The 114,648-nt window shown below is 56.5% G+C and carries 102 protein-coding genes, 1 tRNA gene and 2 pseudogenes (2 of these 105 cut by a window edge); 46 read left to right on the top strand and 59 right to left on the bottom strand.

The window, feature by feature from the left end:
• Positions 1-385, top strand: the 3' portion of a protein-coding gene (locus tag F1C16_RS07160; protein ID WP_185283648.1) for a hypothetical protein. The gene continues 227 nt to the left of window position 1, outside the view; only the last 385 of its 612 coding nucleotides appear in the window; its start codon lies beyond the left edge, outside the window; it ends in the stop codon at positions 383-385.
• 164 nt (positions 386-549) lie between these two features.
• Here F1C16_RS07160 and trmB read toward each other — a convergent pair whose 3' ends face one another.
• The 9 genes from trmB to F1C16_RS07115 all read right to left on the bottom strand — a co-directional run bounded on the left by trmB (position 550) and on the right by F1C16_RS07115 (position 12,519).
• On the bottom strand, positions 550-1,212 hold the full coding sequence (gene trmB, locus F1C16_RS07155) for a tRNA (guanosine(46)-N7)-methyltransferase TrmB (protein ID WP_185283647.1): 663 nt from the start codon (positions 1,210-1,212) through the stop codon (positions 550-552).
• Between the two features lie 150 nt (positions 1,213-1,362).
• Entirely contained in the window at positions 1,363-2,667 is a 1,305-nt protein-coding gene (locus tag F1C16_RS07150; RefSeq protein WP_185283646.1) for a folylpolyglutamate synthase/dihydrofolate synthase family protein, read from the bottom strand.
• A gap of 76 nt (positions 2,668-2,743) precedes the next feature.
• Positions 2,744-3,658 (bottom strand): hypothetical protein, encoded by a 915-nt coding sequence (locus F1C16_RS07145; RefSeq protein ID WP_185283645.1) that lies wholly within the window; start codon positions 3,656-3,658, stop codon positions 2,744-2,746.
• A gap of 145 nt (positions 3,659-3,803) precedes the next feature.
• Complete coding sequence (locus F1C16_RS07140) at positions 3,804-4,202, bottom strand: biopolymer transporter ExbD (RefSeq protein WP_185283644.1); 399 nt, start codon at positions 4,200-4,202, stop codon at positions 3,804-3,806.
• Positions 4,203-4,296: 94 nt separating this feature from the next.
• Complete coding sequence (locus F1C16_RS07135; protein ID WP_185283643.1) at positions 4,297-5,001, bottom strand: MotA/TolQ/ExbB proton channel family protein; 705 nt, start codon at positions 4,999-5,001, stop codon at positions 4,297-4,299.
• A gap of 6 nt (positions 5,002-5,007) precedes the next feature.
• Positions 5,008-6,207, bottom strand: a complete 1,200-nt coding sequence (locus F1C16_RS07130; RefSeq protein WP_185283642.1) for an SPOR domain-containing protein — start codon at positions 6,205-6,207, stop codon at positions 5,008-5,010.
• Between the two features lie 172 nt (positions 6,208-6,379).
• Positions 6,380-8,080 (bottom strand): TonB-dependent receptor, encoded by a 1,701-nt coding sequence (locus F1C16_RS07125; RefSeq protein ID WP_185283641.1) that lies wholly within the window; start codon positions 8,078-8,080, stop codon positions 6,380-6,382.
• Positions 8,081-8,323: 243 nt separating this feature from the next.
• Positions 8,324-11,488, bottom strand: coding sequence for a tetratricopeptide repeat protein (locus F1C16_RS07120; RefSeq protein WP_185283640.1), 3,165 nt, complete (start codon positions 11,486-11,488; stop codon positions 8,324-8,326).
• A gap of 353 nt (positions 11,489-11,841) precedes the next feature.
• Positions 11,842-12,519 carry an IS1595 family transposase gene (locus F1C16_RS07115; RefSeq protein ID WP_185281262.1) on the bottom strand — a complete coding sequence of 226 codons (678 nt, stop codon included), beginning with the start codon at positions 12,517-12,519 and terminating at the stop codon, positions 11,842-11,844.
• 388 nt (positions 12,520-12,907) lie between these two features.
• Between F1C16_RS07115 and F1C16_RS07110 the strand changes: the two genes are divergently transcribed.
• The 4 genes from F1C16_RS07110 (at position 12,908) to F1C16_RS07095 (ending at position 17,392) form a co-directional block, all read left to right on the top strand.
• Positions 12,908-14,425, top strand: a complete 1,518-nt coding sequence (locus tag F1C16_RS07110) for a PAS domain-containing protein (protein ID WP_185283639.1) — start codon at positions 12,908-12,910, stop codon at positions 14,423-14,425.
• Positions 14,412-14,819 (top strand): response regulator, encoded by a 408-nt coding sequence (locus tag F1C16_RS07105; RefSeq protein WP_185283638.1) that lies wholly within the window; start codon positions 14,412-14,414, stop codon positions 14,817-14,819. Before F1C16_RS07110 ends, F1C16_RS07105 begins: the two co-directional genes overlap by 14 nt.
• A gap of 70 nt (positions 14,820-14,889) precedes the next feature.
• A complete protein-coding gene (locus F1C16_RS07100; protein WP_185283637.1) occupies positions 14,890-16,368 on the top strand; it encodes a carotenoid oxygenase family protein in 1,479 nt (492 codons plus the stop codon).
• 163 nt (positions 16,369-16,531) lie between these two features.
• The gene (locus tag F1C16_RS07095) at positions 16,532-17,392 is read left to right on the top strand and encodes a BLUF domain-containing protein (protein WP_185283636.1); all 861 of its coding nucleotides are present in this window, start codon (positions 16,532-16,534) and stop codon (positions 17,390-17,392) included.
• A 37-nt stretch (positions 17,393-17,429) separates the two neighbouring features.
• On the opposite strand, the gene F1C16_RS07090 is transcribed toward F1C16_RS07095, so the two are convergent.
• The 3 genes from F1C16_RS07090 to F1C16_RS07080 are packed head-to-tail and all read right to left on the bottom strand — an operon-like array spanning position 17,430 to position 19,078.
• A complete protein-coding gene (locus F1C16_RS07090) occupies positions 17,430-18,107 on the bottom strand; it encodes an IS1595 family transposase (RefSeq protein ID WP_185281262.1) in 678 nt (225 codons plus the stop codon).
• Positions 18,108-18,163: 56 nt separating this feature from the next.
• Complete coding sequence (locus tag F1C16_RS07085) at positions 18,164-18,625, bottom strand: RES family NAD+ phosphorylase (RefSeq protein WP_185283635.1); 462 nt, start codon at positions 18,623-18,625, stop codon at positions 18,164-18,166.
• A gap of 3 nt (positions 18,626-18,628) precedes the next feature.
• Entirely contained in the window at positions 18,629-19,078 is a 450-nt protein-coding gene (locus F1C16_RS07080; protein ID WP_185283634.1) for an antitoxin Xre/MbcA/ParS toxin-binding domain-containing protein, read from the bottom strand.
• A gap of 318 nt (positions 19,079-19,396) precedes the next feature.
• On the opposite strand from F1C16_RS07080, the gene F1C16_RS07075 reads away from it, so the two are divergent.
• Positions 19,397-20,002 carry a 2,3-diphosphoglycerate-dependent phosphoglycerate mutase gene (locus F1C16_RS07075; RefSeq protein ID WP_185283633.1) on the top strand — a complete coding sequence of 202 codons (606 nt, stop codon included), beginning with the start codon at positions 19,397-19,399 and terminating at the stop codon, positions 20,000-20,002.
• Between the two features lie 79 nt (positions 20,003-20,081).
• Here F1C16_RS07075 and holA read toward each other — a convergent pair whose 3' ends face one another.
• Positions 20,082-21,140 carry a DNA polymerase III subunit delta gene (gene holA / locus F1C16_RS07070; RefSeq protein ID WP_246601858.1) on the bottom strand — a complete coding sequence of 353 codons (1,059 nt, stop codon included), beginning with the start codon at positions 21,138-21,140 and terminating at the stop codon, positions 20,082-20,084.
• Between the two features lie 167 nt (positions 21,141-21,307).
• Here holA and tyrS point away from each other — a divergent pair, with 167 nt between their 5' ends.
• Complete coding sequence (tyrS, locus tag F1C16_RS07065; protein ID WP_185283631.1) at positions 21,308-22,612, top strand: tyrosine--tRNA ligase; 1,305 nt, start codon at positions 21,308-21,310, stop codon at positions 22,610-22,612.
• 254 nt (positions 22,613-22,866) lie between these two features.
• Here tyrS and F1C16_RS07060 read toward each other — a convergent pair.
• Both F1C16_RS07060 and F1C16_RS07055 read right to left on the bottom strand, forming a co-directional pair.
• Positions 22,867-23,040: pseudogene (locus F1C16_RS07060) on the bottom strand (histone H1); the annotation flags it as partial.
• A gap of 249 nt (positions 23,041-23,289) precedes the next feature.
• Positions 23,290-24,531 (bottom strand): pyridoxal phosphate-dependent aminotransferase family protein, encoded by a 1,242-nt coding sequence (locus tag F1C16_RS07055; protein WP_185283629.1) that lies wholly within the window; start codon positions 24,529-24,531, stop codon positions 23,290-23,292.
• 305 nt (positions 24,532-24,836) lie between these two features.
• Here F1C16_RS07055 and accC point away from each other — a divergent pair, with 305 nt between their 5' ends.
• Together accC and F1C16_RS07045 are read left to right on the top strand one after the other, a co-directional pair.
• Positions 24,837-26,345, top strand: coding sequence for an acetyl-CoA carboxylase biotin carboxylase subunit (gene accC / locus F1C16_RS07050; protein WP_185283628.1), 1,509 nt, complete (start codon positions 24,837-24,839; stop codon positions 26,343-26,345).
• 107 nt (positions 26,346-26,452) lie between these two features.
• Positions 26,453-26,803 carry a Dabb family protein gene (locus F1C16_RS07045; protein WP_185283627.1) on the top strand — a complete coding sequence of 117 codons (351 nt, stop codon included), beginning with the start codon at positions 26,453-26,455 and terminating at the stop codon, positions 26,801-26,803.
• A gap of 101 nt (positions 26,804-26,904) precedes the next feature.
• Here the strand turns inward: F1C16_RS07045 and F1C16_RS07040 are convergent, their stop codons facing one another.
• Complete coding sequence (locus F1C16_RS07040) at positions 26,905-27,438, bottom strand: BLUF domain-containing protein (RefSeq protein ID WP_185283626.1); 534 nt, start codon at positions 27,436-27,438, stop codon at positions 26,905-26,907.
• Between the two features lie 207 nt (positions 27,439-27,645).
• Complete coding sequence (locus F1C16_RS07035; RefSeq protein WP_185283625.1) at positions 27,646-28,524, bottom strand: universal stress protein; 879 nt, start codon at positions 28,522-28,524, stop codon at positions 27,646-27,648.
• A gap of 598 nt (positions 28,525-29,122) precedes the next feature.
• Between F1C16_RS07035 and F1C16_RS07030 the strand changes: the two genes are divergently transcribed.
• The gene (locus F1C16_RS07030) at positions 29,123-29,524 is read left to right on the top strand and encodes a hypothetical protein (protein WP_185283624.1); all 402 of its coding nucleotides are present in this window, start codon (positions 29,123-29,125) and stop codon (positions 29,522-29,524) included.
• Between the two features lie 52 nt (positions 29,525-29,576).
• On the opposite strand, the gene bshB1 is transcribed toward F1C16_RS07030, so the two are convergent.
• From bshB1 to F1C16_RS06990, 8 genes are all read right to left on the bottom strand, one after another.
• The gene (gene bshB1 / locus F1C16_RS07025; protein ID WP_185283623.1) at positions 29,577-30,296 is read right to left on the bottom strand and encodes a bacillithiol biosynthesis deacetylase BshB1; all 720 of its coding nucleotides are present in this window, start codon (positions 30,294-30,296) and stop codon (positions 29,577-29,579) included.
• A 106-nt stretch (positions 30,297-30,402) separates the two neighbouring features.
• Positions 30,403-31,509, bottom strand: coding sequence for a M23 family metallopeptidase (locus tag F1C16_RS23200; RefSeq protein WP_281421349.1), 1,107 nt, complete (start codon positions 31,507-31,509; stop codon positions 30,403-30,405).
• A gap of 130 nt (positions 31,510-31,639) precedes the next feature.
• On the bottom strand, positions 31,640-32,584 hold the full coding sequence (trxB, locus tag F1C16_RS07015; RefSeq protein ID WP_185283622.1) for a thioredoxin-disulfide reductase: 945 nt from the start codon (positions 32,582-32,584) through the stop codon (positions 31,640-31,642).
• A gap of 192 nt (positions 32,585-32,776) precedes the next feature.
• Entirely contained in the window at positions 32,777-33,640 is an 864-nt protein-coding gene (locus tag F1C16_RS07010; protein WP_022823752.1) for an RNA polymerase sigma factor RpoD/SigA, read from the bottom strand.
• Positions 33,641-33,757: 117 nt separating this feature from the next.
• A complete protein-coding gene (gene pnp, locus F1C16_RS07005; RefSeq protein ID WP_185283621.1) occupies positions 33,758-35,908 on the bottom strand; it encodes a polyribonucleotide nucleotidyltransferase in 2,151 nt (716 codons plus the stop codon).
• Between the two features lie 175 nt (positions 35,909-36,083).
• A complete protein-coding gene (gene rpsO, locus F1C16_RS07000; protein WP_185283620.1) occupies positions 36,084-36,359 on the bottom strand; it encodes a 30S ribosomal protein S15 in 276 nt (91 codons plus the stop codon).
• A gap of 153 nt (positions 36,360-36,512) precedes the next feature.
• Entirely contained in the window at positions 36,513-37,976 is a 1,464-nt protein-coding gene (locus F1C16_RS06995; protein WP_185283619.1) for an LptF/LptG family permease, read from the bottom strand.
• Positions 37,977-38,067: 91 nt separating this feature from the next.
• On the bottom strand, positions 38,068-38,481 hold the full coding sequence (locus tag F1C16_RS06990) for an START-like domain-containing protein (protein ID WP_185283618.1): 414 nt from the start codon (positions 38,479-38,481) through the stop codon (positions 38,068-38,070).
• 130 nt (positions 38,482-38,611) lie between these two features.
• On the opposite strand from F1C16_RS06990, the gene F1C16_RS06985 reads away from it, so the two are divergent.
• Positions 38,612-38,685 (top strand) — tRNA-Met (locus tag F1C16_RS06985).
• A gap of 161 nt (positions 38,686-38,846) precedes the next feature.
• Here F1C16_RS06985 and rplT read toward each other — a convergent pair.
• The 8 genes and pseudogenes from rplT to F1C16_RS06945 all read right to left on the bottom strand — a co-directional run bounded on the left by rplT (position 38,847) and on the right by F1C16_RS06945 (position 49,640).
• On the bottom strand, positions 38,847-39,191 hold the full coding sequence (rplT, locus tag F1C16_RS06980; RefSeq protein WP_185283617.1) for a 50S ribosomal protein L20: 345 nt from the start codon (positions 39,189-39,191) through the stop codon (positions 38,847-38,849).
• A 163-nt stretch (positions 39,192-39,354) separates the two neighbouring features.
• Positions 39,355-39,549, bottom strand: a complete 195-nt coding sequence (gene rpmI, locus F1C16_RS06975; protein ID WP_185283616.1) for a 50S ribosomal protein L35 — start codon at positions 39,547-39,549, stop codon at positions 39,355-39,357.
• A 153-nt stretch (positions 39,550-39,702) separates the two neighbouring features.
• Positions 39,703-40,260 (bottom strand): annotated as a pseudogene (infC, locus tag F1C16_RS06970) (translation initiation factor IF-3); the annotation flags it as partial.
• A 159-nt stretch (positions 40,261-40,419) separates the two neighbouring features.
• Entirely contained in the window at positions 40,420-42,357 is a 1,938-nt protein-coding gene (gene thrS / locus F1C16_RS06965; protein WP_185283615.1) for a threonine--tRNA ligase, read from the bottom strand.
• 128 nt (positions 42,358-42,485) lie between these two features.
• Positions 42,486-43,634, bottom strand: coding sequence for a tetratricopeptide repeat protein (locus tag F1C16_RS06960; protein ID WP_185283614.1), 1,149 nt, complete (start codon positions 43,632-43,634; stop codon positions 42,486-42,488).
• Between the two features lie 43 nt (positions 43,635-43,677).
• Positions 43,678-44,499, bottom strand: a complete 822-nt coding sequence (locus F1C16_RS06955; RefSeq protein ID WP_185283613.1) for a hypothetical protein — start codon at positions 44,497-44,499, stop codon at positions 43,678-43,680.
• Positions 44,500-44,602: 103 nt separating this feature from the next.
• Positions 44,603-47,350, bottom strand: a complete 2,748-nt coding sequence (locus F1C16_RS06950) for a DNA gyrase/topoisomerase IV subunit A (RefSeq protein WP_374940599.1) — start codon at positions 47,348-47,350, stop codon at positions 44,603-44,605.
• Between the two features lie 352 nt (positions 47,351-47,702).
• Positions 47,703-49,640, bottom strand: a complete 1,938-nt coding sequence (locus tag F1C16_RS06945; RefSeq protein ID WP_185283612.1) for a DNA topoisomerase IV subunit B — start codon at positions 49,638-49,640, stop codon at positions 47,703-47,705.
• Between the two features lie 225 nt (positions 49,641-49,865).
• On the opposite strand from F1C16_RS06945, the gene F1C16_RS06940 reads away from it, so the two are divergent.
• From F1C16_RS06940 to F1C16_RS06930, 3 genes are all read left to right on the top strand, one after another.
• Entirely contained in the window at positions 49,866-51,044 is a 1,179-nt protein-coding gene (locus F1C16_RS06940; RefSeq protein ID WP_258049052.1) for an AI-2E family transporter, read from the top strand.
• Between the two features lie 81 nt (positions 51,045-51,125).
• Positions 51,126-51,680 (top strand): PA2169 family four-helix-bundle protein, encoded by a 555-nt coding sequence (locus F1C16_RS06935; RefSeq protein ID WP_185283611.1) that lies wholly within the window; start codon positions 51,126-51,128, stop codon positions 51,678-51,680.
• 76 nt (positions 51,681-51,756) lie between these two features.
• Positions 51,757-53,226: an exonuclease domain-containing protein gene (locus tag F1C16_RS06930; protein WP_185283610.1), complete on the top strand. Its 1,470-nt coding sequence runs from the start codon at positions 51,757-51,759 to the stop codon at positions 53,224-53,226.
• Between the two features lie 38 nt (positions 53,227-53,264).
• On the opposite strand, the gene F1C16_RS06925 is transcribed toward F1C16_RS06930, so the two are convergent.
• Entirely contained in the window at positions 53,265-54,875 is a 1,611-nt protein-coding gene (locus tag F1C16_RS06925; protein WP_185283609.1) for a hypothetical protein, read from the bottom strand.
• A 332-nt stretch (positions 54,876-55,207) separates the two neighbouring features.
• On the opposite strand from F1C16_RS06925, the gene F1C16_RS06920 reads away from it, so the two are divergent.
• Complete coding sequence (locus F1C16_RS06920; RefSeq protein ID WP_185283608.1) at positions 55,208-56,629, top strand: hypothetical protein; 1,422 nt, start codon at positions 55,208-55,210, stop codon at positions 56,627-56,629.
• Between the two features lie 177 nt (positions 56,630-56,806).
• Here F1C16_RS06920 and F1C16_RS06915 read toward each other — a convergent pair whose 3' ends face one another.
• Together F1C16_RS06915 and F1C16_RS06910 are read right to left on the bottom strand one after the other, a co-directional pair.
• The gene (locus tag F1C16_RS06915; RefSeq protein WP_185283607.1) at positions 56,807-57,919 is read right to left on the bottom strand and encodes a DNA topoisomerase IB; all 1,113 of its coding nucleotides are present in this window, start codon (positions 57,917-57,919) and stop codon (positions 56,807-56,809) included.
• 99 nt (positions 57,920-58,018) lie between these two features.
• Entirely contained in the window at positions 58,019-60,679 is a 2,661-nt protein-coding gene (locus F1C16_RS06910; protein WP_246601618.1) for a TonB-dependent receptor domain-containing protein, read from the bottom strand.
• A gap of 385 nt (positions 60,680-61,064) precedes the next feature.
• Here F1C16_RS06910 and F1C16_RS06905 point away from each other — a divergent pair, with 385 nt between their 5' ends.
• From F1C16_RS06905 to F1C16_RS06895, 3 genes are all read left to right on the top strand, one after another.
• Complete coding sequence (locus F1C16_RS06905) at positions 61,065-62,132, top strand: sensor histidine kinase (RefSeq protein ID WP_185284246.1); 1,068 nt, start codon at positions 61,065-61,067, stop codon at positions 62,130-62,132.
• A 43-nt stretch (positions 62,133-62,175) separates the two neighbouring features.
• A complete protein-coding gene (locus F1C16_RS06900; protein WP_185283606.1) occupies positions 62,176-62,919 on the top strand; it encodes a LytTR family DNA-binding domain-containing protein in 744 nt (247 codons plus the stop codon).
• 69 nt (positions 62,920-62,988) lie between these two features.
• A complete protein-coding gene (locus F1C16_RS06895) occupies positions 62,989-64,128 on the top strand; it encodes an App1 family protein (RefSeq protein ID WP_185283605.1) in 1,140 nt (379 codons plus the stop codon).
• 180 nt (positions 64,129-64,308) lie between these two features.
• On the opposite strand, the gene F1C16_RS06890 is transcribed toward F1C16_RS06895, so the two are convergent.
• Positions 64,309-64,722, bottom strand: a complete 414-nt coding sequence (locus F1C16_RS06890) for a DUF4440 domain-containing protein (RefSeq protein WP_243900098.1) — start codon at positions 64,720-64,722, stop codon at positions 64,309-64,311.
• A gap of 150 nt (positions 64,723-64,872) precedes the next feature.
• On the opposite strand from F1C16_RS06890, the gene F1C16_RS06885 reads away from it, so the two are divergent.
• Positions 64,873-66,339 (top strand): Gfo/Idh/MocA family protein, encoded by a 1,467-nt coding sequence (locus F1C16_RS06885; protein ID WP_185283603.1) that lies wholly within the window; start codon positions 64,873-64,875, stop codon positions 66,337-66,339.
• A gap of 168 nt (positions 66,340-66,507) precedes the next feature.
• Here F1C16_RS06885 and mtgA read toward each other — a convergent pair whose 3' ends face one another.
• Positions 66,508-67,254, bottom strand: a complete 747-nt coding sequence (gene mtgA / locus F1C16_RS06880; protein WP_185283602.1) for a monofunctional biosynthetic peptidoglycan transglycosylase — start codon at positions 67,252-67,254, stop codon at positions 66,508-66,510.
• 131 nt (positions 67,255-67,385) lie between these two features.
• Here mtgA and F1C16_RS06875 point away from each other — a divergent pair, with 131 nt between their 5' ends.
• Positions 67,386-68,021 (top strand): LON peptidase substrate-binding domain-containing protein, encoded by a 636-nt coding sequence (locus tag F1C16_RS06875; RefSeq protein ID WP_185283601.1) that lies wholly within the window; start codon positions 67,386-67,388, stop codon positions 68,019-68,021.
• A 284-nt stretch (positions 68,022-68,305) separates the two neighbouring features.
• Entirely contained in the window at positions 68,306-69,577 is a 1,272-nt protein-coding gene (locus tag F1C16_RS06870; protein ID WP_185283600.1) for a metallophosphoesterase, read from the top strand.
• Here F1C16_RS06870 and F1C16_RS06865 read toward each other — a convergent pair.
• Entirely contained in the window at positions 69,534-70,433 is a 900-nt protein-coding gene (locus F1C16_RS06865; RefSeq protein WP_185283599.1) for a diacylglycerol kinase family protein, read from the bottom strand. The genes F1C16_RS06870 and F1C16_RS06865 overlap by 44 nt on opposite strands.
• An 8-nt stretch (positions 70,434-70,441) precedes the next feature.
• Positions 70,442-71,251: a M48 family metallopeptidase gene (locus F1C16_RS06860; protein WP_185283598.1), complete on the bottom strand. Its 810-nt coding sequence runs from the start codon at positions 71,249-71,251 to the stop codon at positions 70,442-70,444.
• Between the two features lie 177 nt (positions 71,252-71,428).
• On the opposite strand from F1C16_RS06860, the gene F1C16_RS06855 reads away from it, so the two are divergent.
• Positions 71,429-71,623: a hypothetical protein gene (locus F1C16_RS06855; protein WP_185283597.1), complete on the top strand. Its 195-nt coding sequence runs from the start codon at positions 71,429-71,431 to the stop codon at positions 71,621-71,623.
• 80 nt (positions 71,624-71,703) lie between these two features.
• Here F1C16_RS06855 and F1C16_RS06850 read toward each other — a convergent pair whose 3' ends face one another.
• On the bottom strand, positions 71,704-72,507 hold the full coding sequence (locus tag F1C16_RS06850; protein ID WP_185283596.1) for a murein L,D-transpeptidase catalytic domain family protein: 804 nt from the start codon (positions 72,505-72,507) through the stop codon (positions 71,704-71,706).
• A gap of 195 nt (positions 72,508-72,702) precedes the next feature.
• Between F1C16_RS06850 and F1C16_RS06845 the strand changes: the two genes are divergently transcribed.
• Complete coding sequence (locus F1C16_RS06845; RefSeq protein WP_185283595.1) at positions 72,703-73,089, top strand: hypothetical protein; 387 nt, start codon at positions 72,703-72,705, stop codon at positions 73,087-73,089.
• Between the two features lie 90 nt (positions 73,090-73,179).
• On the opposite strand, the gene F1C16_RS06840 is transcribed toward F1C16_RS06845, so the two are convergent.
• Both F1C16_RS06840 and F1C16_RS06835 read right to left on the bottom strand, forming a co-directional pair.
• Complete coding sequence (locus F1C16_RS06840) at positions 73,180-73,584, bottom strand: hypothetical protein (RefSeq protein WP_185283594.1); 405 nt, start codon at positions 73,582-73,584, stop codon at positions 73,180-73,182.
• A gap of 243 nt (positions 73,585-73,827) precedes the next feature.
• Positions 73,828-74,298, bottom strand: coding sequence for a DUF4199 domain-containing protein (locus F1C16_RS06835; RefSeq protein ID WP_185283593.1), 471 nt, complete (start codon positions 74,296-74,298; stop codon positions 73,828-73,830).
• Between the two features lie 297 nt (positions 74,299-74,595).
• Here F1C16_RS06835 and F1C16_RS06830 point away from each other — a divergent pair, with 297 nt between their 5' ends.
• Together F1C16_RS06830 and F1C16_RS06825 are read left to right on the top strand one after the other, a co-directional pair.
• Positions 74,596-76,218, top strand: a complete 1,623-nt coding sequence (locus tag F1C16_RS06830) for an ABC-F family ATP-binding cassette domain-containing protein (RefSeq protein ID WP_185283592.1) — start codon at positions 74,596-74,598, stop codon at positions 76,216-76,218.
• A gap of 17 nt (positions 76,219-76,235) precedes the next feature.
• A complete protein-coding gene (locus F1C16_RS06825; protein ID WP_185283591.1) occupies positions 76,236-77,102 on the top strand; it encodes a hypothetical protein in 867 nt (288 codons plus the stop codon).
• A 92-nt stretch (positions 77,103-77,194) separates the two neighbouring features.
• Here F1C16_RS06825 and F1C16_RS06820 read toward each other — a convergent pair whose 3' ends face one another.
• Positions 77,195-77,350: a lmo0937 family membrane protein gene (locus F1C16_RS06820; protein ID WP_185283590.1), complete on the bottom strand. Its 156-nt coding sequence runs from the start codon at positions 77,348-77,350 to the stop codon at positions 77,195-77,197.
• Between the two features lie 356 nt (positions 77,351-77,706).
• On the opposite strand from F1C16_RS06820, the gene F1C16_RS06815 reads away from it, so the two are divergent.
• Together F1C16_RS06815 and msrA are read left to right on the top strand one after the other, a co-directional pair.
• Positions 77,707-78,597 carry a 3-hydroxyacyl-CoA dehydrogenase family protein gene (locus F1C16_RS06815; protein WP_185283589.1) on the top strand — a complete coding sequence of 297 codons (891 nt, stop codon included), beginning with the start codon at positions 77,707-77,709 and terminating at the stop codon, positions 78,595-78,597.
• A gap of 318 nt (positions 78,598-78,915) precedes the next feature.
• Entirely contained in the window at positions 78,916-79,464 is a 549-nt protein-coding gene (gene msrA, locus F1C16_RS06810) for a peptide-methionine (S)-S-oxide reductase MsrA (RefSeq protein WP_185284245.1), read from the top strand.
• Positions 79,465-79,619: 155 nt separating this feature from the next.
• On the opposite strand, the gene F1C16_RS06805 is transcribed toward msrA, so the two are convergent.
• Both F1C16_RS06805 and F1C16_RS06800 read right to left on the bottom strand, forming a co-directional pair.
• The gene (locus F1C16_RS06805; RefSeq protein ID WP_185283588.1) at positions 79,620-80,450 is read right to left on the bottom strand and encodes a 2,3,4,5-tetrahydropyridine-2,6-dicarboxylate N-succinyltransferase; all 831 of its coding nucleotides are present in this window, start codon (positions 80,448-80,450) and stop codon (positions 79,620-79,622) included.
• Positions 80,451-80,555: 105 nt separating this feature from the next.
• Positions 80,556-82,064 carry a M28 family peptidase gene (locus tag F1C16_RS06800; protein ID WP_258049051.1) on the bottom strand — a complete coding sequence of 503 codons (1,509 nt, stop codon included), beginning with the start codon at positions 82,062-82,064 and terminating at the stop codon, positions 80,556-80,558.
• A gap of 172 nt (positions 82,065-82,236) precedes the next feature.
• Here F1C16_RS06800 and F1C16_RS06795 point away from each other — a divergent pair, with 172 nt between their 5' ends.
• The 4 genes from F1C16_RS06795 (at position 82,237) to mnmE (ending at position 86,875) form a co-directional block, all read left to right on the top strand.
• Complete coding sequence (locus F1C16_RS06795) at positions 82,237-83,379, top strand: glycosyltransferase (protein WP_185283587.1); 1,143 nt, start codon at positions 82,237-82,239, stop codon at positions 83,377-83,379.
• Between the two features lie 102 nt (positions 83,380-83,481).
• A complete protein-coding gene (locus tag F1C16_RS06790) occupies positions 83,482-84,492 on the top strand; it encodes a 3-oxoacyl-ACP synthase III family protein (protein WP_219733445.1) in 1,011 nt (336 codons plus the stop codon).
• 228 nt (positions 84,493-84,720) lie between these two features.
• Positions 84,721-85,380 (top strand): metal-dependent transcriptional regulator, encoded by a 660-nt coding sequence (locus F1C16_RS06785; RefSeq protein WP_185283586.1) that lies wholly within the window; start codon positions 84,721-84,723, stop codon positions 85,378-85,380.
• Positions 85,381-85,483: 103 nt separating this feature from the next.
• Positions 85,484-86,875 carry a tRNA uridine-5-carboxymethylaminomethyl(34) synthesis GTPase MnmE gene (gene mnmE / locus F1C16_RS06780; RefSeq protein WP_185283585.1) on the top strand — a complete coding sequence of 464 codons (1,392 nt, stop codon included), beginning with the start codon at positions 85,484-85,486 and terminating at the stop codon, positions 86,873-86,875.
• Between the two features lie 4 nt (positions 86,876-86,879).
• Here mnmE and F1C16_RS06775 read toward each other — a convergent pair whose 3' ends face one another.
• Positions 86,880-87,761, bottom strand: coding sequence for a hypothetical protein (locus F1C16_RS06775; RefSeq protein WP_185283584.1), 882 nt, complete (start codon positions 87,759-87,761; stop codon positions 86,880-86,882).
• Between the two features lie 88 nt (positions 87,762-87,849).
• Here F1C16_RS06775 and F1C16_RS06770 point away from each other — a divergent pair, with 88 nt between their 5' ends.
• The 4 genes from F1C16_RS06770 to F1C16_RS06755 all read left to right on the top strand — a co-directional run bounded on the left by F1C16_RS06770 (position 87,850) and on the right by F1C16_RS06755 (position 91,459).
• Positions 87,850-88,485: a hypothetical protein gene (locus F1C16_RS06770; RefSeq protein ID WP_185283583.1), complete on the top strand. Its 636-nt coding sequence runs from the start codon at positions 87,850-87,852 to the stop codon at positions 88,483-88,485.
• 136 nt (positions 88,486-88,621) lie between these two features.
• Positions 88,622-89,500 (top strand): helix-turn-helix transcriptional regulator, encoded by an 879-nt coding sequence (locus F1C16_RS06765; protein ID WP_185283582.1) that lies wholly within the window; start codon positions 88,622-88,624, stop codon positions 89,498-89,500.
• Between the two features lie 134 nt (positions 89,501-89,634).
• Positions 89,635-90,519: an NmrA family NAD(P)-binding protein gene (locus F1C16_RS06760; protein WP_185283581.1), complete on the top strand. Its 885-nt coding sequence runs from the start codon at positions 89,635-89,637 to the stop codon at positions 90,517-90,519.
• Positions 90,520-90,523: 4 nt separating this feature from the next.
• Positions 90,524-91,459 carry an alpha/beta fold hydrolase gene (locus F1C16_RS06755; protein ID WP_185283580.1) on the top strand — a complete coding sequence of 312 codons (936 nt, stop codon included), beginning with the start codon at positions 90,524-90,526 and terminating at the stop codon, positions 91,457-91,459.
• 256 nt (positions 91,460-91,715) lie between these two features.
• On the opposite strand, the gene F1C16_RS06750 is transcribed toward F1C16_RS06755, so the two are convergent.
• The 3 genes from F1C16_RS06750 to F1C16_RS06740 all read right to left on the bottom strand — a co-directional run bounded on the left by F1C16_RS06750 (position 91,716) and on the right by F1C16_RS06740 (position 95,802).
• A complete protein-coding gene (locus F1C16_RS06750; protein WP_185283579.1) occupies positions 91,716-92,444 on the bottom strand; it encodes an MIP/aquaporin family protein in 729 nt (242 codons plus the stop codon).
• Positions 92,441-93,979, bottom strand: a complete 1,539-nt coding sequence (glpK, locus tag F1C16_RS06745; protein ID WP_185283578.1) for a glycerol kinase GlpK — start codon at positions 93,977-93,979, stop codon at positions 92,441-92,443. The genes F1C16_RS06750 and glpK overlap by 4 nt, the downstream gene beginning before the upstream one ends.
• A gap of 203 nt (positions 93,980-94,182) precedes the next feature.
• Positions 94,183-95,802 (bottom strand): glycerol-3-phosphate dehydrogenase/oxidase, encoded by a 1,620-nt coding sequence (locus F1C16_RS06740; RefSeq protein WP_185283577.1) that lies wholly within the window; start codon positions 95,800-95,802, stop codon positions 94,183-94,185.
• 284 nt (positions 95,803-96,086) lie between these two features.
• On the opposite strand from F1C16_RS06740, the gene F1C16_RS06735 reads away from it, so the two are divergent.
• Positions 96,087-96,839 carry a DeoR/GlpR family DNA-binding transcription regulator gene (locus tag F1C16_RS06735; protein ID WP_185283576.1) on the top strand — a complete coding sequence of 251 codons (753 nt, stop codon included), beginning with the start codon at positions 96,087-96,089 and terminating at the stop codon, positions 96,837-96,839.
• 66 nt (positions 96,840-96,905) lie between these two features.
• Here F1C16_RS06735 and F1C16_RS06730 read toward each other — a convergent pair whose 3' ends face one another.
• Positions 96,906-97,802 (bottom strand): aldo/keto reductase, encoded by an 897-nt coding sequence (locus tag F1C16_RS06730; protein ID WP_185283575.1) that lies wholly within the window; start codon positions 97,800-97,802, stop codon positions 96,906-96,908.
• Positions 97,803-98,047: 245 nt separating this feature from the next.
• Here F1C16_RS06730 and F1C16_RS06725 point away from each other — a divergent pair, with 245 nt between their 5' ends.
• On the top strand, positions 98,048-99,337 hold the full coding sequence (locus F1C16_RS06725; RefSeq protein ID WP_185283574.1) for a citrate synthase: 1,290 nt from the start codon (positions 98,048-98,050) through the stop codon (positions 99,335-99,337).
• A 95-nt stretch (positions 99,338-99,432) separates the two neighbouring features.
• Here the strand turns inward: F1C16_RS06725 and F1C16_RS06720 are convergent, their stop codons facing one another.
• The 7 genes from F1C16_RS06720 to lepA all read right to left on the bottom strand — a co-directional run bounded on the left by F1C16_RS06720 (position 99,433) and on the right by lepA (position 106,553).
• Positions 99,433-99,795, bottom strand: a complete 363-nt coding sequence (locus F1C16_RS06720; RefSeq protein ID WP_185283573.1) for a hypothetical protein — start codon at positions 99,793-99,795, stop codon at positions 99,433-99,435.
• Positions 99,796-100,119: 324 nt separating this feature from the next.
• Positions 100,120-100,491, bottom strand: coding sequence for a hypothetical protein (locus tag F1C16_RS06715; protein ID WP_185283572.1), 372 nt, complete (start codon positions 100,489-100,491; stop codon positions 100,120-100,122).
• 296 nt (positions 100,492-100,787) lie between these two features.
• Complete coding sequence (locus F1C16_RS06710) at positions 100,788-102,734, bottom strand: OmpA family protein (protein ID WP_185283571.1); 1,947 nt, start codon at positions 102,732-102,734, stop codon at positions 100,788-100,790.
• Between the two features lie 35 nt (positions 102,735-102,769).
• Positions 102,770-103,387, bottom strand: a complete 618-nt coding sequence (locus F1C16_RS06705) for a 7-carboxy-7-deazaguanine synthase QueE (protein ID WP_185284242.1) — start codon at positions 103,385-103,387, stop codon at positions 102,770-102,772.
• A 169-nt stretch (positions 103,388-103,556) separates the two neighbouring features.
• Positions 103,557-104,468 (bottom strand): bifunctional 5,10-methylenetetrahydrofolate dehydrogenase/5,10-methenyltetrahydrofolate cyclohydrolase, encoded by a 912-nt coding sequence (locus F1C16_RS06700; RefSeq protein WP_185283570.1) that lies wholly within the window; start codon positions 104,466-104,468, stop codon positions 103,557-103,559.
• Between the two features lie 12 nt (positions 104,469-104,480).
• On the bottom strand, positions 104,481-104,660 hold the full coding sequence (locus F1C16_RS06695; protein ID WP_185283569.1) for a hypothetical protein: 180 nt from the start codon (positions 104,658-104,660) through the stop codon (positions 104,481-104,483).
• Between the two features lie 105 nt (positions 104,661-104,765).
• A complete protein-coding gene (gene lepA, locus F1C16_RS06690; protein ID WP_185283568.1) occupies positions 104,766-106,553 on the bottom strand; it encodes a translation elongation factor 4 in 1,788 nt (595 codons plus the stop codon).
• Between the two features lie 197 nt (positions 106,554-106,750).
• Here lepA and F1C16_RS06685 point away from each other — a divergent pair, with 197 nt between their 5' ends.
• The 3 genes from F1C16_RS06685 to F1C16_RS06675 all read left to right on the top strand — a co-directional run bounded on the left by F1C16_RS06685 (position 106,751) and on the right by F1C16_RS06675 (position 110,202).
• Positions 106,751-107,104 (top strand): hypothetical protein, encoded by a 354-nt coding sequence (locus F1C16_RS06685; protein ID WP_185283567.1) that lies wholly within the window; start codon positions 106,751-106,753, stop codon positions 107,102-107,104.
• A gap of 184 nt (positions 107,105-107,288) precedes the next feature.
• Positions 107,289-109,142: a glycoside hydrolase family 15 protein gene (locus F1C16_RS06680; RefSeq protein ID WP_185283566.1), complete on the top strand. Its 1,854-nt coding sequence runs from the start codon at positions 107,289-107,291 to the stop codon at positions 109,140-109,142.
• 253 nt (positions 109,143-109,395) lie between these two features.
• Positions 109,396-110,202, top strand: a complete 807-nt coding sequence (locus F1C16_RS06675; protein WP_185283565.1) for a carboxypeptidase-like regulatory domain-containing protein — start codon at positions 109,396-109,398, stop codon at positions 110,200-110,202.
• A gap of 240 nt (positions 110,203-110,442) precedes the next feature.
• Here F1C16_RS06675 and F1C16_RS06670 read toward each other — a convergent pair whose 3' ends face one another.
• Positions 110,443-111,366: an AraC family transcriptional regulator gene (locus F1C16_RS06670; protein WP_185283564.1), complete on the bottom strand. Its 924-nt coding sequence runs from the start codon at positions 111,364-111,366 to the stop codon at positions 110,443-110,445.
• 249 nt (positions 111,367-111,615) lie between these two features.
• Here F1C16_RS06670 and hxlB point away from each other — a divergent pair, with 249 nt between their 5' ends.
• From hxlB to F1C16_RS06645, 6 genes are all read left to right on the top strand, one after another.
• Entirely contained in the window at positions 111,616-112,200 is a 585-nt protein-coding gene (gene hxlB / locus F1C16_RS06665; protein WP_185283563.1) for a 6-phospho-3-hexuloisomerase, read from the top strand.
• A gap of 59 nt (positions 112,201-112,259) precedes the next feature.
• Positions 112,260-112,463, top strand: a complete 204-nt coding sequence (locus F1C16_RS22950; RefSeq protein ID WP_258049049.1) for an orotidine 5'-phosphate decarboxylase / HUMPS family protein — start codon at positions 112,260-112,262, stop codon at positions 112,461-112,463.
• Entirely contained in the window at positions 112,432-112,893 is a 462-nt protein-coding gene (locus tag F1C16_RS06660) for an orotidine 5'-phosphate decarboxylase / HUMPS family protein (RefSeq protein ID WP_258049048.1), read from the top strand. Before F1C16_RS22950 ends, F1C16_RS06660 begins: the two co-directional genes overlap by 32 nt.
• 187 nt (positions 112,894-113,080) lie before the next feature.
• Positions 113,081-113,683, top strand: a complete 603-nt coding sequence (locus tag F1C16_RS06655; protein WP_219733441.1) for a Uma2 family endonuclease — start codon at positions 113,081-113,083, stop codon at positions 113,681-113,683.
• Positions 113,684-113,737: 54 nt separating this feature from the next.
• Positions 113,738-114,010, top strand: coding sequence for a hypothetical protein (locus F1C16_RS06650; protein ID WP_185283562.1), 273 nt, complete (start codon positions 113,738-113,740; stop codon positions 114,008-114,010).
• Positions 114,011-114,132: 122 nt separating this feature from the next.
• On the top strand, positions 114,133-114,648 hold the 5' portion of the coding sequence (locus F1C16_RS06645) for a carboxypeptidase-like regulatory domain-containing protein (protein WP_185283561.1). 357 nt of this gene lie beyond the right edge of the window; only the first 516 of its 873 coding nucleotides appear in the window; it begins with the start codon at positions 114,133-114,135; its stop codon lies off the right edge, out of view.

Below are 114,648 nucleotides of genomic sequence, written 5' to 3'. Positions count from 1 at the left end.
TGGCCTTCAGGAAGTGTTGCTACGACAGCTACCTACCACGCCACTTTCGGTAGCCTCTTTGCTGACTGTGAACCTCGCCGATACCATCAGCAACGCCCAGCGCGAGGAAATGGCGCAGCAATACACCTCCGTTTTCCCGGCTGGTTTTGGGGTAGTCGTCACGCTCGATTCGACTCACCTAGACATTACCACTCAGCAGGCGCTGGCAGAAGCCGCCGCCCGTTTCCCGCTATGGCTCAACGGTGCTATTACCCCCAACAACGTGCTTTCCCTACTCGATACCGTGCAGCCGGCCGGCTTCATCCTCTCCGGCGGCGACGAAATCAAGCCCGGCCTGCGCGATTTTACGGAGTTGGAAGCAGTGTTTGAGGCGTTAGAAGAGTAGAGAGAGGAAAGAGTAAAAAGTCGTTTGTCATCCTGCGCTTGCGAAGGACCTTCTCACGTCAGCATGAGTCGTTGTTACGCCTGTCGTTCTGCCATGATAAGGTCCTTCGCTGCGCTCAGGATGACAGACTGTTTCTATTCACAACCTCAATAATCCCTATTCTCTCAACTCAGCGTAAACTGTACGTACTTAATCGGCACGCCCAACGTGCGGTATTTGCGTTCGAAGGTTGTCTGGATGTCCTCGGCGTGGGGTAGCAGCTCGGGCGTGGCGTAGAGGTCTTTGGTGTGCGCCAGAATGGTAGCGCCGGGGCGTTCTTGCAGTACCTCCAGCGTATAATCGAACAGTCCTTCGTTGTCGGTTTTGAGGTGGATGAGGCCGCCGGGCTGTAAGGTTTGCTGGTACAAATCAAGGAAGCGCGGTGAGGTGAGACGACGCTTGATATCCCGGTCGCGGGGGCGCGGGTCGGGGAAGGTAATCCAGATTTCGGCCAACTCGCCGGGCGCGAAGTGCGTGAGCAGATCGTGGGCGCGGGTGCGCACGAAGCCCACATTCGTGAGACCCAACGCCTCGGCACGAGTACTCCCCCGCCAAATTCGGTCACCCTTGATGTCGAGGCCCAGGAAATTGCGTTCGGGGTAGCGCTCGGCCAGCCCTACCGTGTACTCGCCCTTGCCGCAGCCTACCTCTAAGGTAATGGGATGGTTATTCTGAAAAAAAGCCTCGTGCCAACGCCCGCCCAATTGCTGATACGTGTCCTTACCCGGTTCTACAATATCCGGACGGTTAGCATTTTCCGCAAAGCGGATTAATTTGATTCGACTCACGGAGTGGTGAAATGGTGCGATTGAGAATGGTAACCCGTCTGTCATCCTGCGCTTGCGAAGAACCTCTCACGGTAGAACGACAGGCGTAACAACGACTCGTTCTAACCTGATAAGGTCCTTCGCAAGCGCAGGATGACAGCGAAAAAAGTATTAAAGCTCGTCTACCTCGGCCACTACAAAAGTACTACCGCCGATATAGACGACGTCTTCGGCCGTGGCGGCGGCGCGGGCCGCTTGCACCGCTTCGGCCACTGTGGGGTAGGCGGCGCCGTGCAGCCCTACTTCGGCCGCCTGAGCAGCCAGCGCTTCGGCTGGCAAAGCCCGAGGGATGCTGGCCTGGCAGAAATAGTAGGTGGCCTCTGGGGGTAGCAGGCGCAGTACCGGGGACACGTCTTTATCATTAACAACACCTAGTACAAGATGCAGTTGTTGGTGCGGCAGTTGGGCCAATTGGTGCATGGTCAGGCGCAGGCCGGCTTCATTATGGGCCGTGTCGCAGATGGTGAGAGGCTGACGACTGATGATGGTCCAGCGACCAGCAAAGCCGGTGAGGCGGCTGACTTCACGCAAGCCCGTGCGCAAGGCATCTTCTGAAATCGTGAAACCCTGTTGCCGCAATTCGTCCACCGTGGCCAGCACGCCGGGCAGGTTCAGGCGCTGGTAGTCGCCCAGCAACCCTAGCTCCAACTGCGCCAGGTAGGGTGCGCCGTGGCGTTGCACGTCTACGAGCTGGGTAGCCGCATCAGACGCAACAGTTTCCACGGGTTGCAAGACTTGATATTCCTGATCAGCAAAAAGCAATGGAGCGTTTTCCGCCTGAGCTTTCTGCTCGAAAACCTCCACTACCTCCGGCTGGGTCTGGCTGATGATGGCCGGTACGCCGGGCTTAATGATGCCCGCTTTCTCGGCGGCAATCAGTGGCAGCGTGTCGCCGAGCATAGCTTGGTGGTCGTAGCTGATGTTGGTGATGAGCGAGACGAGCGGCGTAATGATGTTGGTGGAATCCAGCCGGCCACCCAGCCCTACCTCTACTACGGCAATATCTACCTGCTCCTCGGCAAAATACGAGTAGGCCAGCGCCACGCACATCTCAAAAAACGACGGCTGGATTTCCTCGAACAACGGCTGCCATCTCGCTACCCATTGCACCAGATAATCGGGCGTTAGCTCTTGTCCGTTGAGGCGGATGCGCTCCGTGAACTCGCGCAGGTGCGGCGACGTGTAGAGCCCTACCCGGTAGCCGGCCGCTTGCAACACGGCGGCCAGCATGTTGGAGCTGCTCCCCTTGCCGTTGGTGCCCGCCACGTGCACAGCCCAAAACTTTCGCTCGGGGTTGCCCATTGCCGCCGCCAGTGCTTCCGTGTTGCCGAGGCCTTTCTTGAAGCCCGCCGCCCCTACCCGCTGGTACATGGGCAGTTGCTGATAAAGATAAGCCAGGGTTTCGGTGTAGTTCATCAGAAGCGGACTAGAAGGACAACGCCGCCGACCAGAAATCCAGTCGGCGGCGTTGCAAAAGTAACAGAAAGCGGTTTTATCGCACTGTAAAGCGGAAGGTGTAATAGCCCGAGCCACCGCCCGTGGCCGAGGTAGTCCGCCGGAACTCGGCGTTTTGCAGGGCGTCGCGGCAAGCCTTTTCCTGAGCCGCCGACACGTTACCGGACACCTTCGTAATAGCATCTACCTCACCATCGGCATTCACCTTGATGCGGAAGCGCACGAAACCGGAGTTATTGTCCAGCGCCGGCGCAGTGGGGCGGTTCACAAAGGCCCAACCGCTCATTTCGAGCCCGCCCGCGCCGCCGCTGCCGGGGCTGCTGCCGCTACCACCGCTGCCGGGCTGTCCATATAGTGCCTTGGCATCGAGGGTGCCGCGTGGGTCGCCTTGGTCACCCACGCTGCCGGGCCGGTCGCCGTTGTTGTTGCCTGTGGGCGTGTTGCTGGTGCCGTTCACGCCGTTGCCGCCACCCGAGGCACTACCGCGGGGCGTGTAGAGCGTGCGGGGCTTGGGAGCTGGTTTGGGCGGCGCTTCTTCCCGTACCTCCTCGCGGGGTGGCTCGGGGGTAGGCCGGGGCGCAGCCCGCGTCACGGGCGGTACCGATACAGGACTCTCCTCGGCCTCGCTGGTTATTATCTTCTCCTGCACGGCCGGCTGGGGCGGGCTCGGCGGTGGCGTTACGGGAGCGGCCCGCGGCTGAGGCGACGGATTATTGGCGGGCGGACGGCTGTCCTCGCGGTTGCGCGAGTCGTTGGCCGTGGCTAGGCTCTGAATGTCGCCCGAACCGGCCTCATCAATACCATAGTTCAGCTCTACCCCATCGCCACCAAAGGTCAGGGGCGGATCGGGCTCCCGAAATACAGTAAATACAAACACCGCGGCCAGCAGTCCGTGAATAATCACGGCTCCCAGGAGGGCCTCGCGGCGGTGCTCTTCGCGGTGGGTTGCCATAGAGTGACTGAGTGATTGAGTGGCTAAGTGAATTTTGCTGTTCGACGCACAGTCAAACAAAAAACCCTCTTCGTAAATGCAGCACCTAAGCAGCTAGATGGCCGAGCAACAAAGCGAGAACTCACTCAGTCACTCAGCCGCTCTGTCACTTTTGGGCCTGCGTGGCCATGACCATTTTGATTTTCAGGCGGTTGCCGATTTCCAATACGTCTACCAGCTTCTGCACGTTCAGGCCGGAATCGACGCGCAACACGACGGTGGTGTTTTCCTGGCCCTGCACGCGGCTACCTAATTCCTGCTCCAGGGTAGCAGCCGTTACGGGCTGGCGGTCAATGAAGTACTCCCCGTTGGCATTCACCGATACATTGATGGTCTGCTTCATGACGGCCTTACCCGAGCGGGCATTGGGCAGCATGAGCTTAATCACGTTTGGGTTCACCATCGTACTCACAATCAGGAAAAACAACATCAAAAAGAACATGATGTCGTTCATCGAGCTGGTCTCGACGTGCGAAGAAAGCTTTCGGCGACGGGTGAGATTCATCTTCTTGAGCTGTTAGCTTTTGGCTGATAGCTGTTAGCTTTTCTCGAACGTCAAGCTAATAGCCAACAGCCATCAACTAACAGCTAACAAACTTTTAGTTGTCCTGTAGAATATCCATGAACTCCACGGCGGAGTTCTCCATGCGTAGCACCAGGTTTTCGACCATGATGCTGAGCCAGTGGTAGCCAATGTGGGCAATGATACCCACGATGAGGCCGGCGGCCGAAGTCACCATCTTGGTGTACAAACCACCCGAAATCTGCGCGATGCCGAAGTCACCGGTGGTGGAGATGGAGTAGAAAATCTTGATTACGCCGATAATCGTACCCACGAAACCGAGCATGGGCGCAATACCAGCAATGATGCCCAGCACGCCAATACCTTTTTCGAGGCGGGCTACTTCAATTTTGCCTACGTTTTCTACGCTGGCCTCAATCTCCTGTAAGGGTAGGCCAATGCGGCGAATACCCTTCTCAATCATACGGGCTAGCGGTGAGGGCGTTTGCGCGCACAGCATTTTAGCTCCCTGCAAGTCGCCGCGCACCATCAGGCTCTTGATGCTACCCATGAAGCCGCCGGGAATAGTCGCTGCCCGCCGAATCGTGATATACCGCTCGATCATGATATAAATCGAAACGAACGAAAGCAGAAAGATTGGCACCATAATCCAGCCGCCCTTTAGAATCAGGTCGAGCAGGGAGAGGTCGGTGGTATCGGCAACGGGAACGTTGGTAGCTGCGGCGGCAGAGTCAGCGGCTACGGTGGCGGCAGTGGTAATCTGCAGCAGGAATGCACTCATGCTAGACTAGTAAGGGAGAACCCAGGGGGAGGAACTGGAATACTTTTTCAGCTGCGCTAAGTGCGCGGTGGCTGTTGGCTTGTCGGTGAAGTTTCCTACTGACACGCGGTAGTAGCGGCTGGTTGCGGAAGGCAGAATAATTTGCGCGTCTTGTCCTTGCTTGCTTAGCTGCGTCAGGCGCTGCTGAGCTTTCGGCAGGGAGTTGAAAACGTCGGCAATAACGTAGAAACGGCCCGTGCGGCTTTTAATTGTAGTCTCAACTTTGGCAGCTGGTGCCACGGTAGGAGCCACAGCTTTGGTGGTTGCTACCACTGCGGGTTTGGCAACGGCTACCGGAGTTGATTTTTTAGCCGGAGCAGCGGGTACAGGCGCAGCTTTTTTAGCGGCGGGCGCCGCTACCGTGGGCGCCGGGGCAGGCGTGGCTACTTCGGTTCCCCACGTAGCGGCAGTAGCTGGGTCTTCCGCAGCTACGGGGGTAGCAGCCTCAACGGGCGCTTCTGCTACCGTCGACCACTCCGTATTATCGGGGCGTGGCGACAAGGTAGCCTGCTGGCGCATGGGCCGCACCGAAGCCGGCGCCGATACTTCCGATTGCGCCGGTGCACCACTATTGAATCGTAGCGCGTCGGGCAGAAAATCAAGATTGAGGATATACAGGTACTGCGCTGACAGCGCCAGCCCTACCACCACTGCCACGGCTGCTGACTGCCACAGGCGCCGAGCCCGGCGTCCGGCGGCCAACTGCGGCACGGCGGGCTGCCGTTCGCGGGCCAGTAGCGCATCCGTAGCGCGCACCGGCCGCGACACTAGCTCTGGCAGGCCGTAGCTGGCGGGCAGCAGGTTTTGGGAGCCCGTGTATTCAAAATCCAGCCCACGACCCGCCGCTTGCCGGAACACGCCGATACCGGGCAGCTCGGCGCGTTGCTGATTCTCCAGATCGGTGCGCAGGCGCGCTACGGCATCCTGCACCAGCTGGCGGGCATGCCCGGCGCTTACACCCAGGGCGCGACTCAGCGCATCGACCAGCAACCCATCGTTGCGAGTCAACGACTGATTGAAGGCCACACGCTTGGTAGGCGGCGCCAAGGTATGGCGCACCGGATGAATCTGCGCTGGGGCGTAGTCGGCAATCAACCCACCAAAATCAGGAATAATAACGCAATCGTGGTGTTGAAGCAGGGTGCGAATATGGTCGGAAAGCTGCACGGGCAGGAAGGTCAGAGGGTAACAGAAAACGACAAGATATTGGTCAGGCGCTAAAAATCGAAAACCTTTCCGGTCTTGCTACCCCACTGTAGCACAATGGGGTAGCAAGACCGGAAAGGTCCTACATGGAATAGCAATGCAACGCAAAATCAGGCATTAACACAGTGAGCGGTTAAAAATCATACGTAACACCTGCCAAAACGTTAATTCCTTTCACTGGGTAGTTCAGGAAGTACTGGTATTGGCGGTTGAGCAAATTATTGCCCATGGCAAAGATTGACAGATTTTCCGAGAATCGGTAATCAGCCTTCAGGTTCAGGTCTATTACGGAGCTGGTAGGCAGTACTACCCGCTCGCGCACAGTGCCGGCCGGCGTGAGCACTGGGCGGTAGCCCGTGCCGTAGCTAGAGCTATACGTATACAGCTCGGCACCCACGCGCAGCTTCTCGCTGGCGTTGTAGCTGCCGAAGATGCTGGTCTGAAACTTGGGCCGATGGAAGGCTTCGGCCAGGGTTTTGGTGTTGTAGCCGTTGTAGTCGGCCTTCAGGCCCAGCCGGAACTTCTCGCCGGCGTTGTACAGCGCCTCGGCGTGCACCTGCAACAGCTGAGTTGATTTCTCGTCATATACCAAGTCAAACTTGGTGGTGTCGCGAGCGTTGTTGTTGTAGAAATACAGGTTCTGGTCGTTGGAAACCGTCACTTTGGCGTTCAGCTCCAGGTTGCGGGCGGGCGTAGAATTGAAGCCCACGTAGAGGGTAGGACCGCGACGGGTGTCGGCCACGCGCTGGTTCTTCGCCAGCCAGGGGTTTTCGGTGGTCAGGTCGTAGAGCGTGACGCGCTGCAAGGCGCCGCCCAAGCCTGCATACACCAGAAACTTATCTTCCGTAACAGTGTAGCCCACGCGCACAGCGGGGTAAATTTTGAACTGGTTTCGGTCGTTGATGGTGTCGCCGGTGTACCCCAGGTTAGCGCCCACGGATATGGCCAGACGGTTCAATAGTAACTCGTAGCTGGGCGCAATCTGCACAAACGGCCGGCTCACAGTGCCAATAGAATCCTGCTGCGAGATGAACGACAGGTCGCCATTCACCACCACGCGTCCCTTTTCGGCTAAGGAATACGCTGATTTGAAGCCGATATTAAAGTTGCTTTCGCGGGCCTCAAACTGGTCTTTCCAATAGTTGAACCCTACCCCCAGATCATACTGAAAAGGAGCATCGGCGGAGCGGTTGCGCACGTACACCTTAGCCGCGGCGCGGTAGAACACCTGCTTCAGCGCGTCGGGGTCGTCGGGCAGGTCGGGCACGTTGCGGTTGTAGCCGTAGAAGTTGTACCGTTCGCGGCCCACATCCAGCTTGGCGCCCAGCGCCACCGGGCCGTTATAAATCTCCCCGTTCAGGCCCAGTCGGGTCTGGCTCTGGCGGGAATTCTGCTTGTCAATCGGGCCGCGCGACGAAGATAGGTGACTGAAATCCAGGCCATAGCTGGCGCGGTCGTCGCGGGTGTTGTGCAGGTAAGCTTTGCCGTAGACGGTGCCGTAGTTGCCCAGGCCGGCTTTCACATAGTTGCCCGTGAGCGGCAGCAAGTCTTCCTGCCGGATGGTGAGCACCCGCACCGCGGGGTTCAGCCGGTCGGTGGGTAGACGAAAATCGGGGTAGTTATAGGTAGTGGAAGCCGCTTGCTTGGCGGGCGGCTCGATAGCTACTTTTTCATAGTTGCGGGCCGCTTCGGGCAACTGGTTCACGCGCTCCTTCACAATCTCCACTTCGGCCTCTTCAATCTTGCCGCCGGGCTTTTTCTGGGCCTGGGCAGCAAGCGGCGCAGTAGTCAGCGCAGCCAAGGCCAGGTAGGTATAGTAGGTAGTTCGTTTCATGGAATGATTGTGCTGGCGTGGGACCTCACCCCCCGGCCCCCTCTCCTCGGGGAGAGGGGGAGCCAGACGACGGGGTAGGCGATTTTTGTTTGTTAAAGAATACTTGATAGCGAAAATCAGTTGTCATCCTGAGCCTATGAAGGACCTTCCCACACAGGAACGAGTCGTTGTTGCGCTTCGACCTTGCGTAAAAAGGTCCTTCATAAGCTCAAGATGACAGCTGATTTTCGCTACTATCCGAACCTACTGCGGCGTGGCCGTGGAGTCGGGTGGCGCGGTGGTAGGCGTGAGGTTACTGCGGACAGGTGCCGACTGACGAGTAGCAGGTTTCTTAGTGGTAGGCGCGGGTGCGGCGGCAGGTGCGGCTGGCGTCGTGCTGCTACCCTCGGCCGGCAGTGCGGCCAGGCGCTGCTTGGCACCTTCAATAATCTCGGCTAGCGGGAAGTTGTTGTCGATGATGGAGTTGAGCGTGGCGCGCGCCTGGAATGTGTCGCCTTGCGCGGCGTAGATATCGGCAATCAGCAGAAAGCCTCTACCCTGCCACGTCTCGAAAGCCGAGCCGTTGGTTTTGTAGGCGGCGTCCAGGGCGTCATCATATTTCTTCTGCTCAAATAGAATCTGCGCCACAGCATACTGCGCTTCGGCCGCGTTTTCGTCGGTGCCAGCGGCAGCTTTGTTCAGCTCCGTAATGGCCTGCTCGAGGTTGCCGGCTTTGTAGCTGGCCTTGCCCAGGTAGAGCGGGGCCGCGCCGGCCGCACTCAACGACGCGCCACTCTGCGCAATCAGCTCCTGGGCCACACGGCGGGTATTGTCATAGTCGCCGCTTTCGTAGTAGCTCTTCATCAGCCCTACCCCGGCGTTGGCCACTTCACGCTTGTTAGTGCTGGACTCGCGCAGGCGCTGGAAGTACTTGATGGCTTCGGGATAGTTCTTGTTGGCGTACTCCAGATCGGCCACGCGGCTCACGGCGCGGTTCACGTACTCGCTCTTGTTTTCCTCTACCACCGCTTTCAGGCGGGGCAGTGCCTCGCCTGGCTTGTTGGTTTGCAGGTAGGAATCGGCCAGGTAGTAGCGGCCGTTAGCGGCCAGGGCGTTATCGGGATACTGCTTGAGGTAGCTTTCCAGGCGCGGAATGGCCTGGGCGTATTTCTCGGCCAGGTACAGCGACTTGGCCGCTTCAAACTCCACGCTCACGGCGGCGTTGCTCTGTGGGTTCTGCTGCTTGAACTGCGCCAGAGACTTATCGAACTCCTCCGTGCGACCCAGCGTCGTGAGGCTTTCCTGCAAGCTATACAGGGCACTATTAGCGGCCTGCGTGCCGGGGTATTGGTTCAGTACCTGCTGGAAATCAGCCACGGCCTTGTCGTGCTGCTCTAGGTTGGCGTAGGCCACACCGCGCTTTTGTAACGCCTGCGGGGCCAACGCGCTATTGGGGCGGGCGCGCAGCAAACGCGAAAAGCCATCCACAGCAGCTTGGAAATTGGCACCTTGAAAATCCAGCTCCGCCTGCTGGTACACGGCTTGCTCAGCGTAGCGCGAGTTGGGGTTGGTTTTCAGCAATGTGCTGAGCGTGCCGGCAGCCTCGTCGCGGCGGCCCAACAGGCCCAGCACCACGCTCTTTTGGTAGTAGGCGTAGTCCTTGTCGGCAGCATTGGCTTGAATCACCTTATCGTAGTAGCTCAGTGCCTGCGGGTAGGTTTTGTCCACGTAGGCAATGTCGCCCAAACGTAAGGTTACGTCGTAGTAGTTGGGGTTGGCCGGGCGGGCGGTTTTATCGCCCAGCCACGCCGTAAACTGTGGCTTGGCGCGGGCGTAGTCCTTGGTATTATAGTAGGCATAGCCGAGGCCATAGCGGGCCTGCTGCTCAATGTCACTATCGGCACCACCGCCCGAGCGGGTGGTGCGGGCCGCCGCGGCGTAGGCCGTAATGGCCTCGGGGTACCGCTGACCCACGCTGTAAATCTCGCCCTGCAACACCTGGGCCTGGGCGCGCAGGGCGTCGTCCTGCGGGTACTTCAGCGACTTATCCAGCAACGCCAGCGCCTCCGTAAACTGGCTGTTGTTGTAGAGCGTAGCGGCTTGCAAGTACGTCACGCGCTGGTAGGTAGCCTTCAGCTTGGGGCTCAGCGAGTTCAGCTTTTCGATGTAGGCAATGGCCTTGGCATAGTCCGACGAGTTCAAGAAGCTGGTACTCAGCAAATCATCCACCACGTCGGCGTTCTTGGAGCGCGGGTACTGCTTGTCGAAGTCCTGCAACACCGTAGTCACCTCCTGCGAGTTACCCAGCTCGTAGTTGATTTGGGCGTACTTCACAGTAGCATTTTCTGCAATCTGCTTGTCGAAGGTAGCCTTGCGGGCTGCATCGAAGGCGTTAAGGGCAGGCGGCTTCTGGTTGAGCTTCAAATAGCTCAGGCCCAGGTGGTAGGCCGCGTTCTGCCCCAGCGAATCCTTGCGGGCGGCTACGGTTTTAAAGCTGTTCGCGGCATTCTTGTAATCGCCCAGCTGGTAGTTGGCGTACCCAATTTTATACTGCAAGGCCGGCTCGATGCGCTTGCGGCCGGCGGCGTATTTATCAAAGTAGGGCGCCGCCTGCTTGAAGTCCTGTTTCTGGTAGTAGGCGTCGCCCACCAGCAGCTGGATTTCGTCGGCCGACTGCGGGGGCGGCGTCTGGTTCAGGGCGGCCGCGCCGTAGCGGATCAGGCCGTCGTAGTCGCCTTCCTTGTAGTAAATCTGGCTCATCACGGCCGGCACCACGGGGCGGTAGGCGTCGTTCTGCTCGGCTACACCCAGGTCCTGACGAGCGGCGGCGTAGTCGCCAGCTTGGTAGGCCAGGTAGCCCGCGTAGTAGCTGCTGGCATAGCGGTACTGGTGGTTGCCCTGCTTGCTGCGGTCGAACAGCAATTTGGCCTTGTCGAACTCTTTTTGGGCGAAGTAGGAATAGGCCAGCTTGAACTCGGCTTCGCCCCGCTGCTCCAGCGCTAGGTTATCGGCCTCTACCCGTTGTAGGTAATCAACGGCCTTGGGGTAGTCTTTCTTAGCAAAGTAAAACTTGCCCAGCTCCAGAAACGCCGAGGCAGCCTTGGGGTGAGCCGGATTGTGAGCCGCAAAGGCCAGCATCTGGCCCTCGGCGTCGGGGTGGAGCAGGTAGAGGCCCGATACGGCGTCGTAGTACTCGGCGTCGGCGCCGCGGTCCTGCGTGAGTTGGGTGCCGGCGCGGCGCTCCGTAGCGGCCAGATAGCGGCGAAATGCCTGCTGGGCCGCGCCATATTTGGCTCTATCGAACAGCTCCAGGCCTTCCTGGTAATAGCGTTCGGTATTGGTGAAAACCTGCGTTTGCTGGGCCAGGGTAGCGGCCGGAACGGCGGCGCTGAGCGAGGCAGCCAGCGCCAGACGGGGTATAAACTTCATTACGAGGCGTTACGGAAAGGGGCGCCATCCGCCCGGAATCGGCCAAAAGTAGCGAAAATTGCCGGGCTAGGGTAGGAATTGTGCTACTTTCTAGCGGAAACGTCCCTACCCTGTGCTTTGGTATATACCTTAAGGTCCACAGGGTAGCGCTTCTTGTATTCGCTGTGTGTACCTGTCTCAACCTCAGTTATGCTCCACGGAGGAACGATACCAAGGCTACCCTCCTAGTCGTTTCTTATCCGTTAATCAAACCAAAGCCCTCTATACCATTCGCGTTATATGCGCTAGAGTGTTTTAACTTCAGATTCATAGACATTCCATATAATACAAAGGGGCTTAGGAAGCAAAACTAATTAGAGGGGCTGTTGACGAAGCAATTTAAGTAAGAGTTTGTACAGGTCTTCGTGGCGATGATTGAAGCGAAACTCGGCCTCTTTCAAGTGTAGTAAAAACGTATGGTTGGGCACGCCCTTGAAGCGTTGCAGATGGGCTTTGGCAAAGCTCCAAAATGATTCAATCCCGTTGATATGCGAGGCTCCCTGGACAAACTCGTTCTGCCCATGATGCACCCGAAAATGACGGTCGTAGCCCACGTCCACCAAGCCATCATAGCCGCGCCAGCCATCGGTGTTGACCATCGCCGTGACATCAATCTTACCCCGAATAATAGCTTGCAGGGTCTTTTTCGAGCAATCCGGGACGATTTCCGTGTATACCTGAGCCCCGCGTTTGAACAGGCCAAAGACAATGGTTTTACCCCCCGCTCCCCGGCCCCGTTTGCCGCGTACGCGCCGCGGGCCGAAGTAGCTCTCGTCCAGTTCGACGGCCCCGTCCAGGTCAGCCGGCACCGGGCTGCAAGCTAGCAGCCGGTGGCGCAGGCGCAGGTATATGTCGTTGACCGCGCGTACGCTCAGACCCGTCAGCCGGGCCGCGTCCGAAGCCGTCAAATCCAGCGCGAAAAGACGCAACAAGTAGCGAAATTTGACCTCGGAAATTTTGCTGCACTTATAATAGCGGTTAGTTTGCTGCATAACAGGAAGTTATGCCCCATTCCTCGCTTTTTGCTTCCTAAGCCCCATACATAATAAGCCTCTCGCCCCTACCTCTGTTGACTAGTTTCTCACGTTTGGCCGAGTTACAATCCACTTTCCCCGATTGAAAATCCACATTAGCCGAAAAATGACAACATCTTTAGTCCTTTATTTTTTTACATCGTTATAGTTATAATAAACAATGCATATAAGGCTTATTACAGCTTCGTTATATTGTAAAATTATATTTTTTTATCAGTATGGCTAGACTATTGCAGGCGCTTTTACCTGTCCCAATATGGTTGTGTGCTACACGCTTCCAGCTACTTTTTGGGAAGTTTTCTGTCCAGCGCTACGAGGTTATTGCAGCGCTTTATACTCATACAAGATGAATCAGGGTAGCGCCGAAGCTGAATTATATCAGCACCTCACGACGAAGACCGTCATTTTTGACTTTTTGCAGACCCAAGTACTCGATGGGCTGTGGTACCAGGATGTGCAGACCCCTACGCATGAACACGATTGGGTGAGCCCTACCTTCTGGCGCACGCTGGGTTATGAGCCCGAGCAGGTACCTGCTGGCCCTACCCCGTGGCGGGCGACCATGCACCCCGCTGATTTGGCACTGGCCCAACTGCATCTGGAAGCCTGCCTGCAAGACCCCGATCATTCGTACGATCATCTGTTGCGGTGCACCCATCGGGATGGCTCTGTGGTGTGGTTGCGTGGCCAGGGCCTGTTGCTGCGCAATGAGCAAGGCACGCCCACACGCCTGCTGGTGGCCCTGCGCAACATCACCAAGGAAAAGCACGCGGAGGCTTATGCCGAGGAAATAGCCAACCACTACGGCCTGATTCTCAGCAATCAGTCGGTCTATATTGTGAAGACCGATACGAAGGGCGACTACACCTACGCCAACGACATCTTTTACGAGCGTTTCGGGTATGGGCAGGATATTATAGGCACTTCCTCGTTGCTCAGCATTATTGAAGAAGACCGCCAGAAATGTCTGGCTATGGTGATGCGGTGCTTCGAGGAGCCCGAGGTAGGCCACCAGGTTATTCTGCGCAAGCTCTCCTCTGATAACACCGTCAAATCGAACCACTGGGAGCTGAAAGGAACGCTCAATGAGCAGGGCCAAGTAGAGGAAATTCTGTGCGTAGGCTATGACGTGACGCTGCTGGTAGAGAACCTGCAAAAGTCTCAGCACCTGCTGGATGTAACCAGCCAACAGAATATCCGGCTGCAAAATTTCGCCTACATTATCTCCCACAACATCCGCTCGCACTCCGCCAACCTCACCTCGCTGGTGCAGCTGCTCACGGAAGCGGAAGACGAGGAGCAGCACGCCATGTTTTTGCAGATGCTCCAAACCAGCACTCAAAAGCTAGCCGAAACCATCGTCAATCTGAGCGATATCGTTGCTGTGAACAGCAACGTCAACAAGCCCAAAGAACGGCGCTTCCTGCGGGCCGAAATCGACAGAACGCTGGAAGCGTTGAGCGTGTTGATTCGTCAGCACAAGATAACGATGGACGTGCACGTGCCCGCCGACCTCGCCATTACCGTCGTTCCGGCCTACCTCGATAGTATCCTGCTCAACCTGATCAGCAACGCCGTGAAGTACCGCTCGCCACACCGGCCCGCCGTTATCCGGTTGCACACGTACCAGGAACCGGGTTTCATCGTATTGAAGGTGCAGGACAACGGCCTGGGTATTGATATGGTGAAAAACCGCGCGAAGCTATTTGGCATGTATAAAACCTTCCACGATAATGAAGATGCGCGCGGGGTAGGCTTGTTCATTACCAAAAACCAAATCGAAGCCATGCAGGGCAGCATTGCTGTGGAAAGCGAGGTGGGAGTTGGGTCTACCTTTAAAGTCTATTTCAATGAAAACGCCTAAGCTGGCTTACGTGGTAGAAGATGACCCGATTACTTCCTCCATCACCAAGCTAATTCTGCGGAAGTCACTGGCCTGTGAGAAGGTGCAAACGTATGCCAACGGTCAGCGGGCCTTTGACCATCTATCTGCGGCGCTTCACAACGGCGCTGATCTGCCCGATCTGATTGTGCTGGACCTGAATATGCCCCTGATGGATGGCTGGGAGTTTTTAGACGCCTTCTCTGGTCTGCCCCTACCCACGAGCGTGTGCGTGTTCATCCTGACCTCCTCCATCCATCCTGATGACATCACGAAAGCGGCGCACTACAAGGAAGTGCACGGCTATTTCTCGAAGCCGCTGGACGACCACAATGTGGAGCGCATGCAGCGGCTATTTCAGACATGCGGCGAGTAACTGCGGCTGATGTTTCGATTCCTCGTCTCTTCCGCTCTCTTTTTCCTACCCTTCCTCTTCCTCACTCGCTATGTCGGTTCGTCACTACCCTGTTTTAGGTGATTACCTGGCGGCCAACCGCCATGCCGCCGCCGAATACGATGACGTAGAGCTGGAGTTGGTAGAAGGTGCCCTCCCCCCGGAGCTGGTAGGCACCCTACTGCGCAATGGCAACGGCCGCTTCGAGCACCACGGCGTGCCCTACGAGCATTTGTTTGACGGCGATGGCATGGTGGCGCGCTTTCATTTTGACGGGCAGCGCGTGCACTACCGCAACCGCCACGTGCAAACCGCCGAGCTGGTGGCCGAAGAAAAAGCTGGGCGCATGCTCTACCGTAGCTTCGGCACCAACCTGCCCGGTGGTTTGCGGGCCAACTTCGGCAAAACGCAATTCAAGAACACCGCCAATACCAGCTTGGTAGCGCACGGCGGCCAGCTACTGGCGCTTTGGGAGGGCGGCCTCCCCCACCGCCTCGACCCCGACACTTTGGATACGTTGGGCCGCTTCGACTACGAGGGCGTGCTGCGCAATCCCTTTTCCTGGCTTGATCGACGGATTACGCCCGAGCTGCCCTTTTCGGCCCACCCCAAGGTGCACCCTACCACCGGCGTGCTGCACAATTTTGGCACGGTAGCCGGCCGGCAGCATCGGTTGGTGCTGTACGAGGTAAGCCCGGCCGGCCAGGCCCGCATAGCGCACGTGCTGCCTATGCCCGCCGCTACCTTTGCCCACGATTTTGTGCTGACGCAGAGCGGCCACCAGATTTTCTTCCTGACGCCGGTGGCCTTTGATGTGCTGCGGGCGCTTACGGGCCTGGCCTCGCCGGCAGCCTCCATCCGCGTGGGCCGCGACCAACCCACGCAGGTAGTGGTAGTAGCCCCCGATGGCCAAGTGCACCACTTAGCTACGGACTTCGGCTTTGTGTTTCACTTTGTGAATGGCTACCAGGATGCGGATGGTACGCTGGTGGCCGACGCATTGCTCCTCGAGGACTACCCCGATACGTTGAGCATCAAGGCCTACTTGACTGGCTACCTACCCGATGACCAGTTGCAGGCCCAATTCGTCCGTTTCCGCCTCGACCTCACGCGCGGCACCGTGACGCGTCAGCCGCTATCGGACCACGAAGGCGAGCTACCCGAAATCAACCCCGACCGACTGGGCCAGCCTTACCGCTACACCTGGACCATTGGCCGCCCCCCGCATCACTCGACTCCCCTACTCGACCACCTGATCAAGCTTGATGTGCAAACCGGCGAAGTCTGCTACGCCTACCAGCCGGGCGCGCTGTGCAGCGAGCCGGTGGTAGTGCCCCGGTCGGCAATGCCCGGCCACGCATCGCCGCTCGAAGACGAGGGCCACGTACTCTACCTACGTTTTGATGCTACTAGCAACCGTACGGAGTTGCTGGTGGCCGATGCTGCTACCCTGGCTACTGTAGCCCGCTTGCGGCTGCCACATCATATTCCTTTGGGGTTTCACGGCATATGGCTACCAGCGGCAGAATAGGTCTATACACATTTGCTTCTTGTATCTTTTTATTATCGATGAAATTGTATTTTTCTATCGCATTTCATATTATCCCTACACTTCAGCTTGATTATAGGAATAATATAGTTGAATTTTAGCTTGTGATTCCAGCCGTATAATTTTGCAGCATAAGTAGTATTTTATGAATAATTCTACCCCCAACGCCGGCTTAATCTACGTAATCGAGGACGATAGCACCACCGCCACTATCACCCGAATACTTCTAGAGAAGGCCCTGGTCGGAAGCCGGGTGCAGCTTTATGCCAACGGCCAGCAGGCGCTAGAGCGTTTGACCCTTGCGCGCCAAGCGGGTGCGTCTCACCTTCCCAGCCTTATCCTGCTGGATTTGAATATGCCGCTGATGGATGGTTGGGAGTTTCTGGATGCGTGCAATCACCTGACCATGGGCGAGCCAGTCTGCATTATGGTACTGACCTCCTCCATCAATCCGGAAGATCGGGCCAAAGCAGCTTGCTACCAAAACGTAGCCGGCTTCTTCAGCAAGCCACTAGATACAAGCACGATAGAGCGTATCCTGCGCCTGCGGCGGGCTGCTAGCGGGCCTACCCAGCGCACCGCCGCCACCAGCACCGAGGCCCCTCTGCACCACCTCATGTATCAGAGTCGGGCTACGGCCCCTATGGGCGATGCCGAGCTTACGCAGCTGCTTACGCAGTCGCGGGCATTCAACGCAGCCCACGACATAACCGGAATTCTCCTCTACAGCCAGGGCAACATCATCCAGTTGCTGGAAGGCCCTGAACCCAACATACGTACAGTCTTTGCCCGTATTCTGCGTGATGCTCGTCATACCAGCATCATAAAGCTGGCGGACGGCCCCATCAGAAAGCGGTTGTTTGCGCAGTGGACCATGGGATTCCGCACTGCCGCTCCCACTGACTTTGCCAACCTGCTGGGCTATATCAACCCGCAGCACACCGACCGCCTGGCCCCCGCCGACCCCGATCTACAGGAATTGCTGGTCGCTTTCGCGGCTGAGTAAGGTACTATTTCCAAAGGGGCTTAGGAAGCAAAACTAATTAGAGGGGCTGTTGACGAAGCAATTTAAGTAAGAGTTTGTACAGGTCTTCGTGGCGATGATTGAAGCGAAACTCGGCCTCTTTCAAGTGTAGTAAAAACGTATGGTTGGGCACGCCCTTGAAGCGTTGCAGATGGGCTTTGGCAAAGCTCCAAAATGATTCAATCCCGTTGATATGCGAGGCTCCCTGGACAAACTCGTTCTGCCCATGATGCACCCGAAAATGACGGTCGTAGCCCACGTCCACCAAGCCATCATAGCCGCGCCAGCCATCGGTGTTGACCATCGCCGTGACATCAATCTTACCCCGAATAATAGCTTGCAGGGTCTTTTTCGAGCAATCCGGGACGATTTCCGTGTATACCTGAGCCCCGCGTTTGAACAGGCCAAAGACAATGGTTTTACCCCCCGCTCCCCGGCCCCGTTTGCCGCGTACGCGCCGCGGGCCGAAGTAGCTCTCGTCCAGTTCGACGGCCCCGTCCAGGTCAGCCGGCACCGGGCTGCAAGCTAGCAGCCGGTGGCGCAGGCGCAGGTATATGTCGTTGACCGCGCGTACGCTCAGACCCGTCAGCCGGGCCGCGTCCGAAGCCGTCAAATCCAGCGCGAAAAGACGCAACAAGTAGCGAAATTTGACCTCGGAAATTTTGCTGCACTTATAATAGCGGTTAGTTTGCTGCATAACAGGAAGTTATGCCCCATTCCTCGCTTTTTGCTTCCTAAGCCCCTTCCAAAAAATCAACTGTTCTCGGCGGCCTTTATTCGCGCATCAAACCGAAACCCCTCACGCCCTACTATCTGTACCCGACGGAACTCCGGGTGACGGGCATTGAGGATATAGTTGAACTCCTGCGGTACAATGGACGAAGGCACGCGTAGCACGGCCGCACGGCGAGCCGCGTACCACGCCTCGCCCAATGGCTGGCACACGGCGTAGCGACTGGCCTGCTCCCAGTCGGGGGGCAGTTGGGTCAGGATGATTTCCTCGATCAGCAAATCATCGGGAATATCAATTACAAGCACGCTGAACTGGTCGTTGAGGCCTTCGCCGCCGCGATGCACTACGTTTTCGAGGCAAGCTAGGGCCCGACTGGCAGCGGTGTAGATAACAAAACGGTCTTGGTAGTTCCAACGCGCCCGACGGCCGGAGGCAAACAGGTCGTCGGCATACTTGGTGAGGCAGATGCGGTAGACGCGCACAGCTTAGCTCAGGTCGCCGTAAGCAATGCGTGTCAGCTCCTCCTCCACCAGATCGATACCGCCGCTGGTTTCGAGCAGGCGCAAGGGTACCTCCTGGTCGAGGCCGTGGGCAGGCTTATCGAGCCAGCGCAGAAAAGCCGCCGCTTCGCCGAACACCTCTACCCCAAGCTGGTAGAGCGCAATGATTTTCAGGGTTTTCTCGCTGGCCGTGGCGCTCAGCGGTTTGTTTTCTTGGGAGTAATTGCGCAGCGTTTTGGTCGACAAATCATACACCGCTTCGAGCTGACTAGCGGGCCAATGGTAGGCCTCGGCCACCTCAAAAACCGTAGCAGCCGGAATTCCCTTCCGGGCCGTCATCACCAGGGCAAAGGAATCCTGGCTGGTAAGTTTCCAGGCGGCCCACTTTGTAGTGCGGGGCTTCTGATTGGATGAACGGGCGGCGGTAGCAGTCATGGCGCAGAGAGAAATAATTCCCGAATATGGGAAATATTTCTTAGTAACGTGGAAATATTTCCCATAGTTTCCTACCCTTGTTTTGTTGGGCCTACCCGACCGTCATTCCGAGCTTGTAGAGGACTCTCACGTGCTGATGGGAGATAAGAATTACTAACACGCAAAATTCCTCGGCAAGCTCGGAATGACGGTCAGGTAGGTATTACGCAGATTCGCAAAGTCTCCCCGCCAAACACTTCACGCGCTGTTCACGGAGACGATAGCACCTTAGCTGCTGTAGTTCGGCGGTTCCGGCCCTCATCACCCAACTTCCTCCTGATGTCCTTACTCGTGCTTGTACGCCACGGCCAGTCCGTTTCCAACCTGCAAAACGTCTTCACGGGCAGCCTCGATGTAGCCCTGACGCCCAAAGGCGAACAGGAAGCCCAGGAAACCGCTACCAAGCTGCGTGGCTTCCACTTCGATACGGCGTTCTGCTCCGATATGCTTCGCGCCCGGCGTACCCTCGATATTATACTGCGCCAACTGGGCCAAGCCGATATCCCTACCCACTACAACGCGGCCCTGAACGAGCGCTACTATGGTAATCTACAAGGCCTTAACAAAGCCGACACCGTGCAGAAATATGGCGAGGAACAGGTAGATCAGTGGCGCCGCAGCTACGACGTGGCCCCGCCTGGCGGCGAGAGCCTGCACCAGACCCAGGACCGGGTAGTAGCCTACTATGAGCAGGCCATTGCGCCGTCGCTGCAACAAGGCCAGCACGTGCTGGTGGTAGCGCACGGCAACTCGTTGCGGGCGCTCCGCATGTACCTGGAGCACTTTTCGGCTGAGCACGTGAAGGGTCTGGAAATCCCGACCGGCGGCGCTCGCGTCTACGAGCTAGACAACGCGTTGCACATCAAAGAAATGAGCGATTTATAGATTCTAGTTGATCGTGTTAGCCTAAGCCAGCTACTGAACCCAGATTCCTCGATGCGCTCGGAATAACAGGTTACGGCTCCTACCCTACCACCGCCTGCAAGGGCACGGGGTGTAGAATCAGCCACACCAGTTCGCGCAGGATTTCGCCGTCGCTCATCGAGCCCGAGTCGATGCCTTTGCTCTGGCCGTCGGCGCGGCGGATGAGGTGGATGATGGCGCGGGTACGCTCGGGCGTGAACACCTTAAGGCCGGTTTGGTAGTCTTTGCGGGCAAAGGTGCTTTTCAGGCCCAGGCGCGTCCAGTCGGCATCGGTGGGGTTGGGCAACTGGTGCAAGGCCAGCAGGCGCGAGAAGTAGTTGAACAGCAGCGTGAGGTTGGGAATCAGCGGACTGGCTTTGGGGTTGGCCTCGAAATAGAGTAGGATGCGGTTGGCCTTCAGCACGTCGCGCCGGATAAGGGCGCTTTGCAGCTCGAAGATGTTGTATTCCTTGCTGATACCCACCATCTTCTGCACTAGGTCCTCGTCGATAGGCTGGCCGGCGGGTAGGTTCAGCATCATCTTGTCTACCTCGTTGATCAGCCGGCTCAGGTCGGTGCCGATGTACTCGGCTAGCATAGCCGTGGCCTGGGGCGCAATTTGCTGCCCCTTGCTGCGCACGTAGGCCGTGAGCCAAGCGGGCACCTGGTTGTCGTAGAGGCGGTTGCTGGTGAGCACGGCCGCCTTGGTATCCTTGGCCGCCAGCAGCTTGCCCAGCTTCTTGCGCGAGTCGAGCGTTTTGTGCTTGTAGCAGAGCACCAACACCGTGCTGGCCAACGGATTTTTGAGGTAGGCTTCCAGAAACGGCCACGCCTTTTCACTTTCCAGATCGGCTACGGCCTGCGCTTCTTTTACGATGACAACCGAGCGCTCAGCCATCATGGGGAAACGCCGTGCTTGGTTCAGAATGCCCGCCACATCGGTATCCTTCCCATACAGTATCACTTGGTTGAACCCTCGCTCGTGCTCAGCCAAGGCGGTCTGCTCGATGATATCGGCTACGTGGTCGATGTAGTACGGCTCCTCGCCCTGCAACACGTACACGGGCTGAAACTGCCGCTGGCGCAGCTGCGCAAGAAGTTCGTCGGCGGAGAAAGTCAAGGGTGAAATTGTGAAAGGTGAAGTGGTGCAGCGGTGGCGCACGAAAACGCGCCAACACAGCAACAGCAGACGATGCACTAGCAAAGGTACCATTGTGCTTTCTACCTTTGCGCTATTCGTTGCGGAGCGTTTGCGCTTCACAACTTCACAACTTCATAGCTTCACTCTTGAATTTAATAGAAGAACTACGCTGGCGCGGCATGTTTCATGATATGATGCCCGGCACCGAGGAGCACCTGAGCACCGGCCAGCCCGTGACGGGCTACATTGGATTCGATCCTACGGCGCCCTCGTTGCACATTGGCAACCTGGCTACTATTATGCTGCTGGTGCACTTGCAGCGTACCGGTCACCGCCCCGTGGCGCTGGTAGGCGGCGCCACCGGCATGATTGGCGACCCTTCGGGCAAATCAGCTGAGCGTAATCTGTTAGACGAGACCACCCTACGCGCCAACCAAGCCGGCATCCGGGCACAGTTAGAGAAGTTCCTCGACTTTTCGGAAGGCCCTACCGGTGCCCGCGTGGTGAATAACTACGACTGGTTCAAGGAAATTGGCTTCCTACAATTCCTGCGCGACGTGGGCAAGCACCTCACGGTGAACTACATGATGGCCAAGGATTCGGTGAAGCGCCGTATCAGCGGCAATGAGGAAAGTGGTGCCGAAGGCTTGAGCTACACCGAGTTCAGCTACCAACTGCTGCAAGGCTACGACTTTTTCCACCTCTACGAAACCCTGGGCACTACCCTGCAGATGGGCGCTTCGGACCAATGGGGCAACATCACGACGGGCACCGAGCTGATCCGGCGCCTTACCAATGGTGAAGGCAAGGCCTTTGCTCTCACCGGCCAGCTCATCACCAAGGCCGATGGCACCAAGTACGGCAAGAGCGAAACCGGCACGGTGTGGCTCGACCCCACCATGACCTCGCCCTACCAGTTCTACCAGTTCTTCCTAAACTCCGCCGATGCCGACGCGCCGCGTCTCATCCGCGTGTTTACGCTGCTGAGCCAGGAAGAAATTGAAGCCTTGGAAGCCGAGCACGCCCAGGCCCTGCACCTGCGGACCTTGCAAAAAGCTCTGGCCAAAGCCGTGACCATCCGGGTGCATTCCGAAGCGGCCTACGAAGCAGCCCTGGCTGCCTCGCAAGTCCTATTTGGCGGTGGCGATCTGCACTCCCTCGACGAGCCTACCCTGCTCGACGTTTTTGCTGGTGTACCCCACTTGGAGGTAGAGCGCGCCCAGCTCCCTACCCTCACAGCCACCGATTTGCTGAGCGTGGCTACCAACGGGCAGGTATTTTCTTCCAAGGGCGAGGCCCGCAAGATGATTCAGCAGGGCGGCGTGAGCCTGAACCGCCAGAAGGTAGGCGCCCCCGAGCAGCCCGCCACCGAGGCGCCATTGCTACTGGATAAATACCTGGTAGCCCAGAAAGGCAAGAAGAACTACTACCTTCTCAAAATCACGGATTAGGACGTTTTTTTCGGATTCGTCGGATTTTGTGGACGATTGTACGAGCGGTGTAGCTGACATGCTACAGGGTAGTACAGCTCATTTTTAGTCCATATTCATCTCAATGCAAAAGAGCCCGGCTTTTCAGCCGGGCTCTTTTGTTAATCGTCCACAAAATCTGACGAATCCAAAAAATTCGTCCTAATCCGTGATTACTTTTTCTTGGCTGGAGCGGCTTTCTTAGCGGCGGGAGCAGGAGCAGCTTTGGTTTCCGTAGCCGAGTTTTTGGCGTTCTGCACTTCTGTGCGGATTTCCTGGGCCAGGTTCTTTAGCTCCTGCATGCCTTTGCGCACGCGAGTACCAGCGGCCGAGTTTTGCTTGTCGTAGAACTTTTCGAAGTCGCCTTCCAGAGACATCACCAGGTCCTTCAATTTGCTGAAATTGCTCATTTGAGAGAGGTTTTAGGGGTGTGGAATATATTGATTGAACGGCCCTAATATACAGGGATTTCAAATACAAGCAACACCTCACTTTTTTTTCAAAAGGCCCTTTGGCGCCTCGCAAGGGCTTTTTCTTCTAATTTCCCTTCTTATTTACAGCATTCGCCGCCATCACACACATTAGATTAATGCAAAAAATTAGACCCTCAAATCAGCTGATTCGAGGGCCTAACTGCCTTAGCACAACCGTAGCAGAGGCTATTCGGCCGGAACTTGCGATTTCGAATAAAGGCCTTTATCCAGCTTTTCAGCCATGGCTTCGAATGCACGAATGGTTTCGTCTACATCGGCCAACGTGTGCATGGCCGTCGGAATCAGGCGTAGCATGATCACACCTTTGGGCACCACCGGATACACCACAATAGAGCAGAAAATACCGTAATTCTCTCGTAGATCGAAGGTTATCTGCGTTGCATCGGATATTTCACCGTTCAGGAACACGGGCGTTACCGGCGACTGTGTAGTGCCCAGGTTGAAGCCTTTGTCGCGCAATCCGGTTTGTAGAGCGCGTACCACGGTCCAGAGGTTGTCTTTCAGCTCGGGCTTGGTACGCAGCAGCTCCAGGCGCTTCAGCGCGCCTACAACTAGCGGCATGGGGAGCGATTTGGCAAAAATCTGGCTCCGCATGTTGTAGCGCAAATATTCAATTACCGTTTCCTCGCCACCCACGAAGGCGCCGATGCTGGCCATAGACTTCGCAAACGTCGAAAAATATAGGTCGATGCCTTCCTGTACGCCCTGTTCTTCGCCTGTACCGGCGCCCGTAGCGCCCATGGTACCGAAGCCGTGGGCATCATCTACGAACAGACGGAACTCATATTTTTCCTTCAGGGCAATGATTTCTTGCAGCTTGCCCATGTTGCCCGACATGCCAAATACGCCTTCGGTGATTACCAGAATGCCGCCACCGGTTTCGTCGGTCAAGCGTTTGGCACGCTCCAGCTGTTTTTCCAGGTTTTCGATGTTGTTGTGTGGGTATACAAAACGCTTCCCCTGGTGCAGGCGCACCCCATCAATAATGCAGGCGTGCGACTCGGCATCGTATACAATGGCGTCATGCCGGTTCACGATGGCGTCGATAATCGACACCACGCCCTGGTAGCCGAAGTTGAGCAGCATCACATCGGGCTTCTTGATGAAGTCGGCCAGCTCGCTCTCCAGCTGCTCGTGCAGGTTGGAGTTGCCGCTCATGATGCGCGCCCCCATAGGCAGAGCCATGCCGTACTGGGCGGCCCCATCCACGTCGGCCTGACGGACTTCGGGGTGGTTGGCTAGGCCCAGGTAGTTGTTCAGGCTCCAGGTGAGCACCTCCTTACCGCGAAAAATCATGCGGGGCTTGATTTCGCCTTCCAGTTTGGGAAATGTGAAATAGCCGTGCGCATAGTGCGAGTGGCTGCCCAGCGGGCCGCGGTTGGCGGCTATCTTGTTGAAAAGATCCACGAAGGAACAGGTTTAATGTGGGAAATACAGACGGGTAGTGCTAGTGCAGAACACGCCTAAGAAGACAAAGTTAACTAAAAAGCAAAAGTAGGGGCCCGCCCGGTGGCGTCCAACTGATTTCCGTCAGGTGCGCCTGCTTTTTTGGGTAGGCAGAAAAGCTGTTTCTTTGGTGTAAACTGCGCTCCTCCTCTGCTATCCTGAGCTTGCGAAGGACCTTATGCCAGCCAACGACTTATCCTGACGTGAGAAGGTCCTTCGCAAGCTCAGGATGACAGATACTTCTACTTCACTGCCCTCTACCCCACATGAAAGAAATCAAGAAGCTTTTGGTAGCCAACCGCGGCGAAATTGCCCTGCGCGTGCTGCGCTCAGCCAAGGAAATGGGCCTGCAAACCGTGGCTATCTACTCCGAAGCCGACCGCCACGCCCTGCACGTACGCTACGCCGATGAGGCAGTGTGCGTGGGCCCGCCTACCTCCGCCGAAAGCTACCTGCGCGGCGACAAGATTCTGGCCGTGTGCCGCGAGTTGGGCGTCGATGCCATTCACCCCGGCTATGGTTTCCTCAGTGAAAATGCCGCCTTTGCCCGCATGGTGCGAGAGGCAGGGTTGATTTTCGTGGGGCCGTCGCCGGAAGCCATAGAGATGATGGGCGACAAGCTTTCGGCTAAGCAAGCAGCCAAGGCCTATAATATTCCGCTGGTGCCGGGCACTGAAGAAGCCATTACCGACATGGCCGCCGCCCGGCAGATTGCCACGGAGGTAGGCTTTCCTATTCTGATTAAGGCGTCGGCCGGCGGGGGCGGCAAGGGCATGCGCGTGGTGAACTCGGCCGATGAATTCGCCGAGCAGATGCAGCTGGCTGTATCGGAGGCTACTTCGGCCTTTGGTGATGGCGCGGTGTTTATTGAGAAATACATTGGCGCGCCCCGCCACATCGAGATTCAGGTGCTGGGCGATGAGCACGGCAATATTGTGCATTTGTTTGAGCGCGAATGCTCCATTCAACGCCGCCACCAGAAGGTAATTGAAGAAGCGCCATCGTCGGTGCTCACGCCCGAACTGCGCGCCGCCATGGGTAGGACCGCCGTGGAAGTGGCCCGCGCCTGCCAGTATACCGGCGCCGGCACGGTGGAGTTTTTGCTCGATGAGCAGCACAACTTCTACTTCCTGGAAATGAATACCCGCTTGCAGGTAGAGCATCCTGTCACGGAGCTAATCACGGGCCTCGACTTGGTGAAAGAGCAAATCAAGGTAGCGCGGGGCGAGAAGCTGAGTTTCGAGCAGGACGACCTGCATATCACCGGCCACGCCCTGGAGTTGCGCGTGTACGCCGAAGATCCGCAGAACAACTTCCTCCCCGACATCGGCACGCTCACTACCTACGTGCGCCCGCAAGGTCCCGGCGTGCGCGTCGACGACGGCTTTGAGCAAGGCATGGACATTCCAATCTACTACGACCCAATGATTGCCAAGCTCATCACCTACGGCCACAACCGCCAGGAGGCCATCGAGCGAATGCTGCGCGCCATTGCGGAATACCAGATTACCGGCATCGCAACCACGCTAAAATTTGGCACCTATGTGCTGCAGCATCCCGCTTTTGTCTCGGGGGATTTTGACACCAACTTCATCCGCGACCATTTCCCTTCTGACGCCCTCACGCCCCCTACCCCCAATGAGGACACAGCCAAGGTAGCAGCCGTGCTAGCCGCCATGCTATTGGAAACCCGAAAGCCGCAGGCAGCTCCAGCAACTGAAGCAAGCAGCGCGGGAGTTTCGGGCTGGCGGCAAAATCGATTAGGCGGACGGTAGCACACTGCGTACCTATTGCTGTATCATCCTCATCTCATGTCGCGCTACGGAGATGCATGCCGTATTTAGTAGACAAGTAAATCAATACGTTTCTCTACCCTACCCTTATGACTACCTCACTGCCACACAATCTGTTTGTGCACCACGTGCTGTTTTACATGCCCGAAACAGCCACCGACGCTGACAAAGCGAAACTACTGGAAGGTCTCCATCTACTCCAGCAGATTCCGTCCGTCAAACTGGCGCACATTGGTACCCCAGCGGCCACCAATCGTGCCGTTATTGAGCGCAGCTACACCTATTCCTGGCTATGCTTCTTTGAGAATGCCGAGGCCGAAGCGGACTACCAGCAGCACCCACTACACGATAAGTTCCGGGAACAATATGCCCGTTACTGGGAGAAGGTAGTGATTTATGATTCGGTGGGATCAGCGCAGGGAGAACTATCGGAGAGCTAATCAAGCTATTACTGCTCGCTATACTGCTCAGTTCTGAGCGGTATGTGGGATAGAGATGACTACGTCATCTCTATCCCACATACCTAAATATAGCCAAGCCATTAATTAGTCGGGTAGGCGCTTCGCCACTCTGCCAGTAGAACCAGCAGCGTTGGGTCAGTAACAGGAATCTTGGGCAGCAGCAAACGGTGCCGTTGCGCTTGCAAATAGTCTAACAGCCAATAAAATTCCTCTGGCTCTGGCTCGGCAAACGCCATAGCCCACCCGGCAAACACCCGTTGCGACTGCACGGCACGGTATAAGGTCGTGATCTGCTGGTGCCGTGCGTCTTTTTGGATTTGTGCGTAAAGAGGCTCTACAACATCTTCACTTCCTTCCAAAAACTGAACGAAGTAGCCGTCGTGGTAAAAAAGCAGCCCTGTAATGCCGTGCTGCTGATTGTAGCTCCGCGCTTGTTCTAACAAATCAACTAGCTCTGCTTCGGAGAAGGATTGTCGTGCCCGGCTCCGATACACTAGCTGTAAAATAGGCGCTGCAGGTAGCTTATGCTGCGTAGTGGCAGTTGATGTTGTCGCAACCAAATATTCAGGCAACTCAGGAAGCGGCAATGCAGCTGTAGCAGCAGCCAAACGCAAGAGCGCGTGGTGACGCTGCGAAATAGTTAACGGTGATTCCACTCGACCATGTACGTAACCAGCACTGCGAAAGTGGTTTTCCCTCGTTTTTTCTTCCGCACAGTTACATCATATTGTCTCATTTTTAGATAGATACAGATAGAAAAAAGCCCTTAAACTCCTACCAAACAGAGTATGAGCAAGGGTCGGCACGGCTATCAGTGCGTGCTATATACTGTACAATAAGCCATCTGTTTCTGTTGGCCGGGGTGGGCGCTTACGGGCCGGCGCATTCTGGACGGGTAGTACTAGCACCGGCACGGGACTGTGCAAAAGCAGCTGCGCTGTCACGCTACGATGAAACAGCTCGCCCCAAACGCTGCGCGGCCGGGCCAGCACCACCAGCAAGTCGGCGCGCTGCTCTGCCACGGCCTGTAGAAGGCCCTGCGCGGGGCTCGCGTGGCAGATGTGGCTGGTCGAAACTCGCGGCAAATCACGCGTCAGTCCTGCGCCAGCAACCGTTTCGTAGGCTTGCGCCGCCGTGTGATGGGTTGCCGACTCGGTCACGTGTACCAGGGTAACGGGCGCGTGGAGGGCCGCCAGCACGTGACGTAGAGCGTCGCCGTGCTCGTCCACCCCAAATTCCCCGCCGTCGGCAGCAAGCAGTACGTGCCGCGGAGCTGTCATTTTGGTTGTAGCCGGCGGCACTACCAGCAGGGGGAAGCTGCTGCTACGCAACAGTTGCAAGGCAGTGGTCGTGGCCAATTCATCGGGTATGTTTTCTGCATCCGGACGACTGAGCACCACCAGCAGCGGGTGGTAGCGCCGTATAGCATCGGCTACCACATCCGGCAGCAGACCCTGGCCTACCTCGGCTAAGGCTGGCACAGGTAGTTGACGCACCAAGCTATGCAATGCCCGCATGGTTACCTCATAGCTCTCTCCAGAAAGCTTCCCTGTGAACCGCTCCGGGTCGAGTAGTGAATCACGATGCACGTGTAGTACAACCAGTTGCGCCTCCAACAGATGGGCAAAATTCACGGCTACTTTCAGCGACCGGTTGGCCCCTGCAGAAAAATCAGTTAGTACAAGCAGGGTAGGACACATGGCGATATGGACTAAGCGAATACGCATTTTTTTTCAACTGATTTACAGCCTGTTATGACTGCATCAGTGAATCCAACAAAACATTTATTCCAGCTGAATCTGGCTGACGCTATAGTCCTTCCCTTGAGGTAGTTGTGGACAGGTCCTACAGAGTAAGCGGCCTAAAGATTCTAGGATATCGGTTCGTTTTCACTGACGTAGATCATCTATTGACCTGACAATTATTAGTGAGGTTCGCTCAGTGTTGGTGAGACGCACATGTACTGGAAAATGATGACCGCAGTACAGGTCATAGCCAGCAACTACTTCACGGAATTCAGGATATATCCCGCGTTCACAAGAACCTACCCCATGTCACGTAGAAGCAGGATGGTAGTCAGCAGTATTGTAATCTGAAATTGATTGGCTGTTTGCTTAACAGCTAGAAGTTGCAACCTATTGGATTGTCAGGCTACTCCTGTGTAAGTAGTTACAGCTACTTACACGCAGTTGAACTGCGAAAGCCGAATAAAAGCAGCAACATATCCTTCCTTACTTCTTCAGAATAGCAAAAACTGAAGCCGTTTTGTGTATCCGCTAGTTGCATCTACCCTATATAATGAAAGCTATAAACCGTTTGCTCCTTCTCCTACTACTAAGTTCTTTCGCGCAAGGCTATGCGCAAACTACTGCCGACCAGGTGGCTTGCCTCAAAGAAAACGCAGTTGTAATCAGTAATGTAGAACCAAGCAATGAAGACTACACAGACTTAGCCCATTTGAAACAAAGCTTACAGGACATAACAATTGTCGGGTTAGGAGAGCAGAGCCATCACGATGGCAGCACCTTCAAGGCTAAGACTAGGCTCGTTAAATTTCTGCACCAGCAAATGGGCTTTCGCATCATTGCCTTTGAGAGCGGCTTTTATGATTGCTACAAGTCCTGGCAAGAAATACAGGCGGGCAAAACGGCCATAGATGCCGCCAGGAAGTCTATCTACCTCGCAACAGCCAACAAATAGAAAATCTACTCCTTAACGAGCTTTTTGCGTCTAAAAGTGAATTACCTGTAGCTTAGATTAAATCGCCTAGCTCCCGCACTCCCAGTGTCTGTTGCTTCGTGAATCCTTCCCCAAACTCTACCCCTATCATGTGGCCGAACTCGCGGGCACGGGCTTCCATAAACTTGCTAAACTCCAATGACGAGAGGTAGGTGCTGGGCGCATCCAAGTCGGGGTTGAAGAATTGCGTTTTATAGGCTAGGATAGACGCCCACTTTTTTTCCCAGTGCGGGGTGATGTCCACCACAAAATCAGGTACAATGGGGCGGTCCTGAATGAAATGGTATACATGTACAGGCCGCCACGCGGCCTGGGGCTGGCCAGCCTCGTCCAATGTTTCGATCATCCGCAAGCCAGCCAGAAAGCAGGCATCCGTGATAAGTTGAGCAGCGCGGCCGTGGTCGGGGTGGCGGTCCGTGATGGCATTGCACAGCACCACATCGGGCCGGTGGCGGCGCAACGCGGCTATAATGGGTAGCTGATGCTCCCGATCGTTGCGGAAAAAGCCGTCGGGTAGGCCCAGGTTTTCGCGCACCGATAGGCCCAGAATCTGGCTGGCCTCGGCGGCTTCGGCAGCCCGGGTTTCAGGCGTACCGCGCGTACCTAGCTCTCCGCGCGTGAGGTCTACAACTCCAATTTTCTTTCCTACCGCCGTAGCCGCCAGCAATGTGCCGGCACAAGACATTTCTACGTCGTCCGGATGGGCCGCAATGGCCAGAATATCAAGCTTCATTTTTCAGAATCTAGGGACCTAGAGGATTTTAAGGATGTACTCGGGATACAGCTTCTGGGATTAGTCTACCCAAAATCTTAAATCCTTATTCCCAAAGCCCCCAAGCCTATTTTATCCGCAGCGTACGGCCCGGACGAAGGATACCTATATTACCATTTAAACGACGTATCTGTGCCTGCGATACGCCATATTTCTGCGCAATTCCCGAAACCGTGTCACCCGACCGGATGCGGTGCGTAACCGTACGTCGGGCCGATGAGGCACCTCGGCTCCCGCTCCTACTCGACGAAGACCGGCTACTCAGCGCACGGCTATAGTAGTTGAACAGGGCCGAGGTGATCTGGAAATTATCACTCCACAGCTTATAGTCCGGGAAATCATACATCCGGGATGGGTCGATGGGGTTGCCCTCGTAACGCACCTCAAAGTGCAAGTGCGAGCCGGTGCTACGCCCCGTGCTACCACCCAGGCCAATTACCTCTCCGGCCTTTACAAAGGTACCCACAGGTAGGAGCGACTTACTCAGGTGACCATAGAGCGTTTCTACCCCGTTGTAGTGCCGCACCAGCAAGTAGTTGCCGTAGCCCGAGCCGTCCCACTTCGAAATGCGAATCACGCCGTCGAAAGCAGCGCGTACGGAGTCGCCGGTTTCCAGGTCCAGGTCTACCCCATAGTGCCAGCGGCCATTCCGGAACTTGAAGGCCGAGGTGATGGGCGTCGTTTCCAGCGGCATGCGGGCAAAGCGTTGCCGAGGCACGTCGGTGAGTTGCAGGTTGAGTGTATCCTTAATCCGGCGTCCATCCACCCGGTAGGGGTTGATGTTGCGCGTATCCCAGATAGCGTAGTAGCCCGCTACTTTAATCCAGGTGCTGTCAATCAACACTTCCTCCGACGTTTCCACAATCTGCTGCTCTCCTTCGTTCAGGGAGGTAGTATCCTCGTTGACGATGGAGAGCTTCTTGGCGGGGTTGAAGAGAATGGATTTGGCAGCCTCCGAATTTTCGTCGGGCAGGTCTTCCGTTTCGACCGTTACTTTGGTCTTCGGCGTAACTTTTTTGATGGTAGGCGATTTGATTTGGAAAAAATCACGCCGCTTCGTAGTGCTGGTTTTGGGTTTGGTTGTCCGTCGACGTTGCGCCAACCCTTGTTCGGGCAACGCAAGCAGAAACACTGCCAGCACCGGCCACAACCAGGTTTTTATCAGATGAAGCAAGAGAAAACAATGAAATGGTGAAAATAGTGAGATAGTGAAATGGTGAGATAGAGAGTCTGACGTTCTATTTGCTCAAAACCTAGCAGTAGGCTGTCAAACTCACTATCTCACCATTTCACTATCTCACCGTTTAATGTAGCCCCAAAGCAGCTAGGTAACGTTCAGCGTCGAGGGCAGCCATACAACCCGTGCCAGCAGCCGTCACGGCCTGACGGTAGGTAAAATCCTGCACGTCGCCGCAGGCAAATACACCGTCCACGTTGGTTTTGCTAGTGCCAGGAATGGTTTTCAGGTATCCCTGTTCGTCGTGGTGCAGGTAGGGCTGAAAAATCTTAGAATTCGGTTCGTGTCCAATAGCAACGAAAAAACCCTGTACTGTAATATCCCGGCACTCGTGGGTGAGTAAGTTTTTTACGCGCACGCCTTCCACGGCGTGTTCGCCCAGCACCTCATCCGTTACAGTGTCAAACAACACCTCAATCTTGGGGTTGTCAAGCACGCGTTGCTGCATGATCTTGGAAGCACGCATTTCGCCTTTCCGTACAATCATGTACACCTTGCTAGCCAGATTGGCTAGGTAAGTAGCTTCTTCGGCCGCCGTGTCGCCAGCACCCACAATAGCCACCTCCATATTGCGGTAGAAGAAACCGTCGCACACAGCGCAGGCCGATACGCCCGAGCCATTCAAGCGAGCTTCCGACTCCAGCCCCAGCCACTTAGCCGAAGCACCAGTAGCAATAATCACCGCATCAGCTGTGAGTTCTTTGTTTTCGTCGATGGTGATTTTGTGCGGATGGCTTGAAAAGTCCACCGCCGTTGCCAAACCATAGCGGATATCCGTACCGAAACGCGCCGCCTGTTTCTTCAAATCCTCCATCATCGACGGCCCCATCACCCCATCAGGGTAGCCAGGGAAATTTTCCACATCGTTGGTAATCGTGAGCTGGCCACCGGGTTGCAAGCCCTGGTACATAACGGGTTGCATGTTGGCGCGGGCAGCATAAATAGCCGCTGTATAGCCGGCCGGCCCCGAGCCGATAATCAGACACTTTATGTGTTCAGCAGTAGTAGTCATTGTGCTGGTGAAAGCAGTGTGAAAGACAAAGGTAAGCGTAGCCAAAAACTTCGGCTGCGACTGGTCTACCAGACGGAAGAAAACCAACAAAACCGGTACTGAGGTTTAGTCAGTTCTTCGCCTTAGGGGTAGAACGGCAATAAAAAACCCCAACAACTGGGCTGGGGTTTTTCGGGTAGAAATAAAAAACGCTTACCCCAGGTAGGGCTTCAGCGCTTTAGAGCGGGACGTGTGACGCAAACGGCGGATAGCCTTCTCCTTAATCTGGCGTACTCGCTCGCGGGTGAGGTTGAATTTCTCGCCAATCTCTTCCAGCGTGAGCGAATGCTCACCGTTCAAACCAAAGTAAAGTGTAATAACGTCGGCTTCGCGCTTGGTGAGGGTAGAGAGAGCACGCTGCACTTCCTTGCGCAACGAGTCGTTCATTAGGCCCGTATCTGGCGATTCTTCGTCCTCGTTTTCGAGCACGTCGAGCAGACGGTTCTCTTCACCTTGCACAAACGGCGCATCTACAGACACGTGACGACCCGAGATTTTCAGGGTGTCCACTACCTCGGAAGTTGTCAGTTCCAGTACTTCGGCGATTTCCTCCGGCGAGGGCTCCCGTTCGAACTTCTGCTCCAGTTCCGAGAACGACTTGCTGATTTTATTCAGCGAGCCTACCCGGTTCAGGGGCAAACGCACAATACGCGACTGCTCGGCCAGGGCCTGTAGAATGGATTGGCGAATCCACCATACGGCGTAAGAAATAAATTTGAAGCCGCGCGTTTCATCGAAGCGCTTGGCGGCTTTAATCAAACCGAGGTTTCCCTCGTTGATCAAGTCACCTAGCGAAAGACCTTGGTTTTGGTATTGCTTGGCCACCGACACCACGAAGCGCAGGTTAGCTTTGGTCAGCTTTTCCAGCGCTTGCTGGTCGCCTTCCTTGATGCGTTGCGCCAGCGTCACCTCCTCGTCGGGAGTGAGCAGATCTACCTTACCAATCTCCTGGAGGTATTTATCCAGCGACTGGCTTTCGCGGTTAGTAATCTGCTTGCTGATTTTTAGCTGTCTCATTGCAGGCGCTAAAGAATTGTATTTCTAAAAGTTGAATAGCAGCTTCCTTTTGTGGGAGCCGGACATTGATTAGCAACAGTCCAACCCCCACGAAAGTTCGTACGTCGTCTGCTGTGCTTAGTTGGCCGAAGCAGCTTGCTCCGGTTTCGGCAGCAATACTTTGCGCGACAAGCGGTACTTACCGGTCTTTTTGTCGATGTCCAGCAGCTTCACGTCTATCTCCTGCCCTACTTCCAGTACGCCTTCCAGCGAAGCCAGTCGCTCGTGAGCTACCTCCGAAATATGCAGCAGACCGTCTTTGCCCGGCATAATCTCCACGAAAGCACCATAGGGCTGAATGCTGCGCACTTTGCCTTTGTAGGTTTCGCCTACCTCAGGCTGGGCCGCAATGGCCCGGATGCGCGAAATAGCAGCTTCCATATCCTCTTGGTTGGAAGCGAAAATGCTCACGTGGCCTTTTTCGTCCTTCTCCTCGATAATAACCGTAGCGTTGGTATCCTTCTGAATCTGCTGGATAACCTTGCCGCCAGGTCCGATAACTGCACCGATGAACTCTTTATCGATGAGCATTTTGTGCGAACGGGGCGTATGGGGTTTCAGCTCCTCAGCCGGTGCTGAGATGGTCTTTGCCATTTCCCGCAGGATGTGCAAACGGCCCTCGCGCGCCTGGTGCAGTGCCTTGGTCAGGATTTCGTTGCTTAGACCTTGAATTTTAATATCCATCTGGCAAGCCACGATACCCTTCTCGGTACCGGTCACTTTGAAGTCCATATCACCGAGGTGGTCCTCATCGCCCAAGATATCCGAAAGCACAGCGTATTCGCCGGTTTCTTTGTCCTGCACAAGACCCATGGCAATACCCGAAACAGCCGAGCGAATCTTGATACCGGCATCCATCAGTGCTAGCGAAGCCGCGCATACCGTCGCCATCGACGACGAGCCGTTCGACTCCAGTATGTCCGACACGATGCGGATGGTGTAGGGATTCTCTTCTTCCGGCGGCAGCACCTTCTTAATGGAGCGCATGGCCAGGTTGCCGTGCCCTACCTCCCGACGGCCGGGGCCGCGGTTAGGCTTCACCTCACCAGTCGAGAAGGCTGGGAAGTTGTAGTGCAGCATAAACTTACTGTAGCCGGACTGCATCGCCGAGTCAATAATCTGCTCGTCGAGCTTGGTGCCGAGGGCTACTGTAGTTAGCGACTGGGTTTCGCCACGCGTGAACAGCGACGAGCCGTGGGCGCCAGGCAGGTAGTTCACCTCCGACCAAATCGGACGGATTTCTGTCAGCTTGCGGCCGTCCAAGCGGGTGCCTTCCTTGATCATCATGTCACGGATGGCTTTCTTCTCCGCAGAGGAGTAGTAGCGACCAAACTGCTTCATATCCAGCTCGGGCTGTTCAGCCACCAGTTGCTGTAGAAACTGGTCCTTTACGCCACCAAAACCTTTTTTGCGACCAGCTTTGCTAGCATCGCCCAGCTTGGCCACATTATAAGCCAGATCGTAAATACCCTGAGTAATACGGGTTTTCAGATCTTCGTTCTCATCATATTTAGGATACTCTCGCTTGGTGTGCGACTTTTCTACCGCTACAGCCAGTTCCTGCTGCACGCGCACCTGCTCTTTGATGGCCTCGTGCGCATAAGCAATGGCTTCCACCATCTCTTCCTCGCTCACTTCATCCATTTCACCTTCTACCATTGCCACCGAGTCGGCCGTTGCGCCTACGATGAGGTCAATGTCAGCACGAGCAATGTCAGCTGTTAGTGGGTTGATCTGAAGCTTGCCATCAATACGAGCTACGCGTACTTCTGAAATCGGTCCAGCAAACGGGATATCTGAAATTGACAGAGCCGCCGAAGCCGCTAAAGCTGCCAGCGCATCCGGCTGCACGTCCTTATCAGCCGAAATCAGCGAAATCATCATCTGCACTTCGTAGTGATAATCCTTGGGGAACATCGGCCGCAAAATGCGGTCTACAAGGCGGCAAACCAATACTTCGTAATCTGAAAGGCGGCCTTCGCGGCGCTGAAACGAGCCGGGAATTTTACCAGCACCACCGAATTTTTCCTGATAATCAACCGACAACGGCAGGAAGTCTACCCCATCGCGCTGCGAGGGTTGCGACACCACCGTAGCCAGCAACATGGCATCCCCGAGGCGAACGACAACGGCCCCGTCGGCAAACTTGGCTAGTTTGCCAGTTTCAATCGAAATCTGCCGACCATCCGGCAGGGTAATATATTTTGTAACCGCGTTGTAATTGGGCATTTTGTGTGGTTGGAGATGAGATGGGAGAAGTGAGATAGGAGCCTTCTATTGGAGTACAACACCAAACCGCGGGGTTTTGTCCCGTTTTCTGGTGTGCCCGGCCACTATCTCCCGCCAGGCAAAAAAAAGAGTAGGGAACCCTTGTAACAGGGCTCCCTACTCTCGGCAGCGGGGCTTACTTACGGATACCCAGCTCCTTGATGATAGCACGGTAGCGGTTGATTTCGCGGTGCTGCAGGTAGTCCAACAGGCGGCGACGCTTACCTACCAGCTTCAGCAGACCCAAGCGGGTCGAGTAGTCCTTCTTGTTCACCTTCAGGTGCTCAGTCAGGTGCGTGATGCGGTGGGTGAAGAGTGCAATTTGCGATTCAGCCGAACCGGTATCGGTGGCAGTTTTCTGCAGGCTATTTTTCTCAAAAATGGCCTGTTTAGTTTCGGTTGTAAGTTTCATCGGCAGATAGGTTTCCCCGTCTTTGATTTAAAGGGTAAAAAAGAATTTTCAGTCACTCCGCATTTCGGAGTGGCCGCAAAGGTACGGCTTTATTCCGGATGCTGAAAATATAAATTGCCGAAATAGGGCAAAACATAGGCTGTTCTGCGTTTGCTAAGCTTGTGCGCGGCGGGCCAAAAAGGCCCGGTTGCGCACCAAGTTGCGAAACTGCTCGGTAGGTACCCAGCGTACAATACGCCGCCAGAAATCACCTTCCAGCAATCCAGAATCGTTACGAGCCTGATAAAGGAAAAACAGGCCTACTGGCAGAAGCGTCAAGTCGGCCAGCCACATACCCAGCGGTACCGTCAGAATCATTTCACGGGCATATTTCTCGCCCATAATGGATACAACGTAGTAGATGATAAAGAACAGAATGGCAATGAGCAGCGGAACACCCAAACCACCTTTTTTAATAATAGCACCTAGCGGCGCACCAATCAGGAACATTAGCAGTATAGCCGCCGACTGCGTGTATTTACGGTAAATCTCGATCCGAAACATGCTGGTGTCGCGGGCCAGAGTAGTCAAACGCTCGGCGTTGCTGCCTATAAAGGCCCGCACGTTACGCGCCCGGTTACTAGCCTGCTGCATCATGCCCACGCTCAAAGCAGGAAGGCGCTCATCGGACACCTTCCAGTCCGCTAAACGCCGGTTAGCAGCTTGGCCTGTAGTGTCAAAGCGGGCATAAGAGTAATAAGGATTCAGCTGCGTGACCATCAGACGCCGTTCTACGTTCAGGCGCTGGTGGAGGGAGTCGCTATGGGCAATTAGCTGTGGGATGTTCTTCATCATCTTATTCTCCGCGAAGTACTCCTCATTGGTGCGGTCTAGGCCGAAAGAGGCCAGAGAGAACAGCAGTTGATTGCGGTCAAAACTCTGCCGGGTGAAGCTGGCGCCAGCGCGGTTGTGCTGGTCAGGCTTCTCTATGTACGAAGTACCCCGAAATAGCTCCAGACTTAGGTATTGCCCATCAAAGCGCGTCGTCATGCGTCCCGAGTCGGCCAGAATCATGGCAGAACTGCCCGCACGGCCGCTGTGGTCGTAAATCATTACGCCCTTCAAAATATCTCCGTTCTCGCCCTGCTTTTCGTTTACCTTAATGGTGTATCCTGGAATGCCAGTGTAAAAGATATTTTCCCGAATATCCAGCGCCAGCTTCTGCTGACGCACATCCCACAGCAGGCTGTACGCTTTGAGGTTGGCTTTTGGAATGATGGTCTCATTGTACCAAAAAGCTCCAACGCTCAATAACAAGCTTAAGATGAAGATTGGCCGCAGAATGCGCGTGAGGGAAATTCCCGATGTCTTAATAGCCGTCAACTCATGGTGCTCCCCTAGAGTACCAAACGTCATCAACGAGGAAAGCAACACAGCCAGTGGTAGCGAAATCGGCACCATCAGCACGCTGAAGAAGAATAAGAGTTGGGCAATAACACCCGCACCTAAGTCTTTCCCGATGATATCATCGAGATACTTCAGCATGTATTGCGTCAGAAAAATAAACTCGACTACCGCAAAGGTGAGAAAGAATGGCCCGGCAAAGGCTTTCAGAATGAGCTTATCTAGTTTTTTCATACGCAACTGGTGCCGCCACCGTGAGGCAGCACCACAGTAAAGGAGGCAAAAAAGAACGCGAAGATACAGCGCGCTATTGTGGCAACGGTGCCTACCCCCCTACTTGTTCCCGCAGCGTCAGGATGAGATTATCCCACATTTCCTGCAATTCTATTTCATCCGTCTCTTCGGAGTAATCTACCACCCGCAGAAAAACTTCTTGCGTAAGCTCCGACGATTCAATAGAGAAATCTAGGTAGCTGGCATCTGGAACAGAACGCTTCTGATCGTTCAGAAATACAAAGCGCACCGACTTATTGGTGCGGTGCGAGCTGATTTCGGCATAATGACTCTGGTTGTCCCAGATGAAGTTGAGCCGGTGGTCGGGGTCGATTTTCACATCCTGGCAGAACCAGCGGGCCAGGCCAGAAGCAGAAGCCAGATAAGGGTATAAAATCTTTGGCGACGCGTTGATGGGGTACTCCACCGTGAACCGGTGTTTGGAACGGGTAGCGGAAAGCGGCATAAACGTAATGGAAACAAATAAGCCCCTGCTAACTACAACTGCTAGCAGAAACAGCCAATATACACATAATTTTTTACCCTAGATGTTGTGCTAATTCAAATTTCATTTCTACATTTGCACCACCAAACAGGGCGGGGTAGCTCAGTTGGTTAGAGCACAGGATTCATAACCCTGAGGTCACGAGTTCAACTCTCGTCCCCGCTACAGAAAAAAGGCCTTCCGATTGCAGGAAGGCCTTTTTCGTTGTATTCTACACTTCCCTGATTTCTACCAATTTATCGTTACCAGATAGGTGGGTTATAAATGCAAAGAGCGCCTGACCACTAATGATCAGGCGCTCTTCATGTTGTAATGTCAGTAGACGATTACTTTACTTTGTCCACAATGCCTTTGAAGGCAGCGGGGTGGTTCAGGGCCAAATCAGCCAGCACCTTACGGTTCAGCTCGATACCAGCTTTCTTCAAGCCACCCATCAGTTGCGAGTAGGACAAGCCATGCTCACGGGCACCAGCGTTAATACGCTGAATCCAGAGTGCGCGGAACTCACGCTTTTTGGTTTTCCGGTCACGGTACGCGTAGAGAAGGCCTTTCTCAACGGCGTTTTTCGCAACGGTCCATACATTTTTACGACGGCCATAGTAACCTTTGGCCAAACGCATTACTTTTTTCCGACGAAGGCGCGAGGCCACGTGGTTGACACTTCTGGGCATAACCTGCTCTGTTTTTGGCGGCCGGCGGCGGACAATTTGCCGCGGCTTGCGTTTCTACCGGACGCCTGGTTTGAATTAATTAACAATTAATAAGTAGGAAGTAGGAATTGGATGTAGACTATGTATTAGTACTAACGCTCAATTCTTACTCATTCATTATTAATTAGATATTCAGCATATCCTTCACGCGCGGCATGTCGGCCGAGCTAACCAGCGTTACGTGGGTAAGAGCACGTTTCTGCTTGGTGGTTTTTTTGGTGAGAATGTGCGATTTGAAGGCGTGCTTCCGCTTCACCTTGCCCGTTCCGGTGAGCGTAAAACGCTTCTTAGCACCGGATTTCGTCTTTACTTTCGGCATTGTGTATGTATTGAAAAAAGGGAAATGCAGAGTTGCGTGTGCCCCTACCCTACCCAGAATCTACTCCTGATCGGGAGCAACTTCTTTGGCAGGTTTCGGTGCGCCTTCCTTAGCAGGTTTAGCTGCTGCGGGAGCTGATTCTTTCACGGCAGGCTTCGGCTTGGGTGCTACTTTGGGTGCCAAGTACAGGAACATGCGCTTGCCTTCTAGCTTGGGTAGTTGCTCTACCTTAGCCAGCTCTTCGAGCGCCTGCGCAAACTTGAGTAGCAGAATTTCGCCACGCTCTTTGAATACAATCGAGCGGCCTACGAAGTGTACGTAGGCTTTGATTTTGGCGCCTTCCTTCAGGAATTCCTGTGCGTGCTTTAGCTTGAAAGCGAAGTCGTGATCATCCGTGTTGGGTCCGAAACGAATTTCCTTTTGCACGACTTTCGTCTGCTTGGCTTTCATTTCGCGGGTGCGCTTCTTCTGCTCGTACTTAAATTTCGAGTAGTCGATAACGCGACAAACGGGCGGTACAGCAGTAGGCGAAATCTCAACTAGGTCAAGGTTTTGCTCCTGCGCCATACGGCGGGCTTGCTCAACAGGATAAATGCCCTGCTCGACGTTGTCGCCGACCAGACGCACCTCACGGGCCGTGATTTTATTGTTAATCTTGAACGGCTCCTCCACTTGAGCGCGGGGGATGTAACGGCGATTTGGGGTAGCTATGGGTAGGTCCTCCTTCTAAAAGTGGTGGTCTAATCAGATAGTGAAAGGCCCCGGCGAAAAGTCGCTAGGGCCTATTCAGGGGGCAAATATCCGCTTTTTTTTTGAAATCTGAAAGTTTTGCTATATAAAATTGCGGGATTGGGGCTGCTTTCCCTACCTTTATTTCATAAGCGTGGCTACTTCAGATTGAAACTTCGCAATGAATTCATCGACAGGTAAAGATCCCAAGTCTCCCTCGCCGTGGCGGCGCACGGAAACCTGACCGTTTTCCTGTTCTTTTTCGCCCACAATCAGCATGTAGGGCACTTTAGAAATCTCTGCGTCGCGAATTTTACGGCCAATTTTTTCGTCCCGGTTATCAATAGAGCCTCGCAGTTCTTCTCCCTGAAGTCGGTCGTACACCTGCTGGGCATACTCCTGATACTTCTCCGAAATGGGTAGGATGGCGAACTGCTCGGGAGCCAGCCACAGCGGGAAATTGCCGGCGCAATGCTCAATCAGTACGGCTACAAAGCGCTCTAACGAGCCAAACGGCGCCCGGTGCAGCATCACAGGACGCTGGCGGGAGTTATCGGGAGCTACGTACTCCAGGTCGAAGCGCTCGGGCAGGTTGTAGTCAACCTGAATGGTTCCTAACTGCCACTTGCGGCCCAACGCGTCACGTACCATAAAGTCGAGTTTGGGGCCATAGAAGGCTGCCTCGCCGTACTCGGTTATTGTGGGTAGGCCTTTTTCAGCAGCTGCTTCCTGAATAGCACTTTCAGCCAGTGCCCAGTTCTCGTCGGAGCCAATATACTTGGTCTTGTTCTCAGGGTCGCGCAGGGAAATTTGCGCGGTATAATCCTCAAAACCCAAGGCACGGAACACGTAGAGTACAAGGTCGATAACCTTCTTGAACTCGTCCTTTACTTGATCGGGGCGGCAAAAGATGTGCGCGTCGTCCTGTGTGAAGCCGCGCACGCGCGTGAGGCCATGCAACTCGCCCGACTGCTCGTAGCGATATACCGTACCAAACTCGGCTAGACGTAAGGGCAAGTCGCGGTAAGAGCGCGGCTTGGTCTTATAAATCTCGCAGTGGTGCGGGCAGTTCATGGGCTTGAGGAAAAACTCCTCACCCGGGTTGGGCGTTTTGATCGGCTGAAAGGAGTCGGCCCCGTATTTTTCGTAGTGACCCGACGTGACATATAGTTCCTTGGAGCCAATGTGCGGCGTCACCACGGGCAGGTAGCCCGACTTGATTTGGGCCTTGCGCATGAACTGCTCCAGACGTTCGCGCAGGGCCGTACCCTTGGGCAGCCATAGGGGTAGGCCAGCGCCTACCTTCTCCGAAAAAGCGAATAGCTCCAACTCTTTCCCCAGCTTGCGGTGGTCGCGGCGCTTGGCCTCTTCCAGCTTTTCCAGGTACTCGGTCAGCTCCTTGGCTTTGGGGAAAGTGATGCCGTAGATGCGCGTGAGCTGCTTGTTTTTCTCATCGCCGCGCCAGTAAGCACCGGCTACGTTCAGCAGCTTTATCGCCTTGATGGGCGACGTATCGGGCAGGTGGGGGCCGCGGCAGAGGTCCACGAAATTACCTTGCTGGTAGAACGTAATGCTGCCGTCTTCCAGGCGGTCAATCAGGTCCAGCTTATACGGATCATCTTTCTCAGTGAAATACGCTACCGCCTCAGCCTTGGGCACAGGACGGCATTCGAAGCGGCTTTTCTGCTTGGCCAGCTCCAGCATCTTCTTTTCGATAACAGGAAAGTCGTCGGTTGAAATCGTCCGGCCTTCGCCCAGGTCGATATCGTAGTAGAAGCCGTTTTCAATGGCGGGCCCAATGCCCAGCTTCACGCCTGGGTAGAGGTCTTCCAGCGCTTCGGCCAGTAAGTGAGCCGAGGAGTGCCAGAAGGTCATTTTACCACCGGCGTCATTCCAGGTCAGGATTTCCAGCTTGCTGCTCTGGTCAATTGGGCGGTGCAGATCGCGCACTTCGCCATCAACGCGCACGGCCAATGCATTGCGGGCCAGCCCTTCGCTGATGCTGGCGGCTACATCGTAGCCCGTGGCGCCGGCCTCAAACTGGCGGACGGAACCATCGGGGAGCGTGATGTCAATCATCGGTAATTCGTTGTCAGGGTTAGTTGTTGGGTAGCTGGAACAGGATGCGCACCATTACCCACTGTGTAGAAAGCGCAAGTTAGCAGCTTGAGGTGGATTTAAACCGGTATTTCATTTCGTGCCTACCCCTAGTCCTCTTCATGATTCGCCGTAGTCGGGCGCGGGGCAAGTGGCGCCACAGCCGATATGCGGCTACGGGTGGTATCGCCTGAGAACCCACGGGCTCGCTCGCCAGTTTTCCAGGCTTTGTAAGTCCAGTGGCGATTGCCGGGGTTTTCGGCCACCAATTGTCGGTACTGGGCCTGCGCCTCGGTATAGCGACCAGTATTCTCCAGACTTTCGGCTAGCTGTTGCCGGGCTTCCGGCAGGCGGGGCGCCCGCCGTAGTGCCCGTTGCAGCGCAGGAATAGCCATGGCGTATCGCCGCTGCTCGTAGGCCAGTTGCCCCAGGTGATAATCGGCGCGGTAGAGGGTAGAGTCTTGCTGCAAAGCCTGGGTGTAGTAGTGCAATGCACTATCGGGTGCAGCCTGCAATTCAAACTGCCGAGCATAGTCGTACAGCAATGGGGCATAGTTGGGGTCTAGCTTGAGCCCGCGCGCAGCGTACCGCCCCCCTTGATCTGGCTGATGATAGGCGTTGAGCAGAAAGGCCAATTGATGCAGGGTTTCGGCCTGGCGCGGGTCGCGCGCTAAACTGGCCCGCAGATAATCAATGGCTTGTGTAGTATCGCCGGTGGCGGCAAAAGCTAAACCTTTGTAGAACAAAGCCGCCACATGATCGGGCTCTTGCTGTAGCACTCGGTCGAGTTGGTCGAGCGCCGCCTGGTAATGGCGCGTCGCCAAGTTAGCCTCGCCTACCAGTAAGTTCAGCTCGGGTGAGGCAAAGCCATGGCGAGCAGCCTCGTCGGCAGCAGCCAAGGCGGCCGTCAGATGGTACTTGGCGCGTAGGGCACGGGCCTTGGTGAAGTAGAATTCACCGGGGCCGTCGTCTAGGTCCAGAGCTTGGTTGATATCCTGCAACGCCGGCTCCACCTGGCCTGCATCAAGCCGGAAAGCAGCGCGCCGGGCATAAAGCGAGGCATTGCCGGGCTGGCGGGCAATAGCACCATCTAGCTCTTGGGCCTGAATATGAGGACCGCTTTGCACGGTAGCCAGCGGTACCATCCGGTCGGGCCGCTCGGTGGGGCCACTGCAACTCGTTGTCAGCAGTACAGCTGCTACCCAGACCAGCCAGTGGCGTTGTTTGCTTTTGTCCCGCAGCCTATCATGTGCTATCACTCTTCTTGCTTCTTTTGACAAAGATACAATCCTGGCACCACGCTTAGTGCTGGAAGCTGGCTGGACGGCGCTGCTGCCGACGACGAGCCTGCAACAACATTGCCCGACAGCGCCGGCTTACTTCCAACTCGTCGCTGGTAGAAGGGGACAGCTGCACGGCTTCTTCCAGTATCAGGCGGGCGTTGCGGCGCTGGCCTTGGTTGCGGTACACCCGCGCCAAGTCGTAGCAGAACTGAATGCGGGTAGAATCGAGCTCATGCGCGCGCCGTAACGCATCAATGGCTTTGCGTGAGCCGGCACCGCCAGGCATTCCACCCAAAAAGAGCTTCGTAAAAATGCGTTCCAGAATATTATAATGGTCTACGCGGTAGTGCCAGCGCCCTAGTAACTGCCAAGTATCGGCCCACTCGGGACAGCGGGCCACAGCCATAAAGACGTAAGGTTTCATCGTTTTATAGGCGTGCAGCCGGCTGCGGGCCGTAAGCAACGTAGCTCGGTTCACTAAAGACAAGGCTACCACATAGTTGCCCTCTCCCCCCATGGGCTGCACCACCAGTGCCCGGTCGGCAAACTGCCTAGCCGATATAAAGTAGGCCCCACGCCGGGTTTCGTCGGTGTAGCGGGCGCCAATACGGACGCTGAGCAAAGCAGCCTGCCACAAGGCCTCGTAACAGCGCGAGTCTTGGCGTAGGACTTCCTCGTATTTACCCAACGCCTCCGATTCCTGATAGGCGGCCTGTAGCATATGCGCTTGCTTCAACAATTTCTGCACCGTCACGGAATCGTTGGTGGCAGTTGTCGATGCCGCGACGTGACGCCCCAAAAGGCACCCCAGCAGCCATAAAACCAGAATATACCGTTTCATACGCACGCGCTTTTAACGGCTACGGCAGCACTTTGGTGCCTGATAGGGGCTTAATGCATTGCAGGGTAGGGCCAGCAACTACTGGCCCTACCCTACGCACATCTTAAAAAAGCTTTAACTGTGATTTAGGCCGACGTAACAGCGCCTGCGCGCGCTCCACTTCTTCGGCCGTCACGTCCACTGGCTCCTGCAAATCTGGCAGGTCGTTGGGGGATGGTGTGGCCGCTGGGCGCGGAATGGTGGCCGGACCGCGCTTTTTGCGAGCCTCGCGGCGTTCTGGCTCGGGGCCTTCGTCAGTGAGTAGTGTGAGGGCGTGAATTTTGTAGTAGGTCAGCTTATTGCCCTGAGCTTTCCAGCCCTTCACGTCGATGAACTCGTGCAGCAGGAGTTGCTCGGTTTCGCGGTCGGCTTTCTTTTCCCGTTGCATCTTCACCTCTACCGTTGGCTCGGGGTTAGCGGTAGCCGCCAGCAGTTTAGAGCCTTTGCTTTCCGAAATGAAAATAAAGCGCTTGTCCAAGGTGCTAGTTTCAATGCGGAAGCGCTTGACGTAGTGCGTTTTCGTTTCGCCTTCCATATACACAGCGCTCAGTACCGTTTCGGGCTCCAACTTGCGCAGCAGCACCATATTGGGCACGTCGAAGTGGTGGCCCGGATCGGGCGATTTCAGTTCGTAGCTTCCGTCTTTGTAAAGCACCAAGATGGTGTTGTCAGTATCAAAGGTACCTAGGTAGCGGCCGTGGCCAGCGGTATTCAAGCGCCCTACTACCGCATCGAAGAACATTTCGCGTCCGCCCAGGGTAGAGTCGCCCAGACTTTTCTGGGTGATTTTTTTGATGGGTTGCTTGGTCACAATGTTGCCCATCGAGCCCTTGCCCTTGATGGCCAACTCGGCAAAGTCAAAGTCGAACTGCTTCACGCGGGCCGGGGCTTTATCCGATAGCTGCACGCCTACCACCTCCGATTCGGAGTTGGGGTTAGCCGTGAGATACAGCGCTTTCGAGCCTTTCGAGCCCTTGGTCAGGTCGTAGGTTTTGTCGCGGGTGATACCCGTGACCAGGAAACGCTTGGCGTAGGTGATGCCTGAGGCGCCGTCGAGGTACATCATGTTGTACACCAGCCGGTCGTCGTTCTTATTATAAATACCCACGTGCAGAATATCCTTCCCCACAAAGGTCTTCTCGGCCACTTTGGTCACCACGAATGAGCCGTCGCGGCGGATGGCGATGATGTCGTCGAGGTCGGAGCAGTCTACTACGAACTCGGCTTTGTCGTCTTTTTTCAGACCATAGCCCACAAAACCGTCCTGGCGGTTCACATAGAGCTTTTGGTTGGCAATGGCTACCTTCTGCGCCGTCACCACGTCGAAGGTGCGCAACTGGGTTTTCCGCTCTCTACCCGCGCCGTACTTTTTCAGCAGGCCCTCGAAGTAGTTGATGGCGTAGCGCGTGAGGTGCACCAGGTGGTCGGCCACTTCGGCCATTTCCACCTCCAGGCGCTGAATGTACTCGTCGGCCTTGAACCCGTCGAATTTAGAAATGCGCTTGATGCGGATTTCGGTCAGGCGCGTGAGGTCGTCTTCGGTGATGGCGCGGCGCAGCACAATGCGCGTGTCGTTGGCGCGGGCTTTCTCGCCGTCCACGCGCACAAACTTTTTCAGGCCCGCGTCCATGATTTCCAGGATTTGCTCCCAGGTTTCGGCTTCTTCTATCTTGCGGTAGATGCGGTTTTCAATGAAGATCTTCTCCAACGACGCCGAGTGCCACTTTTCTCGCAGCTCATCCTGGCGGATTTCCAGTTCCCGCTCCAGCAGCCGCAGGGTTTTGGCGGTGCTCATGTGCAGCACGTCCTCCACCGCCATAAAGCGCGGCTTCTCGTCGATGATGACGCAGGTATTGGGCGAGATGCTGATTTCGCAATCCGTGAAAGCGTAGAGCGCATCAATGGTGAGGTCGGGCGACACGCCGGGGGGCAGCTGCACCTGAATCTCAACCTCCGCCGTGGTGCTATCCACGATTTTCTTAATCTTGATTTTGTTGGCTTCCGTGGCTTTCACGATACTCTCCATCAGCGCCGTGGTGGTGGTGCCGTAGGGAATATCGCGAATCACGAGCGTGGTTTTGTCTACCTTTTCGATGGTAGCGCGCAGGCGAATTTTGCCGCCGCGCTGCCCGTTCTGGTAGTTGCTCACGTCGCAGAGGCCACCCGTCGGGAAGTCGGGGAACAGCTCCACCGCCTTGCCCCGCAGCACGTCGATGCTGGCCTTGCACAGCTCGCGGAAGTTGTGGGGCATAATCTTCGTGCTCAGACCCACGGCAATGCCCTCCACCCCTTGTGCCAGCAGCAACGGAAACTTCACGGGTAGGGTCACGGGCTCGCGCTTGCGGCCGTCGTAGCTGAGCTGCCACTCGGTGGTATCGGGGTTGAAAACCACATCAAGCGCAAACTTGCTCAGACGGGCTTCAATATAACGAGGCGCAGCAGCCGAGTCGCCGGTGCGAATGTTACCCCAGTTACCTTGGTGGTCGATCAGCAGGTCCTTCTGCCCCAAGTTCACAATGGCGTCGCCAATGCTAGCGTCGCCGTGGGGGTGGTACTGCATGGTCTGGCCGATGATGTTGGCTACCTTGTTCAGGCGGCCATCATCCATCTCCTTCATCGCGTGCAGGATACGGCGCTGCACAGGTTTCAAGCCATCTTCGAGGGCTGGTACAGCGCGCTCCAGAATTACGTAGCTGGCATAGTCCAGAAACCAGTTCTGGTACATGCCGCGCACGGATGAGATGTCGTGGATGGTTTCGCCGGGGGCAAACTTCGCTTCCACTTCCTCCTCTTGCTCTGCTGGTTCGCTCAGCTCCTCGCTTTCCTCCGCGTCGATAGCGGCTTCCGGGTCAGCGGCGGTAGGCGCTTCCTCATGGGTAGCAGCCAGGTCTTCGGCTTCGCCCGTAGCAAACAAATGGGCCGCTGTAGTAGCGGCGCCAAAGTCGAGCGTATCGCCCGCACCGAACGATTCGGGCTGCGGGTCGGTCGGATTCAGGTCGTGGGGGTTGTTTTCTTCTGACACAGTTACGTGTGGCCGGAGCCACGTTTTTTGTTCTTGTACCTCTCTCCTACCCTGCTTCTCGCCGGCTTACCTAGCCTGTTACTTGTGCAAAGTAAGGTAGGTCGGCGAGAAGCTTCCTACTAGGAGGCTATCTATATACTTGTTATACTACCTCAATCTCGGCTGCTTCCAGCTGCTCGGCCGGCGCTTCTTCTACAGGCAGTACATCACTGGTAATCAAATCTTTTTCCAAACGCAGGTTATCGATGATGAACTCCTGACGGGCAGGCGTATTCTTGCCCATGTAGTACGTCAGGATTTGCTGCACCGAGCGCTCGGCCTGTAAGATGACGGGTTCCAAGCGAATATTGTCGCCGATGAACTTACCGAACTCGTCGGGCGAAATTTCGCCCAGGCCTTTGAAGCGGGTAATCTCGGGGTTGCGGCCTAATTGCCGAATGGCCTGCTGCTTTTCCCCCTCGTTGTAGCAGTAAATCGTCTGCTTTTTATTACGGACGCGGAACAGCGGCGTTTCCAGGATGTACACGTGGCCGTTGCGCACCAGATCGGGGAAAAATTGCAGGAAGAAGGTCAGCAGCAACAGTCGGATGTGCATACCGTCTACGTCGGCATCAGTAGCAATTACTACCCGATTATAGCGCAGGTTTTCGATGCCTTCCTCAATGTTGAGGGCATGCTGCAAGAGGTTGAACTCCTCATTTTCGTACACAACTTTTTTCTTCAACCCGAAGCAGTTCAACGGCTTACCGCGCAGGCTAAATACAGCCTCAGTTTCCACATTACGGCTCATGGTAATGGAGCCCGAGGCCGAGTCGCCCTCCGTGATGAACAGGGTAGTCAGCTGCTCGTTGTCGTGCTTGTTGTCGCCAAGGTGCAGGCGGCAGTCGCGGAGCTTGCGGTTGTGCAGGTTGGCTTTTTTGGCGCGCTGGTTGGCCAGCTTTTTCACGCCGGCCATGTCTTTGCGCTCCCGCTCGCTCTGCTCGATGCGTTTTTTGAGAGCTTCCTTGGTGTCGGGGTTCTTGTGGAGGTAATTGTCGAGGTGCTCCTTCACGAAGTCCAGAATGAACCCACGCACCGTGGGGCCATCGGGGCCCATGTTGAGGCTACCCAGTTTGGTCTTGGTCTGGCTCTCGAACACCGGCTCTTGCACCCGCACCGAAATGGCCCCAATCACAGACGCCCGAATGTCGGCCGCGTCGTAGTCTTTGCCGTAGTGCTCGCGCACGGTTTTCACTAAGGCTTCGCGGAAAGCGGCCAAGTGCGTGCCACCCTGGGTGGTGTACTGCCCGTTCACGAAGGCATAATGTTCCTCTCCGTAGTCGTTGCCGTGGGTGAGGGCAAGCTCAATATCTTCGCCTTTCAGGTGAATGATGGGGTACCGCAGGCTTTCCTCATCGGTTTTGTGGCGCAGCAGGTCCAGCAAGCCATTCTCGGACACGTATTTCTGCCCGTTGAAGTGGATAGCTAAGCCAGCGTTGAGGTAGCAATAATTCCGGATCTGGCTTTCCAGATACTCCGGAATAAAGCGGTAGTTCTTGAAAATGGTGTCGTCGGGCTCGAAGACCATCAGCGTGCCATTACGCTGGCTGGTCTTCACCGGCTTGGGGTTTTTCTGCAATTCTCCGCGGGCAAACTCAGCGCTTTTCTGCTCGCCGTCGCGGGTGCTTTGCACCAGGAAATAGTTACTGAGCGCGTTCACCGCTTTGGTGCCTACCCCATTCAACCCTACCGATTTTTGGAATACCTTGCTGTCATACTTACCGCCGGTGTTGATCTTGCTGACCACATCCACCACCTTTCCCAGCGGAATACCGCGGCCGTAGTCGCGCACTTGCACGCGGGTGTCGGTAATCTTCACTTCAATGGTGCGGCCGTAGCCCATCACGTGCTCATCAATGCAGTTGTCGATGACTTCCTTCACCAGCACGTAAATGCCGTCGTCGGCGGCCGAGCCGTCGCCGAGCTTGCCAATGTACATACCCGGCCGCAGGCGGATGTGCTCACGCCAGTCGAGGGAGCGGATGCTATCCTCGTTATAGGCGTGGGCGGGCGGTGCGAGGGGGAGTTGTTCGTCGGCCATAGAAACAGGTAAAAAGCAAATTTGAGGTAAAATAACACAGAAAATCGGCCTTTTTTCGCAAGGGTGCGTAAAGGCCGGCACGGGTAGATAACGTCGTGTTTATTTCGCAAAAAGCGAATGACGTTAGCAAAACCTCACTCATCCAGTCATAGTTCACACTGAACTCCCAAATGTAGCCATTTTAGGCCTCTTTTCCCACTCCAACCCTCCCAATTTTATTAGCTAATGCTACCCCATTCCAATAATTTTAATGCGCCACGCCATGCGGCACCAGCAGCTGAGGTTAAGCAGTCAGCGGTGGTGCACTACACGTTTGTGCTCATCGGTATGTCGCTGCTGGTGTACGTGCTGCACAAGCTAGATGGCATTATTCTGCCTCTTGCTTTCTCTGCTTTGCTGGCGGTCCTGTTGTTGCCTGTTTGCCGTCGGCTGGAGGTCTGGGGACTTTCGCGCATACTCGCTATCGTTGTATGTCTGCTGTTGGTAGTAGCCCTGCTTATCGGGCTATTTTATGTGTTTGGAACGCAACTCATGCAGTTTCGCAATGAGATACCGCTATTTCAGCAGAAGCTAGCGCTGTATTTCGATCAGATTCAGCAGATGCTCAGCTCACGCTTTGGTTTTCAACCGATTAGCAAAGACCAAGTAATTGATCAATCGTTGGAAACGCTGAAAAACCGTGCGGGCGGCTGGCTGGGTACTACCTTAGACACGACTACCAGCGTGCTGAGCGTAGTCACGCTGATTCCCATTTATATCTTCTGCTTGCTGTACTACCGCGACCACATGCGGCAGTTTCTGTTCCGCTTCGTGACGCCGGACAAGCGTACTTCGGTGCTCAATACGATGGATAACATCCAGACGGTGGTGCAGGCCTATATTTCTGGTCTGCTCACGGTTATCGTCATTGTAGCTATCCTGAACGCTATTGGCCTGCTAATTCTGGGGGTGAAGTTTGCCATCTTCTTCGCCATTTTCGCTTCGGTACTGGCCGTTATTCCTTTCATCGGCATCTTCATCGGCGCGGCGCTGCCTACCCTGATCACGCTGGTAGAAACCGGCTCGCCGCTGAAAGCCCTGGGCGTTATTGGCGTTTTTACCATTGTGCAGTTCCTGGAAGGCAACTTCATTACGCCTACCATTACAGGCTCTAAGGTAAGCATCAACCCCATGGCAGCCATTATTGCGCTGATACTGGGCGGCGAATTGTGGGGCACACCCGGTATGATTCTGAGCATTCCGCTGACGGCCGTGCTGAAGGTGATTTTCGACGCGTCGAAGTCGACGGAACCATGGGGCTTTTTGCTGGGCGACGTGGCGGACGGGGAGGACGACCCTGATAAGCCGAAGAATCAACCTGGTTTCTTTGGTCGCATGTGGCAACAACTTTCGGGCAAATCGTAACCCGGCCGAAACTGGTTTAGTATAAAGAGCACAACTGCATTAGCAGAACCCTAAACTCTTCCACTATAAACACCTACAGCCATGGCTGCTATTACCGAAAAAACCGCTCGCGCCTACAGTGACCTCGTAGAAATCAACGAAACTGGTGCTAAAGGCTACCAAGAAGCCGCTGAAGGCGTGTCGAACCCACAATTAAAATCAGAATTCAGCCAGTTGAGCCAGCAGCGCGCTCAGTTCGCCAGCGAGTTGAAACAGCACGCTAGCCAATATGGCATCCAGACGGATCAGGAAGGTACCATTGAAGGTGCAGTAGCTGACGCTGCCGCTGCCGTACACCGCGGCTGGATCAACCTGAAATCGGCTATTACCGGCCAAGACGACAACGCCATTCTAGGCGAAGCCGAAACCGGCGATGCTACGGCCCTGAAAGCCTACGAAACTGCTCTGAGCGCCGAAGGCCTGCCCCAGGAAGCAAAAAGCCTGATTCAACAGCAGCACAGCCAGATTCTGGCCGCCAAAAACAAAATCACGGCGATGAAAAAAATAAGTATTGCCTCAACAGCAATGCCTATAGTGAAAGCGACCCGCATCATGCGGGTCGCTTTTTTTTGTGCGCCTACCCATCAAGGTGAATAGTGTGTGTGCAACCTTACGGGGTAGTATCTTTGTTACCAATCTGATTAGCATTGTACCGACTTTATCAGTAGCGCTTTTGTACGCCATCATCGACCTTGAAACCACCGGCGGGCAGCCCACCCAGGACCGCATCACGGAAATAGCCATCTTCATCCACGACGGCGAAAAAATCGTGGACCAGTACAGCACGTTGCTGAATCCGGGTCGGCAGATTCCGTTTTTTATCACGCAGCTCACCGGCATCAACGACGAGATGGTGCGGGATGCGCCGCCTTTTCATGAGGTGGCTCGCAAAGTGGTGGAAATGACCGAGGGCTGCGTGTTTGTGGCACATAACGTGCGCTTTGACTACTCGTTTCTGAAAAAGGAATTTGCCGACCTAGGCTACAACTACTCGCGCAAAACGCTGTGCACGGTGCGCCTAAGCCGCTCCTTGATTCCGGGGCAACCCAGCTACAGCTTGGGCAAGCTCTGCCAGAACATTGGGATACCGTTGGAGGGTAGGCACCGCGCCGCCGGCGACGCCCACGCCACGGCTATTTTGTTCGACAGGCTCCTGAAAATTAGCCAGCAGGATGAGGCACTGCAAACGCCCGGCACGTCGGCGGCTGATACGCTGGCCGCTGTGGATGCCGTGGCGCCCGCCGGCAAGAAACCCAGCGCCCGCAAGGTGAAGGCCGTGCAGGAGGCCATCAAAACGGCCTTGCTGCCGCCGCTTATCACGCCCCAGCAGGTAGCAGCCCTACCCCAGGAGGCGGGCGTATATTACTTCCACAACGAGGCGGGCGAGGTGATTTATGTGGGCAAGAGCATCAACATCTACAAGCGCATTCAGCAGCACTTTGCGGTGGATTATAAATCGCGCAAAAGCCTGGAATTCAAAAACTCTATTGCTGATATCACCTGGGAGCTGACGGGCTCGGAACTGGTGGCGCTGCTCTACGAGTCGCACGAGATTAAGCGCCTGAAGCCGCTGTATAACCGCGCCCAGCGACGCTCGGTGTTTCCGGCGGGTATCTTCCTGCGGACCGATGAAAACGGCTACAAGCACCTCTACTACGGCCGCGCCGACGACCACAGCGAGTCACACCCGCTCATTGCGCTAGGTAATCAGTTCAAAGCCAAGGGGTTTCTGTTTCACAAGGTTTCCAAGTTCAACCTCTGCCAGAAGCTGTGCGACTTGTACAAGACCACGGGCTCGTGCTTCGACTACCAGGTGCACCGCTGCAAGGGTGCTTGTGTAGGTTTGGAGCCACCCGAGGAGTACAACCTGCGGGTAGAACAGGCCATTGAGTCCTTTACCTACGAGCACGGCTCTTTCGTGGTGATTGGGCCGGGCCGCACGCCCTTCGAGCAGACGATTGTGGTAGTAGAAAATGGCCGCTACCTGGGCTTCGGCTATGTCGACGACACTTTTTCGGCGCGGCGGCTGGACGATTTCAAGGAGGTTATCACCCGCTACAACGACAACAAGGACGTGCAGCAGATCATCCGCCAATATGTCCGCACCAAGCGGCGTGGCGAGAAAGTGAAGGTGTTTAAGTAGTGTAGTGGCAAGATTGTGACTACACTACTTCACCATTTCTAATACAACCGATGACGGAGGAGCCAGCCGGTGCCGTCGAACTCGTTGGCGGCGGGTTGGTAGTCTTTCACTTTGATGGCTTTTCCTACCTTCACGATATTGCCATCGTTGCTGTTGTAGAGGGTAATGCGGTTAGAGGTAGTGCTTTGGGGAAGCTGTTGGCGGATAGTATCCTGCCCAGCACCATCGTAGAGGTGAATGGCGATGCGGGCGTCGGGTAGTCCGTTGATTTCGAACACGTCGTTGCCGCCCAGCCCGAACAGCTTGATAGAGCGCGTATCGCGGGCGTTGAATACCCGCTGGTTAATTAGGGTAGGCGCTTGTTTTTGGATTAGCCGGTAGACGCTGACGCGCACCTGCCCTACCCCGGCTGGCTCCACCACAAACTGCTCCGGCTCGTCGGTGCCGGGAATTTCTATGTCGCGGGCGAGCAGGCTGTAAAACTTGGCCGCTACAGCCGGCAGCTGGTCGCGGCGGCTGCGTAGCTTCTCGGTGAATTCTTCACCCGACAGCGCATAGATTTCCGGCGTCCACACTTGCAGCGAGCGACGAATGACGTCGTCGGTGAGGCGCTGACGCAGAGAATCAGCTACTTCCTGAAAATCCTTTTCCGATAGGTATACCAGCAGCGACTTGTCCATGGGGCGCGCGGCGCGGTTGAGGCCTTCCACATCGGCGAGTCGGATGTTTTTGTGGAAGCTCTGGTAGTTGGTTTTCACCCAGCCGATGAGGTGTGTCAGTAGCCCGTCATCGAACTTGAAAAAGGCGTGGTCCCGGTCGCGCGGAATGGCTTGGTAGCGCGTGCTGCTGTCGGCAGATGGAAAGCTGGCCCAGCGCCACTGGTCTTCCCGACGGCTCCAATCGCCCAGCCACATGTCAAACAAGCGCGAGCGAAGGTATTGCCGCGCATCGACGCGGTAGCGCGCACTGCCTATCAAGTTGGTGAACACCTTGCGCGAGCTTTCTACCCTGGCCGACTGCCCAAAGCTGCGTACGGTGCTCTGGTCGCCATCGGGACGCTCCTCCAGCAGGTAGAGCGCGTTGGCGTAGTCTTTCCGAAACTTCCCCAGGGCCGGATCATCGCTCAAATACCCCAGAATGGGGTTGGTGTGGTATACGCCCGCTGCCTCGGCCAGCACCGGCACAATGAACGCGCCGTAGGGATGAATTACGCTGGTTTGATCTTTCATCAGCCGCCCAATGGGACCCTTTTGCAGCCGGGCGGGTAGGGCCTTGGTGGCATCCTTGTCCACGGAGCGTAGCACGTACTCCACACCATTGCGGTCTTTGAGGCGCAGGTTTTTGGTCTGAAAACTCCCGCCAGCCTGCATGGGCGTAAGGCCGCCGGGCACTACGGTACTTAGGTTGAAGACGCGCACGGGCACGGGTGTAGCCCACTCTTTGCGGTAATGGCGCCCCCAAAAAAACTTATACACGCGGCCACGCGCGTACTGTGGCCCCGCTGCTACCTCTACTACGGAATCGGGGCCAATACCAGGCAGCACAAAAGCAGCCTCAGGCGCGGGCGAGGCACACGAAGTATTTAAAAGAGCACACAGCACACCCGTTATCAGAACCTGAAGACGGTGCGAGGAGAAAAAAACGGACACAAATCAGAAGGAAATAGTCAAACGAAAAGCAGCCTGCATCGTTCTGCTCGTCCGTATACCCCAACCAGGCAGCAGCGGTTGTACAATTAGGGTTGACTTTTCTGTTCTGGTTGCGTTTAAGGGGCTACCTCTCTCTTCTTCCTGCTCTTTTATATGCTCTACCGCTACTTGTTGGGCGGCGCGTTGCTGACTGGTATGGCAGGCTGCGCCCACCATAACACCTTTTTTCAGCGTGATGCCCGCGTACTGCCTCCTCCCACTGCCGCCCTACCCCCGGCACCGACTCGGTGCTGGCTACTGCCGGACGCCACTACCAACGTAGTGGCTTCTACATGCTTTTCTTTGGGAAGCACTACCGGGAAGTGTGGGCCACACCCGTGCAAGTGCCCGTGCTGAACCCAACCACCGAAATGGGCGGACTGAAATTTGAAAAGCGCGGCGGCGGCTTTCAAACCACCAGTGCCACCGTGGAAAGCCAGGAAGGACGCGAATATGCCCTGCGCACGCTCGATAAAGACCCGTACCGAACCCTACCCAAAGTATTGCGCCATACGTTTGTGCTAACGTTGGTACGCGATGCCACCTCGGCTGCCAATCCCTACGCTGCCCTCACGGTACCACCGCTGGCGCAGGCCGCCGGCGTGCCGCACACTCACCCGCGAATTTTCTACGTACGTCCTGGCGAAACTGGCTTGGGTGCTGTGTCGGAAGATATGCAGGGCAAGCTGGTGATGCTAGAAGAAAAGTTTGATGGCGCCGAAAACCTCACACCTGCCTTCGGCAATGCCGTGGATCTGGCTGATACCGACGACGTACTGGCCGAGCGCTACGCCTCCCCTACCCACCAGATCGACCAGTTGGCCTTTGCCCGGGCCCGCCTGTTAGACATCCTGATCGGCGACTGGGACCGGCACGAGGGCCAGTGGCAGTGGGCCGTGTATGCGCAAAACGGCCGCACGCTCTACCGTCCCGTGCCCAAAGACCGTGACCAAGTGTATTTTCGGTTTGATGATGGCTTGATTCCCTGGCTGATGTCGCGGAAGTGGGCCGTGCGCAAGTTTCGCACGTTCCGGCCGCGTTACGAAGATATTCCCGGTACCGTGCGCAACGCGCACTTTCTGGATACCCGTGCCCTACCCGAAGTCACAGCCGCGCAGTTTCAACAGCTAGCCACTGACTTGCAGCGTCGCCTCACCGACTCGGTAATTGCCGTGGCCGTGCGCCAATTGCCCCCTCCTATCTATAAGTTGGAAGGCGAGTACATTGCCAAATCGTTGCGGGCGCGCCGGGATGCGCTGCCGAAAGCTGCGCAAGAGTTCTATCAGCTGCTGGCCGAGCATGTGGAAGTAGCCGGCACTGATGAGAACGAACGGTTCGTGACCGAACGCCTTTCCGACTCTACTACCCGCGTGAGTGTGTATCGCCTACCCGAAAAGAAGGGGCAGACAGTGGACCCACGTCCCTTTTACCAGCGCACGTTTCGCACGCAGGATACCAAGACCATCACGTTCTATGGTCTGCGCGGCGAGGACGAGTTTGTGGTGCAGGGAAACGTCAATAAAGGAATTCGCCTCAACATCCACGGCGGCCCCAACGAGGACATGGTAGTGGACTCGTCGCAGGTAGCGGGCGGCAAAAGAAGAACGTTCTACTACGACACCAAAACCGGTAACGAACTCACGGAAGGCCCCAGCACCGTTGACCGTCGCCGCCGCGGCGTTGCGGCTCATGCCTACGACCGAGAGGGGTACTAGGGAGCGACTGAGTGACTGGGTGCATGCAAAAGCGGCTGTCATCCTGAGCAGCGCGAAGGACCTTATGCCAGTTGAACGAGTCGTTAACACGATTATCGTTCTTGTGTGAGAAGGTCCTTCGTGCTGCTCAGGATGACAGCCGCTTTTGCATGCACCACTTCACAAATTCACCACTCACTATTTCACTTCCGCTAGCATATCCAGCACCATGTGCTCAGTAGGGGAAAGCAGGTCATTTTCGGTGGGGTCTACGTCGTGGCGGCGGAGGTAGTCGATGAGCTTATCGGACTTGAATAAGTCGACTACTTGGGGGTGAATGTAGTATTTGGAGCACACCGTGGGCGTGTTACCCAGGCCGGCGGCTACGTCCTTCACGGCACGCTTCAGTACTTTGTCTTTCGGCAGGTCGGGCTCTTCTTCCAGAATGGCTTCCAGACACGTCACCATTTTTACTGTGCCGCCCCAGGTGCGAAAGTCTTTGGCCGACAAGGCCATGCCCGTTACCTCGTGCAGGTAGTCGTTCACGTCGCCCGATTCCAGCTCGGCGCGGTGGCCGGTGGCATCATAATACTGAAACAAGTGCTGGCCGGGTATATCCTTGCACTTGCGCACCAGGCGGGCCAGCTTCCGGTCGTGTAAGGTCACGTCGTGGGGTACGCCTTTTTTGCCCACAAAGCTGAAGCGTACGTCGTCGCCTTCAATTTTCACGTGCTTGTCGCGCAGGGTAGTCAGGCCGTAGCTCTTGTTTTTCTTGGCATACTCCCGGTTCCCTACCCGAATGAAGGACTGATCCATCAGCAGCAACACCAGCGCAATCACCTTCTGCTTGTCCAGCTTGGGGCGGCCCAGGTCTTTGCGCAAGCGCTGGCGCAGGGCGGGCAGTTGCTCGCCAAAAGCACGTAACCGGCTGAATTTGGTGAGGCTGCGCGCCTGGTCCCAGGCCGGGTGGTAGCGGTACTGCTTGCGGCCCTTGGCATCGCGCCCAGTTACCTGCAAGTGGGCATTCGCCGAAGGCGAAATCCAGACGTCCGTCCAGGCCGGCGGTATCACATAGCCGTGGATGCGGTCCAGCACCTTCTGATCGGTTATTTTCTCGCCTTTGGCCGAAGTATAGGTGAAGTTTCCGGCGCGAGTGGCCTTGCGCGTAATGCCCGGTTTGTCGTCGGTGGCGTAGCGCAGGCCGGCCAACTCGGCTTGGCGAGCGGGGTCTTTGTAGAGCAAGTGCGCTTCTTCCAATGGGTCGAGGCGCTTCTTCTTGGTTTTGGGGCGGGGGGTGGTAGTAGTCGACATAAACAAAAGCTCCGCTCACCGAAGCTGGTGAGCGGAGCTTTCTTACGCAGAAAAGGGAGAGTAGGTACGCCAGATCTGCTGCTTTTCGTGTGCTGGCTATTAGCGCTGGCCACGGCCACCACCGCCCGCTGGCTGTGGCGCTGGCGTGGTGCTGGGGTCGGCACCTTCGCCACCCTCTTTCAGGTCGTCGTTGTTGACGGAGCGACGACGGCGGCGAGGCTGCGCATCGGCCACGCTCAGCTTGCCAATCCGGTAGCTGAAGTTTACTTTGAAATTCAGGCGGTTCGGGATGTTTTCGCTGTTTTGCACCAGCAGCGGCGAGGTGAATTCGGTACGAATCGGGATTTTGGGCGAGAAGAAGTTTTCGGCGCCCAGGCCAATGCTGCCGCGCTTCTCTGCAAACTCGCGGCGGATGCTGAGGCTGTATACCCCAAACCCGCTCTGGTAGCCTTGCAGCTGCACCTGGCGGCCGCGGGCAAAGCCGAAGGCCTGCAAGCTCCAATTGTCGTTGAGATTGTAGGTACCAAATAAGCGGCCGCTAATCACAAAGCCTTCATTACTGGCGTTATAGATGCGGTCATCCACGTTGTTGCGCAGCACGGCGTAGTAGAAATCGGGGCCACCGTTCAGCGTGAATTTGTTGCCAATCTTGGCATTCACAAACAGGCTACCGCCGTAAGCGTTTTCCTGCCCGATGTTGTCGTAGGTGGTGAAGATGGCACCCGGCGACAAATTGTACGACTCAATTTCCTGCTGCGTGGCCGGCCGGCGCACTGCCTGAATAGAGCCCGTGGTATTACGCGCAAACACCGACATATTCAGCAGAATATTTTTGATGAAAGTGCTGTAGCCCAACTCGTAGTTGTTGGTGTACTCTGGATCCAGTGTTGGATTACCCTGTGAAGGGCTACGCGTGTTGGAAGCCTGCACGTTGGGGTTCAGGTAGCGCAGCGAAGGGCGCTGAATCCGGCGGTTGTAGGCGGCCTTAATCACGTTGCCGTTGGCCAGCTTGCGCGAAAGGTTTACGCTGGGCACCAGCACCCCGTACGACGGAATGTTGGTGGTATCGGTAGCCTCGTTGGCAAACGTGGCATCAATGGTCGTGTACTCGTAGCGGGCACCGGCCTTCAAGGTGTACTGCTTCAGGAAGCTAAGCGTGTAGGCGGCGTAGGCGGCAGCCACGTTCTGCTTGTAGTCGAATACGTTATTAAGGCCCGCGTTTTCGAGCGGCACAAACGCACCTTCCGACAAGCCCTCGGCGCGCAGGTAGGTGTAGTCGCTGTTCACCTTGCGCATAATGTCCTTCACCCCAAACTCTACCAGCTGCTTGTCGCCGATGGGCGTCTGGTAGTCGGCCTGTACGGTCAGCTCCTCGTTGTAGTTCTCGTTCAGGTTTTTGAGGCGATACGGCGTAGTGCTAGCGCCGGAAGTGGTATTGATTATATCGGTAATAGTGTTGGTGAAGTCGTTGTTGCGGTTGTTGCGGCTGTATACACCCAGGAAGCTAAATTCCTGCTGGGGCTTGTCGGTGGTGTGGGTGTAACCCAGGCTCAGGTCCACGTTGTTCGACTTGTCGTTGGTGCGTACGTTGCGCGTGTCGCCCGTACGGCGCAGGATGGCACCCGATTCGCCGTAGAACTCGGAGCGCGTGAGCAGGTCGTCCTGGTAGTCGACCCCACTGCGCAGCCCGTAGCGCACAGAGGCTGCCAGGGAGTTGTACTTGTTAATGTCGAAATCCCAACCCAGCGTATAGCGCCCGAAGGTGTTGTTAGAACGTGTATCGGCCTGCTGGCGGGTAGTAGAAGCCAGCGCGCCGGACTCATTAAACGTCTGCTGATCGTTGGAGAACGAGCCGGGCGTGTTGTAGCTGGTGCGGCCCCAGCCACCCAGCGAGAAGCCCATGCGCCCTACCCGGTAGCCCCCGTTCAGGCCCAGGTTGGAGGAGCGGTTGCCCACGCTGGTATCAACGCTGAGGGTTTTGCCTTGCAGGTTGTTTTTCTTGGTAACGATGTTGATGATACCGCCCGAGCCTTCGGCGTCGTACTTGGCCGAGGGTGAGGTAATCACTTCCACCGACTTAATCTCGTCGGCCGGAATCTGCTTCAGCGCGTCGGAAATGCTGCTGGCCGTAATGGTAGAAGGCTTGTTGTTGATGAGCACGCGCACGTTTTGGTTGCCGCGCAGGCTCACGTTGCCGTCGAGGTCTACCGTGAGCAGGGGCACGCGCTTGAGTACGTCGGTGGCGTCGCCGCCGCGGGTGGTCTGGTCCTGCTCGGCGTTGTATACGGTACGGTCTACCTTCTCTTCAATCAGAGAGCGTTGGCCCTCCACGCGCACCTCGGCCAGCTGCTGGGTAGCCGAAACCAGCGATACGGTGCCCACGTTCAGATTGCCGTTGCCTACCGTAATGGGTTTCTCTACCGTCTTGTAGCCAATAAAGCTGAACTGAAGCTGGTAGCTGCCAGCGGCCACGCCGCTGATGGTAAACTTACCCGCGTCGTCGCAGGCCGCGCCATCAATAGGCTTACCGGTGGAGGTATCAATAAGAGCAACTGTGGCAAACGGTACCGGCTTTTTGGTACCAGCATCCACGACGGTACCCGTGATGCGGGCATCGGCGGCAGCGGCCTTTGTGGCTCCTGCCGGGGCTGCGCCCATCGGCCGGGAACCGCCCACGAGGGTAAGACCCGCGGGCGTTGTTTGTGCCAGCGCCACGTGGCCGCACAGCAACAAACTCACAAAGGATAAAGGCTTTTTCATGAAGTAGTTATAATAAAAGAGAAGTCAGGGGCGTGTACGTAAGTCGTGCAAAGCCAGCTACCGATACTGGTTTTACTTTTTGGACTCACGACAGAGTACCCAAAACAACAAGATGGGTTGCTTCCAACTAAAACAAATAGATTGCCTCGCCGCAAACGCCGATGAGTTGGGGCGTTTGTACCGATTGATGTTGCACTGGTGATTCAGGGACCTATTGGCAGATAAAATACCCTGCATCGGTCGGTGAAATCTGCGGAACCGGCGAGGCAAGCACTTGGGGTACCCAGGGCACGGTATGTTTGGTAGCCTGATTCTCCTTTCCTTATGACTTCTTCCACCTTTCGGCACTTCGCGCAACGCTTTTTCGCGCCCGCTTTTGTGGGTGATGTTTGGCTCGGCCCTACTGCTTGCCCAGCCGCTTACCTGGAGTGTGCAGCTGCCCCCGCAGTTTTGGGTGCGCCAGTCTTTGCTGCTCCTGCTGTGGGTAGCCCTGTTTTATTTTAATGCGCAGGTGGCGGTGCCGCGCTTGTTATTTCGGGGGCACACGGGCTGGTTTATTGCGGTGCTGGCTGCTTCGTTGGTGGCGGTGCTGGCGCTCAACTCACTTATCGAAAACCTGCTGCATCTGCCCGAGCTGATGCATAAAGCGTTTCACCCAGATGGCAGCCCGTCGCGGCGCCGGTCGTCGGCGGGGTGGTTCGATATGGGCACGCTGCTGATTTCGATGCTGGTGCTGGGCATCAGTACAAGCGTGGCAGTGGTGCGCAAGTGGCAAAACGACGCGCAAATCCGGCGCGAGTTGGAGCAGCAGCAAACCACCGCCGAGCTGTCGTTTCTGAAAGCGCAGATCAACCCGCACTTCTTTTTTAATACGCTTAACAACATCTACGCCCTCACGGTGGTGAACGGTGAGCTGGCCCGGCAGGCCATTCACACGCTTTCGCGCATGATGCGCTACGTGCTCTACGAAACCCAGTCTAGCACTACCCTGCTTAGCCAGGAGGTATCCTTCGTGCAGGACTATATTTCGCTGATGCAACTGCGCCTGACGGATAAAGTGACCGTCACCTTCGAGCGCCCTACCCCCCTGCTGCGCGACGTACCCATTGCCCCCATGCTGCTGCTGCCGTTTGTGGAGAATGCCTTTAAGCACGGCGTGAGTGCCACCCTACCCAGCCAGATCTACATTGGCCTGCACCAGCACAACGGCACGCTCACGCTGGAGGTGCGCAACACCGTGTTCCCCGACAAGCGCCCCGCCGTAGAGGAGGTAGGCAGCGGCATTGGCCTCACCAACACCCGCCGTCGCCTCGATTTGCTCTACCCCCAGCGCTACCAGCTCAGCGTAGAAGAAGCCACGGCCGGCCACGAGTTTCGGGTATTGCTTAGCTTGGAAGTGGTGCCTAGCGTACAAGCCGTCAAGCCCCATTTGGCATCCGCGGACGCTGAATGAGCACTGAAAGACCAATTTCTAATTCTTACTTCTTACTTTTTACTTGAAAACCCTCCGTTGCATTGCCGTTGATGATGAGCCGCTGGCCCTGGGGCTGGTGTGCGCGTTTGTGGAGCAAACGCCTTTCCTAGAGCTGGTAGGCCGCTACAGCAGCGCCGTGGAAGCCTTGCAGGGCCTGCACCAGCTACCCGACATCGACCTGATTTTCCTGGACATCCAAATGCCCGACCTCAGCGGCCTAGAGCTGGCACGGGTGCTCGACCGGGGCCGGCCGGGCACGGGGCCGCGCATCATTTTCACTACCGCCTACAACCAGTTTGCCCTGGATGGCTACCGCGTCGATGCGCTGGACTACCTCGTAAAGCCGTTCAACTACGAGGAGTTTTTGCGGGCGGCCACCAAGGCCCACGCCTATGCTACGCTTGCGCAGCCAACTGCCCTACCCGCCGCCCCACCCGAGCCCGAGGAAGAGTACCTCTTTCTGAAAATTGAATATCAATTGGTGCGCGTGGCCTTCCAGGACATACTCTATATAGAAGGACTGAAGGACTATGTGAAGGTGCATCTCACGGGTGACGCGCGGCCCCTGCTCTCGCTCACCAGCCTGAAGGTGCTGGAAGAAAAGCTGCCCGCCCGGCGCTTCATGCGCATTCACCGCTCTACCATTGTAGCCCTGGATAAAATCCGGGCCGTGACGCGCAACTCGGTGCAGATTGAGGACCAGACGCTGCCCGTGAGTGACCAGTACAAGGAGGCCTTCACGCAGTTTTTGAGTCGTTGGACGTAGGGGCGGGGCAACTTCCTACCCCGTACGGCCCGTAGGGTAGGAAGATTACTCGTTTTCTTTTCGCACCCTATGACTTCTCTCCGCGATAAAATCAGCGACCTAGCCGAGCGGGCCGACGACTTTTTGACACGCACTCGCCAGCGCCTGGGTATGCTGGCGCCGTTGCAGCTGCTTCCCTACCGCAGTTACGGCACCCCCAACCGCCTCTACGTGAAGGGCCGCCTACTCACCGACAAAGGCATCACCGAGCCCGACTCCAACGACTCGCGCCTCCACAACCTGCTGAACATGTACCGGCGCTTTGATAGCGACGAAATTCGCGGCGCGCAGGTTATCGTGCGGGCGGCCGATGGCGTTGAGCACCCGGTTCTGACGGACGATGAGGGCTACTTTACGGTGAACCTGGCCCCCGAGCGCCTGCCCGAGCCCATCGACTACCTCTGGTACCCGGTAGACACGCTGCTACAACAGGTGCCGGCGCCCTTCACGCTCCCCGATGGCCTTCGCGCCCAGGCCCATGTGCTCATCCCACCCGACGACGCCGAATACGGCATTATCTCCGATCTGGATGATACCGTCATTCAGACTTCTGCTACGCACTTGCTGCGTATGGCGCGCACAGTGTTGCTGCGCAATGCCCGCTCGCGCCTACCCTTCAAGGGGGTAGCCGAGTTCTATAGGCAGCTACAGCTAGGCCGCAATGGCAAGCGCAACAACCCCTTTTTCTACGTCAGCAGTTCGCCCTGGAATTTGTACGATTTACTGGAAGATTTCCTGCACCTCAACGATATTCCGCCCGGCCCGCTCCTGCTGCGTGATATGGGCCTAAAACGCGCCGATAAAAAAGCTGAGTCGGCGCACCATGGCCACAAGCTCAAGGAAATCGACAACCTGCTGCTCACCTACCCCAAGCTGCCTTTCGTGCTTATCGGCGACTCGGGCCAGGAAGATGCCAACATCTACCGGGAGGTGGTGCGCCGCCACCCCGGCCGCGTGCTGGCCATCTACATCCGCGACGTGCAGCTTCCCAACCGTGCCCAATTAGTAGAAAAAGTATCCGACGACCTGCGCGACGAAAACGTGGAAATGCTGCTAGTACAGGATACCGTGCAAGCCGCCGAGCACGCCGCCGCCCATAACCTCATCTTTACCGAAGCCATTCCCGCCGTCGAAAGCGAAAAGCAAAAAGACGAAACAGCGGAGGAGTAGGTGGTGAAGTAGTGAGATGGTGAAGTGGTGAAGTAAAAAGCGTCTGTCATCCTGAGCTTGCGAAGGACCTTATCACGGTAGAACGACAAGTGTAACAACGACTTGTTCAACTGGCATAAGGTCCTTCGCAAGCTCAGGATGACAGACGCTTTTTACTTCACCACTTCACCATCTCACTACCTATTCATTATTCGTGTGGTCGGCTACAATCACCCACTGGCCTTTCACTTGTCGAAAAACCAATAAGAAGTGCCCGCCTATGTCGCCGGCGGTGGGGCGGGTCAGGTGCCAGCGGCCTACCACGTGGGCAGCCTGAGGGCCATCAGGGGTGATGTGGAGGTCGGAAAAAGCGAGTTGGCCCATAGCAGCAGCATCGGGGTAGCCGCGACGGTAGTTGTCGAGGGTTTGCTGCCAGCCGTAGGTAGGACCCTTACGCCCCAAGAATACCAAAGAATCGGAGCGCCAGTAGCCCTCCATAAAGGCGGGTATGTCGCCGCGGTTCCAGGCGGCGGCTTGGGTGGTGAGCACCTGCCGGATGGGCCCCTGTACAGCGGCGGGGCGTGTGGTGGCACAGGCCGTTAGCAGGAGCATCATGCAGCCCCCGGATAAGTTCTTTGTCATTGGGTTTAGAAATGGACTACGGAAAATCCAGTCCGCCATGCTTTTGCGGTCGGAAAATAGTAGTACTATTATAGGCAAACTATTGAATCTACTTCATCTTTCCACTTCCAATCCCCTCATTCAATGGCAAAACCAAATCCCACCCCCCCTACCTCCCCCGAATCGAGGCGCAAATTTCTCCAACAAGGCGCCGTTGCGGCTGCTAGCTTCATGATTGTACCCCGCTTCGTACTGGGTGGCAAGGGCTACGTCGCCCCCAGCGACCGGCTGGTTGTAGCTGGTATCGGTGTAGGTGGCAAGGGCGAAAGCGACATCATGAACTTCTCGAAGAGCGGTAAGGCAGATATTGCCTACCTCTGCGACGTAGATGATCAGCGCGCTGCTAAAACGATTAAGTCGTTCCCAAAGGCCAAGTACTACAAGGATTGGCGCCAGATGCTCGACAAAGAGCACAAGCACATTGATGCTGTTTCGGTGTCTACCCCCGACCACAACCACGCCGCACCGGCTATGGCGGCCATGCAGCTGGGCAAGCACGTGTATGTGCAGAAGCCGCTTACCCACGACATCTACGAGGCCCGCGCCCTCACCGAGGCAGCGCGTAAGTACAAAGTAGTAACACAGATGGGCAACCAGGGCGCTTCCAACGACGGTGCCCGCCTACTGCGCGAGTGGTACGACGCTGGCCTGCTCGGCGACGTGCATACCGTATACTGCTGGACCGACCGCCCCGTGTGGCCCCAGGGCATTGCCTGGCCCGACAAAGCTGCTCCCGTGCCCTCTACCCTCGACTGGGACCTGTGGCTGGGCACGGCGCCCAAAGAAAACTACATCGAGAAGCTGGTTCCCTTCAACTGGCGCGGCTGGTGGGAATACGGCACCGGCGCCCTCGGCGACATGGGTTGCCACCTTGTAGAAGCTCCGTTCCGGGTACTGGACCTAGGTTATCCCAAGTCGGTAGCGGCTAGCGTGGGTAGCGTGTACGTGGATGAGTTTAAGCGCGGCTACTTCCCCAAGAGCTGCCCGCCTTCCAGCCACGTAATTCTCAAATTCCCGAAAACGGCCAAGACCAAGGGCGATATCACCCTGCACTGGATGGATGGTGGCATTCAGCCCGAGCGCCCCGCCGAGCTAGGCCCCAACGAGGTATTTGGCGACGGCGGCAACGGTATCCTATTTATCGGCGACAAAGGCAAGATGATGGCCAGCACCTATGCCGAGAATCCGCGTCTGCTGCCTACCTCCCTCACGGCTACCACCAAAGTACCCGAGAAATTTGCCCGCGTACCCGGCGGCGCCAATGGTCACTACGCCCAGTGGGTAGAGGCCGCCATTGCTGGCCACGGCAAAAAAGAGGTTAGCTCGCCTTTCGACATTGCTGGCCCGCTCACCGAAACGCTGCTGATTGCCAACCTGGCCGTGCGCGGCTACGACGTGCAAACGCCCAAAGCCGACGGCAAAGGCTTCAACTACCCCGGCCGCAACGTAGAGCTGATATGGGATCCTAAGCAGTTGAAAGTAACCAACCTGGACGCTGTGAATCAGTTTGTGAAGCGCGACTACCGCCAGGGCTGGAAGCTGGGCGCATAACCTGTCATTCCGAGTGTAGCGAGGAATCTGAGTAAACCTATTGCTTGTAATAAAAAGATGCCGTTTTTCTGCGGGCTGGAGCACAAGTAGCAAGTTTACTCAGATTCCTCGCTACACTCGGAATGACAAACAAAAAAGCCGGACCTATGGTCCGGCTTTTTTGTTTGTCTACTCCTCCATCAACTCCTTCACATAGACCGACCCGCGCAGCGCCCGCATCCGGCGCACCACGCGCTGCTGCTTGGCGCGGGCCTGGGGGCCGGGGTTGCTGGCCCGGAAGCGTAGCGGATTGGGTAGCACGCCGGCCAGCAGCGCGGCCTCGGCCTGCGTGAGCTTGCTGGCCGATTTGTGGAAATACTGCTGTGAGGCGGCTTCCACCCCAAACATACAGTCGCCCATCTCGGCCACGCTCATGTACATTTCCATGATGCGTCGCTTGTTCCATAGCACCTCAATCAGCACCGTAAAGTAGGCCTCGGCGGCTTTGCGCACGTAGCTGCGGCCATGCCACAGAAATACGTTTTTGGCCACTTGCTGCGAGATGGTGCTACCCCCTACCAGCTTACTGCCTCCCTCCCAGTTGTGCTTGGCAGCCTGCCACAGCGCGCCGCCATCGAAGCCGTGATGCACCAGGAAGCGCTGGTCCTCGGCGGCTACCAGGGCTAGCGGCACGTTGGGCGATACTTCGTCCAACGAACAGAACGTGTAGCGAATCTGCCGGTCGCCCTCGGGGCGGATGCCGTAGTAGCCGCGGCCGATAGGCGGGTGCGCGCGGCGCTCCAGCATAATCCAGGTGGCGGGCGGTGCCACCCAGCGGTACACCAGCACCCAGGCCACCGAAGCCAGAAACAAAGCCGCTGCTACTTGTAGCACGATGCGCCCTGTGCGGCGCGCTAGTTGTGTATAATCCGCCACTACCGACGAGAATTCCGTTTAATGCCTACCAGCGTCCACCGGACACCAGCGCAAAAGTAGGCGATTTGCGTTGCCGATGGCCGCTGTTTTCAATTTTCCGGTACCTTTCGGTTCTTATCTTCCTTGCTTGTATGGCACGTCTGTTGGCCTTGTTTCCGTTGAATTTGATAGTTTTTCCGGGGGAAAAGCTGAATCTACACATCTTTGAGCCCCGCTACCGGCAACTGGTGCGCGACTGCATCGAGGAGGGTATCACCTTCGGTATTCCGCCCTACTTAAATAACAGCGTGGGCCAACTAGGCACCGAAGTGAAATTGCTGGAAGTGGAGAAGGTGTATCCCTCCGGCGAGATGGACATTCGGACGCAAGGCGTGGGCGTATTCCGCATTCGGGAGTTCTATCGTCAGGCTCCCAACAAGTTATATGCCGCTGGCAAGATAGAGGATATTCAAGACGATGCCGTGGGCGACCCCGTGCTGCAAGAGCGCATCTCGGAGCAGGTACGCCGTCTCTACGACATCCTGGGCCTGCGCAAGCTCCTGCTCGACCTCCCTACCGACTACCGTATTTTCGATGTAGCCCATCATTTGGGCATGAGCCAGACACAGGAATACCAATTGCTGGCCGCCACCAGCGAACTGGAACGCCAAGAACTCGTGCGCGAACACCTCGACCAAACCCTACCCGTACTCATGGAAACCGAGCGCCTGAAAGACCGCGCCCGGCTGAACGGTCATTTCAAAAACCTTACGCCGCCCAACTTCTAATCACAGATGGTGCAGGTTAGCTGGATTTCGCGGCTTCTTCGCAACTTCGATTTCAAGTACCTGATTTCGAAATGTCCGCGCGGTTCGCTTCATCATTGAAAAGGAAGTGAAAGCCGCATCAGAAAAACAAGTCAGATAAGAACCTTCATGGCTCCTCCTCTCCCTTTATAAGAGATGGGGTGGAGGGGTGAGGTGAACCAGCCGCGTAGTACTACCGTGCCCTGGAACGCAAAATGTTACGCTTCCACTCCGTACTTGGTGGCGCTGTTTTGCGTACCCGTAGTATGTCTTTCACTTTCTTTCTGGTGTATGCGCTGGTTGGCTTGGCCGGCGCAACTGCCCTGTGGCTGCTGTATCGCTATGGGCAGGAACGCCGCTACCGGCGTCAGCCCTACGTATCTTCTACTGCCCGTGCGGGAGCGGCTGCCCCTACCCCATCTAAAACGCCGGCCTACAGTATCGCGCTGGTAGGCGACCTGGGCGCCGTAGCCACCAACGGCCGCGACCCGGTGATTAACCTACTGCAAGACTGGCAGCAACAAACGGGCGAAGCAGGAGCAGTAGTTATTCTGGGCGATAATATCTACCCTACCGGTCTGCCGGCCCCTACCCACCCCGGCCGCGCCGATGCCGAGCACCGCCTCAACGCCCAGTTGGACGCCCTGCGGCCGTTTGCGGGACGTGTAATATTCCTCAGCGGCAACCACGATTGGAACAAAGGTCGCCGCGACGGCTACGAATACCTGCTGCGCCAGGAGGCCTACGTGCGCGACCACTTACCCACAGCGCACTACCTACCCGCCCGCGGCTGCCCCGGCCCCGCTACCCTGCAACTTCCTGGCAATGTGTTGTTGGTGGTGCTGAACACGCAATGGTGGGTACAACATGGCACGCGCCCCTTAGGTGAGGCCTACGGGTGCACGGCCACTACCAGCCGGGAGCCGTTTGAGCAGCTGCGCCAAGTGCTGGCGGCCAACCAACACCAGCGCATTGTGGTAGCGGGGCATCACCCGCTGTATTCCAATGCCATGCATGGTGGCCAGTTTACCACCAAGCAGCATGTGTTTCCGCTGCTGGCGGTGCACAAGAAGGCTTATTTGCCTCTACCCGTGGTGGGGTCGTTGTTTCCGGCGTACCGGCGGGTGGTAGGCGCGGCCGAGGACATGGCCCACCCGCGCTACCGTGCCATGCGGCGGCGCTTGCTTCGGGTGCTGCGTGATTTTCCCAACATCATCTACGCCGCTGGCCACGACCACAACCTGCAATATTTCCAGCGGCGCGGCGGGCATTATCTGGTGAGTGGCTCGGGTAGCAAAACGGCTTTCGTGCAGAAGGGAGGCAAAGCTACCTTCACGCACGAGCACAAAGGCTTCTTCGTGATAGAGTTTTATGCCAACGGCGAAGCCTGGCTGCGCACCTTGGAGCCCGGCAACCAGACGGGCGCAGTGCGCGCCACCGAGCCCTTCCGAAGCCGCCTGTATACTGCCGCCGCTCCGAGCGAAGCCGTAGCGCCTACCCCTGCCGCGGCGTCAGCACGCGCAGGCTCTGCGGGCTGATTTCAATGGTGATAGGCAGTTCCAATTCCAGAGGCTCGCCGTCTACTTGCACCAGGGCCTTTTCATGCCCTGGCACACGAATAGTAGCCCGCCGACACGATAGGCGCCGGGTGTAATCCGAGGTGTCGAATGCCTGCGTGTATAGGCGGTAGAGTAAGCCCGGCGCAGCCTCGGCCGGAAAGGGCGCCACCAAACAGATTTCAAACTTTCCGTCATCTAACCGGCTATTGGGGTTGATAACGACGTTGCTACCGAAGGTGTTGGCGTTGGCAATGGTCAGCATAAACGCTTCCGTCTCTACCTCTTCCTCGTCGGTTTCGATGCGGTAGCGCAACGGTTCGTACTCCCCATACTCAGCCAGCGCGATGCGCACGTAGGCACCCGGCCCGCGCGTATCGCCCTCGCAGAACTTTTTCACTACTAAAGCATTGAAACCCAGGTCGGCTAGGTGGGCGGAGAATTGGCCATTGACACGCACTGTGTCAATGGCCTGCACTTCGTGGTCCCAGATCAGCTCCAGCGCTTCATCCGTGTCTTGCGGAATATGCAAGTCTTTGGAGAGGCCATTGCCTGATCCCATGGGTAGGATGCCCAATATGGAATCCGTAGTCAGCAAAGCTTCAGCCACCAGTTTCACAGTACCATCACCGCCCACAGCAAATACGGCGTCGTAGCGCTGCCTGGCCAGGTGCTGGGTCAGCTTTTGCAGGTCATCCTCGCCAGTCGTGTGCCAGAACGCGGCCGTGCGGCCGTGCTCGGTACAGGTTTGCTGCAAGGTAGTTTCCAATTTATCCTTGTCAATATCACCGGAAACGGGATTCAGCACAAACAGCAAGTGACGCAGTTGCTCAGCCATAACGGGCGCTATTGCTTCAGATTGGAGGGTACGCCCTGGGGAAACTCGGCGGCAATTTCTTCCTGCAAGTGCCCAATGCGGTTGCTGGGGTTGGGGTGCGTGCTCAGGAACTCGGGCGGGTTGCTGCCCCCGGCTTTCTGGTCCAGAATCTCCATCACCTTGATCATAGAGCGAGGGTCGTACCCGGCCTGGGGTGTGAAATCGACGGCCAGCTTATCGGCTTCCAATTCATCGTCGCGGCCGTAACGCAGGGTCAGGAGCTTGGAAATGGCGGCGGCTACGGCTCCACCTGCGGCCGTGGCCGGACGGTCGGGGTCGTATGCAGCAATGGCGGCGGCCCCGCTCAGGCCTTGTGTGAGCTTGGACTTCGCTACCTGCTCGGCCGAGTGCCGGCCTACCACGTGCCCTACCTCGTGGGCCAGCACGCCGGCCAGCTCCCCTTCGGAAGTCAGGCTGCGTAACAGACCTTCGGTGATAAACACCTGCCCGCCGGGCAGCGCAAAGGCATTAATGGTTTTCGGATCGGCCAGCAAGTGAAACTGAAACTTGTAGGGCGTCTGGCCGGCCTTGGTGCTACTGATAATCTTTTCTCCTACGCGCTCCACTACGGCCCGCGCCTGCGCATCCTGCGATAGGCCGCCGTACTGTTGGGCCATTTGGGGCGCGGCTTGCAGGCCCAGGGCAATTTCCTCGTCGGTGGTCATGGCCACGTGCTGCGTTTCGCCGGTCACCTCGTTGGTGGTGGAGTTGCAGTAATAGGTGATGAATGCGGATAGGGCCAGCACAGCGGCGACCACATAGCGCAGAAGTCCTCTCATGGTATAGGGCAGTAAAAAGGGAGTGAGTAGGCCGATTGGTAGGCCTGATTGGGCTTACTAACGATGGCCGGCACGCAGGGTTGCTTTCGGCTATATAGCCAAATTCTGTTTGTTCACGTATCAGGTCAAAATAGACTCTCCCGTCTTCCTATTCTACCATTTCAACTCTCCCTTCTCATGAATCAGAAACGCACGTTCGGCACTATCCTCACGGTTCTAGGCATCGTTGGTATCATCATTGGCGCCATGGGCTTCCTTGGCGTTGGCGGTATTGGCTTAGGCAAGATGAACTCTTTTGTTCCCTTCCTGGTGGGCCTGATTTTCTTTTTTGCCGGCATCAACCTGGTAAAAACAACCAGCGACCGGGCCTAACTGCTTCCACCCCAATAAGCAACGACGCCCCGCGGCCAATTGGCCGCGGGGCGTCGTTGCTTATCAGCATAATTATAACGCTATTGTCCGGCTACTACCCTACCCGTAGTGCCGGCAAAGGCCAGCACGGCGGGCTCTAGGTTCAGCCAGTTGGAGGCGTAGCTGGCCTGAGCAGGCCCGTGTGCATACACCACGGAGCCGTTTTTGATGGCCCGAATAATGTCCGACGACTCGCCCACGGGTAGAGCGGGGCAGCCCTGGCTGCGGCCCAACCGGCCATGCTGCCGGACAAAATCCTCACTCACATAGCTGGCACCGTGTACTACCACGGCTCGGTTGTAGGCGTTGGTATTATAATTCGTATCGAGGCCGTGCAGCTTCAGCGACAGGCCGTGCTTGCCCTGGTAGGTGCGCCCGGTGCGGTAGAATCCCAGGCTGCTCATTTCGGAGCCTTCGCGGTTGGAAAAGGTGCGCGCAAGGTCTTCGCCGGTGTTTTTGCCATGCGCTACCAGGGTGCGGAACAGCAGGCGCTGTTTTTCCAGATCAATGACCCAAAACCGTTGTGCCTTGCTCGACTGGCTGAAATCGATAACCGTGAGCACGTGCTGGTCGGGTGCGATTTTGCCTTGTTGGCGCAGGTTGTAGAATCCAATCAGCGCCTCGCGGAACACCAAGACGGGTAGGCCAGAAGTCACCAAACCACTCTGGGCGTAGCTTTGCAAAATATGTTGCTCGAAGGCAGCTGTGGCCAGGGCGCGGGAAGATGGCGCCTCTACGACCACCGCAGTAGGGGCCGGGGCGGCCGCTACGGGCGCGCTGTTGGTGGGCAGAAACGAGAGAGCGGACAAGAGCAGGCTAGCGCTAACAGTCGGCAGGTAGGACATAGGCTGTGAGTAGTCGAGATGAACAGATATCGGTACGCGGAGAGCTATTCCATAGAACTGGCTTGCCAAATTTAACAGAAATAGCGGAACTACACCCAGCCTACCCCCGTAGCAGGCCGATTAAATCTGCGTTACTTTGCGTTCTGCCGAGCTATTCACCCTGCTCTTTCTGCCTAAATTTCTATTGCGTTTTCTATGCTCCCTACCCTTCGCCGCCTGTTTGCCTTTGCTGTTTGCCTGGTGCTGCTGAGTGCGTGCGGGCACGATTTGCGCGCTATTCCGGGCTTCGATGCGGCGGCGTGGCGGCAGGATGCTTATGCCTGTCGTAACCAGCGTGCTGCCCTACTCCCCGCCCTGCTTCAGCACCGCGACCTGCTCTACGACACCCGCACCGACGCCATCGACGCCCTGCTGGGCCACCCCGACGAAAACGAGTTGAGCGAACAAACCGAGAAGATTTACATCTATTACGTGGCGCCTGGCGCCCAGTGTGAGCCGCGCCACCCGCGCTCGGCAGCCAGCAAACTGCGTCTGCGCTTCAGCCCAACGGGCGTCGTGAGCGAGGTACTCTACCAGCCGTAACGGCCTTTCCTACCCTCTATCAACAACGAAGGGCGGCTGCATCATCTGATGCGGCCGCCCTTCGTTTATATTGGTCAATTGACAGATGGCTTAGCCTACCCCACCCATGCTGGGGTCGCGCTTGGGCTGCTGGTCTTTCTTCTGCTCCTCGCGCAAGGCCATCAGCTGAGACGGCGACAGAATGCGGCTGCATTCCGTTTCGTATTGTGCCTGCAACTCCAGGGTTTCCGCCTGCTGCTGGGCCACGTTATCGCGGGTCTGCCACTGAATCTCGTCGAGGCGGGTGAGCTTGATGCGGTTTACCTCGCGTAGGCGCATATACTGGCCTTCATTGAGGTGCAGGGTAGTCGCCATAGCACGCGTCAGGGCCTCTACCCGTTCGGCAGGGATTTCATTGGTGCCAGGCAGTTCCGCCAGTAGGCTCTGCTGCTTTTGTGCCGAGGCAGAACCAACAAGTGCACAGGTAAGCAGGAGCGTAAAGAATGCCGTTTTCATTTATTCTGAAAGAAGTATCACGGATGGTGATGTTGCCTTACTCGGAGCTTGGGCCTATAGGCTACCCTCAGTTTGCCCCTAATAATACAAATGTATGTTACTATAATTAAAGTTCATGCACTATATCGTTTTTTTTTCATAAAAAGTTACGGATACGTCCAATTCTTTTTATACAAAAGCAAAAAAGGCCGGCTTCGTGAGAAGCTGGCCTGTACGTAGTCTTAGAAATAGTGAGCAATTAGCTTACTCTACTTCTTCAATGGGCTTATGATCGGGGCTCTTATAATATTGCATTGCAATAAGTGCCACAATGCTGGCTCCCATGAAACTTTGCAAAACAATGGCTAAGAAAGCAATAACCACCGACAGGTCATATCCAAACAGGTCGCGGGCGGAAATCTGGTCCATCAGGGCCGGATTGATAGTAGCGTAGATAACGAAGAACAGGCCAAATAGCACACCGGCTACTGCACCTGTGATAATGCCTGTACCAAGACCTTGCAGGTAGGCCATGTGGTCGTCCTTGGCATACTTAAAGTGGCGGATAGCCAGGGTTACGCCAATAGACATGATAATGCCATTTAGAAAACTGAACTCGATGCGGTCTGTAAGATCAAACAAAGAAGCAACGAGGAAATAGATAATCATGGCGCCTGTGGTGTAGATGCCGTAGCGGAGGCCATTTTTTTCGGATGTTAGGCGAGTGTCACTCATGAGGGTAGGTCGAAGAGAGAGTTGAAAAGGAAGAGGTAGGTGTGCGGAACTGCTACCTAGGGTTGGCTGTTGACCAAACGCCGGGCATACGGGCCACAATCGGTCTTTTTATACTTTAATTGTCAATTGGATGTTGTGCCCAGCTACCTTTTTTAGTAGCTAGCCCAGCATTTTATAGATGTTAGCCCCGAGACGTTGCCATGGGTTATAGAAGCCTCCCGGTCAATTTGCGTATTTTCGCGGGTCGTTGCGGTGCCCGGCGCACCTTCACATTGTTACTTCGTTTTCTACTACTGCATGATTAGTACCTCCAACGTGAGCCTGCGCTACGGCAAGCGCGTGCTGTTTGAAGATGTCACCATCAAGTTTATGCCCGGCAACGTGTATGGCCTCATTGGGGCCAACGGTGCGGGCAAGTCTACCTTCCTAAAAATCCTGTCGGGCGAGATTGAGCCCAATACCGGCTCGGTGGATATGCCCAAGGGCGCCCGCCTCTCGGTGCTGAAGCAGGACCAGTTTGCGGCCGACGCCTTCCCGGTGCTCCAAACCGTGATTATGGGTCACACGCGCCTGTGGAAGGTGATGGAAGAAAAAGACGCCATCTACGCCAAGGCCGATTTCTCGGACGCCGACGGTGAGCGGGCCGCCGAGCTGGAAGGCGAGTTTGCCGACCTAGAAGGCTGGAACGCTGAGTACGAAGCCGCTGAGCTGCTCTCCGGCCTGGGCATTTCGGAAGACAAGCACCAAACCCTGATGGGCGACCTGGGCACCTCCGATAAGGTGCGCGTGCTGCTGGCCCAGGCCCTCTTCGGTAACCCCGACGTGCTGCTGCTGGACGAACCCACCAACGGCCTCGACGCCGAAACCGTGCTGTGGCTGGAGAATTTCCTCGATTCCTTTCAGAACACAGTAATCGTAGTGAGCCACGACCGCCACTTCCTGGACGCCGTGTGCAACTACATGGCCGACCTAGACTTCTCGAAAATCACCATGTACCCCGGCAACTACTCGTTCTGGTACGAGAGCAGCCAGCTGGCTTTGCGTCAGCGCCAGGAGGTGAACAAGAAGACGGAGGATAAGCGCAAGGAGCTGGAGGAGTTTGTGCGCCGCTTCTCGGCCAACGCCTCCAAATCCAAACAGGCTACTTCGCGCCAGAAGCTGCTGCAAAAGCTGACGCTGGAAGAAATCAAGCCTTCGTCGCGCAAGTATCCCTATATCGCCTTCAAATCGGAACGCGAGGCAGGCAACCAGCTGCTGACGACGGAAGACCTGGCGGCCTCGATAGACGGCCGCTCTATTTTCCGCAACGTGTCCTTTACGCTCGACAAGGGCGATAAGGTAGCCATTGTGAGCCGCGACGACCGGGCGGCTTCGCTGCTGTTTGATATTCTGTTCGAGCAGGTGAAAGCCGATAAGGGCAAATTCAACTGGGGCACCACCATCACGCCCAGCTACTTCCCCAAGGAAAACACTGAGTTCTTCGACACCGACCTGAACCTGGTGGATTGGCTGCGGCAGTATTCCACGGAAAAGGACGAGTCGTTTATCCGCGGGTTCTTGGGCCGCATGCTGTTCTCGGGCGAGGAGTCGCAGAAGAAATCCAATGTGCTAAGCGGGGGCGAGAAAGTGCGCTGCATGCTCTCCAAGATGATGATGGAAGCCGGCAACGTGCTGGTGCTCGACGACCCCACGAACCACTTGGACCTGGAAAGCATTCAGGCTCTGAACAACTCCCTGCGCGACTTTTCGGGCACGCTGCTGTTCACCTCCCACGACTTGCAGTTCATCGACACCATTGCCAATCGCATCATCGAGCTTACGCCCGACGGCATCTTGGACCGGCGCATGAGCTACGAGGAATACCTGGCTGACGACCATTTGAAGGCGCAGCGCAAGCGCATGTACCAACTTGTATCGTAATAACGTTTAGGCTCCGTATGAAAAAGCTTTTGCTCGTGCTGGGCGTGGTGGTAGGGGCCGGTTTGGCTCCTACCCTTTCCCAGGCCCAGACTACCCCCACCCCCGATACCACCCGCACGCAGCAGGCCAAGCCCCAGCTGAACACAGCCCCGCCCGGTGCGCCCGCGCGGCAGGCGCCAGCCCCTACTCCCGCGCCAGCCCGCGGCTACGAGGTAACCACGCCGGCCCCTACCCCGGCTACGCCCACGCCGCAGCCGGGCGTGCCAGCCGACCAGCCCGGCGCGCCCGTATACCGGCCGAACCCCAACAGTCCGTCGGGGTTGGAGTTCCCGCCGGGTAGCCGGGCCAGCGAGCAGCCCAAGCCTTTGCGGCGCTATTTTGTATACAGCAACTTTGGGTTGGGTTACAGCAGTTTCTATGGAGATGGTCAATTTAATATTGGGGTTGCTCCCGCTATTGGCTACCGGGTGTCAGAACGCTTTGCCATTGGGCCGGGTATCAGCTATAGTTACATTAGTGCCAACTATTCGGCCCTAACACAGTCTGTGAATGGCTACCCCGCTAAGATTCACTACCACAACGTCGGAGTGAAAGGGTTTGCACAGTTCATCGTGTACAAGCAATTCTTTCTGCATGGTGAATACGAGGTAACCCAGCTAAATGCAACAGCTACTGATTCAAATGGCAGAATCAGCAAAGGGCATCAGGTAGCCAATACCTTGTTGGGCGGTGCTGGCTACCGCACCCAGCTTGGCGACCGTTTTGCGGCGGACATTGTGATATTATACAACTTCAATGATGGCCTTGATAGTGGCGGGTATCGCAACTCTCCCTACGGGCAGCCCGAAATCCGATTCAACTTCCTGTTCGACATCGGAAAATAGTCTTTCCCGATGCCGAGCAAACACAAAAAGGCCGCTCCCGATATCGGGAGCGGCCTTTTTGTGTTTTCAGACGAGCAGCTTGTGCGCAAATCCTACACAGAGCTGCCGCGGATCAGACGCAGCAATACAGCAATGATGGCAATAACCAGCAGCACGTGAATGATGCTACCGCTTACGAAACCTCCGAAGAAGCTAATGGCCCAAATGATGACCAAAACAACGGCGATGATATACAACAGATTTCCCATGGTGGTGGAGTTAAGTTAGGGATGAATGAAGGGAGAGAGAAACACTAGGCAATCTGTCTGTTCCTGATTGGTAGCAAGAGTAAAACAGGTGCTTGTGGTCTTGTACGGGTACTTTCCCTGGAAGGATATATGCTGAAAAGAAAATTTTTTATTGCGAGAGTGCAACTACTATTTTTTGGCTGCTTGTTCGCCCCTACCATGCCTGCTACCTCCCTACTACAAGGTGGACCGGTATTTCCCGTAATTTAGCGGGCAAAGGAGGCCTGCTCACTCAGCCCTTACAGCAATTACTGCTCTGATGGGCAACTGCTTGACTTACTTGGCTCACCTCATTTTTCCCACCCACTTCTCACACTATGTTGCAAGTTGCCGTTATTGGCTCGGGCACGATGGGCAACGGCATTGCCCACGTTTTTGCCCAGCACGGATTTTCAGTTCATCTGATTGATATCAACCAGCCCGCACTAGACAAGGCGCTGGGCACCATTGGCAAAAACCTCGACCGCCAAGTAGCCAAAGGCACCCTCGCCGAGACCGATAAAACCGATACGCTCGGGCGCATCACCACCTTTACGTCCCTACCCGACGGCGTGCGCAACGCCCAGCTGGTAGTGGAAGCCGCCACCGAAAACGAGGCCCTGAAGCTGCAAATCTTCCGCGACCTAGACCAGCACGCGCCCGCCGAGGCCATTCTGGCCAGCAATACTTCGTCGATTTCCATCACCAAAATTGCGGCCGCCACCCAGCGCCCCCAGCAGGTGATTGGCATGCACTTTATGAACCCCGTGCCGGTGATGAAGCTGGTAGAGGTGATTCGGGGCTACGCTACCTCCGACGAGGTGACGGCGCAGGTGATGGACCTTGCGCGCCAGTTGGAGAAAACGCCCACGGAGGTGAACGACTACCCCGGCTTTGTAGCCAACCGCATTCTGATGCCGATGATCAACGAGGCCATCTATTCGCTGTTTGAGGGCGTGGCTGGCGTAGAGGAAATCGATACGGTGATGAAGCTGGGCATGGCTCACCCCATGGGCCCGCTGCAACTCGCCGACTTTATCGGGTTGGACGTGTGCCTGGCCATTCTGCGGGTACTGCACGACGGCCTGGGCAACCCCAAATACGCGCCCTGCCCCCTACTGGTGAATATGGTAATGGCCGGCCGACTCGGCGTGAAATCGGGCGAAGGCTTCTACACGTGGAGCCATGGCACCAAGGAGCTGGTAGTAGCCGAGCGTTTTCGCAAGTAGCTCGGTCGTGCCGCCTACCCTGTTCAAAAATTTATAGGGTAGGCGGTAGTGGCGCCCGCCCCCAAAATTACAACCCCGGTAAATCTGCCCGGCCCGCCGCCGACGTATACATAGTCGACGGCGGGCCGGGCTATTTTTAAGCTGCATAAAATGAGCCCAATATAGCTTCTGGGCCGTGTAGTTAAACTTTTTTACCTGAAATTTCCTTTCTATCGTATGATCAAGCTGCTTACTACCGCGCTCCTGCTGTTGAGCTTCTGCTACGGCAGCCTCGCCCAAAGCAAAGCGGTTAAACCCTCTACCAAGACAACCAAGAAAATGGAATTAGCAACATTTGGCGCCGGCTGCTTCTGGTGCACCGAGGCCGTTTTTCAGGACCTCGAAGGTGTGGAAAAAGTGGAATCGGGCTATGCCGGCGGGCGCATCGCCAACCCTACCTATAAGGAAGTATGCTCGGGCCTGACAGGCCACGCTGAAGTCATCAACATCACCTACGACCCCGGCAAAATCAGCTTCAAGGAGTTGCTGGAAATATTCTGGAAAACCCACGACCCTACTACCCTCAACCGCCAGGGCAACGACGTGGGCACGCAGTACCGCTCAGTGGTATATTATCACAACGACGAGCAAAAGCAACTAGCCGAGGAGTATAAGAAGAAGCTCAACGACGCCCACGCTTTCCCGAACCCTGTGGTAACGGAAATCAGCGCCGCGCCTACCTTCTACAAAGCCGAAAACTACCACCAGGACTACTACAACCTGAACGGCACCCAGCCCTACTGCCAGTTTGTAGTGAAACCGAAAGTAGACAAGGTGAAAGCCGTATTTGGCGATAAGCTGAAGAAAACCGCTTCGGCAACTAAGTAGGTCTGAACTTCGGATTTTCCGGATTACACGGATTTTGTGGATTGATATGAAACAAAAAGAGCTTGCCAAATGGCAAGCTCTTTTTGTTTTGGTTCGGTTGCTTATGGTCGTACACGAAATCCAGGTAATCCGGAAAATCTGAGCGAATCCATGGTTCAGACGGCCACGTTGTGCTCGCGTAAAGCGTCGTTCAACGACGTTTTCAGGTCGGTGCTGGGCTTGCGCTGGCCAATGATGAGGGCGCAGGGCACCTGGTACTCGCCAGCGGGGAACTGCTTGGTGTAGGAACCAGGAATCACGACCGAACGAGCCGGCACCATGCCTTTGTACTCCTTGGGCTCAGAGCCCGTTACGTCGATGATTTTGGTGCTGCCGGTGATGGTAACGCCTGCGCCGATAACGGCTTCTTTGCCGATGTGGCAGCCTTCTACCAGAATGCTACGCGAGCCGATGAAGGCACCGTCTTCCACAATTACCGGAGCGGCTTGCACGGGTTCTAGCACACCGCCAATGCCCACGCCGCCGCTCAGGTGCACGCCCGCGCCAATTTGCGCGCACGAGCCTACCGTGGCCCAGGTATCCACCATGGTGCCCTCGCCTACCCACGCGCCGATGTTGGTGTAGCTGGGCATCAGAATAACGCCGGGAGCCAGGTAGGCGCCGTAGCGGGCCGTAGCGGGCGGTACCACGCGCACGCCTTGGCCGGCATAATCGGTCTTGAGGCGCATTTTGTCGCGGTACTCGAAGGGCGTCAGCTCGATGGTTTCCATCTGCTGAATGGGGAAGTACAGGATAACGGCCTTCTTCACCCAGTCGTTTACCTGCCACTCGCCGTCTTTGCCTTCGATGGGCTGCGCCACGCGCAGACGGCCCTTGTCCAGCTCTTCGATCACAGCGTGAATGGCGTCGGTGGTGGCAGCTTGCTGCAACAGGCTGCGGTCGGCCCAGGCGGCTTCAATGATATTTTGCAGTTCGGAAGTATTCATATCAATTTTTAAAAACGGAATGAGCGGCAAAACTAGCGCCGGCGGTGGTTATGTTCCCAATGCCCGACCGGAAAACATTCGGGCTGCGGGTTTCCTACCCGTTCCCTACCGCTCCAGTTTAAAGCCTGCTTCCCGCGCCGGGCGCTGGTCGCGGTTGGCTACCTGCCAGCCGGTGAGGTACATCCATTGCGTCATTTTGGTGAGCTTGGCGTAGTCGATGCGGCTGGCTTCGTCTTTGGGCGTGTGGTAGTCGATGTGCAGCAGGGAGGTGTACATCACGGCCGGAATGCCCAGGCGGGCGTAGGGCAGGTGGTCGGAGCGGAAGTACCAGCCCTCGGGGTGGGTGGCTTTGTCCCACTCGGTATCGAGCTTGAACTTGGGCCCAGCCTGGTTGGCGGCCAGGGCTATATCTACCAGGTCTTGAGAGTTGCGGTGGGGCGGCGTAGAGCCTAGCAGGGCGGCACTATCGGGGTCGTTGCGGCCCATCATCTCGGCGTTCAGCACGGCTACAATCGACTCTTGCGGCACGGTAGGATTAGCCGAGTAGTAGCGCGAGCCCAGCAAGCCCCGCTCCTCGGCGCCGTGGTACACAAACAAGGCCGAGCGACGGGCGGGCTGCTGCTTGAACGCCCGCATGATGGCCAACAGGGCCGCGCAGCCGGTAGCGTTGTCGTCGGCGCCGTTGTAGATGGAGTCGCCGGCTACGGGGGCGCGGGCGCCGTCGTGGTCTTGGTGGGTGCTGAAGAGCACGTATTCCTTTTTCAGTTGCGCATCGGTGCCGGGCATCTTGGCCACAATGTTCACCGAGGGGTAGGCGAAAGTTTCCACTTTCAGCTCGGTGCTGAACTGCTGGCCGGCTTGCTGCACCCAGCCTAGGGCATTGGCGGGCAGCCACACCACAGGCGTTTGGTCGGCTGGCACCTTCACGTTGGCGTCGCCGGGCAGACCGTAGCGGCCCCGCTCGAAGATGTGGCTCCAGTGGTCGTAAATAGCCTGAGCCTTCTCATCAGACACAAATACCACGGCCACGGCACCTGCCTTGGTTAGCTCGGCGGCCTGGTCGCGCAGTTTGGCAAACAGGTAGCGCCGGTAGCTGATGCCATCGGTGGGCGCCCCGGAAATCTGCAAGGCCACGGCTTTGCCCTTCACGTCTACCTTCCCTACCTCGGCCGGCGTGGCCGTACCCACAAAGACTAATGGGGCCGTGATGCTGGCGTTGGTAGGTGCTACAATCACGGCATCGTGGTTGGGCCGGAGCTGGTGAGAGCCGATGCGGAGCGTGCTGGCGGACGTGAGGCGGGTGCGCTGGAGCTGAAAAAACTGGAAATATGTACCGTCGTCGCCGGCCGGCTCTAGGCCAATGGCGCGTATTTGCTCGGCTATCCAGGCAGAGGCGCGTAGCTCGTCGAGGGTGCCGCCTTCCCTACCCCGGTACTTGTCGTCGGCCAGCACATACAGGTCGCGCTTGATGTCGGCTTCGCGGATGGCGGCTTCGGCTTTGGGAGCTTTGGTGGTCAATTGACGGACTTTTTTCTGGGCTGTGGCAGCGTGTGGGGCCGTGAGCGTGAGGCCTAGCAGCAGGCAGCTCATGGCAGCTTTGTGCGTGATGTTCATGCGGAGGAGAGAATAGATAAATAGATGCGGAAGGCTATGATAGAGAAAAGAAACCAGTTTGTCAGGCTAGGGATTGTCTGAACTACGGATTCAGACTCCTCGCTACGCTCAGAATGACAAATACGCTTACCCTTTCAAACCCGCCCTAAAACCGGCATCTTTGGCCCCAACGATGCCGCCTACTACGATCCTACTTGCCTCCGTCCTTAAGCCCCTCGACGACACCCGTATGTTCGGGAAGTTTGGCCGTACGCTGGCTGAGCGGCCCGGGATGCAGGTGCACGTAGCCGGCCGCCGCGCCCCGCACCCACCCGGTGCGTCAACTAACCTGCATACCCACGAGCTGCTGGCAGGCTCGCGCCTGAGTTGGCAGCGCCTAGCCGCGCAGTGGCGCTATTGGCGACTGTTGCAGCAGGTGCAACCGCAAGTGGTGGTGGTGCACGCGCCAGAGCTGCTCCCGCTCACGCTGCTGTGGTGCAGCCAGGGTAGGGAGCGTCATTTTATATATGATGTGCGGGAAAACTACGCCCTCAACATCCTGACCCAGCAGGTCTACCCGCATGTGCTGCGGCAGCTGCTGGCCAAGTTGGTGCGCCGCATCGAAACGGCAGCGACACGGCGGGCCGCTGCGCTGGTGCTGGCCGAACGCAGCTACGCCGAGGAGCTACCCTTTGCCACACTCAACAACTCGGTTATTCTGGAAAACAAGTACCAGCCGCCACCCAACGAGCCTGCTTCTGCCGGGCCGCACGCCCTACCCATGCCCCCGGCACCGCTGGAACTGCTGTACTCCGGCACCATTTCGGAGCTGAATGGCGTGTTCGACGCCATTGCCTTCACGTACGCATTCAGGCAGGTATGGCCCACGGCCCGCCTCACTATCATCGGTTTCTGTCAGCAGCCGGAGGTGCTGCGCCGCCTGCAACAAGCCGTGACGGCGGCCCCCGAGGCATTGACGCTGCTTGGCGGCGACCAGCTCGTGCCGCACCGCGAGGTGGTTCGGGTCATCCAGCGTAGCCACCTGGGACTGTTGCCCTACCAGCCTCACCCGAGTACCTGGCGTTGCTTGCCCACTAAACTGTTTGAGTACGCTGCCCACGGCCTCCCCATGCTGCTACCCTACAATGCGCTGTGGCTGGCCGCAACGCAGGCATACACGGCGGCCCTACCCTGCGCAGATTTCGCGCAGCCCAACGCAACCGCTTTAGCAGCCGATCTACGGGCAACTCGTTTCTACCCTCATGGCATTCCTACGGATGTATTCTGGGCTTCGGAAGCGGCAAAATTGTGGTCCGTAGTAGATGCTATCCGGTAACTACCGACCTTCGCGACCCGTTTGCATAATAGGGTCGGCGTTTTCTTTACCTTCGACCACCTGTTTTCTTTGTTTCGCTGCCCACCCAAACTCTCTCCCCCTATGTCTACTCTGCGTTATTCCGAAATTGCCGGCGTCGGTCACTATGTACCCGAGCGTGTGGTGACCAATGCCGACATTGAACAGCTCATGGAAACCACCGATGCCTGGATTCAGGAGCGCACGGGCATCAAGGAGCGGCGCTGGTTTACGGAAGGCGTAGACACCACCGCCAACATGGGCGCCAAAGCCGCCCGCCGGGCCCTGGAAGCCGCCGGCCTCACCCCCGACGACGTGCAGCTCATCGTGTTTGCTACCCTCTCGCCCGACTACTTTTTCCCTGGCTCGGGCGTGCTGTTGCAGCGCGAGCTTGGTATGAAAGAAGCTACCCCGGCGTTCGATGTGCGCAACCAGTGTTCGGGCTTCATCTACTCGCTTTCGATGGCCGATCAATTCATCAAGACCGGCATGTATGATACGGTACTGGTGGTAGGCTCCGAAATTCACTCCTCGGGCCTCGATAAATCGACGCGTGGGCGGGCTGTATCCGTTATTTTTGGCGATGGCGCTGGCGCCGTGGTACTGCGTCCCAGCACCCAGGAAGGCCACGGCATCCTAAGCACCCACCTGCACTCCCAGGGCGAGCACGCCGAGGAGCTGATTGTGAAAGAGCCCGGCTCGAACCGCGAAGGCCGCGTAGATTACGCCATTGCCCATGAGCCCGATATGTACCCCTACATGAACGGCCAGAACGTGTTCAAGCACGCTGTAGTGCGCTTTCCGCAGGTCATCAAGGAAGCGCTGGACCAGAATGGCATGCAGCCTCAGGACATCGATATGCTGATCCCGCACCAGGCCAACCTGCGCATTACGCAGTACGTGCAGCAGAAAATGGGTTTATCGGACGATAAAATCTTCAGCAACATTCAGCGTTATGGTAATACTACCGCCGCTTCTATTCCAATTGCACTGAGCGAAGCCGTACAAGAATGCAAAGTGAAGCGCGGCGATTTGGTTTGCCTGGCGGCCTTCGGCTCCGGCTTCACTTGGGCATCGGCTCTGATTAAGTGGTAAATCATCACCTGTTAGCTTGGCTGTCATCTCGAACCGTTCCCTCTGTCATCCTGAGCTTGCGAAGGACCTTCTCACGCGAGAACGACCATCTTCACAACGACTCGTTCAATTGCCATAAGGTCCTTCGCAAGCTCAGGATGACAGAGGGACGGTTTAAGCTAACAGACAGCCTATAATGACAGAACGAAAACTCACCTTTTCACTATCCCACAATTTCACCATTTCCCCTTGCCTAGCTTCACCGAGGAAAATTACCTAAAGGCCATCTACAAACTCTCTGAAGCCGAGCCCGGTGTGGAGGTCAGCACCAACCGCATTGCGGAGGCGCTGCAAACGCGGGCGGCCTCAGTAACGGATATGCTGCGCCGCCTCGGGGAGAAAGGGTTGCTGGATTACCAGCGCTACCGGGGGGCTACCCTCACCCGCGAGGGTAGGCAGGTGGCCTTGCTCACTATTCGGCGGCACCGGCTGTGGGAAGTGTTTCTGGTGCAGACACTAGGCTTCAACTGGGACGAGGTGCACGAGGTGGCCGAGGAGATGGAGCACTTGCAGTCGCCCTTGCTGCTGCGCCGGCTCGACGAATTCCTGGGCTTCCCCCAACTCGACCCCCACGGCGACCCGATTCCGAGCGAGGATGGCGCCGTGCAGCGCCCCCGCAGCCGCCTAGTAGCCGACCTCACACCCGGCGAGCACGGCACCGTGGTAGCCGTGAAAGACACCTCACCTGCTTTCCTGCGTTACCTAGATAAGGTAGGCCTGAGCCTGGGCGCGCAGCTTGAAGTGCTGGATAAGGTAGACTTTGATAATTCGCTTGAAATCAGGGTGAACCAACAGCAAAAAGCATTGATTTCGGCGGAAGTAAGCCGCAATCTGATGGTGACGCAGTAGGGGCAGTGCGCCCTTCTACCCTGTCTGGCGGCACGCTGCCTCCACAATCCGTGTTAGGGTAACATACGTATTTTTACGACCGAATTAGCTTAGATTTTTCTCCGTGGCTGCTTTCCTTCCCCCTACCCTTTCTGATACCATCATTGCCCTGTCGACGCCACCGGGCGCGGGCGCCATTGCGGTGCTCCGCCTCTCTGGTCCGTCGGCCATTGGCATTACAGACCTAGTGTTTCACGGCCATCAGCTGTCCGACCAGCGCGGCCATACGATGCACTATGGCACCATTCGCGACGAGGGTAGGATTATTGACGAGGTGGTGGTGTCGTTGTTTCGAGGACCGCGCTCCTACACCCGCGAGGACGTGGTGGAAATCAGCTGCCACGGCTCCAACTACATTGTGCAGCAACTGCTGATGCTGTTGGTACGCTGCGGCGCCCGTCTGGCAGAGCCCGGCGAGTTCACCAAGCGGGCTTTCCTGCGCGGGGCTCTCGATCTGGCCCAGGCCGAAGCCGTAGCCGACCTCATTGCAGCCGACTCGGCCCTATCCCATCAAGTAGCCATGCAGCAGATGCGTGGCGGCTTCTCGCGCGAACTGCGCGATTTGCGGGCGCGGCTGGTGCAGTTTGCCTCGCTGCTAGAACTGGAGTTGGACTTTGGCGAAGAAGATGTGGAGTTTGCCGACCGTACCGGTTTGGTGGCATTGAGCCAGGAAGTGCAGGCGCTGGTACGCAAGCTGCTGCGCTCGTTTGAGCTAGGCAACGTCATCAAAAACGGCGTAACCACCGTTATTGCCGGCCGACCCAACGCGGGCAAGTCTACCCTCCTGAACGCCCTACTGCACGAGGAGCGCGCCATCGTATCGGCCATTGCCGGCACCACCCGCGACCTGATTGAGGATGAGGTAAGCATCGACGGCATCAGGTTCCGCTTCGTGGATACAGCCGGCCTGCGCGACACCACCGACGTGGTGGAATCCATTGGGGTAGAGCGCACTCGGCAGCGCGTATTGCAAGCGGCCGTTGTGTTGTATCTATTTGATATTACGAGCACTTCACCCGCGCAACTTGAAGCAGAGATTGATGACCTGCGCCTACCCGCCGGCGTGCCGGTAGTGGCCGTGGGCAACAAGCTCGACGTGGCTTCCGACGACGAAATCAGCACCTTCAGCGCCCGTCCCGATACCGTGCTTATTGCCGCCTCCCGCGGCGACGGTCTCGACGAGCTCCAAACGGCTTTGCTCGAGCACGTCCGCGGCGCCGGCCTCGACCGCACCGGCAGCAGCACCATCGTCACCAACCTGCGCCACGCCCGCAGCCTCGAAGCCACCATCGTGGCCCTTGATGCGGTGCTGGTAGGCCTTGCCACCGGCGCCGGTACCGAGCTGGTTGCCGCCGACCTGCGCCAGGCCCTAGCTGCGCTGGGCGAAATCACCGGTGAGATTTCCAACGACGACTTGCTGACCAGCATCTTCACGCAGTTTTGTATCGGGAAGTAGTGGCCTACGCCAGTTTGCCTTTTCCAAGGCAAGCGGCGTCGTGTAGTTCAATCACTTGTGCGGCGTCTGGGCACACCTGGCCGCTTCCATATTCACCTACCCACTCACACACGGAGTAAACGGCGCTGCGGTCTGCGTACTCCTGTTCCCATTCTCGTTGCTCTTGCTGCTGCGCGGGCGTGTCGTAGGGGAACACCAACGGGGGACGCTGCCACCCCACGCGCCAAGGCTTCGGACTAAGCCGGGCACGGTAGCAATGCTGTTTCTGACACAGGCGCACGTAGGTCGCATCGGTGCGAAACGCGGTGAAGACGGCTTGTGCGGCGGCAGTATCAGGAGTCAGGAGCTGATGGGTGACTAACAGCCGGAACCCCAACCGGGTGCGGTACACCCGAAAATTCCAGTCGGGGTGCTGGTGCAGCCAAGCCGTGAGGCGCAGTTGCAGCGACTCGTCCAAGTCGCGGTAGACTGGGGCTGGCGGTGGACTGAAAAGCCGTCGAAAAAACTCGGCTACGCTGAGTGGTGGCGGTGTTGGATAAATTCGCTCCCGTAGGTCTACTGCATCTATATCCAGAAACATAACGGCCAGCGTATTCAGCACGATGCTTCCGTAGTGGTTGCGCGTGAGGGCTCCTACTAATTCGCCCTGCTTGCTGTGTAGGCGCTGTATCAGCTCTTCCCGGAGCGGAGCGCTACCCGTAGGGTATTCGACCAGCGCCTGGTTGGCCAGCAGACGGGCATGGCGCGTATGCAGGAGCTGCTCAACGGCTTGTTTAGCCGCTGCCTCACTGTCGTCGCTGCCGGCGTATGCCGTGAGGTGGTAGGGCAAACCCGCCGCGTCGGCACAATCGAGGGTTGCGCGTGCCCAATAAGAGTATACTTGCATTTGAAAACGAGGTGAGCCGCCAAGATAACCTACCCAGCCTCATCCTGCCGCTTTCCGTTGACCCTTTTATCACGCATTCCGCCTACCTATGCTTTCTACCCTAAACCCCACTGCCCTACCCTCCGCCGATACCCTCCGTCGCCTGTGCCAGTCGCTGGCGGTGCTGGATGCCGTAAATGCTCCGGAGCCTGAGTATCGGTATTACACCTACAACCCGGCGTGGGATGAAAGCGAGGAGCTGTTTGAAATGGCTGATGGCGAAGGCGACCAGATGCTGGTGCTATTCCGGCCGGAAGGCTGCGTCATCAACGGTTTCCTGGCCGACTACGACCAGCCCGATAAAGCCCAGGTGACCCGCGGCCTACCCGATGCGTTTGATGAGTTCATGTTTGGGGAGCCGGTCAACTCTATTGGCACCACGTTTTGCCTGTGGTACACGCCTGCGCACGGCTGGCAAACCGGCGTGGTAGAAAACGAAGACGATGGCTCCGAGGAGCTACTATTCATCTTCGACCAACAACCTGCTACCTACACCGAGTGGGCCACCGAGTACTACCTCGACGAAACCGACCGGCAGCCCATTGCTGCTGACGCCGTAGCGGCCATTTATCGTCATGAATCACTCACAAAAGACACGGCTCTAGCTATCAACAGCGAACTAGAAGACTGGGCCGAGCTAGAGGCAGACCTACAAGGCATCGGCTACCCCTACAACTTTGGGTAGGCACTAAAGCTGTTTAGGTCTCTAACTGTCAGCTTGATCTGGCGTCCGTTTGCTGAATCGCAATGGTCAGAATGATCTAAAACGACCTGTTAAACAGCTTTGCTATCTACCTGTTTTACGGTATACCTTGCTCCTTATGGCGGCCTTCACTACCCATGTCTACACCTCCGAGCTATACGACCGTCCGGCCCTGACAACCACTCAGGCGCTGGACTGGCCGGGGGTGCGGCTTGAGCGCTATCAGCTGGACGCAATGACCCTACCCGCGCACTACCACGAGCAACACCTCCTACTCGTGCACCAGGGGGAGCAGCCGGTAGTAGCCAGCAGGCGCACCGGCGCGCGCGTGGAGGCTGACCAGTTTCGTCGGGGAGATGTCGGTCTATACCCACAGGGAGAGTATGGCCCGTTTGGGTGGGATGGCCCCGCGGACATCATTCATGTGCACTTGGATGCGCAGGCTCTGGAAACACGCGCCCGCCGCGACCTGGACCTCGCGTACTTCGCTTTGCGCGAGCGGTTTCGCAACGAGGACGGACTATTGGCGCAAGTAGGCCAGCAGTTGCTTGCGGCTGCTGGGCGGGCGCATACCCTGGGTCAGCTTTATGCTGAGTCGTTGGTCACGGCCCTCTCCTACCATTTGATTGAGCACCACGCTACCTTTGAGCGCCGCTTACCGGGGCAGACCCAGGGCCGCCTACTCACGGCAGTGCTGACGCGCATAGACGCGTATCTGGAGGCGCACGCGGAGATACCCATCACGCTGGAAGCGCTGGCTGACTTAGCCAATTTGAGCGTCTTTCACTTCGCCCGCCGCTTCAAGCACACCACCGGCCGCTCGCCCTACCAGTACGTGCTGGATTGGAAAATCCGACAAGCCCGCGCCCTGCTGCGGGCTGGCGAGCTGCCCGTGGCGGCTATTGGCGACGCGCTGGGCTTTGCTTCGCCGGCGCATTTTGCGGCTGCCTTTAAGCGGGCCACGGGTCAGAGTCCGCGTGCGTTTCAGCAGAGCTAGGCTACGCCGCACAAGCGCAAGAATGTGTAAGTAAAGCGCAAGAATCAGGCGTTGGGCCGAGAGAGGGTTGAGGACCTTTGGGGTAGTTAAAGTGGCCGCGGCAAAGCGGCTGTTTCTTCCTCTTCTCTCTTTCTATGAATCCTCTACTTGTAGTGGCCGGCGCGACGGGTAACCTCGGCAGCCGTATTGTAAATGCCCTGCGGCAGCGTGGTGCACATGTGCGGGTGCTGGTGCGCCCCGAAACCAATTCCGCCAAAGTTGACAGCCTAACCCAGCAGGGCATCGAGGTGCGCCGCGTCGACTTTGCGGACCTCCCTACCCTCACCCAAGCCTGCACTGGGGCTGACTGCGTGGTATCGGTGCTAGCGGGTCTGCGCGAAGTCATTGTGGAAGCGCAAACGCAGCTGCTTCAGGCGGCCGTAGCTGCCGGCGTGCCGCGCTTCATCCCCTCCGATTTTTGCAGCGACTACACCCAGCAGGAGCCCGGCGCGAACCGCAATTTTGACCTGCGGCGTGAGTTTCAGAGCCGCCTCGACCAAGCGCCTATTGCCGCTACATCCATTCTCAACGGAGCCTTCGCCGAAGTGCTGACCTACAATATTCCGCTGTTTGACTTCCGGCAGCGGCAGGTAGGCTACTGGGAAGATGCCGACTGGCACATCGACTTTACTACGATGGACGACACGGCCGCTTTCACCGTCGCCGCCGCGCTGGACCCCACTACGCCCCGTTTTCTGCGCATCGCCAGCTTCCAGCCCAGCCCCCGCGAGCTAGTTACCCTCGCCCAGCAGGCCGGCCGGGGAAATTTCACCCTAACACAGCTAGGCTCTCGGGCTGATTTAGCTGCGGCCATTCAGCACGTGCGGGCGGCCAACCCCGCCGGCGAGCAGCAGCTATACGCCGACTGGCAGCAAATGCAGTACCTGCTCAGCATGTTTAGCGTGCAGAACCACCCCCTCGACAACGCCCGCTACCCAGACCTCACCTGGACCTCTCCTCTTACCTTCTTAACGAACTGATTTTATGCAACCTGACACCTCTTCTACCCTGGGCGCTTACTCCGACGAGGCACTAATTCAGCGCTTGCCTGGCTTTACCAACCACTACGCAACCGTCAATGGGGTGCGGCTCCATTACGTGGAAGGCGGCAGTGGTCCGGCTCTGATCTGCCTACCGGGCTGGCCACAAACCTGGTACTCCTACCACCCCATTGCCGCCGAGCTGGCCCGGCACTACCGGGTCATCATCGTGGACATTCGCGGCATGGGCAGCTCCGAGAAGCCCGCCACTGGCTACGACAAAAAGACGATGGCTCAGGACATATACGCTCTATTGCGCCACCTGAACATAGAAAAAGCCTCCCTACTCGGCCACGATATCGGCGGCATGGTTGCCAGCAGCTTCGGCTTTAACTACCCGCAGGCAACGGAAAAACTTATTCTGGCCGATGGCGCCCATCCCAGCGAAGGCATGCGGCAGATGCCGCTGCTACCGGCTCCCGGCGCTTTCAACGATAAAATGGATGGGCAGCAGCCCTACGTTTGGTGGATGGCCTTCAACCAGGTGAAAGAGCTGCCCGAACAGCTTCTGGCCGGACGTTTCCACTACCTGCTAGACTACCTTTTCCGCTACGTGATGTTGGACGAGCGGCAAATGTCGGCCTTTGATCGGGAGGTGTATGCGGCCGTGTATAACCAGCCCGAAAACATTCGGGCTGCCAATGCCTGGTACCAGGCGCTAAACCAGGATATTGCCGACGCCAACACCTACGAGCGCCTCACGATGCCGGTGCTGGGTATCGGCAGCAACGTATCATTCAACTACTTGCAAATGAGCTTACCATACATGGCCGAAAACGTGGAAGTGGTGGGCATTCTGGACAGCGGCCACTACATGTATGAGGAAAAGCCAGCGCAGGTAGTAGACGCCGTGTTACGCTTCCTGAAACACGCTGGTTAAGATCTTTGGATCTTTTACTACTGGCGCGAGTTTAGCGCAGCGTAACTCGTGCCCGCTAAGACGTGGAGGCTGCGCCTCCATTGCCACGCTAGCGGCAAGCCGGAGCCGCACCGCCAAACAAACTGCTTGAATTAGCAAAAGCGCTATTGGAAATGGGGTAGAGACGCATACTTGCGTCTCGTCGTTGAACGTCTGTCGCCTAAATCGTTCAACGACGAGACGCAAGTCCATTTCCAACAGCCAAATACCTTACCACCTACCCCAGCCACCCATACAGCACAGCAGCTAGCACCGCTCCGATGAATGGGCCTACCACCGGAATCCAAGCATAGGACCACTCGCTGGAGCCTTTGCCCTTGATGGGTAGCAGGGCGTGCGCGATGCGGGGTCCCAGGTCGCGGGCCGGGTTGATGGCGTAGCCCGTAGTACCGCCCAGGCCCAGCCCCACTACCCACACCAGCAGCGCCACCGGCAATGCCCCTACCGAGCCCAACCCAATGGGCGTATGGGTAGGCGTGATTTCACCACCTACAATGTAGAAGATGGTGAGCACCAGCACCAGTGTACCTAGGATTTCGCTGCACAGGTTGCTGACGTGGTTGCGAATGGCCGGGCCAGTGGCAAACACCGCCAGCTTGGCCAGCGGGTCGGGCGTACGGTCGAAGTGGTCTTTGTATAGCACCCATACCAACGTGTTACCCACAAAGGCGCCCGCCAACTGTGCCCCGACGTAGGGCAGCACCTGCGACCAGCCAAACTTACCAGTTACGGCCAGTCCCAGCGTCACGGCGGGGTTCAGGTGGGCACCGCTGCTGGGGCCGGCAATCACTACCCCTACAAATACCGCCAGGGCCCAGGCCGTGCTAATAACTATCCAGCCGCTGTTGTGGCCTTTCGTGTCGTTCAGCACCACGTTGGCCACTGCTCCATTGCCGAGCAGAAGCAGCACAGCGGTTCCCACAAACTCTGCTACGAAAGGGCTCATTTGGCGGTGGTTTCTGGGGTGGCCTCTGTTTTCATGGGATGCGCGCCCTCCGACCACACTTGCAGGGCCTGCACGGCCCGGTTCCAGTTAGCAATACCATCCTCAATGGTAGCGCGGTTGGGCTTGGGCGTATACGAAGTATCGGCCTGCCCCAACGCTTTTATTTCCTCTACGCTTTGCCAGTACCCCACGGCTAGCCCGGCCAGGTAGGCAGCACCCAGAGCGGTGGTTTCGGCCATGCGGGGGCGTACTACGCTTGTGTTCAGCACATCGGCCAGAAACTGCATAAGTAGCTCGTTGCTGGTGGCGCCGCCATCTACGCGCAGCGCCGTAATGGGCAGTTCTGCATCGGCCTGCATGGCTTGTAGCACGTCCATAGTCTGGTAGGCAATGGCCTCCACGGCGGCGCGGGCTACGTGTGCCGCCTTCGTGGCGCGGCTCATCCCGAAGATGACGCCCCGGGCGTAGGGGTCCCAGTAGGGCGCGCCCAACCCGGCAAACGCCGGCACGAAATACACGCCATCGGTACTGCTCACCTGCCGGGCCAACTGCTCTACCTCGGCCGAGGTTTTGATGATGCCCAGGTTGTCGCGCAGCCACTGCACCACGGCACCCGCAATGAAAATACTACCCTCCAGCGCGTACTGCACCTGTCCGTTTATTTGCCAGGCCACCGTAGTGAGCAGGTTGTTTTGCGACGCCTTGGGTTCGGTACCGATGTTCATCAGCATGAAGCAGCCGGTGCCGTAGGTGCTTTTCACCATGCCCGGCTCGGTGCACAATTGCCCAAACAGCGCGGCCTGCTGGTCGCCGGCAATGCCAGCAATGGGAATCTTAGAGGCAAAAATGGTGGTCTTGGTTTCGCCGTACACCTCGCTCGACTGCCGCACCTCGGGCAACATGCTGCGCGGAATATCGAACAGCGCCAGCAGCTCGTCGTCCCAGGCCAGGGAGTGGATGTTGAACAACATGGTGCGCGAGGCGTTGGTGACGTCCGTGACGTGCAGTTCGCCCTGCGTGAAATTCCAGATCAGCCAGCTGTCCACGGTACCGAAAGCCAGCTTGCCGGCCTCCGCCTTTTTACGGGCGCCCTTCACGTTATCGAGAATCCAGCGCACTTTGCTGGCCGAGAAATAGGCATCCAGCAATAAACCGGTTTTCGAGCGAATCAGGTCTTCCCTACCCTCTGCGCGCAGCTCGTCGCAGTAGGCGGCCGTGCGCCGGTCTTGCCACACAATGGCGTTGTAAACCGGCTTGCCGGTTTTGCGGTTCCAGACCACCACCGTTTCGCGCTGGTTGGTGATGCCGAGTGCCGCAATGCTCTTGCCATTCTGCCCTGCCTTCACGGTAGCCTCCGCCGCCACGCCCGCCTGCGTCGACCAGATTTCCAACGGGTCGTGCTCTACCCAGCCCGGCTTCGGAAAGATCTGCGTGAACTCCTTCTGCGCCTGCGATACAATGTGCCCTTTCTGGTCGAAAAGAATAGCGCGGGAGCTGGTTGTGCCTTGGTCGAGTGAGAGAATGTATTGCTGCATAGGGGAATTTATTGGATGGCAGGAAGTTGCGGAAAATTGCGGGTTTTAACACGTCTAATAAGGTAGAGACGACAGCCAACTACACCGCTAGGGCGTCATGCTGAGCTTGTCGGAGCATCTCGCGTGCTGACGACAGATAATACCCCACATCAGCACGCGAGATGCTTCGACAAGCTCAGCATGACGATCCTAAAAATGGATACTCAGGATTCTTCAGCCACAGGCCGCGGCTGGCTTTGCAGCACATAATGCTGCGCTACCTTGCCAAAAGCAGCTACCTGCTCCTGTTCCCAGCGGGCGTCGTGCCCCAGCTCGCGGGCCAGCAGGGCAGCCACTTCCGGCGCCATTCTGATAGCGGCCTGCGCATCCAGAAACAACACCCGTACACGGCGCGCCAGTACGTCTTCCACGGTGCGCGCCAGCTCGTAGCGAGCGGCCCACACCACTTCGGCCTTCAAGAATTCCAGGGTAGGGTCTAGCTTTTCGCCCAGAGTAGGCTCGGCGGCAACTAGTTGCTGCAAAGCGGGTTGGTCGGAGCCGTACACGTAGAGGTGGTTGCTGCGGTCCGTAGTAGCCAGGGCGCCGTGGATGGGCAGGTGCGCCGTCTGGCTTTGCGCTTTAGGAAGCTTGCCTATGGCAATAGCCTTGTCCACTGTGTCCTGGCCCATGCGGCGGTAGGTAGTCCACTTGCCGCCAGTAATGGTAATCAGGCCCGCGTCTGATACCAGAATCTTATGGCTGCGGGAAATCTCCTTGGTTTTCTCGGAGCCATCTTGGGGCGCGGCCAGGGGCCGCAGGCCGGCAAAAACGCTTAGCGCATCGCTCCGTTTGGGTGGGCGCGCCAGGTAGCGGGCGGCAGTACGCAGAATGAAATCGATTTCCTCTTCCAGCGCCTGAGGCTCCTGGCTGTACTCACTCAGGGGCGTGTCGGTGGTGCCCAGCACCACGCGCTCGTGCCACGGCACAGCAAACAGCACCCGTCCGTCGTCGGTCTTCGGAATCATGATGGCATCGTTGCCGGGTAGGAAGGATTTGTCGAGCACAATGTGCACGCCCTGGCTGGGACGCACCAGTTTTTTGGCGCCGGGCTGGTCCATTTGCAGGATTTCATCGACAAAGATGCCGGTGGCATTCACCACGGCTTTGGACGTTAGCTCATACACGCGCCCTGTTTCCTGGTCGGCGGCTACTACCCCGGCTACCTTGCCCTGCGCATCTTTCAGCAGATTGCGTACCTCGAAGTGGTTGAGCAGCGTGCCGCCTTGCTCAATAGCCGTTTGCGCCAAATTCACGGCTAGGCGGGCATCGTCAAACTGCCCATCGTGGTAGAGCACGCCGCCTCTCAGGCCGTCGGTTTTGATGTTGCCCAGGCGCCGGACGGTTTCTTTTTTATTGAGATGCTTGGAAGCGCCCAGGCTCAGCTTGCCGGCCAGCAGGTCGTACATCGTCAGGCCGATGGTATAGAACGCCCCACCCCACCACTCGTAGTTGGGAATGATAAAATCCTGATTTTTGACCAAGTGAGGGGCATTTTTCAGCAGCAGCCCTCGCTCGTAGAGGGCCTCTCGCACTAGGCCAATATCGCCTTGTGCCAGGTAGCGCACGCCGCCGTGTACCAGCTTAGTGCTGCGGCTGCTAGTGCCCTTGGCATAGTCTACTTGTTCGAGTAGCAGGGTTTTGTAGCCCCGGCTAATGCCGTCGAGCGCTACGCCTAAGCCCGTAGCACCACCTCCAATCACAATCAGGTCCCAGATGGGCTGGCTGGTCAACTGCTGGATGAGGGTTTCCCGCTGGAAACTACGCTCGGTTACTTGCTTGCCCATATTTTCGTTTTGTTACTTTAATTTTCAATATCAATATAAAAATAACAAAACGAAATTTACAAACGAAACAAAATAACACAACAGCTTTATATAATTACAGGTAGTTACATCATACTACTCTATTTATCAATTACTTAATACGAATATTCATCCCGAAGCGATACTGTAAACTTATTGCTCATCTTCCCACCATCTCATTGTAACCGAAACACAACAGCTAGAAAGAGCATAAAAGAAGACAGCTCCACGAAAAATTGGATACATTTACTTTGATGAATCCCAGCATGAAAAGGCACCAGCTCATTTTGCAGCAGTTGCAGGAGCATAAGCACGTAGAAGTACCCGCGCTGTGCGAGGTGCTAAATGTGTCGGCCGTGACAATCCGTAAGGATCTGAAACTACTTGAAGAAAAAGGATTGCTGTTTCGTACCCACGGCGGCGCGGCCCTGGAGAGTCCGTATATCAAGGACCGGCCTGTGAACGAGAAGGAGTTGCTGAACGTGACCGAGAAAACGGCCATTGTGTCGGCCGCTGCCCGGCTCATTGAGGCACAGGAGTCGGTTATTATTGCCTCGGGCACCACCATGCTGGCGCTGGCCCGCGCCCTACCCGCCCAGTTGCCGCTCACCGTTATTACCACAGCCCTGAACGTGGGCATGGAGCTGTTGCGCCACCCCGAAATAGAGGTGTTGCAGCTTGGCGGCTACCTACGGCACAGTTCATCATCGGTGACGGGACCGTACGCCGAGCAGGTGCTAGCCGATACTTCGTGCAGCAAGCTCTTCCTAGGCATCGACGGTATCGACCTGGATTTTGGCCTGACTACCACCAACATGGGCGAGGCCCGCCTGAACCAGCAGATGATTCGGGCAGCGCAGGAAACCATTGTGCTAGCCGACTCCTCGAAGTTCGGCCGCCGCGGCTTCGGCCGTATCTGTGGCCTCGACCAAGTGCACCGCATCATTACCGACGCTGGTATCTCTCACCATGATGCCAAGCGGCTGGAAGAGCAAGGCATCCTGCTGACTGTGGTATAGAAACCCGGCCTGCAAACCGAACGAAATACCCTCGTCAGGGCTTCAAGCCCTGACGAGGGTAGCCGGCTACCGGTGCTGCTCGTATTGCTTGCTTTCCAGCACCTGCTCTAGCCTTTGTCGCGCCTCAGAAGGTAGGGAGGCAAACGCTTCTATACGAAGCGCCTCCGCCAGTTGCTCCGCCGTTCGGATCCCCACAACAGCTGATGCTACCCCCGGCGCCTCCAGAACAAAGCGCGCAGCAACCTGCGCCGCGGAGACATTCAGTTCGCTGGCCGTAGCCCGAACGGCCGTAGCCATGGCGCCTACCTCTTTCGCCGAATACCCCAAATAGTCTTTCGCGGGCTTATCCAGCAGCAGTCCTTGCGCGTAGCTGCCGCGCACCAGCACACTAATAGAATGCTCGTGTAGCAGCTTCAGGGTTTCTTCCTCCGGCCGCCGGTCGAGGAGGCTGTATTGGGTCATCACGCTCACCATGGCAGACCGCTTCACGTACTCGCGGATGACATTGGGGCGAATAGACGAAATGCCGTAGTAGCGAATTTTGCCTTCTTGTTGCAGTTGCTCAAAGGCCGCGATAGTATCGTCGAGGGGGTCGTCGAGGGTACCGCCGTGGAGCTGGTAGAGGTCGATGTAGTCGGTTTGGAGGCGGCGCAGGCTCTGCTCTACAGCCTGTAGGATGTAGGCTTTGCTGGCATTCCAGGCGGTGCTGCCGTCGGGTAGTAGTTGGTTGCCGACCTTTGTGGCCAGCAGCACATTGGAGCGCCGCCCTTTAAAGGCTTTGCCGACGGAAACTTCATTTTCGCCTTTTTGGTAGAGGTCGGCCGTATCAAAGTAGTTGATGCCCTGGTCGAACGCCTGGTGCAGCAGGCGGGCGTTGGCGGCGTGGTCGTCTTGCAAAGACATGCAGCCGTAGCTGATTTCGCTGGCCTGTAAGTCGGATTTTCCTAGTTGGTTGTATTTCATGCGGAGGTGTTTGGTATTAGAGACGCAGGTTTGCGCCACGGCGTTACGGCACAGGCAATAGGAGTGCAACCCGTAACAGGAAATCAGACGGAGGCACCTTCTATTTCTAGTTTAGTTTCCCTTTGGTTCGCGCCTGAACAACACAACGTCTGTGTTTGTAGTATAGCAGACAATTGGCCGCTAATCTTTCCTGCTTACCGGTAATTCTTTAGCTTCGCCCCGGAACCCACCTCTAACCACTACTTATGGCAGAGTCTGCTGAGATTATTCTCGAAGGGAAATCATTTTCTTTCCCCACTATTGAAGGCACTGAGCATGAAAAGGCAATTGACATTGCTAAGCTCCGCGACCAAACCGGCTACGTCACTATTGATCCGGGCTACAAGAACACCGGTGCCACGAAGAGCGCCATCACGTTCCTCGACGGCGAGGAAGGCATTCTGCGCTACCGCGGCTACCCCATCGAGCAACTGGCTGAGCAGTCGAGCTTCCTGGAAGTGGCCTATCTGCTGATTTATGGCTCCCTACCCACCCAGAGCGAGCTAGATGCATTCAGCAACCGTATCACCAAGCACACGCTGGTGCACGAGGACATCCGCAAGATCTTCTCCGGCTTCCCCAGCAGCACGCACCCCATGGCCATCCTCAGCAGCATCACCTGTGCGCTGACTGGTTTCTACCCTGAGAGCATTGACCCCAACCAGACCAAGGAGCAGGTAGACCTGACCATTGTGCGCTTGCTGGCCAAAATGCCCACCATTGCGGCCTGGACTTACAAAAACTCCATCGGGCACCCGCTTAGCTACCCCCGCAACGACCTCGACTACTGCGCCAACTTCCTCCACATGATGTTTGGCTACCCCACGGAGAAGTACGAGGTGAACCCGGTGGTGGTGCGCGCCCTCAACAAGCTGCTCATCCTGCACGCCGACCATGAGCAGAACTGCTCTACGTCTACCGTGCGCCTAGTAGGCTCGTCCAACGCGTCGCTCTACGGCTCGGTTTCGGCTGGTATCAACGCCCTGTGGGGCCCGCTGCACGGCGGCGCCAACCAAGAGGTGATTGAGATGCTGGAGGCCATTGAGCGCGATGGTGGCGACACTAGCAAGTTCATTGCGAAGGCCAAGGACAAGGAAGACCCCTTCCGCCTGATGGGCTTCGGCCACCGCGTGTACAAGAACTTCGACCCGCGCGCCAAGATCATCAAGAAGGCTGCCGATGAGGTGTTGCAGGAACTGGGCGTTACGAATAGCCCCCTGCTGAAAATCGCCAAGGAGCTGGAAGAAGCCGCCCTCACCGACCAGTATTTCGTTGATCGTAAGCTCTATCCGAACGTTGACTTCTACTCGGGCATCATCTACAAAGCCCTGGGTATTCCGTCGGAAATGTTCACGGTGCTGTTTGCCCTGGGCCGCCTACCCGGCTGGATTGCCCAGTGGAAAGAGATGCGCGAGAACAAGGAGCCCATCGGCCGTCCGCGCCAGATCTATGTGGGCGAGCGGGAGCGCGACTACGTTGGCATCGAGCAGCGCTAAGCTGCCTCTTATTACCCGCTACACAAAAAGCCCGCTTTACAGCGGGCTTTTTTCGTGTACTCCAGTGAAGTAGCTGTTGTATCAATAGCAGGCGATTAACGTAGATTCACGGCTGTCATCGACGCTTTGGCTTCTCTGTAGGCAACCATCTGGCGGGGCCACAGGATAGCGGCCAAATCCCACTCGTAGTGGTCCTGGATTTCGGCCATCTGCTTGTCAACGGCTTCTGCATCCATGGTGCGCTGTTTTTTCAGGGTTTCCACGGCCGTCAGCATCTGCAGGTTCAGTCGCTTCACTTTCAGGTACTGGCCTTCGTTGAGGTGCGTTTTAGCCGCAATCTGCTGGGTCATGGTTTTGGCACGAGTTGCCAGAGGCGAATCGCCGGGACCACCAGCTACTACAGAAGTCGTGCTGAACAGAGCGAATACGGCGAGCAGAATGTAGGATTTCGTTTTCATGGTTGATACTGGGTAGAAGATGGAAAGATGAACTGTATTACAGGAATGAGACAATGGAAAAAGTTAACTGGTGGCAGCACTGGCGATACATAGACCGGCTAGTGAGGCAAAACATAATTATAATCGAATATAATACTATTTATCAATAAAGTGCAACATAAACTTATTATATTTTTCTGCTAACTATCACTTAACTAATTTACAGATGCATTCCTATTCGTTTTTGCATTGCTCAACTCCGCGCTGATAGAAGTAGAAACGCATGATAATTGTATTGCTACCGTAAGAGGGACGACGAAGAATTGTCTTTTCAGCTCAGCGAAGCTACTCGGCGCGGAAGGCCATACGAGTATTTTCGAGGTGACGGTAGATCTGCTGCTGGGCAGGATACAGTAGGGCCAGCATCTCGCTTTCGTATTGCGCCTGCATAGCCGAAGCGTTTTCATCCAGCGCCGATATAGTAGTGCTACCATCCTGTTTAAGCGCTTCCATCTCCGTAAGCCACCGAACATTCAGTTGCTTTAACTTTAGATACTGGCCTTCATCGAGGCGCATCTTGGTGGCCATGGCCCGAGTGAGTACTACCGCCCGCTGCTGAATAGTAGCTTTTTCATCGGGTTCTTGATGGCTCCCCTTAGCCAGGCTGCTTGAGTACAATCCTAGTAGCAAGGCGGCGGTTAAGTATGCTTTTTTCATGCTCGTGGTAAGTGAAAGAGTGAAAATGAACGGATACAACTATGTATTGACATTGTGTTTCATCTGGCTAAATCCTATTTTCAATGGATAATCAGCCTTGTGGAACGGTACAAACGTATTGGCTAAATTTTAACTTAAAAAAGATATTGTAGTATTTAAATAACTGATAACTTGCACTAAACTTATACAACATACTTATTCCCAGCTACCTGTTCAGCGCCTGAAAAAGGAATACTACAATCATAAAAAAAGCCAATAGCGGAGGCTATTGGCTTAGGTGTCGAACGAGTAGTGAGCTACAATAGCCGGAACTCGATGCGGCGGTTCTGCTGGCGGTGTGCTTCTGAATCGTTGGCGACTAAGGGACGGGTTTCGCCATAACCTTTGAAGCGCAGGCGGGTAGCCTTCACGCCGTGCTCGCTTAGGTAATCATATACGGCCTTGGCGCGGTTTTGCGAGAGCACCATGTTGTCGGCATCAGCGCCTACATCATCGGTATGGCCGGAAATCTCCACCTGCACCTCCTGATACTGCTGCATAAACTGAATCAGCCGGTTCAACTCAGTGCGCGACTTGGGCTTCAGCTCGTACTTATTGGTATCAAAAAACAAGTTATTGAGCACGATGGTGCGCCCGGCCCGCACGGGCTCTAGGTAGATGTCAAGCGTGAGCGGGTCGAAGCTGCGCTTGTCAGTGTAATCGAAACTTAGGCTTTTGAGCAGGTATTTATCGGCCACGGCGTACATGGCGTACTGCCTACCCTCGTTCAGCACCACCGTGTAGTCGCCCTGCTCGGGGTCGGAGGTCACATATTGTGTGAGCTGGTCGGTATTGAGGTCGTAGAGCTGCACATCGGCCTTTAGCGGCTTTTTCGTGATGGCATCGAACACCCTACCTTGCGTGTAGGTGCTGGTTTCCTGCGCCTGCACCGACTGCGGCACCTCGAAGCTATACAGCTCTACCGGCCGGTTGCGCACTTTGGTTACGCCCGGCTCCGAAGTGCGCGAGCGGGAGCAGAAGCCCCGGCGGTTGTCGGAGGAAATAAACAGCGAGGCTTCGTTCTCAAAGGTATTGAGCGGGTAGCCCAGGTTCTGCGGCACGCCCCACTTGCCATCGGGCTGCACGGCACTACGGAACACGTCCAAGCCGCCCATGCCTACCAGCCCATCCGTCACGTAGTAGAGCGTGGTGCCCGAGGCGTGAATAAAAGGCGCCATATCCTGGCCCGGCGTATTCACGGGGGCACCCAAGTTGCGGGCGGGGCTCCAGGAGCCGTCGTCTTGCTGGGTGGTCACGTAGATGTCTTCCTTGCCCAGGCCGCCGCGCCGGTCGGAGGTGAAGTAGAGCGTGCGCCCATCGGCCGAAAGCGAAGCCTGCGAATCCCAGTAGGGCGAGTTGACGCTGCGGCCCATATTCTGGGGCTTGCTCCAGGTGTTGCCCGTGCGCCGCGAGATGTACAGGTCGCAGGAGCCGACGGACCCGGGCCGGTCGCAGGAGGTGAATACCAGCGTCTTACCATCACCGGAAATCGTAGCCGCACCCTCATTGTAAGGTGTATTGATGGCCGGTGATATCGATACCGGCTCACTCAACGACCCATCCTTGCTCTGTTTGGAAATCAGGATATCCTCGAAACTATCATCTGATGCGCTGGCTCGGGCCGTGAACACCAGAAAGCGGTTGTCGGCTGTCAGCACCGGGAAATACTGAAAGTAAAACGTATTCAGCGGCTCGCCGAGGCGCTCAGGCTGCTTGCCGGTGGGGTTGGCTATAGCCTTCAGGGCAAACTCGCAGTTGAGTAGTTGCTGCTGTGCCCGCGCCGTATTGCGCTGCCCTTTTGGCCCTACCTTCAGGTACTTGGTGTAGCCATCGGCTGCGGTTTTGTAATCGCCCATACTCAGGGCCAGTTCGCCCAGCGTGAAGTAGCTGTTGGCCTGCCCGGCGGCCACCGGTAACTTGCTCAGTCCGTCGCGGTAGGCTTCGTAGGCACCCTGGTTTTCGCCCATTGCCTTCAACAGAGAGCCGCGTAGTACATACGGCTCGCCTAAGGAAGGAAACTTCTCATTGAGCACTTGCAGCGTTTCTAGTGCCTTGTTAAAATCGCGGGCTTTGGCTTGCTGCTGCGCTTTATCCCATAGGCCGCGCGCTTTGGTATTGGTAGTGGCCAGGGTTACCTGCGCGGAACTTGACAGAGGCAACGCCAGCACAAACGCCAACAATGAAGCAGGAAAGGAGAAGCGCATGGAAGGAGAAAGGGTGGGCTAGACCAGAAGATCGGCTAAGGAATATCGAGGTACTTATGCGTTTGCAACGACACCTGCCAGCGCGGATTGGCCTTCACGTAATCGATAATAAGCGGGGTTATGGCCGCGGCTTTGCTCCACTCGGGTTGCAAATATAAGCGGCAGTTCTCCCCCACCTGCGCGGCGTGTTCTTCAGCCCATTTAAAATCAGACTTATTGAATACTACCACTTTAAGCTCGTGGGCTTCAGCCAGCACTTGAGGTAGAGGCGCTTTGAATTTCTTGGGCGAAACACAGATCCAGTCCCAGCGGCCGGAAAGCGGGTAGGCGCCGGAGGTTTCAATCCAGGTCTGGCAGCCGGCTTCTTGCAGGGAGCTGGTGAGCTGGGTGAGGTCGTGCATGAGCGGCTCGCCACCGGTAATCACGGCGTTGCGGCCGGGGTAGGATGTGACGGCAGCTACCATATCGGCAATGGCCACGCGCGGGTGTGCCTCGGCATCCCAAGACTCTTTCACATCGCACCACACGCAGCCCACGTCGCAGCCGCCCAGGCGGAGGAAGTACGCAGCGCGGCCCGTGTTGTAGCCCTCGCCCTGAATCGTGTAGAAATGCTCCATCAGAGGCAGCGTGGCCGCCCCTGTGCTATCGGCCATTAGGCCAGTTGCAACGGGAAGTTGATGTAACAAAACAGTCGGCAAAAAAGGTATCGGGCCTTAGGAAAGGCGCTGGGTACCATGGCACCCAAAAACCCTGCCTAAAGCCCGACTTTAAAGATACTAGTAAAGCTTCAAACCGCGAAAATGGCGGTTTGGTTCTGGTTTTTTACCGCGGGTACACCTCGCCTTTCGCGGCGCGTAGCGTGTTCAGCAGCAGCATAGCAATGGTCATGGGGCCTACCCCACCCGGCACCGGCGTGATGTAGCTGGTTAGCGGCGCTACCTCAGTGAAATTCACGTCGCCCTTCAGCACGAAGCCTGACTTGCGGCTGGCGTCCTCTACCCGCGTAGTGCCCACGTCAATCACCACCGCGCCTGGCTTCACCATGTCGCCGGTTACGAACTCTGGGCGGCCTAGGGCAGCCACCACAATATCGGCCTGGCGCGTGATTTCAGCTAGGTTTGTCGTGCGTGAGTGGCATAAAGTAACCGTGCAGTTACCGGGCTCTAAGTTCTTAGCCAGCAATATACTAACCGGCGTACCTACTATATTAGAGCGGCCAATCACCACACAATGCTTGCCACTGGTTTTAATGCCATAGCGCTTCAGCAGCTCCACGATGCCCGAGGGGGTAGCCGGCAGCAAAGCCGGTAGTCCCGCCACCATACGGCCCAGGTTCATGGGGTGAAAGCCGTCTACGTCCTTTTCGGGGCGAACTGCCTCAATCACCTTCTCCGCATTGATATGCTTGGGTAGGGGTAGCTGCACGATGAACCCATCGATTTCGGGGTCCTGATTCAGCTCCTCTACCTTCGCCAGCAGTTCTGCCTCTGTGATAGTGTCTTCGTAGCGCAGCAGGGTGCTGCCGTAGCCTACCCGCTCGCAGGCCAGCACTTTGTTGCGCACGTAGGTCTCGGAGCCGCCGTCGTGGCCGACGAGGATGGCCGCCAAGTGAGGCACCTTTTGGCCAGCGGCTTTCAGCTGCGCTACTTCGGCGGCAATTTCAACTTTGATGTCCTCGGCGGTTTTCTTACCGTCGATGAGTTGGTAGGTAGCAGCTTCGGGGGCTGGGGTCATATTAATGCGGGTTTACTCTTGGTCGGTTTTGGCCTTGTTTTCGTGGGCAGCAATGGCAGCGTTACCGGCTTCCGTGAGGGCTTTTTCCATAGCGGGCCAATCGTCGCGCCACCGGAACTTACGCTCCTGGCCTTTGATGATTTTTTCCAGTTGCTCCTGGCTTTTGCAGTTCTTGGTGATGTTCTCAGACATGGGATGGATGTGTAATCATACAACGCCGTGTCAAGAAGTGTATGAGGTGAAAAATACAGGGGCCAACAAAAAGCGCGGCCCCTGTCGGAGCCGCGCTTTCGGGCATTAGTCAATCTTTAATACGGCCAGGAAAGCTTCCTGAGGGATTTCTACGGAGCCCACTTGGCGCATCCGCTTTTTGCCCTCTTTCTGCTTTTCGAGCAGCTTACGCTTACGCGAGATGTCGCCGCCGTAGCACTTGGCAATTACGTTTTTGCGCAGGGCTTTCACCGTTTCGCGGGCTACGATTTTCTGGCCGATAGAGGCTTGAATAGCAATTTCGAACTGCTGGCGGGGTAGTAGCTCGCGCAGCTTTTCGCAGAGGCGCTTGCCCCACTCGTAGCTCTTGCTACGGTGCACGATGGCCGACAAGGCGTCGACCTTCTCGCCGTTCAGCATGATATCCAGCTTCACCATGTCCGACTCGCGGAAGCCAATCAGCTCGTAGTCGAGCGAGGCATAACCGCGCGAAATGGTCTTAAGCTTGTCGAAGAAGTCGAACACGATTTCCGACAGCGGCAGCTCGAAGGTCATCTCTACCCGCTCAGACGTCAGGTAGCTTTGGCCTTTGATGATGCCACGCTTCTCCATGCACAGCGTGATGATAGAGCCTACATAGTCGGCGGCCGTAATGATCTGGGCCTTGATGAACGGCTCCTCGATGAATTTCACCGTGTTCGGCTCAGGCATCTCGGAGGGCGCATTGATGATGTACTCCTGATCCTTGGTGCCGGTGGCGTGGAACTGCACCGAGGGCACGGTGGTAATTACCGTCATGTCGAACTCACGCTCCAGACGCTCCTGCACGATTTCCATGTGCAGCATACCCAGGAAGCCGCAACGGAAACCGAAGCCCAGGGCCGCGGAGGTTTCGGGCTCCCACACCAAGGCGGCGTCGTTGAGTTGGAGCTTTTCCATGCACGAACGCAGTTCCTCGTACTCGGTGGTATCCACGGGGTAGATACCAGCAAATACCATCGGCTTCACGTCCTCGAAGCCGTGAATGGCCTCTTTCGTGGGATTGATGACGTTGGTAATGGTGTCGCCTACCTTCACCTCGCGGGCTTCTTTAATGCCCGAAATTAGGTAGCCTACGTTGCCGGCCCGCATCTCGGGGCGGGGCTCCTGTTTGAGGCCCAAGATGCCGATTTCATCGGCGCCGTACTCCTTACCGGTAGCCATGAAGCGGAGCTTATCGCCCTTGCGCATGGTGCCGTTTTTGATGCGAAACAGCACCTCAATGCCCCGGTAGGAGTTGAACACCGAGTCAAAAATCAGGGCTTGCAGGGGTGCTTCGGGGTCACCTGCTGGGGCGGGAATCCGCTCGCAGATGGCATTCAGAATTTCCTCAATGCCAATACCAGCCTTGCCCGAGGCGTGGATGATTTCGTCCCGGTCGCAGCCAATCAGGTCCACAATCTCGTCCGACACCTCCTCCGGCATGGAGTGGGGCAGGTCAATTTTATTGAGGACCGGAATGATGGTCAGGTCGGAGCCAATGGCCAGGTAGAGGTTGCTAATCGTCTGCGCCTCAATCCCCTGCGACGAGTCCACGATCAGTAGCGCTCCTTCGCAGGCGGCAATGGAGCGCGATACTTCGTAGCTAAAATCGACGTGGCCGGGCGTATCAATCAGGTTGAGCGTGTAGGGCTCGCCCTTGTATTGATACTGCATCTGGATGGCGTGGCTCTTAATGGTGATGCCCCGCTCGCGCTCCAGGTCCATGTTATCGAGCAGTTGGGCCTGCATATCGCGCTGGGCCACGGTCTGGGTGAATTCCAGCAGACGGTCAGCTAGGGTGCTTTTGCCGTGGTCGATGTGGGCAATGATGCAGAAATTACGAATGTTCTTCACTAGAGGCGGTTTTTGCAACCACAAAGTTACGCAAACCGGCCCGCAAAAGCTAGCTACCAGCACAAGTCGCCCTGCTACCTCCAAGCTCGACCAAACGCGCCGGATGACCTCTGCGTTTAAAGAAAACCCTATCCTGCCTGTGGCAGCCCGCCGCGGCTAGGGTAGGTTCTGTTCATTTCCCTACCCCCTCCCCAACCATGAGCATCCAGGTAAACAAAAAAGCTGTGACGTATGCCAAGCAGCTGATCAAAGACGGCAAAATCAAGAACGACTCCGGCCACTGGAGCGAGCACAACCCCGACACGGCCGATGAAAACAAATTTCTCGAGAAGCACGAGATAGAAGAGTACGCCAAGTGGCACCTCGGCGAAGACACTAGCAAGGGCGAAGACACGAAAGGCCGTTATAAGTTTCCCTACGGCGACTTCAAGACTGTGCACCGCGACGGCCTGCTGGCGGCCAAGGAGCGCGCCGCCCAGCAAGGCTACCACGACATCGAAAAGGCTGCCGACGAGCTGGAAAAGGCGCTTGAAAAAGCTGCCAACAAATAAGTAAGCAGACACACAAACTACTCGGCGACTTTCGGAAATTCTGCGCATAAGTTCCGCGAGCTGCTGAGAGGTTTGTGAAAGTCGTCTGCTTCTCAAATCACTCTACAAAATTTGCGTCAACCTCGCCTGTCGAAGGACCTTTTGCGTTGTTAGGGTACTGCACACTCGTGTACCTACTTCTTTTATGACGCAAGCTACTCCTTTAGAAGACTATGGCCTGGTTGGCAACCTACACACGGTTGCGCTAGTATCGAACAGAGGCTCAATAGATTACCTTCCTTTCACCCGCTTCGACTCCCCTACCATCTTTGCCTCGCTGCTCGACGCTGAAAAGGGCGGACATTGGGCACTGACTCCCGCCGACGAAGGGGTGCAATCTAAACAACTCTACCTGCCTAACACGGGCGTGCTCCTAACGCGCTTCTACTTTAAAGGCGGCATTGCCGAGCTGACGGATTTCATGCCCATCAAGCACCAGGAACAGAACTGCGCCGTGGTGCGGATGCTGCGTGTCATCAAAGGCAGCATGACGTTTACTATGCACTGCTGCCCCCGTTTCGACTATGCCCGCGCGCCGCACGAGCTGGTGCAACAGGAGAATGACCTGCTTTTCCGCAGCACCGGCGAGAAGGACTTTCAGTTTCGTCTGCTTGGCGACCGGCCGCTTCAGCCTACCGGCACCGGCGACGCTACCGGCACCTGGACCCTGGAAGCCGGCGACACGGCCAGTTTTGTAATTGAAGCCACACCCGTTGACGACCCTTCTTTTATCGCCCGCGACCTGGCGCACTACACTGAAGGCGCTTTTCAGGATACGCTAACGTACTGGCGCGAGTGGATTGAAAGTAGTACCTACATTGGCCGTTGGCGCGAAACGGTGCTGCGCTCCGCTATTACGCTCAAGCTGCTCACCTCACTCCAATACGGCTCAACGGTAGCGGCGGCTACTTTCAGCCTGCCCGAGTGCGTGGGTGGTGCCCGCAACTGGGACTACCGCTTCACCTGGATTCGCGACGCGGCCTTTACCATGTATGCATTTCTGCGTCTGGGCTTTACCACCGAATCGAAAGCTTTTCTGCACTGGATTATGGAGCGGTGCAACCAGTTGAAAGACGCCGCCGACTTGCAGTTGATGTATGCCGTGGATGGCTCCACTGACCTACCCGAAAAGGAGCTATTGCACCTGGCCGGCTACCGCGATTCGCGTCCGGTGCGCATTGGTAATGGCGCCGCTCAGCAGTTTCAGCTTGACATCTACGGCGAGCTGCTTGACACGATTTACCTCTACAACAAGTACGGCGGGGCCATCACCTACGACTTCTGGAAACACGTGTCGCGGCTGGTGGATTTTGTGGCGGAGAACTGGCAGGAGGAGGACCACGGTATGTGGGAGGTGCGCGACGAGGAGCGCCAGTTCATTTCGGCCAAAATGATGTGCTGGGTAGCGCTGGACCGCGGCATTCAGATTGCCAACGACCGCTCGTTCCCGGCCCCGCTGGAAAAGTGGTACAAGGTGCGCGATGAGATTTACCAGGAAGTATTCACGAACTATTGGAGCGAGGAGAAACAAGCCTTTGTGCAGTATAAAGGCGGTGATGTGCTGGATGCCACGGTGCTGCTGCTCCCACTGGTGCGCATGTTTAGCCCAGCTGAGCCGCGCTGGCAGTCTACCATGCGCACCCTCGAAAAGGAGCTGATTATTGACTCGTTGATGTACCGCTACCACGCCGGCGGGGGTGCCTCCGATGGCCTGGAAGGAGAGGAAGGCACGTTCACGATGTGCTCGTTCTGGTACATCGAGAACCTGTCGCGGGCAGGCGATTTGGATAAGGCTACCCTGCTATTTGAGAAGCTACTGGGCTTCGCGAGTCCGCTGGGCCTCTACTCCGAGCAGATTGGAACGGCTGGCGAGCAGATCGGCAACTACCCGCAAGCCTTTACGCATCTGGCCCTTATCAGCGCCGCGTTCCAGCTCAACCGTGACCTGGACGAGCGCCACAGCGGCAAGACGCAACAGGGTCATTTGTTTGTAGGGTAGGAACCATTGCGTTGCTGTTGTGGTGTTGGACGTTTGGAACTACACAACTGAACTAACATCAGCAACTCCGATTATTTTGTATCCCTACTGCTAACTCTGACTTAGCATTTGCCTGAACAACTTCGGACAAATTCAACCTAAAAACTCCCGGCTGAAGCGCGTTGCTTCAGCCGGGAGTTTTGTTTTTGGGAGGGTAGCGTTGCAACGTTTGGGGTTTCCTTCTCACTCTACTGGCTACATCATTCTTCTTTACATGATAGCCTATCTCCTATTTCTTCCGCTTTCATCATTCTTCTTTCAGGGCCCTACCCCAGCCATTATCAATGCTGACACCAACGCCGCCGTGCCCTATGCCTCTGTGGGGGTGAAAGGCAAACCCATTGGAACGGTGGCTGATGCCCAGGGACATTTTAACCCGCAGCAACTGGCTGCCGCTGTGGCTAATGACACGGTAGTATTTTCTTGTGTGGGCTACCGGCCTTACAAAGTACTAGCTGCTGAGCTGACGCGTCACGCCACCATCAAACTGACGCCACAAGCCCAGACCCTCGGCGAAGTGCACGTGCGCGCCAATGGCTGGAAACGCCACCGCCTGGGCCGCGACGGTATTTGGGGCTTCACCTACTACAACTTTCACCTGTCTACCGACAAAAGCCCCGCCAGCATCCCTGGCTGTGAGGTAGGGACCATCCTGCACGTGAAACCAGGCAGCTACCTAGAAGATGCGCACGTGTATTTCGGAACCCGCAACTATAAGAATCTACGTTTCCGCCTCAACGTGCGCACGCTCGACGCCGAAGACCACCCGGCCGCCAGCCTGCTCACGCAAGACATTCAGTTTGCCGTACCCGACAATGCCCCCAAAGGCTGGCAACACATCAACCTGCAACCCTACCTGGTTTGCGTAGGTGACAACAAGCGCGTGGCCGTGACGCTGGAGTGGCTCGACGGCCTGGAAGCCCGCGACCGCGCCGACAAAAACCAGTGGAACGTACTGCTGATTCCGGCTGCTTTATCGGCTACGCACCGCATGGTATTCCGTGACAAATCCGAGGATTAATGGCACGTGCAACCCGTAAATCTGAGCTTGTATGTGACAGTAGCGAGTCCCCGTGACTAGGGAAGTATTAGACTGAAGACCGCACCCTTCCGTAGCCCAGGACTTCAGCTTTGAAAGCTAAAATGAACGGGGCCTATCGTCCCAGGACTGAAGCCTTCGGCTACGAAGTAGCAAGCAGCATACTATAATAGGTGGATGGCTGCTAGTGCCAGGTGCAATGCCACCGGGTAGGGACCCAGTCTACCTAGCCAGGCACAGCACCCGGTAGTCCGTCGGGGTGATGCCTTCCAGTTGCCGGAACATGCGCGTGAAGTAGTTCAGGTTGCTGAAGCCAGCCTTGAAGCATATTTCGGTGATGCTGAGCGCCGGGTTTTTCAGGCACTTCTTGGCTAGCCGCATGCGCTCTTTGATGATGTAGTCGATGGGCGACAGGCCAAACTCGTGCTTGAAGGCCCGGTAGAAATTGGGCTTGCTCATGTACACCTTCTCGCTCAGGTCGTCGACGCTGATTTTCTCCGCAATATTCTCCTTAATGTAGTGCAGAATGTGGGCAAACCGGTTTGAGGTAGCCAGCACGGCCACGTTGTGCTCCTTTTCGTGGAGACTTTGCACCTGCATGATGCGGAGCAGCAGCTCTTTCACCGTAAAATCGGCCAGAATATCCTTGTTGCGGGAGTCGCCGAACCCAATGCGCACCAATTTGTATAGCAGCGCCGTCACTTCTTCATCGTTGTAGAAGTAGTGCTGGTTGAAGCTAAAGGTCCACTTTTCGTCCTCCGTTTTGGGGTAGTGCTCGTTCAGATAGTTCACCGTGTCGATGATTTGCAGCCGGTCAATGGCCAGGGCCACGCACTGGGTAGGGTTCTCATCTGAGGCCTCCGGGAAATCAATCCTCATCTTCAAATTGGGTGGCACTACCATCGTATTACCGGGCAGGTAGTTAAACTTCTCCTGCTCCAACAGGTGCATCACCTTCTTGCCACGTAGCATATTGGTGAGCACCAGGTCGCTGTACGACTGCTCTACCTGCGCGCTTTGTATATAGGTTTCGAGCAGACTAATCTCATAGTTTTCCAGCGTTTGTACCCGCCGGTTGTCAATCAGGGTCGTAAGGTTCTGCGCGTTGGGCAGCGGGATGAGAGGAAGCAAATCAGGTACACGCATGGGTGAGTGGTCAGAATGTATCTGCCCTCGGGCAGCGATGCAAATGGAGGTAAAATATGCGGGCTACCTGGCAAAACGTAGCCCGCAGGTGGGGTTCGATAGGATACTGCTACCACTTGATACCATTCTGCCAGTATGGCCGTGCAGCCTGCCCTAGCTTTGCAGCATAGTATCCTGATTCGCTTTTCCAGCCGAGCGGTACTACCTGAGTAACCAGCTACGTAGCCGAATCCAAAACCTGCGGACCCCATGAGCAAGACACCTTCCGATGCGCTGAGCACAACCCTGCACAACCATCTAGAGCAGATCATCCGGGAAAATCAACAGCTAGCTGAAAAGCTTGATTTCGACCAGGTAGCTGCAATCCTTCCGCTCTTGCAACAGGCCAACCGGGTGTTTGTTGTGGGCGCTGGGCGCACCGGACTGGCCTTGAAAGCCGCCGCCATGCGCCTGATGCACCTCGGCCTGACGGTGTTTGTGGTAGGCGAAACCACTACCCCCGCCATCGGCAGCGGCGATGTACTGCTGGCCGGCTCCGGCTCGGGCACCACCAGCAGCATTGTGAAAGCAGCCGAAAAAGCAGCCGCAGCCGGCGCTCGGGTGGTAGCTATTTCCACTACTACCTCGTCGCCGCTGGCGGCGCTGGCTACGCATGTGGCCGTGCTGCCCGCCGCCCAGAAGCAGGACCACGGCGGCGAAATCTCGGCGCAATATGCCGGCAGCCTGTTCGAGCAAAGCGTTCTGCTGCTCCTCGATGCAATCTTCCAGACCCTATGGGGCTTGGATGGCACCCCGGCCGAAGAGCTGTGGAAGCGACATGCCAACCTAGAATAATTTCCTGGGGACACTCCTCCCCTTTTTCTCCTACCTAACACAAAATCAGACCCACAATCATGGCTAAATTACAAGTTGCAATTGACCTACTAAGCACCCAAGAGGCTTTGACCCTGGCTGGCAAAGTAGCGCCCTACGTTGATATCATTGAATTGGGCACGCCCCTGATCAAGAGCGAAGGCCTGGCCGTTATTACGGCCATGAAGCAAGCACACCCCGACAAACTCGTTTTTGCCGATTTCAAAAACCGCCGATACGGGTGAGCTGGAAGCGGACATGGCCTTCAAAGCCGGCGCTGACCTAGTAACCATCCTGGGTGCCGTAGACAACGCTACCATCGTAGGCGCTGTGAAAGCAGCCAAAGCGCACGGCAAAGGCGTGGTAGTAGACACTATTGGCGTGACCGACCGCGTGAAGCGGGCTCAGGAAGTAAGTGCGCTGGGCGTAGAATTCGTGGAGCTGCACGCCGGCCTCGACGAGCAGGCTCTGGAAGGTTACTCCATCCAGGTATTGATTGATGAGGCGAAGCGCGCCGGTGTACCTGTTTCCATTGCGGGCGGTGTTAACCTGAGCAATATTGCTGCCGTGAAGCAAGCTGGCGTAGCTGTTGCCGTTGCCGGTGGTGCTATCTATAGCGCCGCCGATCCGGCCGCTGCTGCCAAGGAGCTACGCGAAGCCCTCGACGCTGCCTAAGGCAGGTAGTCTCTTTGCTGCATCCGTAGTACACACGCCTCAATAGGCTATCGAAAAAGCTCCGGCCATTGGTCGGAGCTTTTTTTATTAGCTGTGCGCGAATGGATGGATGAGGCAGAAGCGCCTCCTGAACGTTGAGACTATTATCCACGTTTTGGCATTACGACCAAACGCGTATCTTTCTGCTATGCTACCTCTCTTCTCCGAACACAGCCTGGTTTTGCGCGGCCCGTACCTGGAAAAGATGACCGATGCGGAGTTTTTTGACTTCTGCCAGCAGCATCCGGAGTTGCGCATCGAGCGCACGGCCAACCACGAAATTGTTCTTATGTCGCCTACCGGCAGCCGCTCCGGCAAACGCAACGCCCGCTTGAATGGGCAGTTATACAACTGGTTTATTGACCATACAGAGCTAGGAGAGGTCTTTGACTCCAACACCGGTTTCACCCTACCCGATGGCTCCGTACTATCGCCGGATGCTTCCTGGGTTTCGGCGGCTAAGTGGAACGCCCTGACGACTGAGCAGCAGGATAAGTTCGCCCCTGTGTGCCCGGAGTTTGTGGTGGAGTTGAAATCGGCTACTGATTCGACTAAAACCCTGCAAGCGAAGATGCTTGACTGGCTCCGCAATGGGGCACAACTGGCCTGGCTGCTCGTACCCGAGACAGAAACCGCCTACCTCTACCGCCCCGGCCAGCCAGAGCCGGAGGTGGTACAAGGCTTTGATCATGAGCTTTCGGGCGAAGCAGTGCTACCAGGGTTCCGGCTGCGGCTGACGGAACTGCGGTGAAATAGGTTATCCTTACTGGTTTCACTACGCATCATTACTTCTTAAACCCAGCATATGGCTCTTATTATTGATAACCGGAATTTTCGGCTTGTAATAGCAAGTGATGTGAACCCACGCGATGGCTTGGGCTGGGAGTTGTGGGAGGGCCATACACTACTACTAGAGATATTCAGGCATGACGATTTGAAAAAGATAACATTCTCAACATTTCACCAGGGTATTGACATTCCCATTGAGGCTCTGGAATACATTTTAAACAATTTTAATACTACTGGTGGTAGAAACTTCATTGAGGACTTCGAAGAAGATTCATCTAATTCTGAATGAATAGTCTGCCTAATGCAAACTCGCACCACGCTCCGGCCCTCGCCAGGGCTTTTTTATGCGCATTGCAACGCTACGCTACCCGGCTGCACTCCCTTAGCTGTATCAATCAACGCTACAGCTTCATGCGCTTTACCCTATTAATCGGTTTTTCATTGATTTTATGTCGGCCTACCCTGCTGGTTGGCCAAACCTTGCAAGGGCAAGTGTACTACGATTCAACTGCTGCCCCCGTGCCGTTTGCTTCTGTTGGGGTGAAGGGCAAGGCTTTGGGAACCGTAGCAGATGCCCAAGGACGCTTCAGTTTCTCAGACTCGCCGGATCTTGCGGCGACGGATACCGTGGTGGTCACGTGCGTAGGCTACCAGCCGGCTCGACTGGTGGTACGTCAGTTACGGCAACAGCCCATAACTATCCGGTTGCGGAAGCAGCCGCAGACATTGCGCGAGGTAATGGTGCGCCACCAGCAACTAAAGCCACAGGTACTGGGACGCACCGGCACCAGCGGAATAGCCCACTGGGGTGTGAATAGTATCGTGGCGGATAGTACCCGCCGACGCGAAAAGCTCGGCTCGGAGTTCGGGACTTTCCTCACTTCCTCCCGTAATTGCTACGTAGACGATTTCAACGTGTACGTGGCT

The sequence above is a fragment of the Hymenobacter sp. NBH84 genome (assembly GCF_014217645.1).
In the GTDB taxonomy this organism is placed as follows: domain Bacteria; phylum Bacteroidota; class Bacteroidia; order Cytophagales; family Hymenobacteraceae; genus Hymenobacter; species Hymenobacter profundi.
This window is presented reverse-complemented; position numbering and strand designations above follow the sequence as displayed.

What these genes read in the sequence shown, in the direction of transcription:
- F1C16_RS07035 (WP_185283625.1), bottom strand. Translation starts at nt 28,524, where the DNA reads ATGTGTCCTACCCTGCTTGTACTAACTGATTTTTCTGCAGGGGCCAAC.
- F1C16_RS06885 (WP_185283603.1), top strand. Translation starts at nt 64,873, where the DNA reads ATGGCAAAACCAAATCCCACCCCCCCTACCTCCCCCGAATCGAGGCGC.
- F1C16_RS06775 (WP_185283584.1), bottom strand. Translation starts at nt 87,761, where the DNA reads ATGCAAGTATACTCTTATTGGGCACGCGCAACCCTCGATTGTGCCGAC.
- F1C16_RS07080 (WP_185283634.1), bottom strand. Translation starts at nt 19,078, where the DNA reads ATGACTGCTACCGCCGCCCGTTCATCCAATCAGAAGCCCCGCACTACA.
- msrA (WP_185284245.1), top strand. Translation starts at nt 78,916, where the DNA reads ATGGAATTAGCAACATTTGGCGCCGGCTGCTTCTGGTGCACCGAGGCC.
- F1C16_RS06840 (WP_185283594.1), bottom strand. Translation starts at nt 73,584, where the DNA reads ATGAAAACGGCATTCTTTACGCTCCTGCTTACCTGTGCACTTGTTGGT.
- F1C16_RS06740 (WP_185283577.1), bottom strand. Translation starts at nt 95,802, where the DNA reads ATGGGCAAGCAAGTAACCGAGCGTAGTTTCCAGCGGGAAACCCTCATC.
- F1C16_RS07090 (WP_185281262.1), bottom strand. Translation starts at nt 18,107, where the DNA reads ATGCAGCAAACTAACCGCTATTATAAGTGCAGCAAAATTTCCGAGGTC.
- F1C16_RS06910 (WP_246601618.1), bottom strand. Translation starts at nt 60,679, where the DNA reads ATGAAAAAGCCTTTATCCTTTGTGAGTTTGTTGCTGTGCGGCCACGTG.
- F1C16_RS06670 (WP_185283564.1), bottom strand. Translation starts at nt 111,366, where the DNA reads ATGCGTGTACCTGATTTGCTTCCTCTCATCCCGCTGCCCAACGCGCAG.
- F1C16_RS06735 (WP_185283576.1), top strand. Translation starts at nt 96,087, where the DNA reads ATGAAAAGGCACCAGCTCATTTTGCAGCAGTTGCAGGAGCATAAGCAC.
- bshB1 (WP_185283623.1), bottom strand. Translation starts at nt 30,296, where the DNA reads ATGAAGCTTGATATTCTGGCCATTGCGGCCCATCCGGACGACGTAGAA.
- pnp (WP_185283621.1), bottom strand. Translation starts at nt 35,908, where the DNA reads ATGCCCAATTACAACGCGGTTACAAAATATATTACCCTGCCGGATGGT.
- F1C16_RS06920 (WP_185283608.1), top strand. Translation starts at nt 55,208, where the DNA reads ATGCTTTTCTTTGGGAAGCACTACCGGGAAGTGTGGGCCACACCCGTG.
- F1C16_RS06700 (WP_185283570.1), bottom strand. Translation starts at nt 104,468, where the DNA reads ATGACCCCAGCCCCCGAAGCTGCTACCTACCAACTCATCGACGGTAAG.
- F1C16_RS06680 (WP_185283566.1), top strand. Translation starts at nt 107,289, where the DNA reads ATGACGCAAGCTACTCCTTTAGAAGACTATGGCCTGGTTGGCAACCTA.
- F1C16_RS06990 (WP_185283618.1), bottom strand. Translation starts at nt 38,481, where the DNA reads ATGCCGCTTTCCGCTACCCGTTCCAAACACCGGTTCACGGTGGAGTAC.
- F1C16_RS06765 (WP_185283582.1), top strand. Translation starts at nt 88,622, where the DNA reads ATGGCGGCCTTCACTACCCATGTCTACACCTCCGAGCTATACGACCGT.
- F1C16_RS06940 (WP_258049052.1), top strand. Translation starts at nt 49,866, where the DNA reads ATGCTACCCCATTCCAATAATTTTAATGCGCCACGCCATGCGGCACCA.
- F1C16_RS06720 (WP_185283573.1), bottom strand. Translation starts at nt 99,795, where the DNA reads ATGAAAACGAAATCCTACATTCTGCTCGCCGTATTCGCTCTGTTCAGC.
- hxlB (WP_185283563.1), top strand. Translation starts at nt 111,616, where the DNA reads ATGAGCAAGACACCTTCCGATGCGCTGAGCACAACCCTGCACAACCAT.
- F1C16_RS06955 (WP_185283613.1), bottom strand. Translation starts at nt 44,499, where the DNA reads ATGAAACGGTATATTCTGGTTTTATGGCTGCTGGGGTGCCTTTTGGGG.
- F1C16_RS07125 (WP_185283641.1), bottom strand. Translation starts at nt 8,080, where the DNA reads ATGAAACGAACTACCTACTATACCTACCTGGCCTTGGCTGCGCTGACT.
- F1C16_RS06725 (WP_185283574.1), top strand. Translation starts at nt 98,048, where the DNA reads ATGGCAGAGTCTGCTGAGATTATTCTCGAAGGGAAATCATTTTCTTTC.
- F1C16_RS06650 (WP_185283562.1), top strand. Translation starts at nt 113,738, where the DNA reads ATGGCTCTTATTATTGATAACCGGAATTTTCGGCTTGTAATAGCAAGT.
- F1C16_RS06760 (WP_185283581.1), top strand. Translation starts at nt 89,635, where the DNA reads ATGAATCCTCTACTTGTAGTGGCCGGCGCGACGGGTAACCTCGGCAGC.
- F1C16_RS06945 (WP_185283612.1), bottom strand. Translation starts at nt 49,640, where the DNA reads ATGGCCGACGAACAACTCCCCCTCGCACCGCCCGCCCACGCCTATAAC.
- F1C16_RS06730 (WP_185283575.1), bottom strand. Translation starts at nt 97,802, where the DNA reads ATGAAATACAACCAACTAGGAAAATCCGACTTACAGGCCAGCGAAATC.
- rpmI (WP_185283616.1), bottom strand. Translation starts at nt 39,549, where the DNA reads ATGCCGAAAGTAAAGACGAAATCCGGTGCTAAGAAGCGTTTTACGCTC.
- F1C16_RS06875 (WP_185283601.1), top strand. Translation starts at nt 67,386, where the DNA reads ATGGCACGTCTGTTGGCCTTGTTTCCGTTGAATTTGATAGTTTTTCCG.
- F1C16_RS06895 (WP_185283605.1), top strand. Translation starts at nt 62,989, where the DNA reads ATGACTTCTCTCCGCGATAAAATCAGCGACCTAGCCGAGCGGGCCGAC.
- F1C16_RS06705 (WP_185284242.1), bottom strand. Translation starts at nt 103,387, where the DNA reads ATGGCCGATAGCACAGGGGCGGCCACGCTGCCTCTGATGGAGCATTTC.
- F1C16_RS06770 (WP_185283583.1), top strand. Translation starts at nt 87,850, where the DNA reads ATGCTTTCTACCCTAAACCCCACTGCCCTACCCTCCGCCGATACCCTC.
- F1C16_RS06995 (WP_185283619.1), bottom strand. Translation starts at nt 37,976, where the DNA reads ATGAAAAAACTAGATAAGCTCATTCTGAAAGCCTTTGCCGGGCCATTC.
- trxB (WP_185283622.1), bottom strand. Translation starts at nt 32,584, where the DNA reads ATGACTACTACTGCTGAACACATAAAGTGTCTGATTATCGGCTCGGGG.
- thrS (WP_185283615.1), bottom strand. Translation starts at nt 42,357, where the DNA reads ATGATTGACATCACGCTCCCCGATGGTTCCGTCCGCCAGTTTGAGGCC.
- F1C16_RS07145 (WP_185283645.1), bottom strand. Translation starts at nt 3,658, where the DNA reads ATGGCAACCCACCGCGAAGAGCACCGCCGCGAGGCCCTCCTGGGAGCC.
- F1C16_RS07115 (WP_185281262.1), bottom strand. Translation starts at nt 12,519, where the DNA reads ATGCAGCAAACTAACCGCTATTATAAGTGCAGCAAAATTTCCGAGGTC.
- F1C16_RS06685 (WP_185283567.1), top strand. Translation starts at nt 106,751, where the DNA reads ATGAGCATCCAGGTAAACAAAAAAGCTGTGACGTATGCCAAGCAGCTG.
- F1C16_RS07105 (WP_185283638.1), top strand. Translation starts at nt 14,412, where the DNA reads ATGAAAACGCCTAAGCTGGCTTACGTGGTAGAAGATGACCCGATTACT.
- glpK (WP_185283578.1), bottom strand. Translation starts at nt 93,979, where the DNA reads ATGCAGCAATACATTCTCTCACTCGACCAAGGCACAACCAGCTCCCGC.
- F1C16_RS07110 (WP_185283639.1), top strand. Translation starts at nt 12,908, where the DNA reads ATGAATCAGGGTAGCGCCGAAGCTGAATTATATCAGCACCTCACGACG.
- F1C16_RS06815 (WP_185283589.1), top strand. Translation starts at nt 77,707, where the DNA reads ATGTTGCAAGTTGCCGTTATTGGCTCGGGCACGATGGGCAACGGCATT.
- F1C16_RS06695 (WP_185283569.1), bottom strand. Translation starts at nt 104,660, where the DNA reads ATGTCTGAGAACATCACCAAGAACTGCAAAAGCCAGGAGCAACTGGAA.
- F1C16_RS07045 (WP_185283627.1), top strand. Translation starts at nt 26,453, where the DNA reads ATGACTACCTCACTGCCACACAATCTGTTTGTGCACCACGTGCTGTTT.
- F1C16_RS06870 (WP_185283600.1), top strand. Translation starts at nt 68,306, where the DNA reads ATGTCTTTCACTTTCTTTCTGGTGTATGCGCTGGTTGGCTTGGCCGGC.
- F1C16_RS07100 (WP_185283637.1), top strand. Translation starts at nt 14,890, where the DNA reads ATGTCGGTTCGTCACTACCCTGTTTTAGGTGATTACCTGGCGGCCAAC.
- F1C16_RS06675 (WP_185283565.1), top strand. Translation starts at nt 109,396, where the DNA reads ATGATAGCCTATCTCCTATTTCTTCCGCTTTCATCATTCTTCTTTCAG.
- accC (WP_185283628.1), top strand. Translation starts at nt 24,837, where the DNA reads ATGAAAGAAATCAAGAAGCTTTTGGTAGCCAACCGCGGCGAAATTGCC.
- F1C16_RS06715 (WP_185283572.1), bottom strand. Translation starts at nt 100,491, where the DNA reads ATGAAAAAAGCATACTTAACCGCCGCCTTGCTACTAGGATTGTACTCA.
- F1C16_RS06800 (WP_258049051.1), bottom strand. Translation starts at nt 82,064, where the DNA reads ATGAACATCACGCACAAAGCTGCCATGAGCTGCCTGCTGCTAGGCCTC.
- rplT (WP_185283617.1), bottom strand. Translation starts at nt 39,191, where the DNA reads ATGCCCAGAAGTGTCAACCACGTGGCCTCGCGCCTTCGTCGGAAAAAA.
- F1C16_RS06795 (WP_185283587.1), top strand. Translation starts at nt 82,237, where the DNA reads ATGCCGCCTACTACGATCCTACTTGCCTCCGTCCTTAAGCCCCTCGAC.
- F1C16_RS07120 (WP_185283640.1), bottom strand. Translation starts at nt 11,488, where the DNA reads ATGAAGTTTATACCCCGTCTGGCGCTGGCTGCCTCGCTCAGCGCCGCC.
- F1C16_RS06845 (WP_185283595.1), top strand. Translation starts at nt 72,703, where the DNA reads ATGCTCCCTACCCTTCGCCGCCTGTTTGCCTTTGCTGTTTGCCTGGTG.
- F1C16_RS06915 (WP_185283607.1), bottom strand. Translation starts at nt 57,919, where the DNA reads ATGTCGACTACTACCACCCCCCGCCCCAAAACCAAGAAGAAGCGCCTC.
- F1C16_RS06860 (WP_185283598.1), bottom strand. Translation starts at nt 71,251, where the DNA reads ATGAGAGGACTTCTGCGCTATGTGGTCGCCGCTGTGCTGGCCCTATCC.
- F1C16_RS07150 (WP_185283646.1), bottom strand. Translation starts at nt 2,667, where the DNA reads ATGAACTACACCGAAACCCTGGCTTATCTTTATCAGCAACTGCCCATG.
- F1C16_RS06850 (WP_185283596.1), bottom strand. Translation starts at nt 72,507, where the DNA reads ATGTCCTACCTGCCGACTGTTAGCGCTAGCCTGCTCTTGTCCGCTCTC.
- F1C16_RS06865 (WP_185283599.1), bottom strand. Translation starts at nt 70,433, where the DNA reads ATGGCTGAGCAACTGCGTCACTTGCTGTTTGTGCTGAATCCCGTTTCC.
- F1C16_RS07140 (WP_185283644.1), bottom strand. Translation starts at nt 4,202, where the DNA reads ATGAATCTCACCCGTCGCCGAAAGCTTTCTTCGCACGTCGAGACCAGC.
- F1C16_RS06710 (WP_185283571.1), bottom strand. Translation starts at nt 102,734, where the DNA reads ATGCGCTTCTCCTTTCCTGCTTCATTGTTGGCGTTTGTGCTGGCGTTG.
- F1C16_RS07135 (WP_185283643.1), bottom strand. Translation starts at nt 5,001, where the DNA reads ATGAGTGCATTCCTGCTGCAGATTACCACTGCCGCCACCGTAGCCGCT.
- F1C16_RS07095 (WP_185283636.1), top strand. Translation starts at nt 16,532, where the DNA reads ATGAATAATTCTACCCCCAACGCCGGCTTAATCTACGTAATCGAGGAC.
- F1C16_RS06755 (WP_185283580.1), top strand. Translation starts at nt 90,524, where the DNA reads ATGCAACCTGACACCTCTTCTACCCTGGGCGCTTACTCCGACGAGGCA.
- F1C16_RS07010 (WP_022823752.1), bottom strand. Translation starts at nt 33,640, where the DNA reads ATGAGACAGCTAAAAATCAGCAAGCAGATTACTAACCGCGAAAGCCAG.
- F1C16_RS06825 (WP_185283591.1), top strand. Translation starts at nt 76,236, where the DNA reads ATGAAAAAGCTTTTGCTCGTGCTGGGCGTGGTGGTAGGGGCCGGTTTG.
- F1C16_RS06805 (WP_185283588.1), bottom strand. Translation starts at nt 80,450, where the DNA reads ATGAATACTTCCGAACTGCAAAATATCATTGAAGCCGCCTGGGCCGAC.
- F1C16_RS06790 (WP_219733445.1), top strand. Translation starts at nt 83,482, where the DNA reads ATGTCTACTCTGCGTTATTCCGAAATTGCCGGCGTCGGTCACTATGTA.
- F1C16_RS06830 (WP_185283592.1), top strand. Translation starts at nt 74,596, where the DNA reads ATGATTAGTACCTCCAACGTGAGCCTGCGCTACGGCAAGCGCGTGCTG.
- F1C16_RS07030 (WP_185283624.1), top strand. Translation starts at nt 29,123, where the DNA reads ATGAAAGCTATAAACCGTTTGCTCCTTCTCCTACTACTAAGTTCTTTC.
- F1C16_RS22950 (WP_258049049.1), top strand. Translation starts at nt 112,260, where the DNA reads ATGGCTAAATTACAAGTTGCAATTGACCTACTAAGCACCCAAGAGGCT.
- F1C16_RS07075 (WP_185283633.1), top strand. Translation starts at nt 19,397, where the DNA reads ATGTCCTTACTCGTGCTTGTACGCCACGGCCAGTCCGTTTCCAACCTG.
- F1C16_RS06835 (WP_185283593.1), bottom strand. Translation starts at nt 74,298, where the DNA reads ATGAGTGACACTCGCCTAACATCCGAAAAAAATGGCCTCCGCTACGGC.
- F1C16_RS06820 (WP_185283590.1), bottom strand. Translation starts at nt 77,350, where the DNA reads ATGGGAAATCTGTTGTATATCATCGCCGTTGTTTTGGTCATCATTTGG.
- F1C16_RS06655 (WP_219733441.1), top strand. Translation starts at nt 113,081, where the DNA reads ATGCTACCTCTCTTCTCCGAACACAGCCTGGTTTTGCGCGGCCCGTAC.
- F1C16_RS06855 (WP_185283597.1), top strand. Translation starts at nt 71,429, where the DNA reads ATGAATCAGAAACGCACGTTCGGCACTATCCTCACGGTTCTAGGCATC.
- rpsO (WP_185283620.1), bottom strand. Translation starts at nt 36,359, where the DNA reads ATGAAACTTACAACCGAAACTAAACAGGCCATTTTTGAGAAAAATAGC.
- F1C16_RS06905 (WP_185284246.1), top strand. Translation starts at nt 61,065, where the DNA reads ATGTTTGGCTCGGCCCTACTGCTTGCCCAGCCGCTTACCTGGAGTGTG.
- F1C16_RS06890 (WP_243900098.1), bottom strand. Translation starts at nt 64,722, where the DNA reads ATGATGCTCCTGCTAACGGCCTGTGCCACCACACGCCCCGCCGCTGTA.
- F1C16_RS06935 (WP_185283611.1), top strand. Translation starts at nt 51,126, where the DNA reads ATGGCTGCTATTACCGAAAAAACCGCTCGCGCCTACAGTGACCTCGTA.
- F1C16_RS06750 (WP_185283579.1), bottom strand. Translation starts at nt 92,444, where the DNA reads ATGAGCCCTTTCGTAGCAGAGTTTGTGGGAACCGCTGTGCTGCTTCTG.